Origin of the sequence: Roseomonas genomospecies 6, assembly GCF_008365375.1 — a bacterium.
Taxonomy (GTDB): domain Bacteria; phylum Pseudomonadota; class Alphaproteobacteria; order Azospirillales; family Azospirillaceae; genus Azospirillum.
The window spans coordinates 1-115,343 of record NZ_QOKW01000016.1 but is presented as its reverse complement, the minus strand read 5'-3'; the positions used below and the strand labels follow the sequence as shown (position 1 = coordinate 115,343).

Here is a 115,343-nt window from a genome sequence, read left to right as displayed (position 1 = left end):
TTCCCGCCGACCATGCTTGAGACCGACGTCGGTCCCGCCCGCTTCCCGATCATCTTCGCCGTGGCCCTTCTGGTGCTCTGCGCGATCCTGGTCTTCAACACGCTGCGGGCGCCCGCCGCTCCCCCGGATGATCCGGCACAGGCCGCACCCAAGGCCAGCTACGGCACCGTGGCGATCGGCATCGCCGCCACCGCCGTCTGCCTGTTCGCCATGGAGTATGTCGGTCACGCCATCGCGACGCCGATCTATCTGTTCGGCCTGATGTGGCTGATGGGACGGCGCAACCTGATCGCGAACGCCGCCATCGCCGCCGTGCTGACCGCGCTCATCTACGCCGCCTTCGCCTACGCGCTCAGCGTGCCGCTGCCGGTTGGAAGCCTTTTCGAATGACCCAGACCGGTCCGACCGGCCGCAACGCTCCGTTGACGGAGGGGTGAGATGTACGAACTCGACATGCTTCTTCACGGCGCGCAGGCGCTGCTCAACCAGCCCATGGCGCTGCTGCTCGCCCTGTTGGGCGTGACCCTGGGCATCATCATCGGCGCGCTGCCCGGCCTCACGGCGACGATGGGCGTGGCCATCCTGCTGCCCTTCACCTTCGGCATGGACCCGCTGTCGGGCCTGCTGATGATTTCCGGCGTCTTCTTCGGCGGCATCTACGGCGGGTCGGTCACGGCCATCCTGCTGAAGATCCCCGGAACCCCCGCCGCCGCGGCCACCGCCATCGACGGGTACGAACTGACCAAGAAGGGGCAGGCCGGCATCGCGCTGGGCACCGCCACCTTCTCGTCCTTCCTGGGCGGCACGGCCAGCGTGTTCGTGCTGATCTTCCTGGCCCCGGTGCTGGCCCGCTTCGCGCTGGAGTTCAGCGCGTCGGAGTCCTTCGCGCTGGCCGTCTTCGGTCTGTCGATCATCGCCAGCATTTCCGGCGTGTCGGTCATCAAGGGTCTGATCTCCGGCTTCCTCGGCCTGCTGCTGGCCACCGTCGGGCTGGACCCGATGGGCGGCTTTCCGCGCTACACCGGCGGCTACACCGAGCTGTTCAACGTGCCCTTCATCCCGGTGATGATCGGCCTGTTCGCCGCCGCCGAAGCCTTCAAGGCGCTGGAGGACCCGCAGGTCCGCGCGGGCATGGCCGCGGCGCTGGACCGCATCATCCCGCCTTGGCACATGTTCCGCCAGCAGTTGGTCAACATCGCGCGCTCCTCGGGCCTGGGAATCGTCATCGGCATGATCCCCGGTGCCGGCGCCGACATCGCCGCCTTCGTCGCCTACAACGAGGCCAAGCGCTTCAGCAAGACGCCGGAGAACTACGGCAAGGGCGAACTGGGCGCCGTCGCCGCCTGCGAATCCGGCGCCAACGGCTGCACCGGCGGCGCGATGCTGACCATGTTGACGCTGGGCATCCCCGGCGACGCCGTGACCGCCGTGATGCTGGGCGCCCTGACGCTCCAGGGTCTTCAGCCCGGTCCGCTGCTGTTCAAGGACCACGCCGATCTGGTCTTCACGCTGTTCGCCGGCATGCTGGTCTGCTACGTGTTCATGCTGGTGGTGGGCCTCGGTTCGCTGCGCTTCATGGGGCGCATCCTGCAGATGCCGAAGTCGGTGCTGACGCCGGCCATCCTGGCGCTGTGCATCGTCGGCACCTACGCCATCAACAACAGCATGTTCGACATCTGGATCATGCTGGCCGCCGGCGTCGTCGGCTATTTCATGCAGAAGTGGGATTTCCCGGCGTCGCCCGTCGTGCTCGCCCTCATCATGGGGCCGATGGCCGAGGCGAACTTCCGCCGCGCGCTGTCGCTGTCCAACGGCAGCTACGACTTCCTCTACACCCGCCCGATCACCGCGATCCTGCTGACCATCGCGATCCTGACGCTGATGCTTCCGCTGCTGCGCCGCCTGTGGGCGGAGCGGTCGGCGGGCGGTCCGTCCACGATCAACCCGGCCGCCGGGACCAGCCGCATGGGGACCCCGGAATGACCAGTCCCGGAATTGCCGTGACGAGCATCGGCCTGGACGCCGTCATCGATCCCGACCTGCGCAACGGCACCGGCGAGAATCCGGTCTGGGACGCCGAGCGGGGTCTGTGGACCTGGATCGACATCCCCGCGCGGGCCGTTCACCGGTTCGATCCCTCCAGCGGCGTTCACCGCCGCTGGACCCTGCCGGAGATGATCGGCTGCCTCGTCCTGCGTCCGGACGGCGGCGTGGTCTGCGCCTGCGAGACCGGCCTGTTCGACGTGGAACTGCCGGGAGAAGGCGGGGAGGCCGTGGTCACCGCGCTCGCCACCCACCGCTTCCCGAAGGAGGGGATGCGCTTCAACGACGGGCGCTGCGACCGGCAGGGGCGGCTGTGGCTGTCCAGCATGGTCATGGACATCGCCAAGGGTGACGCCTCCGGCCGGTGGCACCGCTTCACCCGCGCCGACGGCCTGACCGAGACGGGGGCGGGGAGCTACATCATCCCCAACGGCTCCGCCTTCAGCCCGGACGGGCGCACCTTCTACGCTTCCGACAGCCACCGCGACGTCCGGATGGTCTGGGCCTGGGACTATGACCCGGACACCGGCACCGCCCGCGACCGGCGCCCCTTCGTCGACATGCGCGCGATGGCCGGGCGCCCCGACGGCGCCGCGGTGGACGCGGACGGCTGCTACTGGATCTGCTGCCTGGACGAGGGCTGCATCAAGCGCTTCACCCCGAACGGCGTGCTGGACCGCCGGATCGAGGTGCCGATGCGCAAGCCGACCATGTGCGCCTTCGGCGGCCCGGACCTGCGCACGATGCTCGTCACCTCGCTCTGCCGCGGGCCGGCGGATCTGGCCGAGGACCCGCATGGCGGGCGCGTGCTGATGTTCGATCCCGGCGTCCAGGGCCTTCCCGAACCCCGTCTGGCCGATTGAGCCGGGCCAAAACGACACCAAGTCACGAGAGGCAAGGAATGTTTGACGATCTGAAGGGCAAGCGCGTTCTCATCACCGGTTCCACGCAGGGCATCGGCCTCGCGGCGGTGGAGGCGTTCGCGCGGGCCGGCGCCAAGGTCGCCATGAACGGGCGCCGAATCCCGGCGGACCTGGAGGCCACGCTGGCCCGTCTGAACGGTCTGGGCGGCGAGGTCGTCTTCCTGCAGGCCGACGTGTCGGACAGCGCGGAGTGCGGCAAGCTGGTCGACGCCTTCGTGGAGCGCTTCGGCGGCATCGACGTGCTCATCAACAACGCGGGCGGTCTGGTCGGGCGCAAGCCGCTGCCGGAGATCGACGACGAATTCTTCGACGCGGTGACCGACCTGAACTCCCGCTCCGCGCTGATGGTGACCAAGCACGCCCTGCCGCATCTGAAGGCGGCGGCGGAGCGGAACGGCACCACCTCCTCCGTCATCCTGGTCGGTTCGGTCGCCGGCTACACCGGCGGCGGTCCGGGTGCCGGCCTGTACGGCGCCGCCAAGGCGTGGCTGCACAACATCCAGAAGAACTGGGTGGCCTTCCACACCAAGGACGGCATCCGCTTCAACATGGTGTCGCCGGGCACCTTCGACACGGCCTTCCACGCCGACAAGGACGAGGACACCAAGGCCCGCATCGGCTCCGGCTTCCCGATGGGCCGCTTCGGCCGTCCGGAGGAATGCGCCCCGACCTTCTTGTTCTTCGCGTCCCACGCCTGCAGCGGCTACATCACCGGTCAGGTTCTGGACGTGAACGGCGGCCAGTACATGCCGTAACGGGCTCCAACTCCCGCTGCGTCCGCTCCGTCAGAGCGGGCGCAGCGGGATGGCCGCCGGGATGGCCGCCTTCCGGGCGGCGATGGCCGGCAGGCTGGGGAAGGGCGCACCTTCCTCGCACCGCAACTGCCGGGCCACGGCGTGCAGGGTGCCGTGATGGCGGCGGCAGAGGATGCCGTCCGCGTCGCGGTCGTAAAGCCGGACGAACTGGACGGGGGCCATACCGTCCTCCGCGTGGACCTCCACCTCCACCAGCGTGGTGCAGAAGGAACAGGCGGTCAGCGGGTCCGTCGAATCGAAGGCCACGCCGGCCTCCAGGCAGCGCCGGGCGAAGGCTTCCAGCAGCACCGAGGCGCTGCCCACCGTCTCCAGCCCGCGCAGGGCGCGCACGACGTCGCGCATATGGCCGAAACCGGGCAGCACCAGCCCGGCGGCGGAATGGCGGTCGTGGATCACCAGCTTCATCATGACGCGCACGCCGCTTCGAACCGCGGTTCCGGATGGACGGGGGCGTAGCCGGGCCGGTTCGCCCACACTCGCTGGCGGATGCGCATCTGCACCCGGCAGTCCGCCGAGCAATAGAGCGGGGCGGGACCGCGCCCGGAGGCGCGGGTGAAGGGTCGCCCGCAGCAGGCGCAATGAAGCGTCGGGCGGGGCTGGCCTGTGCAGGCGCGTGTCGGCATCGGCATGGTCGGATTCACAAGGGCATTTCCAAAGTTGCGCGCACTATACGGGCGGTCTGTGACAGTTTGACGGGTGGGGGCGGGCTACCACTTTTTCGCACCCCCGCCGCCGTTTGCGGACACCAGAACGCCCCTGGACGGCCATGGGTTCCGCCGGTCCCCCATCGCCTTGGACGGCGTCCGGGCGGAGCTTGTGAAGTGGTTGTTCCGGTTTCGGGATGGAATCTTTCAAAAGGGAACTGTCCGGCGGTACAGCACTGATAAATTGTCTTTTATGGGAAAAGATCGCGCGCTAATGTCTTTTCTGGCGGATGAGGGTGTTTCTGCGCGCCGGCGCTTCTGATCGGGGGAATCGCCGGATCGTCCCTTTCGCCGCAATAAGAAGGGGCGGACATGGGAGCACCGACGAAGGCGACGATTCTCATCGTGGATGACACCGCCGACAACCTGTCGCTGCTGAGCAGCCACCTGAAATCCATCTACACCGTCAAGACCGTCAACAACGGGGACGCCGCGCTCCGCATCGCCTTTTCGGATCACCCGCCGGACCTGATCCTGCTCGACGTCATGATGCCGAGCATGGACGGCTACGAGGTGTGCCGCCGTCTGAAGGAGGACCCCCGCACGCGCGACGTTCCGGTGATCTTCCTGACCGCGCGCACGTCGGTGGAGGATGAGAAGTTCGGGCTGGACCTGGGCGCCGTCGATTACATCAGCAAGCCGATCAGCCCCCCCATCGTGCTGGCGCGCGTGAAGAACCACCTGTCGTTGAAGGCCACCGCCGATTCGCTGCGGGCCACCGTGGAGGAGGTGCGCGCCGCCCACAGCCGGCTGGAGGAAACGCAGCAGCACCTGATCCAGACGGAGAAGATGGCGGCGCTGGGCCTGCTCGTCTCGGGCGTCGCGCATGAGATCAACACGCCCATCGGCGTGGCGCTGACCGCGGTGTCCCACCTGTCGGGGCTGATCGAATCGCTGGCCTCGCAGTTCCAGAACGGGGCCATCCGCAAATCCGACCTCGCCCGGTTCCTGGAGAACGCGCGGGAAGGGACGCTGCTGGTGACCACCAACATCGTGCGCACCGCAAACCTGATCCAAAGCTTCAAGCAGGTGGTGGTGGACCGTGCCGGGTCGGAGCGGCGGGTCTTCGACCTGAAGGACTATCTGTCCGACGCGCTCTTCGGATTGGACCCGCATCTGCGCGAGGCCGGGCACAGCTTCACCGTGTCCTGCCCCGCAGGCCTGACCATCGACAGCCATCCGGGTCCGCTGTCGGAGGTGCTGTCCATTTTGATCCGCAACGCCGTCGCCCACGCCTTCCACCCTGGGCAGAACGGGCGCGTCTTCCTGTCCGTCGTGCCGCAGGAGGGGGATTGGGTGGAATTGCGCCTGTCCGACGATGGCAAGGGGATCGACCCGGAGCATCTGCCAAAGCTGTTCGATCCCTTCTTCACCACCCGCCGGGGCATCGAATTTCCGGGGTTGGGGCTCTATGTCGCCTTCAACCTCGTCCATCAGGTGCTTCAGGGCACCATCGAGGTGGAAAGCCCGCCCGGCGGCGGGGCCACCTTCATCGTCCGAATGCCGCGCCGCGTGTCCAGCCTGGCCGAGGCGCCGGCCTGACGGCGGCTCCGCCTCAGGGCGCGGGAAGGCAGGCGGCGACCCGCTGCAACACCGTCGGCGGATCGACCGGCTTGGCGATGTAATCGACCGCCCCCAGGGCGAAGCCGCGTTCGCGGTCGGACTCGTCGGTCCGGCCCGTCAGGAAGATCACCGGGATGTCGCGGGTTCCCGGCGCGGCCTTCAGGGCGGCGCAGACCTCGTAGCCGTCCATCTCCGGCATCACCACGTCGAGCAGGATCAGATCGGGCGCCGGGGCCGTGGCGGCGATCTCCAACGCCTTCCGCCCGTTGTTGGCGACCTTCACCTTGTAGCTCTCCTTCAGCAGGCCGCTGAGGAGCTTCAGGTTGTCCGGCGTGTCGTCCACGATCAGGATCGTGGGCTTCGATGCGGGGGGCGCGTTGTCCATGGAGACTTTCCGATCTGGAAGAACCGGCGGGGCGGGGCCGGCTCAGGCTGCGGCCGTCACGCCGCGCTCGGCCAGCGCCGCGTCCAGCGCGGCGGCGGCCTCGTCGAAGTCGAAATTGCGGATCTGGCCGGCAAGGGCCTCGAACCGGTCGGGAAAGGCGGCCTGGAGAAGGCCGGCGTTGGCCGCCAACACCTCCTCCGCGTCGGGGTCGCTGTCCAGCAGGAGCCGGCGGAGCTGGCCGCAAACGGCGAGCAGGGCGTCCGCATCCACCGCGGCGGGCGCGGTTCCGGGCGTCGGGCCGGCATCCGCCGGGGCCGCCAGCGCGGCCTCCAGATGGGCGAGCAGGGCGCCCAGCGGCGGCTCCAGCTCGGCCAGCCGCGCGTCGATCTCCGGACGGGGCCGCTCCTCGCGGATAGCCGCTTCCAGGTTCGCGGCGGCGTCCTGGACGGGCAGGGCGCCGATGTTGCCGGCGGTGCCCTTCAGCGTGTGGGCGTGGCGCTCCGCCGTCGCGAGGTCGCCCTCGTCCAGGGCCGCGCGGATGGCGGAGACGGCGCCCTTCTGCCCGGCGATGAATTTGCGCAGCAGGTCGCGGTAAAGGCGCTTCTTGCCCAGCACCCGCGACAGCCCGGCGGCGGTGTCCAGGCCGGGAATGCCGGCGGGCGGGGCATCCGCATCGTCCGCCGCATCGTCCGCCGTGGCCGGCGCGGGGAGGGGGAGGGGGGGCGCGCCGGCGCCAAGCCCGGCGCGGGGCACCACCCAGGCCAGCAGCGTGGCCCACAGCGCATCGGGGTCGATGGGCTTGGCCAGATAGTCGTTCATGCCCGCGTCCAGGCAGCGGTCCCGGTCGGCCTGCATGGCGTTGGCGGTCATCGCGACGATGGGCAGGCCGGCGAAGCCCAGCCGGCGGATCTCCAGGGTCGCGGCGATGCCGTCCATGACCGGCATCTGCATGTCCATCAGCACGAGGTCGTAGGAGGCCGCCTGCACCATCTCCACGGCGATGGCGCCGTTCTCCGCGACCTCCACCACCAGCCCGGCGTCGCCCAGCAGTTCGCAGGCCACCTGCTGGTTCAGGTCGTTGTCCTCGGCCAGGAGAATGCGGGCGCCGCGCAGGTGCGACAGGTCGGCGGAGGGGACGGTCTGCGTGGGAACGGCGTCCGTCGCCTCCTCGTCGGCGCCCAGGACCCGCATGATGCCGTCGAACAGGGCGGAGGGGTTGACGGGCTTGAACAGCACCTCTTCGATGGCCGTGTTCTCGGCGCCCTTCAGAACCTCCTCCCGCCCGTAGGAGGTGACCATGATGTGATGCGGGGCCTGGACCAGCTCCAGCGCGGCGATGCCGGCGGAGGTCTCCAGCCCGTCCATGCCCGGCATCTGCCAGTCCAGCAGCACGACGCGGAAGGGCCGGCCCTCGCGCACCGCGGTCCGCGCCGCCTCGATGGCGGCGGGGCCGGAGGCCACCGCTTCGGCGGTGAAGGACATGGCCGACAGCATGTCGGTCAGCACGACGCGGGCGTTCTCGTTGTCGTCCACCACCAGACAGCGCAGGCCGCGCAGGTCGGGACGAGGCAGGAGCACGCGGCGCGGCTTGTCGCGGCCCAGCCGGGCGGTGAACCAGAAGCAGGAGCCGCGGCCGGGAGCGCTCTCCACCCCGACCGCGCCGCCCATCAGTTCGGCCAGCCTCTTGGAGATCGCCAAGCCCAGACCGGTGCCGCCGTACTTGCGGGTGGTGGAGGTGTCGGCCTGTTGGAAACTCTGGAAAAGCTGGCCTTTCTGGTCTTCGCTGAGCCCGATGCCGGTGTCGCGCACCTCGAAGCGGATCAGCAGTTCCTCGCCGGCCTCCTCCTCCAGCCGGACGATGATGGCGATCTCGCCGCGCTCGGTGAACTTGACCGCGTTGTTGGCGTAGTTGACCAGGATCTGCCCGATGCGCAGCGGGTCGCCGATCAGGTCGCTGGGCACGTTCTGGGCGACGTCGAAGATCAGCTCCAGCCCCTTGGCCGCGGCCTTCTCCGCGATCAGGTCGGCCAGCGTGCCCAGCACCTTGTCCAGATGGAAGCCGGTGCGCTCCACGCTCAGCTTGCCGGCCTCGATCTTCGAGAAGTCCAGGATGTCGTTGATGATGCCCAGCAGATGCTGGCCGGACTGGCTGATCTTGTGGATGTAGTCGCGCTGGCGCGGCGTCAGGTCGGTCTTCAGCGCCAGATGCGACAGGCCGATCACCGCGTTCATGGGGGTGCGGATCTCGTGGCTCATGTTGGCGAGGAAGCTGGCCTTGGCCAGGGACGCCGCCTCCGCCCGGTCGCGGGTCAGGCGCAACTCCTCCGTCTGCGCGCCCAGCCGGACCACCGCGTCCAGGATGCTGTCCAGTTCCTGCGTGCGGGCGCCGGGAAGCCGGATGTCGCGCTCCCCCTCGCCGATGCGGCGCAGGCCGTCGGCGGCGGACAGCAGGGGCCGCACCACATGGCGGCGGATCAGCAGACCGGCGGCGATGAAGATCGCCAGCACCGCGACGAAGGCGAACTGGATCACCTGCGAGACCAGACGGGTGCGCTCCTGGATCTGGCCCAGCCGGCCCGCGGTCAGTTCGGTGACGTCCACCAGCAGCCGGTCTCCGACCGCGTTCAGGTCCACCAGGGTCTGCGCCCATTTCTCGGAGAGGCGCTCCTCCTCCGCCGTCTGGGCGGAGCCACCCTCCGACCGCCGGGCAGCGGCGGCGGCCTTCGCCGAGGAGACCTGCCGGATGACCGAATAGGCGTCCGTCACCTGCCGCTTCAGGGTGGGATCGAACTGGAAGGTCGGGTGGAAGGCCAGCGCCTGGGCGGACAGCAGCGCCTCGCGTCGGCGGCGGGCGTCGTCGGTGACGAGGACGATGGCTCCCGACTGCTTCAGCCGCTCCAGATTCACCACGGCGCGCTGGCGTTCCAGGATCAGCGGCACCATCCGGTCCTGGCTGTCGGCGGCCAGCCGCTCCATCTTGCCCTGCTCCGCGACGATGCCGAGGAACAGCAGGCCGATCAGGGCCAGCAGGATCGCGCCACCGGTGAGGATTGCCGGCTGCAGCCGTACGCGGGGATGCCTGCGGTCGGGGGCGGACGCCATGGCCGGTTCCGGTTCAGTAGATGTCGAAGGGGAAGTAGTTGCGGTTGATCCGCTGGTAGGTGCCGTCGTTCCGCAGGGCCGTCAGGGCCCGGTCCACCGCCGCCTTCAACTCGTGCCGGCCGGGCGGGAAGACGATATGAACGGTGCCGCCCAGCCCGTCTTCGGACATCGGGGTGCCGACGGTCTCGAATCCGTCCCCGGCGTCGGACAGCAGGAAATGAACGACGTTCAGCGTCGGGCCGATGGCCATGTCGCACTTCCCGTCGCGCATGGCACCCCACAATTCTTCCAGCGTGGACACGGTCATCAGGTTGGCCAGCAACGCGGGGTCCGAGCCCGCCAGCCGGGACAGCGCCTCATGCTGCCGGGACCCTCGGATGGCCGCGATGCGCCGGCTGCGGATCGCCTCGTCCAGGGCCATCTCGGGCTGGCCCCGCTGGCCGACCACACTGCTGCTCGACCGCCAGTAGGGGATGGAGAACAGGAGCCGCTGCTCGCGGTCCGGCGTGCGCAGCACGTTGCCGAAGCCGATGTCGTAGCGGCCCGAGGCGACCTCGTCGATGATCTGCTTGAAGGGAGCGGCGTCGAAGCTGCACACCGCCTGCAGCGACCGGCACAACTCCCGTCCGAAATCGATGTTGAAGCCGGTCAGGGTCCCGTCGGCGTCGCGGTCGCTGAAGGGCGGGGAATGGTCGATGACCACGATGCGCAGGAACGGGCGGTCGGCCGGCGGCGGCGCGTCGGCCCGGACCGGCTGGGCCACTACGGCGAGACCGGCCAGAAGCGTCGCCCGGATCAGGACGGCGCGCGCGGCGGGAAGGCGCATGCGGATGCCCATGGCCGCCTCAGTACATCCGGAAGGGCAGGAAGCGGGAGCTGATGGCGTCGTACCGCCCATCGGCCAGGATGGCGCGCAGGGCCGTGTTGACGCGGTCGCGCAGTTCCTCCCGCCCCAGCGGCAGGACGATGGCGGACTCGCCGCCCAGCCCGCTTTCGGTCAGCGGGTCGCCGACCACCTCCAGCGCCTCGCCCTCCGCGCTGGTCAGCAGGTGGACGGTGACGGCGGTGGGCGCCAGCGCCAGATCGACCCGCCCGTCCAGGACGGCGCGCAGCGCTTCCGCCTGATCGTCGTAGATCACCACCGTGCAGCCGACGTTCTTCGCGGTCAGATAATCGTACTGCTTCGATCCGCGGGTGACCGAGACGCGCTTCCCGGCCAGTTCCGGCGCCACGCCCGGCGTCCATTCGCCGGCCCGCCCGATGTAGCTGGAGCTGGACCGCTTGTGACGGTCGGTGAAGAGGTACTTCTTCATCCGCTCCGGCGTCTTCAGGATGCTGGCGACCGCGAAATCGGCGGCGTTGCGGTCCAGCAGATCCAGGACTTCCGGGAATTGCAGGGCGGTGATCTCGCAGCGGACGCCCATCGTGTGGCACAGCGCGCGCGCGATCTCCACCTCGAAGCCGGTCAGGTTGCCCTGGTCGTCCAGCATCGCGTAAGGCGCCATCTTCCAGGTCAGAACCCGGTAAACCTCCTCCGCGCGCGCGGGAAGCGCCGCCGCGACGCAGAGCAGGAGGGCAAGCCCCATGGTCGCGAAGAGGCTGAGCGGCGTCGGACGGTTCATGGGCTGCCTCGGCAGAGCGGGAGTGGGAGCGGTATCCATCCTTGCGTTGCGATGCATTGGGGATAGCATCTCCCGGTTGTTCACGGCGAAGCTCAGGGGAAAAATCCCGGGCACGCCGAAACAATACCACTCCTCACCGTATGGTCAAGCCAGAGTGAGCCCATAAGCTGTTACGAAACAGGCGCGAACCATTTCATCAAGCCAACATGGCGGTGGTTTCCCGTCACACGCGCGGGCTTTCGACTTTCTTCGCGACATGAATTCACCGCCACGATGCCGGCTTTTCCTCCGTCACCAGCCCAGGCGGCGGGAAAGCACCGGGCCGAGGTCGCCCCGCCATTCCTTCAATTCGGCCTCCGCCCGCTCCACCGCGCGCTGGTCGCGGTAGCGCTTGAGCGCGCGGTTCGGATCGCCGCGCATTTCCATGGCTTGCAGCCGCTTCGCCACCTCCGGCTCCGACGCCACGGCCTGACGCCAACGTTCCAGCCGCACCTCCGCCACCGCATCGACAATGGGCTGAAGCGCCGGCATGCGGCCCAGCTTCTTCACGCCGGGGGCCAGACGGGCGGCGGCGGCGGACGCGGCCTCCTTCGGGATGCGGGGGAAGGCGCGCTGCACCGCCTGGATCAACGCGTCCTTCAGGTCGTCGCCGCGCTGCTTCGCCTCGGCTCCCCGGCTCAGGCGGGCGGCGCTGCGCGCCTGCTTCTTGAGGTGCCAGGACAGGATGCCGTCCGCGATCTCCCGCGCGTCGGCGTCCATCCAGACGACGGCCTCCGCCCCGCCCGCGAGCACCGCCTTGGCATCGTCGGGCAGTTCGGGGAGCAGTTCGGGGTCGGCGCCGGACGCGGCGCTGGCCAGATGCAGCGCCTTCAGCGACCGCAGCGAGCGCGTCCGTGCCTCGTCCCCGTCCAGCAAAGCCGGCTCCGCCATCGTTCCGCCGTCCAGCAGGGCCTGCAGAAGCTCCAGATCGCCATGCGTCCAGCGGCGGGAGGCGGTCAGCCGCTCCACCCGCAGGCGCAGCAGATCACGCACCGCCGGGCGGGGGGCCGCCGGAGCGCAGGATTCCACCCGCCACACGCCCCCCTCGAATCGGGCGACCGCCCATTGAGCGCCGTTCTCGACGGGCCGGTCCGTTGGGAAGGCTCCGTCCAGGTTCCAGCGGTCGCTGGCCCGCAGGCATCCCTCCGGCGGGGCCAGCCACGGCGTTCCCGGCTTGGAATAGAAGCTGGCGGCCACCGGATTCCGCAGGACGAAGCGCCAGCCCGCGACCACCATGGCGAGGCTGTCGGGCATGGCGGCGGGGCGCGGCCCGTCACCCAGCTTCAAGAGGGGTTCCGGGGTTTCCCGGCTGGGCTGGGAGGTGTCGGGCGACGGGTTTTCAGACGGCATAATGGCTCCTTCCGGCGGCACTGTAGCACAGCGCGGGGCGAAGCCCGGCAACTTTGCGGCCGTGCCGTCCGGTTGCCCTGTCCGTCGCGCCAATAAGATTTCTGCCAAGGCAGGGTTGCAATAACCTCAATGGAATTCCGGATTATGGAATGACGGGGCGCCCATTCCGCCATCCACATGCTCTTTGACAAAGATCAAGGAAGCGGCGGCGGACCTGCCTTTGACTCATCCAATGCTGTCCGTCCTCAAGGCGAATTCGATGCAATCCCTGCCCATCAAAGCCGTTCTACCGGTAATTGTCGGCGGACTCGCCCTCCTCGGGGTGTTCACCGCCGGAAAAACCGCCGTCGACGCCCTTCATGGGGCTGAGGCGGCCACGGCTTACCGGCGGGTCAACGAGGCGGCCGGCCGGATGGTCGTTGCCGCCGGCGAACTTGCCCTTGAACGGGGCGCCACCAACGGCGCGTTGAACGGCGCGGCCCCGCTCTCCGCCGAACGGCGCGCCCGGCTGCAGCAGCGCCGCGACGATGCCGACGGCGCGCTGCGCGCCGCGCTGGCCGAGCTGCGCGGCGTGCCGGAGATGGACCGGCACGGCCCGCGCGTGGCCGAGGTGGAGGCGTCGATGGACGCCTACCGGGACCAGCGGCGCGGGGTGGACGAGGCGCTGTCCCGGACCGCCGCCGAGCGTCCTCCGGCGCTGGTGTCGGGCTTCTTTGCCGGGACGATCACCGCCCACATCGATCGCATCGGCGCCCTGCGCCTTCTGCTGGAGTCGGTCGCCCCGCCGCCCGAGACGGCGACGCTCCAACTCGTCCGGCTCCGCGGCCACGCGGCGGACATGGCCGAGCACGCCGGGCGGGAGCGCGGTCTTTTCAACGCCCTCATCAGCGGGGGCCGGCCCGTCGCTCCCGAACAGGCGGAGGCGCTCGCGAAGTCCCGCGGGAGGCTGGAGCAGGCGTGGGACGGCATCCGCGCGCTGCGCGCCCGCCCGGACCTGACGCCCGAGCTGGCACGAGCCATCGACGGGGTCGAGGCCGCCTTCTTCCAAGGCTTCGCCGAGACCCGCCGGGCGGTGCTGAAGGCCGGAGCGGATGGCCGCTACCCGCTGACCTCCGACGAATGGATGGCGCGGGCGACCGCGGGCATCGATCCCATCCTCGGACTGGCCGGGGCGGCGGGCGGCGCCATCGACGCGGCGGTCTCGCGGTCCGCCCATACCGCGCAACGCGCGCTGTTCGTCAGCCTTGCCGTCCTCACGCTCGGCCTGCTGCTGGGGGCGGGCGGTTCGCTGCTGGTGCTGCGCCGGATCGTCGGCCCGCTGACGGCGATGACCGCCGCCATGCGGCAACTGGCGGACGGGGATCTGGCGGTCGCGATTCCCGGCGCCGGGCGCGGGGATGAGATCGGCGCCATGGCCCGGGCCGTGCAGGTCTTCCAGGAGCACGCCATCGCCCGCGAACGGCTGGAGGCGGAGCAGGCGCGCGAACGGGACGCCCGCGAACACCGGGCGCAAGCGCTGGACCGTCTGGCCCGGGGCTTCGAAACCAAAGTGGGCGAACTGGTCGGAACCCTGTCCTCCGCGGCGACGGAGATGGAGACGACCGCCGGCACCATGTCGGCGGCGGCGCAGCAGACCAACCACCAGTCCTTCGCCGTGGCCGCGGCGTCGGAACAGGCGTCCACAAACGTGCAGACCGTGGCGGCGGCGACCGAACAGCTCACCGCCTCCATCCAGGAGATCAGCGGCCGCGCCGCCCAATCGCGCGCCGTGGCGACGCGGGCGGTGGAGGACGCCCATCGGACGGATGAGACGGTGCGGCTTCTGGTCGGCAGCGCGCAACGGATCGGCGAGGTGGTCGGGTTGATCCAGGCGATCGCCAGCCAGACCAACCTGCTGGCGCTGAACGCCACCATCGAGGCCGCCCGCGCCGGCGACGCCGGCAAGGGCTTCGCCGTCGTGGCGCAGGAGGTGAAGACGCTGGCGAGTCAGACCGCAAAGGCGACCGACGACATTTCCGTCCAGATCGCCCAGGTCCAGACCGTCACGCAGGACGCCGTCGCGGCGATCCGGGCGATCGGCGCCGTGATCGGCGAAATGGACGAGATCGCGACCGCCATCGCCGCCGCGGTGGAGGAGCAGGGGGCCGCGACCCAGGAGATCACGCGCAACCTTCATCAGGCGGCGGCCGGCACGCAGCAGGTCGCGTCCAACATCGCGGGCGTTCAGCAGGCGGCCACCGAAACGGGGGCGGCGGCGACCCAGGTGCTGGGCGCGGCGCAGGAGTTGTCGCAGCAGGCGGAGCGGCTGACCGGCGAGGTCGACGTTTTCCTCAAGGGCGTCCGCTGCGCCTGACGCGGCTCAATGATGGGCCGCCTCTTCCCCGGCGCCGTCCTGTCCGAAGCTGTGCAGGATGCGGGCGAAGCTGGTGGCCCCGGCGCTGCGCATCGGAACGAAGGGCTTGCCCATGCGGCGGCACAGCCCCTTCACCCGCAGGCAGGCGTCGTGGCTGACGCAATCGACGGGGCAGACCACCACGTCGGCGCGCTCCACCAGACCTTCCAGGCAGCGGGTGGTCTGCTCGAACCCGCCGTCATGATGCAGCAGGCAGCCGTTTCGGGTTTCCACCGCCGCCCGCAGATGGGGAAGGCTCTTCGTCCGTCCGCCCACGTAGAGGATCGCGCGCCCGCCCAGGTCGGTTGGAGCCGAGACCTCTTCGGAGGGGCGGTGGCGGGCCGATGCCGCCGGGGCGTCGAGCAGCCGGCGCAGCCGTTCCACCTCCGCCTCCGCATGGCGGGCGCGCATGCGCTCGCTGGCGATACGGCGGTGCAGGGCGTCCATCGTGCGCAGAAGCCGCGCTTGCCCCGGCGCCCGGACGGGCGTGGGCTTCGGGGCGGCCGTTTCCGGTGCCGCCGGTGCCGTGCGCCGGGCCGCCACTTGTGATTCCAGCTCCCGGATGCGGGCGTCCTTCTCGGCGATCCGGTCGGCGGCCGCGCGCTCCTGCTTCGCCAGCCGTGCCGCCAGCTCGTCGCAGCGCCGGACCAGATCGCGGTTTTCGCGCAACTGGCGCCGGCTCTCGCCGCCCATCAGGTGGGAGAGCATGTGCACGTCGGCGAAGGCGCGCACCCGCACCGCGTCGGGCATGGCGCCATGGCTCAGCACCCCCCAATAGGCGGCGGCCACGTTGCCCGAGGCCACGGCGGCGGTCCACAGCGCCATCCAGCCCTCTTCCGTCGTCTCCCGCGCGAAGCGCTTCACCGCCGGGGCGAAGGTCTCGTCCAGCCGCTTGTGCATCAGCCGGGCTTCCGGCCCGTCCTCCGCGGACTTCTCGACGAAGTAACGGTGGATGTCGTAGGGGCGGGCGTCCGCCGTGGGGACCAGCTTCAGCCGCCGGCACAGCCACGCCACATCCTCCGACGACAGGCAGGTGCCCACGAGCGAGCAGTGATACTCCGTGGGGATGGTCCACAGCTTCCGGCGCTTGGCCTGTCCCACGACACAGGACGGCACGGTCTTCCGACAACGCTCGCACATCGTCTTCCCCCCGACTGGCTTCGACCGCATTAGAATGCGAATCAGTCGCATTTGCAAGTGCGGATCGTGCCCGCCGAACCGGTGGAGCGGCGGGCCGGGTCAGCGCAGGAAGAACTGCACCGGCACCACCAGTTCGATGCGGTCCTGCGCCGCTTCCGGCGGCGGGGCGGGCAGGGGGGAGGCGCGTTCGACCAGGGCCAGCGTCTCTTCGTCCAGCGCCTCGAAGCCGGAGCCCTTGTACAGCCGCACCGCCAGCACCTGGCCCTGCCGGTCGAGCGTGATGTGGACCTGCGGAACGCCCTGCTGGTTCCGCATCTTGGCGATGCGGGGGTAACGCTTGTAGCGTTCCAGATGGCCGACGACGGCGCCGTGCCAAGTGGGCACCGCGTTGCTGTTGCGCGCCACCGGCGCCGCCTGGGTCGGCGCACCCGCGGGCGGAGCGGCGGACGGGGCGGCGCTGGCGGGGGCCTCCGTCACCGGCTTCGCGGGGACCTGCGGTTCCGGGCGCGGCTTCGGCGGTTCGGCCTTGGGCTTCGGCTTGGGCTCTTCCTTCGGCTTCGGCTCTTCCTTCGGCTTCGGCTTCGGCTTCGGCGGCGGTTCCGGCAGGGCGACCTCCGCCGGGACGGGCGGGGGCGGCTCCGGCGTGATCTCGGGCAGCGGTTCGGGTTCCGGCTCCGGCTCGATCACCGGTTCGGGCGGCATCTCCGGCTGGGGGAGCATCGATTCCAGGGTCGGCGGCGGCTCGGCGGGCGGGGTTTCCGGCAGCGGCGCCAGATCGATCATCACCGCGGGCGGCGTGGCCGGGGCCTCCTCCATCGCCACATGCCAGGACAGGGCTCCGACCGCGACGAGGGCGTGCGCGCCCAGCACCACCAGAAGGCTGCCGCCCCAGCGCGCCAGGACGGGCGCGGTGCGTTCCTCTCCGTCCGGAAGCCCGTTGGGATCGAAGGCCGTCACGCTCATTTCGCGGCCGCGCCTTCCAGCCCGACCAGAGCGATCTTCAGATAGCCGGCGGCGCGCAGCGCGTTCATCACCTCGGTCAGCGCGCCGTAATCGACGCTGCGGTCGGCGCGCAGGAAGACGCGCGCGCCCTTGTCGCCGTTCGTCACCCCGTCCAGCGCCGCCGCCAGGGACTCCCGCGCCACCGGCGTGTCGCCGACGGACAGGCTGAGGTCGGCTTGGATGGTCAGGAACAGGGGTTTGTCGGGTCGCGGCTGCGGCTGCGCGGTCGAGGCCGGCAGGTCCACCGGCACGTCCACCGTCGCCAGCGGGGCGGCCACCATGAAGATGATGAGCAGCACGAGCATCACGTCGATGAAGGGCGTGACGTTGATGTCGTGCGATTCGGTGAGATCGTCGCCGTCGTCCAGACGCGCCGCCATGGCCTTACTCCGCCGCCTTGGACACGCTGCGCGGCAGGGCGCGGCGGTCCATGTCGCGGCTCAGCAGCCGCAGCACCGCCGCCGACGCGTCGCCAAGCTGGGCGCGGTAGCCGCCGATGGAGCGGGCGAAACCGTTGTAGATCACCACCGCCGGGATGGCCGCCACCAGACCGATGGCCGTCGCCAGAAGCGCTTCGGCGATGCCCGGCGCGACGACGGCGAGGTTGGTCGTCTGCGACTTCGCGATGCCGATGAAGCTGACCATGATGCCCCACACCGTGCCGAACAGGCCGACGAAGGGGGCCGTGGAGCCGATGCTGGCCAGGATGCCGGTGCCGCGCATCATGCGCCGCCCCTCCGCCGCCTCGATCCGTTCCAGGCGTGAGGCCGCGCGCTCCTTCAGACCCTCCTGCGAGGGGGCGTCGGCGGACTGGTGGGCCTCCGCGATCACCGCGCGCAGGAAGGCGGTGGCCGGGGTCTTCTCGAAGCCGATGCTCTCCGCCGCCTGGGTCAGGGAGCGGGCCTGCTCCAGCGCCGCCAGGGACGCCCGCGCCTTGCGCTTGGCCTTGGACAACTCCAGCGACTTGGCGAGGAAGATGGTCCAGGTCGCCACGGAGGCCAGCGCCAGCCCGATCATAACCGCCTGCACCACCGGGCTTGCCGCCATGAACATGCCCCAGGGGGACAGGTCATGCGGCAGCGTCGCCGTCGCGGCGGCGAGATGGTCCAGCCCCGCCGCGGCGTCCGGCGCCGCCAGCGCATCGGTCGCGGGGGCGGGGGCCGCGGGAGCGCCGCCATTGGTTGCGGGGATGCCCTGCGCCCAGCCAAGTCCGGTCGACAGGACCGTGCCGGCGGCGGCCATCGCGGCGATGGATCGGGTGTGAAGCGCTGTGAGCATGGGCGGTTTGAACATGGGCGGTTCGAACTTCTTTGCGGCTGACTCCCGTTCTGTATAGTGCGAACGACTCTCATTTGCACCCATAAAGTGCCATAGTGCTGCCATGCGACAAATCGGCGGCTTGCCGGTTGTTCACAGCGCGCACTGTGAATCGCAAGGGGAGATTGCAATGTCCACCGTCCGGACCGTATCGGAACACGGCAGCCTCCGGCTCGTGGAGCGCGAGGGCCGCTACGCCGTGGTCGAGGCGCGCGACGGCACCCTGTACGGGCTCCACGGGGAGGAGGGCGAGCGCCCCAGCGCGCCGGACCGTCCGAACGCCGCCGAGGCCATCGAGGCTGTCGTGGCACCCGGCGACTGGGGCACCGAGGACGACGCCCGCCGCCGGTTCGAGGAGCTGGCTGCCCGCGGCGACGAGCTGGCCCGCAAAATCTGGTGACCGGCTTGCTCGGCTCAGAAAGCCTGGATCGCCTTTGAGGAAACCGTGCGCCATCGGGCGTCGGCGTCCTTCAGCATCGTCTGGATATGGCCGATGTGCACCTGACCGTAGAGGATCAGGATGTTGCGGTCCGGCTCTTCGCGGATGGCCTTCACCACCTTTTCCTCGCGCAGGGTGGTCAGCGCGGCGGGCAGGACGTCGCGGGCCATGCTGCCCGACGCGGTGGTCGCCAGCATGATCCGGATGGCGGCCTGGACGCGGCGCTGCACCCAGCCCGGAAGCTTGCCGTACTCGTCCCGCAACTGCGCGAGATCGACGGTTTCCCGGTCCGCGCCGTCCGGGTCGTCGGGCGGCAGGGCGGCCAGCAGTTCCGACAGGGTGACATCGACGTTGCGGGCATCCGGCCCCGGCGGGCCGATCAGGGCGCGGTTGTCCTGGAGCACCAGCCCCTCGCCGAGAAGCCCGGCCATCATCTCGTAGGGATGCTGCCGGCTGTCCGGGTTCCAGTCCGCCCCCAGCCGGCGCAGAACGTCGGCGACCCCGGCGGGGGAGGAAGCGTCGTCGGGACGGACCTCCTCGTAGAAGACCAGCCAGCCTTCCTGCCGCCGCTGGGCGATGTGACGGGCGATGCCGCTGTAGAATTCCGGCTTGGCGACATGAACCATCCCCTGCATTTCCACCTGCCGCCGCCCGTCGCTCATGACGACTCGCGACAGTTCCAGCGGGATGTGGTCGGCGATCACCGGCAGGGCGGCCACCGCCCCCACGGCCAGGGTGACAAGGCCGCCGGTCAGGATGCCGACGGCGATCAGGGCGGTTCGGAGCGCGCGCTTCATGCCCCGACGCTGGCACGAAACGGGGGCGGGGGCAACCGCGCCGGTTTTCTGCCGTGGGCGGATGATGGCTTCCATCATCCGCCCACGGTCAAACCCGACAGATCAATGCGGCAGCATTGATTGAAAGGGTGATGCGGATGAAGTCGCCAGACGCCGTCCGTATCACACTCCCACTTCCACCGCGGCGTTGACGATGTAGATCATCTCGTTGCGGTCGTTCTTGTCGGCCAGGAAGATGCCGCTGGGCGCCAGCATCCCGCCGGACACCACGTTGAACGACACCTGCCCATAGGGGAAGACGGCCCGCACGGCCTCCAGGTCGAGCCGGTCGGCGTCCGCCGGAACGGCGAGATGGACGCGGACCTGCATCCGGCTGGTGTCGCCGTCCACCAGCGCGCGCATGCCCGGCATGGAATTGCGCTCGATGGCGTTGCGTACGGCCCGCACGGCGGCCTTGGTCACGTCCTGCCCGTGCAGATCGGCGCCCATGCCGAGTTCGACGAACATCACCTGCTTCATGGTCGTGGCTCCATCCTTGTTCCTGGATCGGCGGTCGCCCCGAGAATGCGGGAGGATCGCCGCGGCGCCTCGCCCGGCCTGCGGCCTTTTCCGAATCGCGGAAAGCCGTCAGCCGATCCGGAAGGCGAGGTAGCTGTCGGTCCCCACCTGTCCCGGCAGGGCCAGCAGCCCGCCGGGCGTGCGCCCGCTGAAGGTGAGGCTGAGGTCGGTGCCGCCGTTGCCGTCCATGTCGATCCGCGCGGTCGCCCCCTGATAACCGCCGGCCCCGGCCAGATCCTCCCAGGTGAGTTTGGACGTGGTGTCCCGCCAGCCCCAGGCGACGGCCCATTCCTCCGGTTGCAGGTCGGTGACGGTGGACCATGTGACGCCCTCGCCCCGTCCGTCGATGAAGAAGGTGTCCAGGCCGGCCCCGCCGGTCAGGAAGTTGGAGCCCACGCCGCCGTCCAGCACGTCGTTCCCGTTCGCGCCCTGGGCGGCGTCGTTGCCGCCGAGGAGGTTCATGAAATCGCTCCGCGTGCTGCCGATGACGGCCTCTCCGCTCGCCGTTCCCAGAAACTGGTTCTGAAGACCGGCGACCGGGCCGGAATAGGGCGTCATCCGAACCTCGTAGCTCCGGGCGCCGTCATGGACGAGGGCGCGCTGGTCCGGCTCGGCGCGGGGCAGGGCGGCGGCGGCCTCCTGCCGGGTGATGCTGCGGTCGGTGAAGACCAGCCTCTCGACGCCGCGCAGCCGGTCGGTGCCTTCGGCCCCGGTGACGCTCAGCTCCGCCCCGCTCCCCGGCGGAGCGCCGGTCACGAAGGCGTTGGACGAGGGGAAGCCGTAGAGGGCCGTGTCGTTGCCGGTGCCGCCGTCCAGGAGATCGTCGCCCGCCCCGCCGGCCAGCGTGTCGTCGCCCGCTCCCCCCTCCAGCGTGTCGGCGAAGGCGGAGCCGGTCAGCCGGTCGCCCGCCTGCCCCCCGATGACCAGTTCGATGCGGGTCCCGCGGCCGACGAAGACCTGGTCCGGCGCCAGGATCGAGGACGCCTGCGCCGAGAACCACCCCCAGCCGTCCGTCAGGTCGATGGTGACGGGGGTGTTCGCCCCCGCCGCGGACAGGGTGTCGTTCCCCCCACCGTCCCAGATGTAGCGCCCTGCCGCCCCCGGCGTCAGGAGGTAGAGGTCGTCGCCCGCCCGCACGGCGGGGTTGGGGCCGTAGAGGTTCTGGATCGCGGCGACGTCGTAGACGCCCAACCCGCCGGGCCAGACGCCGTAATAGGACATGACGGTGTTGGTCCGGTTGTCCTCGGACGGGGGAAGGAACGGCGGGGTGCCGCTGCCCGTTCCGTTGTAGTCGCCGGGATGCTTCAGGCCCAGCGCGTGGCCGATCTCGTGCACATAGGTCCGGTAGCCGGCGGATTCGGGGTCGAGGTAGATGTAGGACCCCGCCGCGTTGGGATAGTAGGCCATGCCGGAGGCGCCGAAGGCGTCCAACTGGCTCATGTGGAATTGGAGATTGGCGGTCATGGGCGCCGCCGATTCCACGAAGGCGATGTTGGAAACCGCGCTCCATTCCCCCATCGCCTGCAACGCCATGGCCCGCTGGCTGTCGTTGAGGGGCCGGAAGCCGGGCACGTAGCGGATGCCGGCGTCCACCACCCAGCCGTAGGTGAGGGTGTAGGGCGCCGTCGAGCCGCCGTCCGGCGGCGCCCCCCAGCGGCGCCCGCTGTCGAAGGCCCGGATGAACAGGGGATCGCCGGCCCCGCCCGTCGTCCGCCACGCCGTCTCCATCGACGGGTCGAACGATCCTCCGCTCGGGGCCGATTGATGGCCATCGATTCCGTCCGCGTTTACAACAGGACCGGGAATCCGAAACTCGCTCATTCCTGCGCACTCCGTCAGGGTGGACCGGTCATTCGCTAAATTCGTTCCGAATTTCGTTGATGTTTGGCGAAAACGGTGAGCGTTCGTCTTTCAATGGGCGAGTATTTATGACGGTGGGCCGGATGGCCCGCAATGGATCAGACGGTGTTCATAACCCCCGAAGAGGGAATTTTTTCAGCGAATTTTCAGAGCCTTGTGCCTGCTCCGGGAAATTCTCTCCGTGTCCTCGCGGAGCGGCGATGGCTTCCGGTTCTCCACCGTGTGATGCCGGAAGAATTCTCGGGGATGCTCGAAGAACAGTCGCCGCAAGTAAAGACGTCTGTCTGCGTCGCCATGCCATCGATAACGCCAAAGTAAAATCGTTAAGAAATATTAAGGCGCAATCCTGTCACAGGATAGACGTGAATTCGCGGATTGACACGATGGGCGGATTCCGCAACCGTTGCCGCAGAACAACAACGGGGGAGAAATAGAGTGCGGTATGGCTGTGTTGCGCTCGCGATTTGTGCTGTTTCTGTTGGTGCATGCTCGACCAATGCACAGATTGCCTCCGTCCCGCCATTGCCGCAGGACATCGACGTCGAGTACATTGGCGCTGGGGAGATCGCGTCCCCGGCCGCTTTGGAAATCGAACCGGTTTATGTCCATGAAGGGAAGGCGTCTTATTATGCGGACTTCTTCCATGGCCGCACCACGGCGTCGGGGGAGCGCTTCAGCCAGAACCGGCTGACCGCCGCGTCCCGCCGGCTTCCCTTGGGCAGCCGGGTGACGGTGACCAACGCCGACAACGGGCGCAGCGTCGAGGTCGTCATCAACGACCGCGGCCCCTACGTGAAGGGCCGGGTGATCGATCTGTCCCGGAAGGCCGCCCATGAGCTGGGCATGATCCAAGACGGCGTGGTGGATGTCCGCGTCGAAGCCCGGCCGTCCGACCAGCCGAGCCGCTCCCTGCGCCAGCGGCTGGAGCGCATGGTCGCCGCCCTTGACCCGGACGGCACATCCGCGCCGGAGCGGTTCGTGACCGTCGCCGAACGGCCCGACACTGATCCGGAAAATGCGGAGCTGGGCGCCGCCGAATAGCGGAAGCCGTGCCCACAAAGGAGGTTCCGACCCATGCTGAAGCTCGTGATCCGTGACACGCACCACGCCGCCGGCCTGTTCCTGGAGCAGGTGGACAACGTCCGCCAGCTCATTGCCGAGTTGCAGGCGCTGAAGCGCGTTCCGTCCGCGTCGCTCTATCTGGAAGGGCTGGCCGAGCGTTGCCTGCGGCGCGGCTGGACGGTGATCCCCGCCGACCCGCTGATCCGCGGCTGCGCGTCGCGCACCCACATCGTGGAATTGCATCTGGACCCCAACCAGCCCGGCGCGCCCTTCGTCGGCATCTACGAACCGGGGGAGGACGGCAACCCCTGCCGCCGCCTGCACGATTCCCTGGAGGGGCTGGCGGGGCGCCTGCGCCTGCCGCCCACCAACATCGGCGCCCTTCCGCCGGCGACGCAGGCCCCCGCGCTGGCCGCGTAGCGGCACCGCCGCGCTGGGATGCTCCGGCTGCATCCATTGATTGGAATCATACCGCGGCATGGCGGGCGGGGGTAGCCTGCGGGCCGGCAATCCCGCCGTCCGCCACCGCCACGCGCCGCCATGACCGTCGAGCATCTCAGCCTCGTCTTCCTGCTGCTCCAGCAGATGTGCGTGTATCTGGTCATCGCCTACATGCTGAGCCGGACGCCGCTGTTCCTGCCGGTGATGCAGGTCACCGTGCGCTGGCCGCACAAGCTGGCCTGCTACGTCATCTTCTCGATGTTCTGCGTCATGGGGACCTATTTCGGGCTCCAGATCGACGATTCCATCGCCAACACCCGCGCCATCGGGGCGGTTCTGGGCGGCATCCTGGGCGGCCCTTCGGTGGGGCTGGCGGTCGGCTTCACCGGGGGGCTTCACCGTTATTCGCTGGGCGGCATGTCCGCGGTGGCCTGCGCCATTTCCACGGTGGCGGAGGGGCTGATCGGCGGGTTGGTGCACCGGCACTTCGTCCGCCAGGGCCGGATCGAGCCGCTGTTCGACCCGCTGCGCGTCGGCGCCGTGTCCTTCGTGGCCGAACTGGCGCAGATGCTCATCATCCTGCTGGTGGCGAAGCCCTTCCCGGCGGCGGTCCATCTGGTCGAGGTCGTGGCCCTGCCGATGATCGTCGCCAACACGCTGGGGGCCGGGCTGTTCATGCGCATCCTGATGGACCGCCGCGCCCTGATCGACAAGCAGTCCAGCGCCTTCTCGGCCAAGGCGCTGAAGATCGCGGCGCGGGCGGACGGCGTGCTGCGCGGGGGCTTCAACGAAGAGAACAGCATGCGGGTCGCCCGCATCATCTACGAGGAGACGGGCGTCGGCGCGGTCGCCATCACCGACCGGGACAAGCTGCTGGCCTTCATCGGCGTCGGCGACGACCACCATCTGCCGGGCACGCCGATCACCTCGCCCCAGACCTACCAAGCCATCGCCAACAACCAGGTTCTCTACGCCGACGGCGATCTGGTGACCTACCAATGCTCGATCCACCCGAACTGCCGGCTGGGCGCCTCGCTGGTGATCCCGCTGGTGGGGGAGGACGACCGGGTGATCGGCACGGTGAAGCTGTACGAGCCGAAGACCAAGCTGTTCTCCACCATCAACCGCACGCTGGGGGAAGGCATCGCCCGGCTGCTGTCCAGCCAGATCCTCGCCGGGCGTTACGAACGGCAGAAGGCGCTGCTCGCCCAGTCGGAGATCAAGCTGCTGCACGCGCAGGTGAACCCGCATTTCCTGTTCAACGCGCTGAACACCATCTCCGCGGTCATCCGCAGCGACCCGGAGCGGGCGCGCCAGCTCGTGCGGAGCCTGTCGATCTTCTTCCGCAAGAACCTGAAGCGGCCCAGCCAGGAGGCCACCGTGGCCGACGAGGTGGAGCATGTCAGCGCCTATCTCCAGATCGAGCTGGCGCGCTTCACCGGGCGCCTGTCGGTGGAGATCGACGTGCCCGACGGGCTGCGCCACGCCCGCCTCCCGGCCTTCCTGCTCCAGCCGCTGGTGGAGAACGCCATCAAGCACGGCACCTCCCAACTCCTCGGCCCCGGCCATGTCCGCATCGCGGCGCGGCGGGAGGCCGGCGACCTGCTGCTGTCGGTGGAGGACAACGCCGGCCTCTATGAGGAGCGTCCGGGCGGCGACGGGCTGGGCATGTCCATCGTGCACCGCCGCGTCCGCAACCGCTTCGGCGGTGGTTACGGGGTGGACGTCGCCTGCGAGGCCGACGCCTTCACCCGCATCACCCTGCGCCTTCCCCTGGACATCCCAGCCGTCGCGGAGACCGCGCCATGATGACCGTGCTGATCGTGGACGACGAGCCGCTGGCCCGCGGGGAGCTTCGGCGCCTTCTGGAAGAGGCCCCCGACTTGAGGATCGCCGGGGAATGCGCCAACGCCATCGAGGCCATCGGCGCCATCAACCGCCAGCCGCCCGACGTCGTGTTCCTGGACATCCAGATGCCGCGCGTCAGCGGTCTGGAGATGCTGAGCATGCTCGATCCGGAGCGGATGCCCCGCATCGTCTTCCTGACCGCCCACGACGAATACGCCGTCCAAGCCTTCGAGGAGCACGCCTTCGACTACCTTCTGAAACCGGCGGACCCGGTCCGGCTGGCGAAGACTCTGCAACGGCTGCGCCGCGAGCGGGCGCCGCAGGATATGGCCGTGCTGAAGGACGCCGCACCGCTGCGGCTGATCCCCTGCACGGGTCACAACCGCATCTCCCTGCTGAAGCTGGAGGAGGTGGAGTGCGTCGCCTCCAAGGCCAGCGGCGTCTTCGTCGTCGGCGCCGATGGGGAAGAGCGCTTCACCGAACTGACCCTGCTGACCTTGCAGGAGCGCACGCCGCTGGTGCGCTGCCACCGGCAATATCTGGTCAACCCCGACCGCATCCGGGAAATCCGCCTGATCGACAACGGGCTGGCCGAAATCCAGACGCTGGGCGGCCAGAGCATTCCCGTCAGCCGCCGCTTCCTCGGCCCGCTGAAGGAGCGGCTGGGCATCGGGTGATAGAGTTTATCGGGTTCGCGATCTGGACGCTGAGCGATTGGAGCGCCGTTACCGCTGAGAATGCCTAGAAAATGCGGGCGCAGTCCTCTGGAGGTCATCCGGCTTTCCGCAGAGTCTCACGCAGTGCCGCGAGCTTCGAGAATTGCGCGCACCAAGCCTGGGATGTCGTCTCCCGGCACCATCTCATCGATGATGAGCGTCGACAGGCCGTGCACGAACGACCAAGCGCCGATCGCGGCCGCCCGGTTGCCCCGCCCTTCCGAGTTTGTCAGCGAAACGGCGTCGGCGAGTTCTCCAAAACTCCGTGACGCGGCTTCCGTAAGGGCCGGGTATCGACTGCGGTCGCCAATGGCAGGCCCGAACATCAGGCGAAACCGTCCGGGGCGGGCGACGGCAAACTGCACGTAGGCGATCGCCATGGCCGACAACACGTTGTCCGCTCCATCAGCCGCAGCCCTGAGGGCGGCGCCCAGTTCTTCGTATCCTCGGGTGGCCGCCGCTGCCAGCAGATCCTCCTTGCTGGAATAGTGTCGATAGCATGCCGTGGCGGAGACGCCGGCGCGGCGGGCGACTTCGCGCAAGCTGACCGCCCCCGTGCCGCCTTCGTCGAGCAGGGCCTCGGTCGCCAGCAGCAGTGCGGCCCGAAGGTCACCATGGTGATAGTTCCTCGGCTTTGATGTTGACATTGCTCACATCGACGGTCATGTTAACGTCGTCAACATACACGGCTGCCGAGGCGTTGTCCGCACCCTATTCGAATGCCGCCACCATACCGCATTCCCCCGCCCAAAATCCGTGCGGGGATCAAGGCCGCGTCTCGAACGTGAGGGCCGTATGACGGATCTGTGAGAAACAGGGGGCCGCCGCGTCCGGGGGGCTCGTTCACGATACTTCTCGTGGTCGGAAGAGGCGCTGCTGTTGGTTTGAGATTGACCGGCTGAACACAGCATACGACGCAACGGTGAGGCTGGATATTAGAATTCAATGAGGTTCTCATGCATCCGATATCTTGGAACTTGCTGCTTTCTGTGACCCTCTCAACCGTCTGCTTTGCCGCTTTCACCTGGGGTGTCAAACGGCATTTCCTTGTACACCAGCGCGTACCATCCGGCACAGTTGTGATGGGAGCACTGGGGTTACTCGGGATGGGGGTGTTCCTCGTCAGCGTCGTCATGCAGCCCCATGGCGCGGCGATGCCGGTTGCGCTCTATGCCGCATCGCTGACCCTTTTCCTTTGGGCCGTTGTCGCGACGCGCCGCCAACGGCTCACGCTGGCTTTTTCGGAAGACAGCCCGCAGCACTTGGCTGCCGGCGGTCCATACCGGTTCGTCCGACACCCCTTCTACGTGTCGTACATGCTGTTTTGGCTTGCCAATGCTGTGGCGACGGCGGCTTGGGCTCCGTGGATCGTCTTGGCCGCGATGTCGGGCATCTACGTGCTCGCGGCTGTCAGAGAGGAAGGCAAGTTCATGCGCTCGACGGTCGGCGATCTCTATGAGGAATACCGCAGGCAGACGGGCATGTTCTTTCCGAAAATCGGTCCGGGCCTTCTCAAGGGCGCACCGGGCGTCGCTCCGCGGGCATAGAGGGCTTTGGTGCGAAGCTCAGCGTGATAGGGCTTGCCCGCACTTGGATGGCAGCGAAAGGCGTTCGTTGAACGAACGAAAGAGGAGAACCCCACCGCTCGCCCCCGTTTTTTGACCGCTCGCCACGCCATGGCGCCGCTCCGGGGAGAGCACCACACGGGGCGCGGAACCCGGCCTACCGTGACGGCAGTTCCTTCCAAGGAGAGCTGTCATGGATCACGCCCTTACATTTGTGATCGCGACACTCTGCATCCTCGCCCTCTGCTACCGCTTCTACGGCGTGTTCTTTGTGCGCAAGGTGCTCCGTGCCGATGATTCCGAGGTTACGCCGTCGCATGTGCTGGCCGACGGGCGAAACTATGTTCCCACCAAGAAGTGGGTGAACGCCGGCCAGCATTTCGCGGCTATCGCCGCCGCCGGCCCGCTGGTCGGCCCCGTTCTGGCCGCGCAGTTCGGCTATCTGCCGAGCTTCCTGTGGCTGCTGATCGGCTGCGTCATCGGCGGCGCGGTGCACGACACGGTCGTGCTGTTCGCCTCGATGAAGCACAAGGGGCAATCCCTGTCGGAGGTCGCGAAGGCCGAACTCGGCCCGGTCGCCGGCTGGTGCACCGGTCTGGCGATGCTGTTCATCATCACCATCACCATGGCCGGCCTGTCGATGGTCGTCGTCCACGCGCTGGAACGCAACGCCTGGGGCGCCTTCGCGGTCTTCATGACGATCCCGATCGCCGTCGCGCTGGGCCTCTACGAGAAGGTCACCGGCTCGTCCAAGGGCGCCACGCAGGTCGGCATCGCCGCCATCGCCGCCTCCGTCTTCGCCGGCCCCTACATCCAGGGCACGGTTCTGGGAACCTGGCTGACGCTGCACGCCGAGACGGTGGCGCTGATCCTGCCGGTCTACGCCTTCTTCGCAACGGCGCTGCCGGTCTGGCTTCTGCTGACCCCGCGCGGCTACCTGTCCAGCTTCATGAAGGTCGGCGTGTTCGGCGCGCTGGTCGTCGGCGTCGTCTTCATCAACCCGGAAATCCGCTTCCCCGCCCTGACCGAGTTCATCCATGGCGGCGGCCCGGTGCTGAAGGGTCCGGTGTGGCCGTTCATCTCGATCACCATCGCCTGCGGCGCCATCTCCGGCTTCCACGCCTTCATCGGGTCGGGCACCACGCCCAAGCTGATCGACAAGTGGAGCGACATCCGCACGGTGGCCTTCGGCGGCATGCTGGCGGAATGCGTGGTCGGCGTCATGGCGCTGATCGCCGCCACCTCCCTGCACCCCGCCGACTATTTCGCCATCAACTCCGCCCCCGCCGCCTTCCAGGCTTTGAACATGCAGGTCGTCGATCTGCCGCGGCTGAGCCAGGACATCGGCCTCGACCTCTACGGCCGGACGGGCGGCGCCGTGACGCTGGCGGTCGGCATGACGGAAATCTTCACCCGCGTTCCGTGGTTCAGCAACCTCGCCTCCTACTTCTTCCAGTTCGTCGTGATGTTCGAGGCGGTGTTCATCCTGACCGCCGTGGACAGCGGCACCCGCGTTGCCCGCTACCTGATCCAGGACCTGGGCGGCGACCTCTATGCCCCGCTGAAGCGTCTCGACTGGGTGCCCGGTTCGATCGCCGCCAGCGTTCTGGCCTGCGTGGCCTGGGGCTACCTGCTGACGTCGGGCGACATCAACTCGGTGTGGGCGCTGTTCGGGGTGTCGAACCAGCTCATGGCCTCGGTCGGCCTGATCATCGGCGCCACGATCATCCTGCGCCTGGGCCAGAAGCGGTCCTACATGCTGACCTGCCTCGTCCCGCTGGCCTACCTGTTCGTGACGGTGAACTACGCCGGCTACTGGATGATCGCCAACGTCTATCTGAACCCGGCGGTCAAGGGCTACAGCGTCTTCAACGCCGGCATCTCGATCATCATGCTGACGCTCGGCTTCGTGATCCTGATCGCCGCCCTGAAGAAGTGGAAGGAACTCCTGCGCATCCGCAAGACCAACCTGCCCGAGACGCTGATCGCCACCCCGGCTGAATAAACCGGCACCAGGGGGAACCGACCCCCGGCAATCGGCTTCTCAACCGGAAGAGGTATCGCTGCTCCCCCAGCGGTACCTCTTCCGCGTTGCTGTGGAATGGCTGGGGCGCCCCCGAATCCGCGAATTACAAGGGTTGATTCGCGGTACGGCGGGTGCCATCCAATGGGCCGTCGCCGCAGCCTCCGGGCTGCGGCGACGATTTCGCGTGAATGGGAACAGGTGGTCGGACATATGCCGCAGGTTGCACGATCGGTCCTTTCGCTCCTGCTGGGGGTCGCTTTCCTGATGATGGGCAACGGTGCGCTCAGCACGCTCATCGGCCTGCGGCTGGCCGGAACGGAGTCCGGTGCGGTCGGGGTGGGCCTCATCACCGCGGCCTTCTACGCGGGGCTGACCGGCGGTTCGCTGTTCGCCCACCGGGCCATCACGCGGGTCGGCCACATCCGCGCCTTCGCCGCCTTCGCCTCCGTCCTGTCCGCGGCGGCGCTGTCGCACGCCCTGTTCGTCGCCGTGCCGCTGTGGGCCGTGCTGCGTCTGGCCGAGGGCTTCTGCATGGCGGGCCTCTACATCTGCATCGAAAGCTGGCTGAACGGCACCGCCAACAACGAGACGCGCGGGCAGATCCTGTCGCTCTACATGGTCACGCTCTACGCCGCGTCGGCGGTGGGGCAGCAGCTCCTGCAACTGGACGACCAGGCGGGCGTGCGCATCTTCATGCTGATCGCCATCCTGCTGACGCTGGCCCTGGTGCCGGTGGCCCTCACGCGGACCACCCCGCCGACGCTGCCGAAGGTGGAGTCCTACGGCCTGCGGCGGCTGTACGAGGCGTCGCCGCTGGGCGTCGTCGGCGTCTTCATCAGCGGGGCGGTGACCGGCTCCATCTACGGCCTCGCCCCGGTGTTCGGCGCGGTGTCCGGCTTCGGGGTGTCGGGGACGGCGCTGTTCATGACGACCCTCATCCTGGGCGGGGTGGCTCTGCAATGGCCGCTGGGCCGGCTGTCGGACCGGTTCGACCGGCGCGCCGTCATCATCGGCCTGTCGGCGGCGCTGGCGCTCGTCAGCGTGGGCATGGTCCTGGCGGAGGGCAGCGGGCGGCAGGAGACGCTGCTTCTGGTGGCGCCGCTGTTCGGCGGTCTGGCCTTCACGCTTTACCCGGTCTGCGCCGCCCACACCAACGACCACGCCGGGCCGGAGAATGTGGTGTCGGTCAGCGGCGGACTGATCCTCGCCAACTCGGTGGGGGCGATCATCGGGCCGCCGCTGGCGTCGGCTGCCATGGGCGCCGCAGGGCCGGAGGCGCTGTTCGGCTTCATCGCCGCTGGGGCCTCGTCCGCCACGCTCTACGGCCTGTGGCGCACGCGGATGCGCCCGCCACCGCCCGCCGAGGCGCAGGCCAGCTTCCGCCCGCTGCCCCAGACGACGCCGACCGTCACCCCGCTCGATCCCGTGGGTCCGCCCCGTCCGGAACCGGCGCCGGGGGATTGAGGGGGCTTGTGGTGTGAAGCCCTCTCCCCCCTGGGGAGAGGGTTGGGTGAGGGGGATTTACGCCCGGAAGGGCGGAGAGACGTGATGACTTGGCGACGCGGATCGCCTGCGGCGCCCCCTCATCCTAACCTTCTCCCCGGAGGGGAGAAGGAACGGGGTTACTCTTCCGAAACTTTCGCGGGGGCGGTGGGCTGCCAGGGGAAGGCGCCCATCGGTCCCATGCCGACGCGGTCGCGCGGGATGGCGACGTCGCTCTGCATGTAGAGCGCGATCAGTTCGGCCAGCGAGCGCAGCGAATCCGCGTGGATGCGCTCGTAGCCGTGGGAGCTGTCGATGCCGAAGCAGACCAGCGCCGTTCGGATGTCGTTTCCGGCCTCGATGGCGGCGGCGCTGTCGCAACGGTAATAGCGGAAGACGTCGCGCTGGTGCTCGATCCCATGCTGCTGGCACAGCGACAGCAGCTTGTGCGTCAGGTGATAGTCGAAGGGGCCGGTGCTGTCGGCCATGGCGACGGTCACGCCGAACTCGCGGCTGTTCTGGCCCATGGCGGTGGTGCCGTTGTCGATGGTCACCATCTCCGCCACGTCCTTGTGCAGCACCGACGACGCGCCGGACCCGACCTCCTCCGAGATGGTCAGGAGCAGGTGGCAGTCCACCGGCAGCGGCAGCTTGGCGTCCAGGACCGCCTTGGCGGCGGCGAAGATCACCGCCACCCCCGCCTTGTCGTCGAGATGGCGCGAGTTGATGAATCCGCTGGCGTCGAACTCCGCTTGCGGGTCGATCGCCACGAAGTCGCCGACGTTGAAGCCGTGGGCCTGCAACGCCTCCAGGGTCTCGCTGCGGGCGTCCACGCGGATTTCCAGGTTGGTCCAGGCCACCGGCTGGGTGTCGATCTCCTCGTTGAAGGTGTGGCCGGACGCCTTCAGCGGCAGGATGGTCCCGCGGTAGCTGCCCTTGTCGGTGAAGACGGTGCAGCGCGCCCCTTCGGCGAAGCGCGCCGACCATGTCCCGATGGGCACCACCTCCAGCCGGCCGTTCGGCTTCAGCATCTTCACCTGGGCGCCCAGCGTGTCGAGATGGGCGACCACGGCGCGGTCGGGGCTGTACTGCCGCCCCGCCAGATCGGCGCGGATCGCGCCGCGCCGGGTCAGCTCGAAGGGAATGCCCAGACGGTGCAGTTCGTCGCCGCAGAAATGCACGATCTGGTCGGTGTATCCGGTCGGGCTCGGGATCTCCAGCAGGCGGCGGAGAAGGCCCGTCAGATAGTCCATGTCGATGACCGGCCGGACGATTCCGGTCCGCGCCAAGGCTGCCTGCTCCATACCACCTCCTGCACGCATCACGCCCGCGGATCGTTCGCCGAATAGGGCGCGGAATAGGGGAAGAGAAGATCGAGGAAGCGTTCGGCGGTCGGCTGCGGTTCGTGGTTGGCAAGGCCGGGCCGCTCGTTCGCCTCGATGATCGCGTACTCGGTCCCCAACAGGTCGGGGATCAGAAGATCCAGACCGACCACCGGAATGTCGAGCGCGCGCGCCGCCTCCACCGCCGCTTCCACCACGCGGTGGTGCAGGCGGTCGGTGATGTCGTGCAGCGTGCCGCCCGTGTGCAGGTTGGCCGTCTTGCGCACGGCCAGCGTCTGCCCTTCCGGAAGGACCGAGTCCATGGAGAAACCGGCGTCCCGCACGCAGCGTTCCGTTTCCTCGTCCATCGGAATGCGGCTTTCCCCGCCGGTGGCGGCGGCGCGGCGGCGGCTCTGCGCCTCGATCAGTTGGGCGATGGTCCGGTCGCCGGTGCCGACGATCTCCGCCGGGCGGCGCACGGCGGCGGCGACCACGCGGTGGTCGATGACCAGGATGCGCACGTCCTGGCCCTGCACGAACTGCTCCAGCAGGACCGTGTCGCAGATCTTCTTCGCCTTGGCGATGGCCCAGGACAGGGTTTCCGCGTCGCGCACGTCCACGGTGATGCCCTGGCCCTGCTCGCCGCGCGCGGGCTTCACCACGACGCTGCCGTGGCGCTCCAGAAAGGCGGCGTTGTCGTCCATGCCGGCGGCGGTCATCTGGTCCGGCACCGACAGGCCCGCCCGCAGCAGCGTGCGCCGGGTCACCGCCTTGTCGTCGCAGCGGAACAGCGCCACCGCCGAGGTCAGTTCGCTGAGACTCTCGCGGCACAGGATGCTGCGCCCGCCGAGGCTGAGGCGGAACAGGTTGGACTCCGCGTCCACCACCTCCACCCCGATGCCGCGGCGCCGGGCCTCGTTGATGATGATCATGGCGTAGGGGTTGAGGCTGGCCTCCACCGCCGGGCCGGCGAACAGCTTCTCGTTGATCGGGTTCTTGGTCTTCAGCGCGAAGACCGGCACCCGCCGGAAGCCCAGCTTCTCGTACAGCGCGATGGCGTTCGCGTTGTCGTGCAGGACCGACAGGTCCATGAAGCTGCGCCCGCGCTCCTTGAAATGCTCGGCCAGAGCGCGCACCAGCGCCTCGCCGATGCCGGGATAGGCGGCCTGCGGATCGACCGCCAGACACCAGAGGGAGGAGCCGTTCTGCGGGTCCTTGAAGGCGCGGACATGGTCCACCCCGGTGACGGAACCGATGACCGCGCCGCTGACCGGATCGGTGGCGATCAGGTGGGTCAGCACGCGGCTGTCGCGCTCCGCCCAGCAGAATTCCGGGTCCATGGTGACCATGCCGCGCGCGCCGTAGATGCGGTTCACGGCGTCGGCGTCCTCACGGCTGCGCGGCTTTTCGATGGAGAAGCCGCGCGTCTCCATGCCGGGCCGGAATCCGGCCAGCCGCAGGCGGTAGGTGTGGGAGGGGTCCAGGAACAGCTCGGTCGGGGCCTGGGCCAGCGCGACGTGGGGGTCCTCCAGATACAACGCGATGTCGCGCCGCCCCGGCCCTTCCTGCCGCATCGCCGCAATCAGTTCCCCGACATCGGGAAAGGTGTGGGCGAACAGCAGGCGGCCCCAGCCGCAATTCACCACCGCGCGCGGCGTCGGCCCTTTTTCCATTCCCGCGTGGCCCACCCCCGTCCGGCGGCTCGGGCGCGGCGTGTCCTCGCCCATCAGGGCGGACACCAGGGCGCGTTCGATACGGAAGGGCGTCTGGTTGCGATTCTGCATCGTCATCATGCGGTGTTTCAGATCCCGTGGGTTTGCAGCCAGAATTCCAGCAGGGCGGCCTGCCAGAGCTTCGAACCGCGAAGCGGCGTGATGTGGGTTTCCGGATCGCTGAACAGGCGGTCCAGATAGGCCGGCTGGAACAGCGCGCGCTGCTGCGCGGCGGGCTGGTTCAGCACGTCGCGCACCAGCTCCAGATAAGGGCCGCGGAGGTACTTCAGCGCCGGCACCGGGAAATAGCCCTTGGGCCGGTCGATCACCTCGGAGGGGACGACCCGGCGCGCCGCCTCCTTCAGCACGTATTTGCCGCCGTCGCGCAGCTTCAGTTCCGGTGGAACGCGGGCGGCGAGTTCGACCAGATCGTGGTCGAGGAAGGGCACGCGCCCCTCCAGCCCCCAGGCCATGGTCATGTTGTCCACCCGCTTCACCGGGTCGTCCACCAGCATGACCGTGGTGTCGAGGCGCAGCGCCTTGTCCACCGGGCGGTCGGCGCCGGGGCGGGCGAAATGGGCGGCGACGAAGGCGCTCGCCGCGTCCTCGTCGGCGAGGTATTGCGGGTTCAGCGCCTCGGCCATCTCCGCGCGGTTGCGGTCGAAGAAGACGCGGGCGTAGGTGGACAGCGGGTCCGCAGCCTCCATCATCGGCGGGTACCAGTGGTATCCCGCGAAGATCTCGTCGGCACCCTGGCCGCTCTGCACCACCTTCACATGCTTGGAGACCTCCTGCGACAGCAGGAAGAAGCCGATGGCGTCGTGGCTGACCATCGGCTCCGACATCGCCCGTACGCAGTCCTGAAGGGCGGGCAGGGCGCGGCCGCTGTCGATGAACAGCTTGTGGTGGTCGGTCTGGAACCGCTGGGCGATCAGGTCGGAGTATTGGAACTCGTCGCCCTTCTCCTGCCCCACGGTCTCGAAGCCGATGGAGAAGGTCTGAAGGCCGGTCTGCCCGGCCTCCGCCAGCAGGGCCACGATGACGGAACTGTCCAGCCCGCCCGACAGAAGCACGCCGACCGGCACGTCGGCCACCAGACGCCGTTCCACCGCCTTGCGCAGTGTGGAGAGAACGGCGTCCTGCCAGTCGCCCTCGGACATCCGCTCGTCGCCGGGCTGCGGGCCGAAGACCGGCTCCCAATAGGTTTCCTCGGTGCGGCGCCCGTCCGGCTCCAGCGTCAGCAGCGTGGCCGGCGGCAGCTTGCGCACGCCCTTCAGGATGGTCCCCGGCGCCGGAACGACGGCGTGGAAGCTCATGTACTGGTAGAGCCCGACCGGGTCGATCGCGGTGTCGATGTCGCCGCCGGCCAGCAGGGCGGGCAGGGTGGAGGCGAAGCGCAGCCGCCCCGCCGTTTCGGACAGGTAGAGCGGCTTGATGCCCAGCCGGTCACGTCCCAGCGTGACGCGCCCGCTGTCGCGCTCCCAGATGGCGAAGGCGAACATGCCGTAGAGCCGCTCGACGAAGCGGCGGCCCCAGGCGTGATAGGCTTTCAGCAGGACTTCGGTGTCGCCGTGCGAGAAGAAGCGGTAGCCCTTGGCCTCAAGCTCCGCCCGCAGCTCCGGGTAATTGTAGATGCAGCCGTTGAAGACGATGCCGAGGCCGAGTTCCGGATCGGTCATCGGTTGCTGCGCCGCTTCGGACAGGTCGATGATGCTCAGCCGCCGGTGGCCGAAGGCCAGCCGGCCATGGGCGAAGACGCCTTGCCCATCGGGGCCGCGCAACGCCAGCGCCTCGGTCATCGAGCCGACCGCGGACGCGGAGGCCGGGCGAGAATCGAAGCGGATTTCCCCGCTGATGCCGCACATTGTAGGAAAAATCTCCGTATCGGAATTGATTGGGTGCCGACGAAGGGCGCCGTGAAACGGCGAGGAACCGGCGCCACCCCTCAACAGGTGCGCAGCTTGATCGTCGCAAGGATCGGCTTGCCTTGCAGAGGGTATCGGGGGTAGGGCGCGCCGAATGACCGGAGGAGGCGTGGCCGGAAACGGGGGAGGCGGGGTAACCCTTTGGGCGTGAATCCCGTCGCAGCCGAGGGAGGCCGAGGGGTGTGGCGGCGGGCGGTGCAATGGAGGGAGCGGGCTATTCCGGAGCAACCCCTTTGCCCATGCGGGGAAGGATTAGACGTCTAATCGTGCAGCCGACAGCGCGCCGCCCAAGGCTCGGGTGGCGTGGCGCAGGGCGCCCGGCTCGTGTCCGGTGAATCCCAGCATCAGGCCTTGCAGGGGTGGAGCGGCGATGTGCATCGGGCTGACCGGGCGGACGGCGATTCCGTGCCGGGCCGCCACCGCCTCCACGGCGCGATCCGACAGGCCGGGGCGCAGCCGGGCGATCAGCTTCATGCCCTGGTCCGGAACCTCCGCCTCCATCCAGGGGGAGAGGTGGGCACCGATGGCCTCGGCCAGGGCGTCCCGCGCGGCCATGTAGCGGCGGCGCATCCGGCGCAGATGCGGGCCGAAATGGCCCTCTTCCAGGAAGTCGGTCACCACGCCGGTGTACAGGGTCGCCGGGTGCCAGTCGGTCAGGCGGCGCATGGTCAGCACCGGCTCCACAAGCTCGGGCGGCAGCACGGCGTAGCCCAGCCGCAGGCCGGGGAACAGCACCTTGCTGAAGGTGCCGACATAGATCACCCGCCCGCCGCCGTCGATCCCCTGCAACGAGGCCAGCGGGCGGCCCGCGTAGCGGAATTCGCTGTCGTAATCGTCCTCCAGCACCCAGGCCCCGGACCGGCGCGCCCAGGCCAGCAGGTCCATCCGCCGCGCCATGGGCAGCACCACGCCCAGCGGATAATGGGAGGAGGGGGTGACATAAGCCAGCCGCGCGTCGGGCGACGCGGCGACTCCCGCCGCCACATCCAACCCCTGACCATCGACGGGCACCGGCACGATGCGGACCTGCGCCGCCTCCAGCGCCGCGCGCACCGCGGGGTAGCAGGGGTCCTCCAGCCACACCGGATCGCCGGGCCGCAGCAGCACCCGAAGCACGAGGTCGATGGCCTGCTGGGCGCCCGCGGTGACGATCACCTGCTCGGGCTCGCAGCGCACCGCCCGCGCGGTCTGGAGGTAGCGGGCGATGGCCTGCCGAAGCGCCGCCGGTCCGCCGGGTTCGCCGTAGCCCATCATCTCCGGGTCTGGCCGTTGCAACCGCCGCAGGGTCAGGCTTCGCCAGATCCGCAGGCTGCGTTCGTCCAGCGCGCACCGGCCCGTGCTGAAGGGAGCGGTGCCGAAGGGATTGACCGGTGGCGGTGGGGAAAGTGTGCGGCGGACCGGCTCCGACGGCGGAAGGTCCAGCCCGTCGGGCAGGTCGCGGGACACGAAGCTGCCCGCCCCGACGCGCCCTTCGATGAAGCCTTCGGCCAGGAGTTGCTCATAGGCGGCGACCACCGTGTTGCGCGCGACGCCGAGCCGTTCCGCCAGGGCGCGCGTCGGCGGCAGCTTCCCGCCGGGCGGCAGGGCTCCGGACAGGATGGCGCGGCGCAGCTCCCGGTAGACCTGCCGCAGCAGCGGCTCCGCGCCCGTCCGGTCGATGGGAAGGAGCATGAGGTCTGACAGGTCGGCGGCCATCGCGATTGGTCCGGTCGGAAAGGTCGGAATTGGCTCTCACGCCGGACCAATGGCTAGGCTCTAATGGCGCCGTTGTCCACCTCCTCGAAAAGAGTTCCGCGATGTCCGAGGCCGATTTGTCCGACCGCTACCCCGTCACCGACCGCAACCGGGTGAAGCGCCTGCATGAGCGGGGGCGCTACGACCGCGCCTCCGTCCATGCCATCCTCGACGCGGCGATGATCGCGCACATCGCCTACGTCATCGACGGGCAGCCCTATTGCACCCCCACGGCCTTCTGGCGGGAGGGGGACCATCTCTACTGGCACGGGTCCTCGGCCAGCCGGATGCTGCGGGTGCAGCGCGACGGCCTGCCGGTCTGCCTGACGGTCACGCATCTGGACAGCCTCGTGCTGGCGCGCACCGGCTTCAATCATTCGACCGATTACCGGTCCGCCATGTGCTTCGGCACGGCGCGCGTCGTGGAGGAGCCGGAGGCCAAGGCCCGCGCGCTCGACGCCATGATCGACCGTTTCTATCCGGGGCGCAGCGCCGACTTGCGGGCCAGCACGGCGCAGGAGATCAAGGCGACCATGGTCGTCGGCATGGAGATCGAGGAGGCGAGCGGGAAGGTGCGGAGCAAGGGCCTGTCCGACGACGAGGCCGACCGGCCCCTGCCCATCTACGCCGCCCGCTATCCGGTGGTCCAGGTGATCGGCGCGGCGGAGCCCTGCCCGCGGCTTCCCGCCGGCACGCCCGTCCCGCCGGGGCTGGCGGGCTTCACCGCCGGGCGCCGGTTGGACGAACTGATGCTGGAGAACCACCGCATCGCGTTCGGCGGGGAATGACCCCCGCCGTCACCGCGTCCGGCGCCACTCGCCGTCGATGGTGTAGGGCGCGGAACGGCGGCGGCGATGCGTCCGGTTTCCCTGCGGAGGATGGCCGTCCAGATGCTCGGCCAGGATCGCCATGTTCTTGCGGTTGGCCTTCCAGAACACGTCGGCGAAGTTGCCGGCCACCGGGACGGCGCTGATGAGGCTGTCCATCGCCACGTTGCCGACCATGCGCAGCAGCTTGCCGCGCGGAACGCCCAGCCGCCAGGCTTCGCGGATCAGGTAGCCGGACACCGCCGTGGTGGCGAGGTTGCCGAAGCCGGGCACCAGGCCCAGCACCGCGTCGGCGCCGAAGGTGATGTTCGTGCCGGGCACGCGGACGGCGCTGTCCATCACCCGGGCCAGCCATTCCAGCCGCTGGCGCGCGGCGCCATGCGCCGTGTCGCCATAGGCGGATGCGTACCGGAAGGAGGAAAAAGACGTGTCGGTCATACGGACCCTCCAGATGGGGACGGCAGCCGTGCCGTCCGCTCAGGTGAAGGGCTCCGACATCGCGGTCCGTACCGTATGGACCGCCAGAGGGGCCCGGAGCCAGTCCCGCACAGATGGCCCGCTCCTCCCGCATGCGCAAGATCCGCCCGGGATCTTTTCGTATGAGCACGGTGGATTCATCCGAAAAAATCAGGCCAGGAAAAATCAAGAAGCCTCCCCGTCGCCGCCGCTCCATTCCTGGACGAGGCTGTAGGCGACCGCCAGCAGCGTCGGGCCGAGGAACAGGCCGATCAACCCGAAGGCCAGCAGCCCGCCGACGATGCCCAGAAAGATGACGATGAAGGGCAGGTCGCTGCTCTGCCCGATCAGGATGGGGCGCAGCGTGTTGTCCATGGTGCCGACCAGCAGCCCGACCCACACCGCCACGAACAGCGCCATGCCCGTCTCCCCGCGGGCGGCCAGCCAGATGACCGCGGGGACCCAGATCAGCGCCGGCCCCATCGGCACCAGGGTCAGGAAGAAGGTCAGGAAGCCCAGGAAGAAGGCGCCGGGAAGTCCGGCGATCCAGTAGCCGAGCGCCGCCGCGATGGCCTGGACCAGAGCGGTGCCCAGAACCCCGCGGACCACGCCGTTGATCGTCTCGCCCGCGATGTCCAGCGACCGCCGGGCCCGCGGACCGGCGATCCGTCCCATGACGTTGCCCAGCCGCTCCACCCCCGCCCGCCCGTCGCGGTACAGGAAGAAGGCGATGAAGACGCTGACCGCGATCAGCGACGTGCCGGACAGCAGGTTGCCGCCCGCCACCAGCACCCAGTTGCGCAGCAGCCCCAAATAAGGCCGCAGCACCGTGCGCAGGCTGGCCTCCCCGCTGGACAGGGTGTTCCAGGCGTCCTGAAGCGGCGCACCCGCCCCGGGCAGGGCGGCCAGCCATGCGGGAAGCGGCGGCAAACCCTGGTCCATCGTCGATATCACGGCCTCGAACAGGCGCAGCACATGCTCCGACATCTCCGCGACCAGCAGGGTCAGCGGCCCGACCAGGACCGCCATGACCGCCAGCGTCATCAGCGCCGCCGCCAACGTCGTCCGCCCGCCCAGCGCCTTTTCCAGCCGATGGTGGAGCGGCCATGTGCTGAAGGTCAGGATCACCGCCCAGAGGATCGCCGCCAGGAAGGGGCGCAGCACCACGAAGCAGCCCGCCACCAGGCCCAGCATCAGCGCCAGCACCATCGCCTTGCGGACATATCCCATGTCCTGAGGGGCGCCTATACCCTGGGCGGCCTCCTGGGCAGCCGGGTTTCGATGGTCCGGCGCCCCGCCCTGAAATCCGTCCTGATATAGGTGAGTCATCGCGCCGTCCGCCGTTCCGGTATCCCGTGCGCCGGTCGGGACTTTCGGCATTGACGGGCGGTGTGCCGAGGTAAGGAACGGTTTCGTACCCGTTCGGCCCGCCGCCGGGCGGTGGCTCGTTACCGTATCTCCCTGTCGCACGCGCAGGTTCGGGCGCTCAATGGAGTGGGACCGCGGCCCGTCTCGAGGGGCCTCGGAGCCCGGCCAGACCATCCCGGCCGAACCATCCCGACCGAACCACTCCGGGAGCAGAACATGACGAAGCGTCTCGCCGCGCCGCTCGCGGCCCTGCTGGCGGCCGGTCTGGCCGCGGTGGCTTTCGCCCAGACGAGCGGGGACCCGTCCGCCGGCCCCTCGCCGTCCACGTTCCAGGTCCGCACGACCGGCGATCTGATCCGGCTGTGCGAGGCCGCGCCGTCGAACAGCACCGGCATCGCCGCGCTGCATTTCTGCCACGGCTTCGCGGTCGGCGCCTATCAGTACCATCAGATCGTCAGCGCGGCGGAGAACAAGCGCCCGCTGTTCTGCCCGCCCAACCCGCCGCCGTCGCGCGACGACGCCGTGGCCGGCTTCATCGCCTGGGCGCAGCGCAACCCCGGCCAGATGGAGACGCCGCCGGTCGAAGGGATGTTCCGCTATCTGGCCCAGCGCTATCCCTGCCGCGCCTGACGCCGGTCCGCCCGCCGCCTGACTCCCTGTTCTCCTGGATGAGACGAGCCATGATCCGCCATCCGCTTCTGCGCTTTCCGCTTCTCTCGGCTGCCCTGCTGGCCGTTCCGCTGGCCGGCTGCGCCGACATGTCCCCGACCCAGCAGCGCGCGCTGACCGGCACGACCGGCGGTGCCGCGGGCGGCGCCATCATCGGCGCCATCGCCGGCAACGCCGGGATGGGGGCCGCCATCGGCGCGGCGTCCGGCCTCGCCGGAGGGCTGCTGTACGACTACCACAAGCGTACCGAACAGTCGGCCTATCAGCGCGGCGTCCAGTCCGGGCAGCAAAGCCAACCGCGGTAAAGTTCGGCTGGGCGGCGACGGTCGGGAGGGGGCCTGGATGATGCGGCCATTGCTTGCGCTGGCGCTCCTTCCGTTCCTGGCCGCGGGTTGCGCCGCGCCGGTGACGGTCGAGCATATGGACCATGGCTCGGTCCATCGGGAGCTGACCCGGAACGCGCTTACCGCGTCGGCCCTCAGCGACCCGTCGCGCAACGTGCTGCGCCGCTGGTCCCTGGTGGAGCGCTTCACGGCCCAGCCGGACCTCGCCATCGCGGAGCTTCACGCGACGGTGGCCGCGGGGCAGGGCGGGGCGGACGAGCTGTTCGCGCTGGCGGAGATGTCCTTCCTCCACGCGGGCGACCTGGGCGGGCAGCCCCATTACCTCGCCGCCGCGCTGTACGCCTACGCCTTCCTGTTTCCGGGCCAGATTTCGGGCCAGTTTCCAGGAACGGCGGACCAGGCGCCCAGCCCGGCACCCAGTCCGTACGATCCCCGTTTCCGTCTGGCCGCCGATCTCTACAACCGCGGCCTGACCTCCGGCCTGTCCACCGAAGGGGGGCAGAGCGAGATCGCCGTGCGGGAGGCCACGTACCGCCTGCCGTTCGGGCAACTCGACGTGGCCTTCGACCCGCAGGAGCTGGCCTGGGGCGGGCGGACGCTGAGCGGCTTCTTTCCCGTGGCGGAACTGGCGATCCACGGGCTGGACGCCCGTTACCGTCAGCCGGGGATCGGCGCGCCGCTGGCCGCCGGCACCTCGCCGGGGCCTGAGATCACGGGTTTCCAGGTCGCGGCCCGCGTCAAGACGCCGGTCACGGCGCTGCTGCGGATTCCGGACCCGCGCGCGCAGCTTGCCGGAAGCCATGTGCGCGCACGGCTGGAACTGTACCCCTCCTCCGACACCGAAACGGTCCTGATCGACCGGCAGCCGGTCCCGTTGGAGACGGAATCCACCGCTTCGCTGGCCTACATGCTGAGCGGCCTTCCGGTGTGGGAGTTCGAGTTCGGGGGATTCCTGCGCGGGAACATGCTGGACCGCTCCCCCTCCCGGCTGGTGGCGCTGGAGCCCTACCGGCCCGGACGCATTCCCGTCGTCTTCGTCCACGGCACGGCGTCCAGCCCGGTGCGCTGGGCGGAAATGCTGAACGACCTGACCAGCGACCCGCGCATCCGCGACCATTTCCAATTCTGGTTCTTCAGCTACGAGACCGGCAACCCCGTGGTCTATTCCGCGCTGCGGCTGCGCGAGGCGCTGGAGCAGGCGGTGGCCGGGCTGGACCCTGCGGGGCGGGAGCCGGCGCTGCGCGACATGGTGGTGATCGGACACAGCCAGGGGGGCCTGCTGACCAAGCTGACGGCGGTCGATTCCGGAGCGGCCTTCTGGAACGCCGCCTTCAGCAAGCCCCCCGCCGCACTGGACGTCGATCCGCAAAGCCGCAGCCTGTTGACCCGCGCCCTGTTCGTGAAGCCGGTGCCCTCGGTGAAGCGGCTCGTCTTCATCGCGACGCCGCACGGCGGCAGCTACGTCGCCGGCAACCGGATCAGCCAGTTCGTGGCCGGGCTGGTGCGCATGCCCATCGACATCCTGAAGGCGACCACCGAAATCGGAAAGGCCGACGGCGTCACCGCCGGGCTGCGCCGCCAGCAGGGGTTCGGCAGCGTCCACGCCATGACGCCGGGCAGCCCGCTGGTCCGCAACCTGTCGCGCACGCCCATCGCTCCGGGCGTGAAGGCGCATTCCATCATCGCCGTGCGCGGCGACGGTCCGGTGGAGTCCGGCGACGACGGGGTGGTGGAGTACAAAAGCGCCCACATCGCCGGGGTGGAGTCCGAATTCATCGTCCGTTCCGGCCACTCCGCCCAGTCCGATCCCCGCACGATCGGGGAAGTCCGGCGCATCCTGCTGCTGCACTGGGCGGAATCCTGCACCCGCATCGGCGGCTGCGGTTCCGTGGCCTCACAGCAGCATCAGAAAGGCCGGAAGGCCGCCCAACACCGCCCCCTGGGAGCCGCCCCACAGGACGTCGCCCTGCTCCACCGACTGCCGCAGCGCCGGGTTGGTGCCGCGCAACTGGCACAGGGCGAAGACGGCGGCGTTGACCGCGCCGGCCAGGGCGAACCACAAAATCCAGGACGGCATGCCGCCGATCCACACGGCGGGGGCCAGCATCAGGGCGGTGCGCCCGGTCCAGGACAGGCCGCGGAACAGCAGGGCGTCCCATGACCAGGAACCGGCTTGCCCGACCGGCCCGAAGGGCAGGAGATGCTGCCCGACGAGCGTCGCCCCGGCGGTGGCCGCGCCGACGATCAGCGCCCGGTCCGGCGGCATGGCGAGCGACCACAGGGCGGTGCTGAGCAGCGTCGCCGGCACGCCCCACAGCAGAAGGCGCGGCAGCGCCACCGCCTGACGGGTCAAGGCGCTGAGGAACAGGCTGCCGAGCAGCGAACAGGTGACGGTGAGCAGGACGGCGGCAAACAGCAGATAATCGATGACGAACTGTTCGGTCAGCATCACCATGGTCCGCGCTCCCCCTGCCTGTTTTCCTATCACGGTGGCCTGCGGACGGGCCGTCGTCAATGGGATTCGGGCGGGAATTCCGAGCGGTTCCGACTCGCTTCCGATCACCTTTCGGGGCGGTCAGGCGTCCGCCTCGGTCCGCTTCAGCAGGTCGAGGAAGCGTTCCAGCACCAGATTGGGTTGCGCGCCCTTCTTGGTGACGGCCTGGAACTCCTGGGCGTAGCGGAAGCGGTCGGGCAGAAGGGCGCGCATCGCCCCGCGCTCCACCCATTGCCGCGCGTAGTGGGTGGGCAGGAAGCCGACGTAGCAGCCGGTCAGGATCAGGAAGGCCACGCCCTCGCGGTCGGTCGCGGTGGCCGTGGCGGTCAGAGCCTGCTGAACGCCCGCCGCCTCCGGCACCTGCTGCGCCTCGGTCGGGGCCACGGCGTCGGCGGTCTCCACCGCCTGACCGGACGGCGTGTCCCGGTCGAACAGCGGGTGGCCGCGCCCGCAGTAGAGAAGCGATTCCTCCCGGTACAGCGGGTAGCGGTCCAGGCCGGGCAGGGCGCGCCGTGCCGGCACCACGCCCACATGCAGGCGCCCGTCGAGAACGCCGCGCTCGATCTCGTTGGGCGGGATCATGCGGATGTTCACCCGCACCTCCGGCCCCTGCTGCTTCAGGCCGCGCAGCGCGTCGGTCACGCGCATCTTCGGCATGGTGACGAGGTTGTCGGTGATGCCGATGTTCAATTCGCCGCGCAGCCGCCCGTGCGCCGCGTTGATCTCGCTGCGGAAGCTCTCCAGCCCGGCGAACAGGCGCAGCGCCGCCTCGTAGGCCAGCCGCCCCTCGTCGGTCAGCAGGAAGCCCGCCCGCCCGCGCCGGCACAGGCGCAGCCCCAGCCGCCGCTCCAGATCGGCCATGTGGAGGCTGATGGCGGCGCGGCTGATGTTGAGTTCCACCTCCGCCGCGGAGAAGCCGCCGCACTCCACCACCGTCTTGAAGACGCGCAGCAGGCGCAGATCGGCGTCGTTGAGGCCGCTCAAGGGGCGGGCGGGCTTGCTGGACATCAGGTAAGCGGGCGCTTGCGTAAGGTTTGAATGGTTTGGATTTAACCGCAACCAAGGCTCCGCGCACACTGTTTTCCGATGTGAATTCCGATAGCCACCCCATCCCGCAGGAGTGCCGCCCGATGCCGCCGTTGGACGAGAGCCAGAAGACCGGAACCGCCCCGACCGCCGGGCTGACGCGCGAGGAGCTGGACGCCCATTGGATGCCCTTCACGGCGAACCGGGAGTTCAAGGGCAACCCGCGCCTGATCACCCGTGCGGAGGGCGCCTGGTACTGGGACGCCGAGGGGCGGAAGATCTACGACAGCCTGTCCGGCCTGTGGTGCTGCGGCGCCGGTCACGGCCGCCGCGAGATCAGCGAGGCGGTGGCCCGCCAGATCGGCGAGCTGGACTACAGCCCCGCCTTCCAGTTCGGCCACCCCGCGGCCTTCAAGCTGGCGCACAAGCTGGCCTCCATGACGCCCGCCGGGCTGGACCATGTGTTCTTCGTCAATTCGGGGTCGGAGGCGACCGACACGGCGCTGAAGATGGCGCGGGCCTATTGGCGGCTGAAGGGGCAGCCGACGAAGACCAAGCTGATCGGGCGGTCCAAGGGCTATCACGGCGTCAATTTCGGCGGCATCAGCCTGGGCGGCATCGGCGGCAACCGCAAGCTGTTCGGATCGGGCGTCGAGGCCGATCACCTGCCGCACACGCTGCTGCCGCAGAACGTCTTCACCAAGGGCCTTCCGGAGCAGGGCGCCGAGCTGGCCGACGCGCTGGAGGAGCTGGTCGCCCTGCACGACGCCTCCAACATCGCCGCGGTGATCGTGGAGCCGCTGGCCGGGTCCGCCGGCGTTCTGCCGCCGCCCAAGGGCTATCTGCAACGGCTGCGCGCGCTGTGCGACAAGCACAACATCCTGCTGATCTTCGACGAGGTCATCACCGGTTTCGGGCGCATGGGCGCGGCCTTCGGCGCCGACGCCTTCGGCGTGGTCCCCGACATCATGAACGTCGCCAAGGGCCTGACCAACGGCGCCGTGCCGATGGGCGCCGTGGTCGCCAGCCACGAGATCTACCAGACCTTCATGGACAACGGCGGCGCCGACTACATGGTCGAGTTCCCGCACGGCTACACCTACTCCGCCCACCCCGTCGCCTGCGCCGCCGGCCTCGCCGCCCTGGAGCTGTTCGAGCGGGACCGGCTGGCCGAGAAGGCGGCGGCCCTCGCCCCGCATTTCGAGACGGTGCTGCACGGGCTGAAGGGGCTGAAGCACGTCACCGACATCCGCAATTACGGCCTTGCCGGTGCGGTGCAGATCGCGGCCCTGCCGGGCGAGCCGGCGCGCCGCCCCTACGAGATCGCCATGACATGCTGGAAGGCGGGCTTCTACGTCCGCTTCGGCGGCGACACGCTCCAGTTCGGGCCGCACTTCATCAGCGAGCGCGAAGACCTCGACCGCTTGATGAACGTGGTCGCCGACGCAATCCAGGCCACCGCCTGAGGAGACCGGAGGACGCCATGACCCCTGTTCCCCACCTCATCGGCGGCATCGCCGACGCCCCTGCCGACAGCCGCAGCGCCGACATCGTGAACCCGGCCACGGGGGAGACCATCGGCCGTGTCCCGCTCGCCGGACGCGCCACCGTGGAGGCGGCCATCGCCGCTGCCGAGGCTGCCTTCCCGGCGTGGCGGGCGACCCCGCCGACCAAGCGGGCGCGGGTGATGTTCCGCTTCCGGCAACTGCTGGAAGACAACGCCGACCGCATCTGCGAAGCGATCACGCGGGAGCACGGCAAGACGCTGGAGGACGCCCGCGGCGAGCTGACCCGCGGCATCGAGAACGTCGAATACGCCTGCGGAATCGCCGATCTGCTGAAGGGCGAGCATTCCAAGAATGTCGGGCCGGGCATCGACAGTTGGTCCGAGTTCCAGCCGCTGGGCGTCGTGGCGGGGATCACGCCCTTCAACTTCCCGGCCATGGTCCCGCTGTGGATGTTTCCGGTCGCCGTGGCCTGCGGCAACAGCTTCATCCTGAAGCCGTCGGAGCGCGACCCCAGCGCTTCCCTGCTGGTTGCGCAACTGGCGCAGGACGCGGGGCTGCCGCCGGGCGTGCTGAACGTCGTCCATGGCGACAAGGAGGCGGTGGACACGCTGCTGACCGACCCGCGCGTGCAGGCGGTCAGCTTCGTCGGCTCGACGCCCGTCGCCGAGTATGTCTACGCCACCGGCACCGCCCACGGGAAACGGGTGCAGGCGCTGGGCGGAGCCAAGAACCACGCCATCGTCATGCCCGACGCCGACCTCGACAACGCGGTCAGCGCGATCATGGGGGCGGCCTACGGCTCCTGCGGGGAGCGCTGCATGGCGATCTCCGTGGTGGTCGCGGTGGGCGACGAGACCGCCGACCGCGTGGTGGCGAAGCTGGCGGAACAGGTGCGCGCCCTGACGGTGGGGGCGGGGACCGGCGCCGGTTGCGACATGGGGCCTCTGGTCACCCGCGCCCATTTCGAGAAGGTGAAGGGGTACGTGGACCGGGGCGTCGCCGAAGGGGCGGAACTGGTGGTCGATGGCCGTGGGCTGGTGGTGCCGGGGCACGAGGGCGGCTTCTTCCTGGGCGGTTGCCTGTTCGACCGGGTGACGCCGGACATGACCATTTATCGGGAGGAGATTTTCGGCCCGGTCCTCTGCGTCGTGCGCGTGGCGTCGATGCAGGAGGGCATGGACCTGATCGACGCCCACGAGTACGGCAACGGCACCTGCCTGTTCACCCGCGATGGCGAGGCCGCGCGCTACTTCACCGACGCGATCAAGGTCGGCATGGTCGGCGTCAACGTCCCGCTGCCGGTGCCGGTGTCCTATCACAGCTTCGGCGGCTGGAAGCGGTCGCTGTTCGGCGATCTGGCGGCCTATGGGCCGGACGGCGTGCGCTTCTACACCCGGCGCAAGACCATCACCCAGCGCTGGCCGGCGGGCGGCGTGCGCGAGGGGGCGCAGTTCTCCTTTCCGTCGATGAAGTGAGCCGTCGGGTGGTTGCGTCGGGCCCCCTCCCTAACCCTCCCCCACCTTCGGTGAGGGAGGGAACTTTTCAATCCCCTCCCCCGCGAAGTGGGGAGGGTCAGGGTGGGGGCCCAGCGCGAGCGCTTATTTCTCGTAAGGCCACCCGTCCAACCACGCCTACATCAGCGGAATGCCGTCCTTGAAGGCAGCCTTGACCTCGGCGCCCCGCGTTTCAGGGTTGCGTGCGTCCGCCAGCCGCAGCCAGTCGAGGAAATCGCCGTGCCGCTCCACATGGGCGGCCAGACCCAGCGTGTGTTCGCGCGCCAGACGCTCCGCCAGTTCACCGTCGCGCCGCTCCAGCGCCCGGATGATGTCGCGGTGCTCCTGCATCGACTGTTCGGCCCGGTTGTCCTGCCGGATCGACAGCTTGCGGATGGCCCGCATGTGGATGAACAGGTTGTCGGTCAGGGTCTCCAGGATGCGCGCCCGGCTAAGGCGGATGATCGCCTTGTGGAATTCGATGTTGGCGTCGGAATATTCCTGAATATTGTCGGACGGCGCCTGCTCCTCGAAACTGCGGAAGATGTCCCACAGGGTGCTGATGTCCTCTGCGGTGGCGCGTTCGGCGGCGAGGCGGGTCGCCATGCTCTCCAGCGCCGCCCAGGCGATGATCATCTCGATGATCTCGGTCTTGGTCTTGCGGACGATGAAGATCCCCCGCCGCGGCTCCAGCCGCACCAGCCCTTCCTGCTCCAGCAGGGTCAGGGCCTCGCGGATCGGGGTCCGGCTGACGCCCAGCAGGCCGCTGAGCTGGCGTTCGTCCAGACGGACGTCGCCGGGGTGGTCGTAGATGTCCATCTGGATGATGGCTTGCTTCAGGCGTCGGTAGACCTGGTTGCGGAAGGTGGCTCCGGCGTCCAGGGGCTGGACGGACAGTTCGGGTGGCGGCATCGGGCTGCTCCTTCGTTGGGGCGGATGGCCGGGGATCACCCGACGAAGCGGTTCCGGTTCAGATGCTCCTCCACGCGCGTGACGCCGCGCACGCCGGACGCCGCGGCGCACAGGGCGCGGCGCTGCTCCTCGCTGTCCACCATGCCCCAGAGCTGCACGACCCCGTCGTTGACGACGATGTTGAGCTGGTTGAGATCCACCCAGGGCTGGTTGCCCAGCTCCTCCAGCAGGGCGGCGCGGATCGCCGTGTCGCCGGGCGTCCCGTAGTTCGTGGCGGCCCGCCGGTTGCCGAGCAGTCCGTGCAGCAGGTTGGCGCGGCTGATGATGCCCACGGGGCGCCCGTCCACCAGGACGGGGGTGCGCTTGATGCGCTTGTCCTCCATCAGGTCGGCGATGGCCGCGATCTCCGTATCGGGGGAGACGGCGTGGACCGGGCGCGACATGACGTCGCGGGCGCAGCGCCCATGCGTCTTCAGGAAGTCCGCCGCCTGCACGTTGCGGCCCAACAGCATCTCCAGCCAGCGGGTGCGCGGCCGGTCGGTTCCCGTCTCCACCCGGCGCAGAAGGTCCCCCTCGCTGATGATGCCGACCGCGCGGCCGTCCTGGTCCACGACCGGCAAACCGCTGATCCGATGAGTTAAAAGCAATTCCGCGATGTCGGACACGGGGGTGTCCAGCGCCACCGTGAAGACCGGCGATGTCATGACATCCTTGGCTTGCATCTCGACGTTCCTCCCTGAACTGGCGGTGCGGAGCCTGTGTCCGGCTCCTGCTGCGTATCTGGCATACGAAATGTTATGTTTCTTGTCCCTTGCTCTCCAGCGGGCTTTGCGGCATTTGTGCTGCGCCGCAGCATAAGTGTGTTCAAAGCCTGGAGTTCCACATGTTGGAGAGTCTTGCCCTCGTGTTCGCCCTTGCCGGGTTGGCCGCCGTGGTGACGGAGATTGTGCGGAACGATCCGGGACTCATCTCCGAGATCACCACCGACGTGCGCGCCATGGCCCTGCCGGGCCGGTTCCGGGCGGTCCGGGGCGACCGCTGCCGCGAGCCCCGGCGTCCCTCCTCCTTCTGAAGGCCCGTCAGGCCGGATCGGTTTCCACCGCGGCGCGGCGGCGGTTGATGTTGCGGGCCATCAGGAAGCCCACCGTCATCACCCCCAGCGCCGCGACGAAGGGCGCCGTCCCGGTGAGGACCGGCAGGCTTTCGATCACATGGGAATGGATGCTCGGGTCGGTGAGGATCACCTCCGCCGCGATGTAGCCGAGCAGCCCGGCGCCCGCATAGACCAGGGCCGGCAGCCGTTCGATCGCCTTGAGGATCAGGGTGCTGCCGAACACGATCAGCGGAATGCTGATGGCGAGCCCCAGGATCAGAAGCACCGTGTTGCCGTGCGAGGCGGCGGCGATGGCGATGACGTTGTCCAGGCTCATCACCGCGTCGGCGATCACGATGGTGCGGATCACCCCCCAGAGACCGGCGGGCGTGCCGGCGTGCTCCGCCTGCTCCTCCTCCTCGGTGGGGAGCATCAGCTTGACGGCGATCCAGAACAGCAGCGCCCCGCCGACGATCTTCAGGTACGGGATGGCCAGCAGATAGGCGATGATGATGGCGAACAGCACGCGCAGCCCGATGGCCGCGCCCGTGCCGAAGAAGATGCCGATCTTCTGCTGCTTCGGCGGCAGCGATCGGCAGGCCAGCGCGATGACCAGCGCGTTGTCGCCGCTCAGCAGGATGTCGATCCAGATGATCTGGAGCAGAGCGATCATGAAATCGGACGTGTCCATCGTCCCGAACCCCCCGGTGTGAGGAGAAGAAGGCCCCTCCGCCGCCATGCCCCGTCCCGGACCGCGGCGGAGGGAGTGGGTGGAGCTACTTCACGGAAACGGCGGGTGCGCCGCCGTCCGGCCGGGATTGGCGCTTGCGCAGCAGGGCGGAGATCACCGGCCAGAACAGCATGACCAGAGCCAGCGTGACGATGCTGCCGACCAACGGGTTGGACCAGAAGATCGCCAGATCGCCCTGCGACACCAGCATGGCCTGCCGGAAGGAGCTTTCCGCCATGTCGCCCAGCACCAAGGCCAGCACCAGCGGGGCCAGCGGGTAGGACAGTTTCTTGAAGACGTAGCCGACGACGCCGAACACCAGCATCATGACGATGTCGAGGAAGGCGTTGTGCACCGTGTAGGCGCCGACGGCGCAGATCACGACGATGACCGGCGCGATGATGCTGAAGGGGATGCGCAGGATCGAGGCGAAGACCGGGACCGTGGTCAGCACCACGATCAGGCCGGCGATGTTGCCCAGATACATGCTGGCGATCAGGCCCCAGACGAACTCCTTCTGCTCCACGAACAGCAGCGGGCCGGGCTGGAGCCCCCAGATCAGCAGGCCGCCCAGAAGCACCGCCGCGGTGGGCGAGCCGGGGATGCCGAGCGTCAGCATGGGCAGCAGCGCGCTGGTGCCGGCGGCGTGGGCCGCGGTTTCCGGAGCGACCACGCCCTCCACCTCGCCGTTGCCGAAATTCTGGCGGTTCTTGGAGAAGCGCTTGGCGAGGCCGTAGCTCATGAAGGAGGCCGGGGTGGCGCCGCCGGGGGTGATGCCCATCCAGCAGCCGACGATGGAACCGCGGATGGCGGTCACCCAGTAGCGGGGCAGGCTCTTCCAGGTCTCCCACACGACCTTGGCGTTGATCTTCGCGCTCTTGCCCTTGAAGGCCAGACCTTCCTCCATGGTCAGCAGGATCTCGCCGATGCCGAACAGGCCGATGACCGCGATCAGGAAGTCGAAGCCGCGCAGCAACTCCACCGAACCGAAGGTCATGCGCAGCTCGCCGGTCACGCTGTCCAGACCGACCGCCGCCAGCGCGAAGCCCAGCATCATGGCGCACAGCACCTTGAAGGGGGATTCGCTGCCCATGCCGACGAAACTGCAGAATGTCAGAAGCTGGACCGCGAAGAACTCCGCCGGACCGAAGCGCAGGGCGAAGCCGGCGATCACCGGGGCCAGGAAGGTGATGAGCAGAACCGCGACGAAGGCCCCGAAGAAGGACGAGGTGAAGGCCGCCGTCAGCGCCTCGCCCGCGTGGCCCTTCTGCGCCATGGGGTGGCCGTCGAAGGTGGTCGCCACCGACCATGGTTCGCCCGGTATGTTGAACAGGACCGAGGTGATGGCCCCGCCGAACAACGCCCCCCAGTAGATGCAGGAGAGCATGATGATGGCGGAGGTCGGCGACATGCTGAAGGTCAGAGGCAGCAGGATCGCCACCCCGTTCGCCCCGCCCAGCCCCGGCAGCACGCCGATCAGGACGCCCAGCGTGATGCCGATGAACATGTAGGCGATGTTCATGGGATCGGCGAGCACGCCGAATCCCTGTATGAGTGACCCGAGCGCTTCCAAGTTTCCCTCCCTTTCCGGCACCCGCGTGACCGCGTCTTGAGCGCGTGCGCCAGGGCTCGCCCCCGCCGCCTATGCTGGTTCGCCGCGAATGCCTGCCGCTGCTTCGGTGTTTGCGGCCGTTCCCGTGGCCGCCCCGGCTTCAGACTTTGAAAATCCTCAGAACCCGAACATCGTTTCCACCGGTCCCTTGGGAAGCGGAACCAGAAACCAGATTTCGAACATCACGAAGAGGGCCGCGGGCACCAGAATGGCAATGGGCAGGATCGTCCTGACCGGATATTTGCCGACCCAATGCATGAAGAAGGCGATGAACAGCACCGCCGACAGATAGATGCCCAGAAAGCCGGTCAGGATCACGAACACCACGCTGGGCACCAGCACCTGGAGAACCAGAGCGAGCTGCTGCTTCTCGACGAAGGCGGTGCGTTCGCCGCCGTGGCGCCAGATGTTGACGGCGAGCGTGGCCAGACTGCTGACCAGCATGATGAGGCCGACGTAGAAGGGAAAGTAACCGGCCTTCGGCCCATCGGCGCCCCAGCCGTTGCCGACGCGGATGCTGTCGCCCATCACCACCAGGGCAACCAGCGCGAACAGGGCGGCGACGACGATTTCCATGGTCCGGTTCGACACGACCGGATCGTTGTTCTGCGTTCCATGCTCCATGGCTCACTCCCACAGAAAGCCCGCCCCACGAAAGCCCGGAGGGTGGGGGAGGGCGCCCGGGGCGCGATGCCCCGGGGGCCGCGCTTCAGACGAGAAGGCTATTGCTTGGTGAAGCCCGCCTTGTCCATCAGGGTCTTGTGCTGGGTCTCCGCCGCGGTGAGCCAGGTCTTGAACTCGTCACCGGTCTTGAAGCTGACGTTGAAGGCCCCCTTCGCCATGAAGTCCTTCCACTCGTCCGTCTCGCGGACCTTCTTGAAGAGGTCCACGTAGTAGGCGATCTGGTCCGGCGTGACGCCCGGCCCCATGAAGATGCCGCGCAGCATCGTGTATTCGACGTCCAGCCCGGATTCCTTGCAGGTCGGGATGCTGTTCCACGACTTGCCTTCGGCCACCGGCTCCTTCAGCGGGATGCGCTCCTTGTCGAAGACGCACAGTGGCCGCAGCGCACCGGCCCGCCATTGCGACACCGCCTCGATGGGGTTGTTGACGCTGGCGTTGATGTGGTTGCCGACGAGCTGGGCCGCCACGTCGCCGCCGCCCTTGTAGGGGACGTAGGTAAAGGTGACGCCCGCCGACTGCTCGATGGCGGCGGTGATGATCTGGTCTTCCTGCTTGGAGCCCGTGCCGCCCATCTTGAAGCGGTTGGCACCGCCTTCCTTGGCGGCTTCGATGAACTCCTTGGGGGACTTCTGCGGGGCGTCGTTGTTCACCCACAAAACGAAGTTGTCCAGCGCCAGCATGGCCACGGGGGTCATGTCCTTCCAGGAGAAGGGAACGCCGGTCGCCAGGGGCGTGGTGAACAGGTTGGACAGGGTGATGATGATCTTGTGCGGGTTGCGGTTCGACGATTTGACGTCGAGGAATCCTTCCGCCCCGGCGCCGCCCGACTTGTTGATGACGACGATGGGCTGGGGCATCAGGCTGTTCTTCTGAATGATGCCCTGGATCATCCGCGCCATCTGGTCGGCGCCGCCGCCGGTTCCCGCCGGAACGACGAATTCGACCGATTTGGTGGGCTCCCAGGCGTTCGCCGCGGTCGGGAGCAGCATCAGGCCGAGAACACCGGCCAGCGCCGTCCCCGCCCTTCCGGCGGTCTTTTTAAAAGTGAAGGAGTCGAAAGGGGTCTTCCGCGCGCAGCGCGGGGGCTGTACGTCCTTCATGCCTCATTCCTTCCCTTTTGGGTGGCCGGGCTTCCGTCGGCACGGCTCATCATTTTTGGATTTTATGGCGAGACGGATTGTTTGTTCAACAAACTGTCCGTGTGGCGTATGGTATGTGGCATCCCAGCTTTCTTCAACAGGAATGTCACAAGTCGACCGGGCCTGTTCACTGGTTGCGGTGCGCCATTCCTTCGTAATCCGGCGGCTAAATTCTTGTAGTGCGCAGAAATTTCAAGAAGTTGCCGACTGTATTACCCCTTTCGCGTTAGAACGTAAATTTCACGGACTACCTCGTTCGTTAGAGGCGATTCTGTGACGTGTTTGGCGCACTTCAAAAACTAATTATCCTAAAATCGAACCATTTAAGGCCACACCGGGGCGGCTAGGCTCCGGTCCTGTCAAAAACGATTGAGCGCACAGCAAGCGGGACGGCGCGATCCGCGCACATTCCCGCCCACCGCCACAAGAGTGGCGCTGTAAAAAGGAAAGAGTGAAAGACCATGGAACATATGGCCATTGAGCTTCACCACCAGGATATCGCCGACACCACCGGCTTTGTCAGCGATTCTGGTGCCGAGGCGTTGTCGAATGCCGTCGAACACTCCACCCCGGTGACCGCCGACAGCTTCGCGACGCCCGCCTCAATTCTCCAGCTCCAGGCTCTCCAGACCCCCGCACAGCCTCTGGCACTGGCCGATGCCACCGCTGCCGCCGCCGCTGCGGCGAAGATCGTCGTGAACGCCTCCGGCACCGCCGCGGGCGGTGTGTCGCCCCATTTCAAACTGCTGGTGGACGGCGCCGTGGTCGGCGAAGGCACCGCGGGCGGCGACGCCAAGGACTTTTCCTTCGACGCCAACGTGACCGCCGATCAGGCGCACAAGATTCAGATCCAGTACGACAACGACGGCGCCGTCGATGGGCAGGACCGCAACCTGACCGTCAACGCCGTGACCATCAACGGCCACAAGGTCGCTCCGACCGACCCGTCCGTCACCTACGACAAGGGCGCGCTCGACGGCAAGGACGTCGTTCCGGGGCAGGCGAACCTGTGGTGGAACGGCACGCTGGCCGTCGCCGCGCCGAAGGAATTCTTCGCCACAACCGCCGCCGCGGCCCCGCCGGCACCGACGAACTCGGGCGGCACGTCCGACTACCCGTCCGTCCCGGCCTCGCAGATCTATTACGTGGACGCGACGAACGGCAGCGACAGCAACTCCGGCCATGATGCGAACCAGGCCTGGAAGTCGCTGGACAAGGTCAATTCCACCAGCTTCGCCCCCGGTTCCCTCGTCCTGTTCGAGCGCGGCGAGACCTGGCACGACAGCCTGCTGGCCTCGACCTCCGGCACGTCGGACAAGCCGATCATCTATGGCGCCTACGGCACCGGCGCGAACCCGGTGATCCAGGCCTCCAGCGGCTCGAGCTACGCCGTCAGCCTGAACAACAAGGACAACATCACCTTCGACAGCCTGACCATGAAGGGGTCCGGCGACGCCGGCCTGCTGCTGAACGGCGGGGCCGAGAACGTGAAGGTCACCAACTCCCAGATCCTGGACAACCGCGGTTCCGGCGTCGTCATCAGCGGGACCTCCAACAACCTGCGCATCGATCACTCCACGATCGACGGCAACGGCGCCTACGGCATCGTCCATTACGCGTCCAATAACGCCGACCAGTACATCACCAACAACACCATCAGCGACAACGGCTGGCGGACCGACGGTGTGTATTCCGGCTGGAACGGGCGCATCCTGAGCGGCGAGATCGCCGGGAACACGATCTTCAACAACGGTGCCGGCGGCGGCGACGGCCGGTCGCACGGGCTGTACCACGACCACAGCCAGGCCAACAGCACGCTGAAGATCCACGACAACACGATCTACGACAACCCGCGCGGCGCCGGCATCCTGGCGAAGTCGAGCACCGAGATCTACGACAACACGATCTACGGCAACGCCAACGTCGGCATCTCCGTCGGCCAGAACCAGGGCACCAGCGTCACCTACAAGATCTACGGCAACGAGATCTTCAACAACAACGGCGGCATCATGGAGCACCTGAAGGGCAGCGGGTCGATCACGCTGAACGTGCACGACAACGTCTTCAACAACAACAACGGCCGCTCCGCGATCTCCATCGCCGACAGCGTCAGCCAGAACGTCGCCAACAACTCCATCTCCTCGGCGACCAAGGCCAACCCGACCGCGTAAGAGCTGGTTCTCATCACCTTTTCGGAACGACCGCGCCCGGCCATTCATGGCCGGGCGTCGGCGTTTTCAGGCCCCGTGGGCCGCTCCCTCCGTGGGGGCGGGGCCGCGTGGGGGACGGGTTTCGTCCGTGCGCCGCTGCAACGCCTCCCCGGCCTGCGAGGCCGGCTCCCGGATGCGGAACCAGGCGACGTAGAGCGCCGGAAGGAACAGCAGGGTCAACAGCGTCGCCACCACCAGCCCGCCGATGATCGCATAGGCCATGGGGCCCCAGAACACCTCGGGCGCGATGGGAATCATGCCCAGACTGGCGGCGGCGGCGGTCAGCAGGATCGGGCGCACCCGGTGCATGGTGGCGTTGACCACCGCGTCCCAGGGATGCTCGCCCGCCGCCAGATGCTCGTCGATCTGGGCGATCAGGATGACGGAGTTGCGGACGACCATCCCGATGAGGGCGACCACGCCCAGGATGGCGACGAAGCCCAGCGGCGTGCCGGTCGGCAGCAGCGCCGCCACAACGCCGATCAGGCCGAGCGGTGCGACGGATATGACCAGGAAGAGCTTCTGGAAGCTCTGAAGCTGGATCATCAGGATGGTCAGCATGACGAAGACCATGACCGGGAAGACCGCGGTGATCGACGCCATGCCCTTGGCGCTGTTCTCCACCGTGCCGCCGACCTCGATGATGTAGCCGGGCGGCAGCGTGCGCCGGAGCTGGTCCACCGCCGGGGCGAGCTGCTCCACCACCGTCGCGGCCTGGAGCGGCGGCACCAGATCGGCCTGCACCGTGATCGTCGGCAGGCGGGAGCGCCGCCAGACCAGGGGCTGTTCCAGATCGTAGCGCAGGGTTGCCAACTCCCGCAGAGGCACGGTGCGGCCGTCGGGAATGGCGACCTGGAGGTTGCGCAGCGTCTCGATGGAGCTGCGCTCGGCGTTCGTCGCCTGGGCCACCACGTCGATCAGATAGATTCCGTCGCGCACCTGCGTGATGGCCGCGCCCGACACGGTGGCGTTCAGCGCCTCGTCCAGCAACTTGGAGCTGATGCCGAGCAGACGGGCCTTGTCCTGGTCCACATCCACCCGGACCACCTTCGACGGCTCGTTCCAGTCGTAGTTGGTCAACAGCGTGTAGGGATTGGTGCCGATGGTCTCGGCCATGCGGGCGGCGATGGCGCGCACCTCGCCCACGTCGGGGCCGGACACCCGGTACTGGATCGGCCAGCCGACCGGCGGTCCCATCTCCAACGGGCTGACGCGGGTGTTCAGATCCGAGAAGCTCTCGTTCAGCACCTTCTCCAGCCGGGCGCGCACGGCCTCGCGGACGTCGTAGCCCTTGGTCACGACCACGGCCTGCGCGAAGTAGTCGTTGGCGAGCTGCACGTCCAGGGGCAGGTAGAAGCGGATCGCTCCCTGGCCGACGTAGAAGCTCCAGTGCTCCACCTCCGGGTCGGCGGCCAGGACCTTTTCCAGCCGGTCCACCACCTCTTCCGTCGCGCGGATCGAGGCGGTCTGCGGCAGGGTCAGGTTGACCAGCAGCTCCGGCCGGTCCGACGCCGGGAAGAACTGCTGCTGCACGAATTTCATGCCGAAGACGGACAGGGCGAACAGCGCGACCGTCGCCATGATCACCAGCCAGCGCGCCCGCATGGACCAGCGCAGCACCGCGCGGAACATCCGCATCAGCCGCCCCGGCTCGTGCCCGCCTCCGTGCCCGTGCGCCTGCTGCTGCGCCTTCTTGTTCTGGCGCAGCACGTTGACGCCGATCAGCGGGGCGAACAGCACCGCCACGATCCAGGAGAACAGAAGCGCCATCGCCACCACGGCGAACAGCGAGAAGCAGTATTCCGCCGCCCCGCCCTGGGCGAAGCCGATGGGGATGAAGCCGGCCACCGTCACCAGCGTGCCGGTCAGCATGGGAAAGGCGGTGGAGGTGTAGGCGAAGGTCGCCGCCTTATCCAGGCTGAATCCCTCCTCCAGCTTGGTGATCATCATCTCCACGGTGATCATCGCGTCGTCCACCAGCAGGCCCAACGCGATGATGAGGGCGCCCAGCGAGATGCGCTGAAGCTCGATGCCGAAGAACTCCATGCCCATGAAGGTCATCGCCAGAACCAGCGGGATGGAGGTCGCCACCACCATGCCGGCGCGCAGCCCCAGGCTGACGAAGCTGACGGCCAGGACGATGACGACCGCCTCCTTCAGCGCCTTGGTGAAGCCGGCGATGGAATCCTCGACCACCACGGACTGGTTGGCGACCAGATGGGTGTTGATTCCGATGGGAAGGTTGGCCTCGACCTGCCGCATCTTCTCGCGGATGCCTTCGCCGAACTCCAGGATGTTGCCGCCGGCGGCCATGGAGATGGTGATGCCGATCGCCGGCTGGCCGTTGTAGCGGAACATCGGCGTGGGCGGGTCGGCGTAGCCGCGCCGGACCTGCGCCACGTCGGCCAGCCGGTAGAAGCGGTCGTTGGCGCGCAGGTTGATGGCGCGCAGGCTCTCCTCCGACGTGAAGGCGCCGCTGACGCGCACCGATACCTTCTCGTCCCCCGCCTGGACCACCCCCGCCGGGGCCACCGCGTTCTGCGTCTGGAGGTCGGCGATCACCTGATCGCGGTCGATCCCCATGGCGGCGAGCTGGCGCGTGGAGAAGTCCAGATAGATCTTCTCGTTCTGGACGCCGACGAACTGCACCTTGCCGACGTTGGGAACGCGCATCAGTTCCGCCCTTGCGGTCTCCGCATAATCCTTCAGTTCGCGGTAGCTGAAGCCGTCCGCCGTGAAGGCGTAGATGGTGCCGAAGGTGTCGCCGAACTCGTCGTTGAAGAAGGGACCCTGCGTGCCGGCCGGCAGGGTCTGTTTCATGTCGGCGATCTTCTTGCGGGTCTGATACCACAGGTCCGGGACGTCCCCGGCGGGCGTGTAGTCCTTCAGGTTGACGTAGACGACCGAGATTCCGGGCTTCGTATAGCTCTTCACGTAATCGAGATAGGGAAGCTCCTCCAGCTTCTTCTCGATGGGGTCGGTCACCAGATTCATGGTGTCCTGGATGGTGGCGCCGGGCCAGTTGGTCTGGACCACCATGGTCTTGATCGTGAAGGCGGGGTCCTCCTCCCGTCCCAGGCGGAAATAGGACAGGGCGCCGGCCAGCGTCAGGGAGATCATCAGGTACCAGACGAAGGACCGGTGCCGCAGCGCCCATTCGGAAAGATTGAAGCCGGTCATTGTGCCGCCGCCGTTTCTATGGTCTGGGGAAGCCGGACGCGCTGGCCGTCCGACAGGCTGTGCACGCCAGCCGTCACCACGATGTCGCCTTGCGACAGCCCGTCCGTTACGATGACGGGGCCGGCCCCGTCCGGATCGCGCACCGTCACGGGACGGCGCCGGACGGTGCGGTCCTTCGGATCGACGGTCCAGACGGCCAGTTGCTTTGCCCCGTCCGGCGCCGTGCCGGTCAGCAAAGCCGTTTCCGGCACCTCGACCACCGGGGCGGGGGGCTGCTTCAGGCGCCCGGTGACGGTGGCGCCGAGGCGCAGCGCGTCGGGCGGGTCGTTCAGCGCGATGCGGACGGTGTGGGTGCGGGTGACCGGATCGGCCTGGGGCGACACCTCCCGCACATGGCCGGTCGCCACGACGCCGGGCGCGCCGGCCAGGGCCACTTCGATCACCGGGTCGCGCGGTGCCGCACGGATGCCGGCCTCGGGAATGTTGAAGACGGCCTCGCGCTCCTGCGGCTGGGCGACGCGCACGACCATGGCGCCGGCCTCCACCACCTGCCCCGGCTCCGCGCCGGTGGCGGTGACCACCCCGTCGCGGTCGGCGAGCAGCTCGGTGTAGCCGACGCGGTCGCGCGCCGACTGGAGCGCGGCCTCCGCGGCCACGCGCTTGGCGTCGGCGGTGCGCAGCGCCAGCAGCGCCGCGTCGTACAGCGCCTGGGAGGTGTTGCCGTTGGCGAGAAGCTCCTTCTTGCGGGTCTCCTCGTTGCGGGCCTGGACCAGTTCGGCCCGGGCGGAGGCCAGCGTGGCTTCGGCGGTGCGCAACGCGTTGCGCTGGTCCTGGTCGTCCAGCCGGGCCAGCCGGTCGCCGGCCTTCACGCGGTCGCCGACATCGACCTTGCGTTCGATCAGCTTGCCGGCGATGCGGAAGCCCAGATCGGCGTCGGCCCGCGCCTCGATGGTGCCGGTGACGCTGTTGCCCAGGCGGAAGGCCATCGGCTCCACGGTCATCGCCCGCACCGGGCGGACCGGCGGGGCGGCCCCGGCGTCGTGGGCGGACTGGTGCCCCGCCTTCTCGCAGCCCGCCAGGGCCAGGAGAAGCAGGAGGGTGCCGCCGGACAATCGTCGCGCCGTGCGGGTCATGCGCCGCTCCCCTTCACGGCCACGGTCTGGCCGGGCCGCAGTTTCTGGATGCCGCCGATCACCACCATCTCCCCGTCCTTCAGGCCGCCTTCCAGGGTGACGGTGCCGGTGTCGTATTGCAGGACGGAGACGGGGCGCAGGCTGACGGTGTCCGCCGGGCGGGCGACCACCCAGACCGCCGGCTGCCCCTTGTCCGTTTGGAACAGGGCGGAGGAGGGCAGGTCGATCACCGGGCGTGCCGGCAGCTTGGCCCGCCCGCTGACCGCGGCGCCCAGCATGAACGCCTGCGGCGCGTCGGGCAGGGAGACCTTGACGGTGTAGGTCCGGGTGACCGGATCGACGTCGGGGGAGACCTCCCGGATGGTGCCTTCGGTCTGGATGGACGGGTCGCTGACCAGCCGCACCTCCACCTTGGGCAGCGTTGCCGACCGGCTTTCCAACTCGATGCTGGCGCCGGGAACCTGGAAGACGGCCTCCCGCTCCCCCGGATCGGCCAGCCGCAACACCATCTGCCCGGCGGCGACCACTTGGCCGGGCTCCGCCGCCTTGGCGGTGATGACTCCGTCGCGGTCGGCCCGCAGCTCCGTGTAGGACAGCGCGTCCTTGGCGGTGGCGAGGTTGGCCTGGGCGGAGTTCAGCTCCGCCTGGGCCTGGGCGTAGCGCTTCTGGGCGTTGTCGTACTGCACGCGGGTGGTGAAGCCCTGGGCGAGAAGGGTGCGCTGGCGCTCCTCCTGCGTGCGGCTCTGTTCGACGAAGGCCTGCGCCGCCGCCACGTCGGACTCCGCCGAACGGACGGAATTCTGCTGATCCTGGCTGTCCAACCGGGCCAGCAGGTCCCCGGCGGCGACGGCCTGCCCGACCTCCACCAGCCGCTCGGTCACCTTGCCGCCGACGCGGAAGCCCAGGTTGCTTTCGTGCCTCGCCTGGACGGCGCCGGTCAGGGCCGCGGTGTGGTCCAGAGCGGTGACCTGCACCGCCACGGCGCGGACCAGGGTGGCCGCGGCGGACGGCGGTACCGGCTGCTCGCAGCCCGCCAGAGCCAGGGCCAGAAGCGGGGCGGCGAGAAGGCTTCCGGACGGCGTCGTCCTCCGCGTGGGCATGACGGTCACCCCTTCACCGGTTCGGCGATGCGCGTGCGGTGGGCGTACAGCGCCGCCACCGCGCTTGAGGCCATGCGGGTCATCACGCTGTCGGCCCGGCTGGTCAGCACGATGGGCACCCGCGCGCCCAGCACGACGCCCGCCGCGTCGGCGTTGGCCAGGAAGGTCAGATTCTTGGCGAGCATGTTCCCCGCCTCCAGGTCCGGCACGACGAGGATGTCCGCCTGTCCGGCCACCGGGGACTGGATGCCCTTGATCCGCACGGCCTCCGGGCTGATCGCGTTGTCGAGCGCCAGCGGGCCGTCCAGCAGGCCGCCGGTGATCTGCCCGCGGTCGGCCATCTTGCAGAGCGCGCCGGCCTCGACCGTGGACGGGATCTTCGGGTTGATCGTCTCCACCGCCGACAGAATCGCCACCTTGGGCAGCGCGATTCCCAGCGCGCGGGCGAGGTCGATGGCGTTCTGGATGATGTCGCGCTTGTCTTCCAGCGTCGGCGCGATGTTCACCGCGGCGTCGGTGATGAAGAGGGGCTTGGGATAGGTCGGCACGTCCATGATGAAGACGTGGCTGATGCGCCGCTCCGTCCGCAGGCCGCCCTCGCGCCGCGCTACCGCGTGCAGAAGCTCGTCGGTGTGCAGGCTGCCCTTCATCAGCAGCCCGGCGCGCCCCTCCCGCACCAGCCCGACCGCCACGGCGGCGGCGGCGTGGCTGTGCGGGGCGTCCACGATCTCGTAGGGGGCGATGTCGATCCCCTCGGCCTCGGCCACCGCGCGGATGCGCGCGGCGGGGCCGACCAGGATCGGGGTGATGAAGCCCTCCTTCGCGGCGTCCACCGCCCCGCCGAGCGAGGTCGCGTCGCACGGGTGGACGACCGCCGTCGGGACGGGCGCGATCGAGCGGCAGGCCGCGACGAGCCGTTCGTACTTCTCGTGCCGGCGGGCGGGCGGGCCGCCGCCATCTCCAAGGCCGTCTCCAAGGCCGTCTCCAAGGCCGCCGCCGGGGGTCGGTGCATCGCTCATCGTTCCGTCACCAGCGCAGGAAGAGGCCGATGTCGCCCGGCATGCCGCCGGGATAGTCCAGGATCTGGGCGCGCAGCTTGTAGCCGCGGGATTTCAGTTGATTTTCGTAATTGTCGTAGACCTCGCGCGCGAAGCCGGTGAGGCTGTCCGGCCAGTTCGGCTCGAAGTTGTTGATCGCCCGCCCGCCGTCGCTGCAATAGCTGCTGGGGAAGCGCACGATCTGGATTTCATTCACCCCGCGCTCCGCCGCCGCGCGCACCGCGCGGGTGAAGCGCTCCTTGGCGTCGGGGCGGACATGCTGGTGCATGAAGGCCTCGCGGATCGAGTCCTGCTCCTCCTGGTGCTTCTTGTCGCGCTCCTGGGCCTCTCTCAGGAGGGCCATTTCGCGTTCCTCGGCGATCCGGCGGAGATCCTCCGGCGTGATGAGGTCGTCGCCGAGCGACGGGTTGGTCGTGCTGGTCGGGTTGATGATGGACATGTGCGTGTCTCCCGTTTGGAGGGTGCCGGTCACTTCGCCTGTTGGATTCTCGGCCTTTCCCGCCGCGGGGTCGTCACCCGTCCGATCTCCGCCGCGGCCTGCGCGATGGACGAGCCGTTGCCCAGCGGGGCGGCGCTCAGCGCCGGTTCACCGCCGGGTTCGGCCTTGCCGGCCAGGATGGATTCGACGTGGCGCAGCCGCCGCCGCTCGGTGGCGTCGAGCGGGCCGGAGGCCGTGAGGACCCGCTCCGCCGCGGCGATGATCTCCTTGCGGTCCTGCGCGTCGGGGACGAGCGTGGGCAGCGCCGCCAGCGCCGCGACCTCGTCCAGAAGCATCAGGAAGACCTGCTCGCGGAAGACCGCGCGCACCTGCTGGAGGGGCAGGCGTTCCAGGGCGGCATGCTCGTCGCGGACCCGGCGCAGCGTGTGGAAGGCGCGCTCGTCGAAGGCGCCCTCGCCGCGCCCGACATAGATCAGGACGCGGAACAGCGCCTCGCGCAGGCCGCCCTGGTCCACGCGGGCCAGGATGTCGTCCGTCTTCTTGGCGACCAGCGCCTCGAACGCCTCGTCGCGGACGCGCGGGGGCCGGGCCTCGGCGCCGGGGGCGGCCAGCCCGACCATGGCCTGGAGCAGCGGCGCGTTGTAGAACGACATGAACAGCCGCTCCACCGTCCCGTCGCGCGCGTCCCGCCAATGGTCGAGCGCCTGCACCATGGCGTCGGACAGCATCGCCTGCGCCTTCAGGTAGGGATTGCCGGGATGGGCCGGGCGGCGGTTCTCCCGCACCTGTTCGGCCAGCGCCTCGACCGGCGCCATGAAGGGGTTGAGGTGCGAGAAGAGGTAATATTGCGCCCGCGCCGGGTTCATCATCCGCAGCCATTCCGCGGTCCCCTCGGTCACGGCGGCGCGGACGGCGGGCCGCGCGAAGGTGATGTAGAGGCCGGTGTTGATGTCGGAGATGCGGGCGACGGTGGCGAAACGGCGGTCATCCTCCGGCGTGTTGCCGCCGAAGGCGCGGATGTCGTCCAGGGTCCGCGGCTCGAAGCGGGTCACGTAGTCGCCGTCCACCAGATCGGCGCCGGGCGCGTCCGGGTCCTTCGGCTCGATCACCATCTCGTAGAGGCCGGGGGGAAGCAGGTCGATCAGGTCGATGTTCTCGACGAACTCCGCCGTCTCCCGCCGCGCGACGCGTCCCGACACGAAGATGCCGAGATGGCCGATGTTCTGATGGAGGTTGTAGACGATGGTTTGCTCGCGGGCGCGGATGTCGTCCACGCTGCCGTAAAGATCGAGAATCCAGCCCAGCGCCTGTTGCGGCGGCGTGATGTTGTCGCCCCAGGAGGCGAAGACCAGGATGGGCGAGCGGATGTTCCGCAGGTCGAGCCGCCGACCGTCCTTGCCGATCAGGTTGCCGCTGGTCAGCTTGTTGCCGACGAACAGATCCTCGGTGATCCGCTCGATCTCCTCGCCGTTCAGCAGGAAGAAGCCGCTCCACCACTTTTCGAAGTCGAGATAGCGCGGCGCTTCCGTGTCGATGGAGGCGTACAGATTGTACGCCTTCTTCCAATAGGTGTTCGCGGGGTCGAGCTTTTCGAAGTTGCCGACCAGATTGGCGCCGTCGAAACGCCCGTTGCCGAGGTCGGCGGCGAGAGCGGACAGCCACGCCCCGCCGTACAGCCCGCCCAGATAGCGCATCGGGTTGCGCCCCTTCACCCCAGCCCAATAGGACAGCGGCGAACCGGCGATGATGAGCGGCCCCATCAGGTCCGGGCGGACGGCGCTCAACGCCATGATCGCCCAGCCGGCCTGGCAGTTGCCGATGACGCAGGGTTTGCCGTCCGCCTGGGCGTGCAGCTTTCCCACATGCTCGATGAAGGCGGCTTCCGCCATTCCCACGTCGTTGAGGGTCTGGCCGGGCACCGGATCGGGTGTGAAGCCGATGAAGTAGCAGGGGTGGCCCGCCCGCAGCGCAGCGCCGATCTGGCTGTCCGGCTTGAAGCCGCCGATGCCCGGCCCATGGCCGGCGCGCGGATCGACGATGACGAAGGGGCGCTTCGCCGGGTCGGTCCCGACCTTCGGGTCCGGAAGGATGCGCAGCAGCAGGTAGTTGCAGGGGCGCGGCAGCCGCCGCCCGTCCATCACCACCTCGTGCGGGAAATCCAGGACGGGGGGCTTGCCGTGCTCGGCGTGCTCGATGAACTGGTCTCCCCGCCGCCGCATCACGTCCAGATAGAGGACCCACCGCTGCATCGCGTCGATGCCGTAGTCGATGGCGTCCATCACCGGATTCGGGAGCGTTCCCTTGTCCGGTCCGCCGGCGGGCGGAATTGGAAACAGGGCCGAGGGAAAGGGAAACAGGGTGGCCAGATTTTCCGTCCAGGCGGACGGATTCCAGGCGGCCAGCCACGCCGCCGCCGGGTTGGTCAGCGGCTGGGGCGCCTGGGACTGGTGCCGCGGGGTCGTCATCGCCGGTCCTCTCGTGTGTCTTCTTGCGCCTTCGGGGGCGCTTGCTCACGAGTGTCGGCGAACGGCGGGCGGCGCAGAGGTACGGAACGGTTTCGTACCCACGGAATGTTCAGGGGCGCGGCGCCCTGTTACCGTAGCGCACGGGCTTGGCGGCAGGGTGGCCGTACGGTGGCGCTACCCGAAGATCGCCAGCCCGATGACCGTCGCGGCGAAGGCGCCGACCGCGGAGGCCAGGGCGGCGATGATGGTCGGGGCGTGCGATCTGGTGGACTTCACCTTCAGCGCGTCGTCGAAGCCGCGCAGCGTCGTGTCCATGCGGACCAGGAAGACCTCCAGCCCGGCCACCCGCTCCTGAAGACCATGCAGCGTCTCCGCCAGGGCGGTCTGCTGGGCCGTGGCCGTAGCGGCCCCGGCCTGCCCGGCGGCAGCGCGGTCCTGCATCTCGCGCAGGATGCGGGCGATGCTCTGCTGGGCGGCGGCGAGTTGCTGGTGGTCGCGGCGGGCGGTTTCCAGCCCGGCGCCGATCCGCACCAGATGCGGGGCGAGCGTGCGCTCCAGCAGCTTTTCCTCGGCGCTCGGCTGGGCGAAGGTGGCGATGGTGCCGGTGCTCGGGGCCGCAACCACGGCGACGACGCGCGCGGGGTCGAGTCCTTCCGGAAGCTCCAGGTCGGCTTCGAAGGCGTGGTGCCCGTCGCCGAAATTGCCGCCGAGCAGATCCTCACGCGGGCGGTCGGCCAGCGTACGTCCCAGAACCACGCTGCGTCCGTCCGGCATGTCGGCGCGGAATTCGACCGGAAGACGGTCGGTCGGGTAGGAGCGGTCCCAGGCCCAGCCGTAGATGCGCCCGGCCTGGACGGCATCCACGCGGCCTTCGATGACGGAAGCCGCGGCTTCCGCCGCGACCGGAGTGGCGGCAACGGTGTCGGGCATGGCGGGCACTCACGAAAGACGGAAGGGGAACGGAGGGCGGGCGCCGGCACCGGAGCGTTGCCCGGTGCCGGCGCCCTTCGCGCGGTGTTCGCCGTCAGGCCGCCTTGCGCTGCGGGGTCTTGCGCGCGGTCGGGCTGGGCATGCGGTGCGGGATGTAGTTCTCGTCCAGGAACTCCCGCATGTCGCGGTAGCGCTGGTAGAAGGTGCGGTTGAATTTCTCGAACAGGCTCTGGTCCCAGTATTCCTCCAGGACGAAGGGCTTGTCCGAATAGACGTCGTAGCAGGGGATCGCGAAGGTTTCCGCGAACTCCGCCGTGCGGCTGTCATAGCTGAAGTAGACGGACGGCGTGCCGTTCGACAGCGCCATCAGGTTGCCGTGCAGGCGGTAGCCCAGCACGAGATCCTTCGAGCGCACGATGCTCTCATAGTCGGCCACCACGTCCGAGTACCACAGGCGCGAGCGGTACAGCGCGTCCAGCTCCTCGTCGAAGTACCAGTTCTTCAGCCAGTTGTTGTTGTGCAGTTCGTCCCAAGCCTCGGCCTTCTGCTCGTCGGTGCCCCAAAGCAGCTTCTTCTCCTCGACCTCGCCCTGCATCATCAGGACGGTGTCGAAGCGGCGGCTCATGTCCTTCACGAAGTCGCGGTGGCGGGCGAGGTAGGTCTTCACGTCCGGCGAATAGTGGCTGGACACCTCGCGGCGCATGGTGATGCCGACGTTGCGCACGCTGTCCAGGGCGGGCAGGTCGATGCGCAGCTCCGGATCGCGGTTGCGGAAGGCGGTCGGGCAGCCGACGATGCGGACGTTCTTGATGCCGAGATCCCACAGCACTTCGGCGGTGTAGGTGCCGCGCACGCCCAGCGTCGTGGACTTGTCGGCGAACATCTGCCAGATGCGCTTGCTCTCATCCGACAGCGTCAGCTTGCCGGTGGCCGGGGCCTGGGCGCCGACGCCGAAGGCGATGACCGGGATGCGCAGCTTGGACAGCACCTGCTCGGTGCCCGCCGGCCAGGTCATGTGGTCGTGGATGTAGTTCGACCCGCGCAGGAACACGTAATCGTATTCGGCGTTGGCCCGGTCCACCACCTCCTGCTTGAACTCGCGGATCTCCACGACATCCAGGCGGTCGTAGGTCAGCAGCTTCAGCGAGGAATCGTAGACGAAGGCGTCGCCGATGTTGTGGTAATGATTGATGCTACGCTGAATGTCCTGGTAGCTGTACCACCGCACGCAGTCATGATCATAGACTTCGCCGGAGGGAATCATGACTAGGATGTTAGCCAATTTAATTCTCCTGGGGTCGGGGTGGTGGGAGATTGCGGGGGCCGGGTTTTGTATTGGTTAATTTTAGCCGCCTCATGACGGCTCAACCCGGATCATTATTCGGACCAGATCGCGTTCCCGGGTCGGCTTGCAGTTCTTCTGGGCAAGCCGGGTCAGGTAGAGCCAGGCGTTTCCATCCGTGTCCTCGAAATTCCGGCTTCTGGCGTCCGGATCGAGAATGGCCGGGTAGTAGAAGGTCTCGTCCACGCCGCAATCCTTGTCGGTCAGCAGTGGCGCCGCCCAGGCGAGACGGGGAACGGACCAGCCGATCAGGTCGGCGGAGGTGGACACCCACACGCCGGACACCGGCTCGGCCCCTTTGCGCTCGGCGCGCCGTCCGGCCATCACCGCGACGTACAGGCCGCTCGGCGTGTGGCGGACGAGGCTGGTGACGGTGAAGGGCAGGCGGCCCGGCGGCAGCGGCGCGCAGACCGACGCCTCCGGGTTCGCTTCGCCCTCCATGTAGGGGTCGCGAAAGCGGACGGTGAAGTCCCGCCCGTCCCACGCCCGCCAGGAGGCCGGATCGGCGAGGTCGCGGGTGCGCATCAGGCAGACGCCGCGCTTCTGCGCGCCGATGCCTTCGGCGAAGGCCATGGCGTAGTACCAGCCGTCGCGCCCGACGATGTTGCTCGGCGCGAACAGCCCGGCGCGCTTCCCCAAATCGCCGCGGAAGCGGTAGGGCACCCCGGCGACGTAGCGCGCCGGCCCGAAGCTCCGCCCGCCGTCGTGCGAGACGGTCAGAGTCAGCGCGTTCCACCAGCAGGCCATGTAGTCGCCCGTGGGGCAGAGGTCGCGGCGCTTGTGGCCGTGGTATTCGTTGTGGACCAGCCCGTAGATGGTGGTGCCGTCCAGCGTGTAGGGCGCGGTCAGCCAGCCCATGTCGTCGAACCGCGCCGGGTCGTCGCGCCTGGCCGATTGGAAGACGACGCGGCAGCCGTGGCGCAGGTCGTTCAGCGACGGGCCGCTCAGGATGCGCGCGCGGTTGTGCGCGGCGAGCAGCCGGACGCTGCCGTCGGCGGCTTTCCAAGCGCGCGCCGGGGCATCGGGGACGTCCCAGTCCTCGCAGGCTTGCGTGCGGTGGTCGTAGACGGTCTCCAGCGCGGCGCCCGGGGGGACGGTGACGCGGAGGTCGGCGGCGTGGGCGGGGGTGGCGAGGAGGAGGGTGCAGGCAATGATGGCGTATTGCCCCCACCCACCCCACTTCGTGGGTCCCCTCCCTCCCCCGCTGGGCGGGGGAGGGCCTTCAATTCCCTCCCCCGCCCAGCGGGGGAGGGTCAGGGTGGGGGCCCGTCTCCCGAACATTGCCATCACGGCTTCTGCGCCACCGCCCGCTCGGGCATCGACACGGCACCACCGCCCGCGTTCGCGATCAGCGCGTCGAACACATCGGCGTGGCGGCGGGCGCACTCCGCGCGGTCGATGGGGCGGCGGATGCGCATGCGCAGGCGGTCCCACAGGTCCGGCGTGGTCAGCGCCTCGGTCAGGCGGTCCACCAGATCCTCGACGCTGGCGTTGCGGAAATGCAGGCCGTCCACGCCGTGGGTGACCTTCTCGCCCATGCCGCCGATGTTGCTGGAGATGATCGGGCGCCCGTGCAGGAACGCCTCCTGGATCACCACCGGCGAGTTCTCCCACCAGATGGAGGGCATCACCACCCAATCCACGTCCTTCATCAGGCCGGGCAACTCGGCGGAGCGGTAGCTGCCGTAGAAGCGCACGCGGTCCCCCGCACGCTCCACCGCCGCGTTGAATGTCTTCTGGTAGGCTTCCGGCTGGCGTTCCAGGTTGCCGCCGAAGATCATCAGCGCGCCGTCCTCGCCCCACGCCTTCTCGGAGACGCGGCCGATGGCCTCGACCAGCACATGGGCGCCCTTGAACTCGGTCAACTGGCCGAAGAAGGCGAAGCGGTTGCGCTTGCCGCCGCGGGCCAGCGGGCGGGGCGGGGCGATGCCCTCGACGGTCAGGCCGTTCTCGATCATGCGGAACTTCTCGCGGGGCAGACCCCAGTCCACATAGCGGTCGATCAGGAAGTTCGACGGGCTGACGTAGAAGTCCGCCTGTTCCAGGAAAGTCTTCAGGAACAGCTCGCGCTTGAAGAACTGTGCCTCGCCGATGTGCGGGAAGCAGCCGGCGCAGTCCGCCGGGCTGGAGCGGTAGCACAGCGTGTTGCGGCTGGTCTTCACCATCTGGCCGTGGTGGTGGCAGATGGACAGATACTCGTGGAAGGTCACCACGATCGGCACGCGCGGCAGCGCCTGCCGGACCGCCTGGATCGTCTCGATGCCCAGACCCAGGAAATGGTGGAAGTTCACCACGTCCGGCTGAAGGTCGCGGACGTAGCGGACGAAATCCTTCTCCAGCCCCGGCAGGTTGCGGTTCGACAGCCGGAAATGGTCGTAGTCGTTGGCGTGGTAGAGGACCTCCCGCTCCTTCTGGCGCAGCGCCATCAGGGCGGAGCTGCCGTGCGGGGTGACCGGCGGGGAGGTGCGGGCCATGTAATGGCTTTCCCAGCCCGGCAGGTCGTGCAGCCCCTGGTGCAGGTTGTAGGAGGCCACCTCCGCGCCGCCCAGCGAGAAGGCGGGATGGCCGTGGCTGATGATCAGGACGCGCTTGTTGCTCATGGTCGGGCCGATCTCGAATAGGGCTTGCGGGACGTGCGGGCTCAGGCGGCGGCGCGGGCGGACCAGATGTCCTCGAAGCTCCAGCGGTCCACCATGGCGCCGGCGCGGTGCCAGCGGTCGGCGTGCGCGTCGCGCGGCTGCTCGTCCAGCGCCACCAGCGTGACGCGGGGCAGCCAGACGCAGGCCCCGCCCAGCGCGCGCAGGCGCAGGCAGAGATCCAGCCCCTTGTGGTCGGCGCCCATGTAGGAGCCCATGGCGGCGAGCGCGCGGACCAGCGCGTCCTTCGGCAGAAGCGCGCATTCCGGGGCGGCGGCGTCGACCGTCGCGGCGTCCTGCTCCTTCAGCCAGTCGCGGGGATAGCCGGCGAAACGGCGCTCGAAGGTCTTGGCGCCGTCCGGACCCTCCACCGCCATGATGCCGGCGAAGCGGATCGAATGGTCCTCGTAGAGCAGCGTAGGGCTCACCATCACCGGCCCGCCGGACTTGCGCGACACCCGCTCCAGCGCCGACAGCCAGCCCTTCTCGGTCGGCAGGACGGATGGGGACAGCGTCAGCACCCGTTCGCCACGGGCGTGCGGCAGGGCGGCGGCCAGCGCCTCGAACATGTCGGTGGCGTCGGGGGCGGCCACGAAGGTGACGGCCATGCGGTAGAAGGCGGCGGCCTGACGGACCGCTCCACCCAGCCGCTCGTGCGTGCCCGCGGCGGCGACCACCAGCAGTTCGGTCTCGGCGAAGTCCGGGTCGATGGCGAGGCGGGCAATGTTGAGGTCCACATCCTCCCGCCCGTCGGTCACCGGCAGGATCACCGAGACGCGCGGCGTCTTCACCGGACGGCCCATCGGGTGCACGCCCGCCGATGGCGCGGCGCCGGAGCGGGCGCGGGCGGTGCGCAGCATCGGGCCGACATGGCGGGCGATCAGCGTGTCGATGGAGGGGCTGTCCAGATTGACCAGCGACAGCATCCGGCGCAGCGCTTCCGGCGCGGGGGGCAGGCAGCTCAGCGGCAGGAAGGCGAAGCGGTCGTCGGCCAGTTCCAGTTCGAGGTGGAACTCGGCACCTTGGGGAAGGCCGGACGGCTCCACTGCGAAGGCGGTGAATCCGTGCTGGTCCTGGCCGGGGACCAGACGCCCGGCGAACAGGCCGTTGCCCTGGAAGGCCTCCGTCACGTCGCGGCGGGCCAGTCGGGACCAGCCCTGGTCGAGCCGGACGGAGACGCCCGGCCCCTTCAGCGTGACGGCGCGGACCTGCCGCGTCGGGTCGAGCAGCCAGCCGGCGGCGAACAGCCCGGCGCCGGGAACGCGCAGCGCCATGTCCAGCCCGATCCGCACGGGGATGTCGAGCTGCGACACGGTTTCCGCCCCGTCGTAGCGCGACGCGGCGATGCGGGCCATGGTCTGGCGCGCCTCGGCGTCCTGGATGTTGCCCAGCATGTCGCGCACATGGGCGGAGGCCACGCCGTCCGGCAGGATGGTGCGGTGCTCGAAGATCTCCAGATGACGCCAGCCCTCGGCGGCGCGGTAGTGGATGCGGCGGATGGCGGTGGGAAGCGGGGTCCGGTCGGTCAGCACGGCCAGCACGCCCGCCGCGTCCGGCGGCAGGTCCGGGCGCGCGAAGGACCCGGCGGCGGCACGGTAGGCGGCGGTCTCCTCCGCCTCGATCAGGATCTTCTGGGCGCCGCTGCGGAAGCTGCGCGCCCAGCCCTGAAGCATCAGGCTGCCGTCGCGGAAGCGGCCGAACACCTCGGCGAATCCGTCCGGCTGCGACACCTCCTGGGCGAGGCCCGACAGCAGGCGCCCGATGCGGTCGGACTCGCCCTCCGCCTCATCCTTCGACGAGGCGGCGAGCTGGATCGCGAAATCCAGCGCCAGGGCCAGCGCGCCGGGCTGGAAGCCCTTCAGCGCGGAGACGAGGTGCGACGGGTTGGTGCGGACGTTGGACAGGCGCGGCAGGACGAGGCGTTCCCCCTTCTCGTCCGCCAACTCCACGCGCGACGGGCGCATCTGCGCCAGCCCCGGCACGCGGATGCCGCCCAGGAACCAGCGCTCGCCCTCCGCGTCCGCCCAGGAGCGACCGGCGTAGCGGCCCTCCACCGACCCGTCGAGATGCACGGCGCCCTGCGCCGGCAGCGTCCGGTCGATGCCGCCGAACAGGACGAGCGTGTCGTCGTCAAGAAGAATGGCCGCCGTAATGTCGGCCTTGGTGATCGGTTCCTTCATCCCGCGATGCTCCCCGCAATCGAGCCCTGCCCATGTGTTTGCCCATGTGCTCCTCCCGGACCGTTCATTATGTCGTCATAGAGAATGACGTGTTTCTCGGCGGCCTCATCGGTCGTCGGGACCGCCGGTATGTTGGAAACGAGCCGGTCCCAAAGCCCCGGCTCGGTCATCGCGCGCGTCATCACGCGGGCCAGATCCGCGGCGTCCCCCGCCCGGAAATGCAGCCCGTCAACCCCGTCCGTCACCGATTCCGCCATGCCGCCGATGCCGCTGCAGATGACCGGGCGGCGGTGCTGGAAGGCTTCGCGGATGACCAGCGGGGCGTTCTCCCACCAGATCGACGGCGTCACCACCCAGTCGGCGGCGGCCATCAGCTCGGGCATCTCCTCGCGCCGGTAGGGGCCGTGCCGGACGGCGGTTGCGCGGGCGGCCTTGAAGCCCTGTTCCACCTTGTCCTTGAAGGCGTCGGTCTGGAAGGGCGCCCCGCCATGGACGGCCAGCGTCAGGTCGCGCCCCTGCTTTTCCAGCCGGGCGGCGGCGTCCAGCGCGACCGTGATCCCCTTGAAGGGATTCAGGTTGCCGAAATAGGCGAAGGCGTTGCGCGGCGCGCCCGCGGCCAGCGCACGGTGCGGCGCCGGGCGGACCGCCGGGCGCCCGTTCTCCATGACGGAGATGAGGTCCGGATCGATGCCCCAGGCGATGTAGCGGTCGCGCAGGAAGGCGCTGGGCGCCAGGAAATGGTCCACCAGCCCGAACATCGCCTTGATGTGCTTCTCCCGCAGCACGAACTGGTCGGCGGGCCGGTCGGGGAAGCAGCGGTGGCAGGCGTCGGGCGAGGCCATGCGGCACAGCGCGTGCCCGGTCGTCGTGACCATTTGCCCGTCGTTGGAGCAGATCGGGTAATAGTCGTGCAGCGTGTAGACGATCTTAGCCCGCGGGCAGACGCGGCGGATCAGGAACAGCATTTCCACGCCCAGCAGCAGGGTGTGGTGGATGTGCACGATGTCCGGCTGGAAGGCACGCAGCAGGTTCGACAGGTCCGGCACGATGCCGTGCAGGTCGATCTGGCTCTGGAAGAAATGATCGAAATGCCCGGCCCACAGCACCACCTCATCGGCGCTGCGGCCCAGCGTCTGAAGGTTGGTGCCGGGCTTGCGGTCGCGGTGGACGCCGTTGGTGCAGGCGAGGAACAGGGCCTCGGCCCCCTTGGCCTTCAGGCTGCCGAACAGCTCGTGCGCGAAGATCTCCGTGCCGCCGGGGTGCAGGCTCGGGTGGTTGTGCGCGACGACCAGGACGCGGGGCAGGCTCATCGCGCGCTCTCCTTTTCCAGAACCAGGAGATCCTGGAAATTCTCGGCGTTGCGCTGCCCGCTCCAGTGGCCGCGCAGCACCGGGCGCGCCGGGCGCAGCCCCTGTTCCGCGAAGGCGTTCAGCAGGAAGGATTCGGTGTAGGCGACGGCGGCGTTCGGGTTGGCCTCGTCCGCGATGAACTCCGGCCCGGCGGCCTCGATGAAGGCAGGGCGCGCGGTCTTCTTCGCGATGCCGTCCCGCGCGCGGGCGTCCACCAGGAACAGGCTGAGGAAGCAGCGCCCGCCCGGCTTCAGGACGCGGGCGATCTCCGCCGCGTAGCGCACCGTCTCCGCCGTCCGCAGATGGGTGATGACCGAGGTCAGGATGACGAAATCGTGCCCGCCGTCGGGGAAGGGCAGGCGGGTCTGCGCCGCGTCCTCCGCCCCGCCGGGGTTGTAGAGCGCGTTCGCCACGTCGAGCGTCCGGAAGCGGAACTCCGGATAGGCCGGGGTGATCGTCTCCGCGCACCAGCGGATGCCGTCCTCGACGATGTCCACGCCGTCGTAGCTGGAGTCGAGATACTGGGTCAGCGGAACGGCCATGCGCCCGATGCCGCAGCCGATCTCCAGCACGCGATGCTTCGGCTTCAGCCCGCCGACGCGGACGAAGTGGCGCAGGAACTCCGCCCCGATGGCCCGGAAATCGCCGTCGCCGATGAACAGGCGGTCCGGCGGCGGCACGGGCAGGAAGCGGTTGCGCGCCACCTGGGCGCACAGCCATTCCAGCCGCGGGTCGGTGTTGCGGCGCAGGACGGCGAGGCGGCGCCCGGTCAGGATCTCGTTCATGGGGTCAGCTCCGGTTCCGGGCCGCGCGCCCAAACAGGCGGGATTTGGCCGGGACGGCAACAGGGGTGGCGGCTTCCGTGGGCGCACCCGCCGACAGGGGGCGCATCAGGCTCTCCTCCAGGGCCGGCGGCGGGGGCAACTGGTTCCAGTCGCGGGCGGACAGCTCCTCCATCATCGCGTCCCAGCGGCGGGCGTGGAGCCAGCCGTTGTATTCGGAGGCGACACCGCGGGTGTAGCCCTGGTGCCGGCTGATCGAGCGACGCTCCAGATGGTACAGCTCCACCGCGGGGACGTAGCGGATGTCCAGCCCCGCCTTGCGGATGCGCAGGCAGAGGTCGGAGTCCTCGTAATCGCCGATGACGTAGTCCTCGCAGAAGCCGCCGACGGCATCGAAGGTCTCGCGGGTCATCATCAGGCAGGCGCCGGTCACGCCGGGCACGCTGCGCTCCCGCCGGGCGGGGAAGAAGTCGCGCGGCAGGCCTTTGAAGAAATGGTGGTTGTACCAGCGCCCGCGGACGTCGCGGTCGAAGTAGAGGCCGGCGTGCTGAAGGCTGTCGTCGTCGAACAGCAGCTTCGGCCCCACAGCGCCGGTGCCGGGCGTGCGCTCCAGCGCTCCCAACAGAGCGGGCAGCCAGCCGGGCTGGTCGGGGATCACGTCGGAATTCAGGAACAGCAGGGTCCGCCCGGTGGAGGCCGCGACGCCCGCGTTGTTGGCCGCCGAATAGCCGTAGTTGGCGGGCTGCACCAGCAGCCGCATCGGCAGGCCGTAGAGCGCGTGGAAGCCGTGCAGCATATGCACCAGCTCGTCGCGCTGCTCCGGGCTGTCGAGCACGAAGACCAGCTCGGCCCCGGCCATGCCGGGATCGGTCGCGAAGCTGGAGAGCTGGAAGCGCAGGAACTCCAGCGCCTTGTAGAGCGGAATGACGACCGAGACGAAGGGCTGGTCCGGAACGCGCCCGAAGGTGACGATCTCCGGGTCCTTGCGCGTCGCCATATGGGCGGCGTGCAGCGGCGCGACCGCCGGGGCGATCACCGTTTCCAGAACCAGCGGAGTCGCGTGCTGCGGCGGCAGGCTGCCCAGCACCGCGGCGCGGGCGTCGGCGGGCGACAGCGGGCGCAGCGGCGGCACCAGCCGGATCGACCCGCCGGAACCGAGCCGAAGCTCCGCATGGACCTGAAGTGCGGCGGCGGGCTCGGGCGCGCCGGGCAGATAGGCGACGAAGCCGCTGCGGTCGGTGGACGGGGCGGTGCCGAACAGCTTCGCCACGTCCTCGCGCGGGAAGCGGTGCTCCAGCACCTCCAGCCGCCGTTCGCCGCCGAAGGGCGTGTGGACGGTCAGGCCGCCGGACAGGCCGTGCGGGTCGTGCACCCAGCCGGCCAGGAACAGCCCGCCGTCGCCCGTGGGAACCGCGAGGTCGAGCGCCGCGCCGATGGAGCGCTTGGCGTCGGCCACCTGCCGCTTGGCCAGCGGAGCGAGCACCTGGAGTTCGCGGACCGCCGCCGCCGCCGTGGCGTCCGACCGCCCGCGTTGGGCGAGCGCGTTCAGAATGTACTGGCGCAGCTCCAGCGGGGTGTCGCGGCGGGCGGACAGATGCTCGGTCAGGCTCGGCAGGTTGGGGGCGACGGCGGAGAAGGCGCGGCAGGCCAGCCCGTTGCGGCCCAGCACCACCAGCAGGTTGCCCGGCGCGCACAGCGCCTTGTCCACCAGAAGCGACATGGCCGCGCGCCCGCGCCGGTCCAGCGCGGAGCCGATGCAGACCTCGAAGGGAGAGGGGCCGACGGCGCCCATGGTGATGATGACGGCCCCCGTCACCTCGCCGAAGCCGGACGACAGCGAACCGGCGCAGAGCAGAAGCTCGCCGGTCGCGAGCGCGCGGGCGGTGAGGGGGGAAGGGGTCGGCGACAGCTCCAGCACCATGCGGCGGCAGACCGTGGCGAAGCCGGCGTCGCTGCGCAGCGCCGGGGTGGAGCGCGCGAAATCGAAGAGGAAGCGGACCACGCGCAGCCGCGAGGCGGCGTCGAGGCTTCCCAGAAGGAAGGCGGGATCGGGATCGGGGACCTGCGGTTCGGAAAGGACGTCCGCGACGACGCGGCCCTGGGCGACGAAACGGACGGGCGCGCCGGAGGTCCGGGGCGCCCGCAGGATCGACAGCACCCGCTGCCCACCCCAGCTCGTCCGGACGGACAAGGTGGTGTAGGGGGGCCGGACCTCCTCGCCGTCGAGGGTGGGAACGACCCGGCCGGAGGGCTCCGGTCCGTCGCTCTCCCACGAGGCGAGCACGAAATCGTCGCCGAGCGCATGGAGCTGGGCGGACGCGATGGAGGCCGAGGCCGGCAGGACGGCGAGTACGGTCATTCGTTCCTTAGCCGGACCCATCGGCGGCGTGCTGGGGGCACGCCGCCGGTCCGGTCCCTGGATGGGTTACGGCTTTAGTGAATGACGAAGAAGTCGTTCGGGTTGTTGTGAACTTCCTCGGCCGAAACGCCCTTCAGCATGATGCTGTCGCCGTTGCCGAGATCGATCATGGCGTTGCCGCCCATGTCGGTGACGCGGGCCGCCAGATCGGAGGCGTCGTTGATCTCCAGACCGTTGATGTTGCGCTCGATCTGGAGGACGTCCTCGCCCGCGCGGAAGTCGAGAACCACGTCCTGGCCGCCGCCGCCGGAGAAGACGAAGATGTCGTTGCCGGCGCCGCCCACCAGGATGTCGTTGCCCGCACCGCCGTCCAGGATGTCGTTACCGGCGCCGCCGTCCAGGAAGTCGTCGCCTTCGCCACCCTTCAGGAAGTCGTCGCCGGTGCCGCCCATCAGGACGTCGTCACCCTTGCCGCCGTCGAGATAGTCGTTGTGGCCGCCGCCCATCAGGACGTCGTCGCCTTCGCCGCCCTTCAGGATGTCGTCCCCGTCACCGCCCATCAGGACGTCGTCGCCCTTGCCGCCATCGAGGACGTCCTTGCCGCGGCCACCGATCAGCATGTCGTCGCCGTTGCCGCCGGACAGGTAATCGTCACCGTCGCCACCGTCCAGGACGTCGTTGCCGTTGCCGCCGTCCAGAACGTCGGCCCCGTTGCCGCCCATCAGAAGATCGTCGCCGTTGCCGCCGAACAGAGCGTCGCGCCCGTCGCCGCCCAGGACCGTATCGGCGCCGTTGCCACCCGTCAGGATGTCGTCACCGTTGCCGCCGTCGATGAAGTCGCTGCCGTTGGTGCCGGTGATGATGTCGTCGTAGTTGCCGCCAGGAAGGGTGGCCATGGATCATACTCCTTAACGATTGGATTCGGTGGGGCAGGGGGGGTGTGCCTACCCCGAAATGGCGAGGTACCACCAAGCCTTTACCCAAATACCGCGGGGCATGGCTGTGACAAACATAAGGTCAAACCCAGACAAATCTTGAGTTCGTAGAGTCCAAACACAATAATCATCAACGTTCATTACGTCATTACCAACACCTTGGCTTCAAAGCCCTTCGAAAATCTAAACATCTTGTCTTGGGTGCGGCGCCAAATCGGGGTTGTGAGTACCAATTCAAGGCGCGACAACTGTTGTTGTGGGAAAGAAGCAGAATTGTTTGTGCGTAATACTTTTAAAGACGACGCGAAGAGCTCCCGTCGAATTTCCGCGAAATGCCTTGAAAAGATACGGAAGTCCTATGCCGTCCGCACAGGGTTGAACGTTTGGGCATTGCCATTTCGGGATAACCCATGGCGCTGCGGCGAGTTTGACGGTGCGGATTTTTGAAAATCCGGCGGGACGGCATCCGAGTTTTTAAAAACTCGCTTTTGAAAGCCTGGGCCGAGCGGTGCATGCCGCCGGGGCTTTCCGCATCCGCAGAGCGCCATGGCGAACCGGCGGGCTTGGCGATGCTCCCAAGCCGCGCCAGTCCGGCGGCCTTCCGAGGCTCGTCCGGAGCTGCCGAACGCCCCGGACCGGTGGCGCCCAAGCGGTCAAAATTTTTTGCTTGGAGCCGTACCCGGTCAGACCTTTCCGGCCTCCGCGGCGTCCAGCGCGGCCCGGGCCAGTTCCATCAGCTTGTCCTCGACCGCCGCCCGGTCATAGCCGGGGTTGTCGGCCAACGAATCGCGCAGGCGCATGGCGATGAACTCGCCGGTGTGATGCTTGTCGTAAAGATGCACGTCGCCGATGGCGTCGGCGACGCGCTTCAAGGTGTTCCGGTCCCACTGAACGGCCATGTTCGCGCACTCCCTTTCCTGCCTTGCGCTTCTTCGCCCGGATGGCAACAGCGATTGCGGGATTTGATCGTGCGCGCGAGTTCGGCGGCGACCCGTTCGATAACCTCGTGCCAGTCGTCCCGCACCGTCTGGTGGAACAGGCGCATCGACCGGTACCAGGGGGTCGATTCCATCGGCTCCATCCAGCGGCAGCAGCCGTCCAGGCGCGACAGCAGCCAGACGGGCTTGTCCAGGGCTCCAGCCAGATGCGCCGTGGACGTATCGACGGAGATGACCAGATCCAGGCGCCGGATCAGTCCTGCCGTGTCCGCGAAATCCCTCACCTGCGCCATCGGATCGGTCAACCGCCCGGCGGCCACCGCAACGGCGGCCTCCGCGGCGGCCCCGCCCATTTGCAGAGAGTGGAACCGGGCGCCGGGTGTGTCCAGAAGCGGTTCCATGACGTCGAACCCCATGCTGCGCCTCTGGTTCATGCTGGCGTAGCCGGTTCCCGCGGTGTAGCGCTCCCCCGACCAGACGAGCCCGACGCGAAGGGCGTCGCCCTCCGCAAAATGTGGGTCGAACCGTTCGTCTCCCGGAAAGCGGTCGCCCACATAAGGGAAGTCCTGTGGGATCTGATCCATGGTCAGGCGCAGAATGGCCGGGACGCTGTAGGTGGGACTCCAGAAATCCCACGCGCCGGATTCCACGCCGTCCTCCGTCATTGCCTGCGACACGCCGGGAACGCTGTCGAACAGCCGGACGAGGCTGGGAGAGCAGGACACGCCCACCCGAGCGCCCATGGCGGCGAGGCGGCGGGCGATCCGGACGATCTGGATGCCGTCCCCCTGTCCCGCCTCCGACCAGAGCAACAGGCGGCGCCCCTCCAGCGGTTCACCCGACCAGCGGGGAATGCCGTAGTCGGGCAGGGGGACTCCGTAGGCGAAGCGCCATTCGTTCTCGATCCAGCAGTCCGGCCAAACGCCTGCCTTCAGAAGCTGCGCCCCGAGGTTGAAGCGCGTGGCGGCATGATCCGGCCGCAGGGCGGCGGCACGGCGGTATGGGGCGATGGAATCCCGAGCCCGACCGAGATCGGCCAGCGTCACGCCCAAATTGAATTGTGCGGTGTGCAAGCCGGGGTCGAGCGCGGCGGCCCTGCGATACTCCGCCTCCGCGGTCCCCATCCGCCCGGCGATCTTCAGGGCGTTGGCGCGCTCGGTACGGATCGCGGCGTCCTGCGGGCGGAGCCGCAAAGCATCGGCCAAGGCATTCGCCGCCCCGTCCAGGTCGCCGGCGGCCTTGCGCGCCGCCCCGGCGATCAGGTGCCCTTCGATCAGGCCGGGGTCCAGCCGGCGCAGCCGGTCGGCCAGCGCGCAGGCCGTTCCGGCCTGCCCCAAGCGGTTGGTGGCGGACGCGAGGTCGTGAAGGGCGGTGATGTCGGCGGGGGACAGGCTGAGGGCATGGCGCAGTGCCTGCGTGGCATGGCCCAGGTCCCCTTCGTCGAAAAAGGCGCCGCCTGCCTCGCAGAAGATCCGGACGGCGTCGGGCCGTTCCGCCGCACCGCGCAAAATCCGTGCGAGGTTCGTGCGGTAGCTCGCTGCATTCGGGTTGATGGCGACCGCCCGGCTGACCAGGACGGCTCCCTCACGCGGATGGCCGAGCTGCGCGCGGGCGACTCCGAGGAGATGAAGGGCGTCGGCGTTGCGTCCATCGACGGCGAGCGCTTGCCGGTAGAGGTCCTCCGCTGCGCCGGGAGCGCCGGCCTGATGGCGCTCCGCCCCGCGGCGGACCAGATCGCGGGCAGTCCCGTCCAGCGTGTTCCGGTTGTCCTGCTGGGCCATGCGGATCACACTCCTCCTGCCGGTCCCCCGCGGAGAACCCCTTGCTGCGCGACGGTATGGTCCGCCGCGCCGCCGGGCAAGAGTTTCCATGCAGCGACAGTCGTCCGAGTGGTGGCGGCGGCGTCAGTTCTCGCGGAAGGCGCGGTTCATGCCGTCGGTCAGCGGCGTGAGGAAATACTCGATGGCCTTCCGGGCGTGACCATGGATCATCACCTCGGTCGGCATGCCGGGATGCAGATCCACGTCCGGCAGGGCCTTCAGCGTCGCGGCGTCCAGGCTGATGCGGGCGATGAAATAGGCTTGGCCGGTGCGCTCGTCCTCCAGTTGGTCGGCGGAAAGGGTGAGCACCTTCCCCTGGACCGGCGGCACCAGCCGCTGGCGGTAGCCGATCAGCCGCACCATGGCGCTGCCGCCCACGTCGATGTTCTGAACGTCGGCGGGGGACACGCGGGCCTCCACGATCAGCCCGTCGTCCTGTGGAACGATGTCCAGGATGCCCTGGCCCGGCGGGATGACGCCGCCCGGCGTGTAGAAGCGCAGGTTGGTGACGCGGCCCGCCTGGGGGGCGACGAGTTCCTGGCGCTTCAGCACGTCCCCGGCGCTGCGCAGCCGTTCCGACAGGTCGGAGATGGTGGCCTGCACGGTCTGAAGCTCGTTCCCGACCTCCGACCGGCGGGTGTTGCCGAGGTTGATGATCTCCAGCTCCGCCGCGGCGATCCCCTGTTCGGCCTTCGACTTGTCGGCCTGGATCTCGCCCAGCCGGCCCTTGGTGTCGGCGACGTTGCGCTGAAGCTCCAGCATGCGCGGCTTGCGCTCGTAGCCCTTGGCGAGAAGGGTTTCGACGATCCGCAGCTCGTCCTGGGTGTAGCGCAGCCGGTCGTTGGCGGCGACGCGCTGCGACTCCAGCGCCACCAGCTCGTCGCGAAGCTGCCCGATGCGCTTGCGCTGGATGGAGATCTGCCCCTCGTAGGCGTCGCGCCGCGACTCGAACAGGCGCTGTTCGGCGGCCAGGGCCTCCGCGGCGACGGAGCTGGTCTTGGCGGCGGTCACCAGCTCCTCGGCGTAGACGGGGGCCTTCGCGTCGGTCTGCTCGGCGCGCAGCCGGGCCAGCCGGGCCAGCGAGGTCCAGTACTGTCCGTGAAGCTGGGCGACCACCGCGCCGCTCTGCGTGGTGTCGAGCCGCAGCATGACCTGTCCGGCCTTCACCAGATCGCCGTCCTTCACCAGCAGTTCGCTGAGGATGCCGCCCTCCAGGTGGGAAACGGTCTTGCGGTGGCTTTCCACGGCAATGGTGCCGGGGGCGATGGCCGCGCTGTCCAGGCTGGCGGTGAAGGCCCAGCCGAAGAATCCGCCGAAGCCGATGGCGACGGCCAGCGCGCCCGCCATCGCCGTGCCGCGCAGCGTGGGTTCGTGCGGCGTGACGTCGATGACCGGCGCCCAGCCGGCGGTGAGGGAAGAGGATGGCGGAGTCTGGGTGATCGTCGTATCGGTCATGCGGACTCTCCCGTCCGGACCAGCCGGGCCACCTTCACGGCGCCGCCGGGCTGGACCATCTTCAGCACGTCGGTGCGTTCGCCGAAATGTTCGACCATGCCGTCCTTGAGGACGAGCAGCTTGTCGGCGACCGACACGATGGAGGGGCGGTGGGCGACCATCACGATGGTGGCGCCGTCGCGGCGCGCGTGGTTGATCGCGTGCAGCAGCGCCTGTTCGCCCTCGTGGTCGAGGTTGGAGTTCGGCTCGTCGAGCACGATCAGGCTGGGCTTGCCGAACAGCGCGCGGGCCAGCGCGATGCGCTGCCGCTGGCCGCCGGACAGGGCGAAGGCGTTCTCGCCGACCGGCGTGTCGTAGCCGAAGGGCAGGCGCCCGATCATGTCGTGGACCCCGGCCAGCCGGGCGGCGCGCACGATCTCCGCCGGGTCGGCCTGGGCCATGCGGGCGATGTTCTCGCCGATGGTGCCGTCCAGCAGGGCGACCGACTGCGGGACGTAGCCGACATAGTGGCCGAAGCTCTCGCGCTCCCACAGGAAGGTGCTGGTGCCGTCCAGATAGATGCCGCCGGCTGTGGGTTCCCAGATGCCGACCAGCAGGCGGGCGAGGGTCGATTTGCCGGCCCCCGACGGCCCGATGATCCCCAGCACCTCCCCCGGCTCCAGCGCGAAGCTGACGCCGCGCAGCACCGGGCGTTGCAGGCCCTTCGGCACATGGCTGACGCGGTCAACGCTCAGGCGTCCGGTCGGCCGCGGCAGCGGCATGGTGCTGCGCCGCGTGCCGTCCCCGTTCAGAAGCTCGCGGATGCGCTTGTGGGCGGTCTGGGCGACGACCCACTGCCGCCAGTTCTCCACCAGATGCTCGAAGGGCTGGAGGAGGCGGGCCATGATGATGCCGGTGGCGATCATGCTGCCTGGCGACGCCTCGTTCCGGATGACCAGAGCCGCCCCCGCGGAAATGGTGGCGATCTGCAGGATCAGCCGAAGCGAGCGCGACGCCGACGCCATGCCGCGCGACATCACCACGCCCCGGTCGATGAGCGAGGCGGAGCCGATCTGCGCCAACTGCCAGCGGCGGGCGAGCGGCGGCAGCATGCCCATGGCCTCGATGGCCTCGGCGTGGCGGACGGTGCTGGCCACGTCGGCGAACACCTTCGCCGACGCCTCGTTCGCCTCGGCGATGGGGCGGCGGGTCAGCGCGTCGGTCAGCGCGTTCATGGTCAGGAGCAGCAGCGCCGACCCCACCGCGATCCAGCCATAGATCGGGTGCAGAAGGAACAGGATGACGAGAAAGATCGGTGTCCACAGCAGGTCCAGCGGCACCACGACGGCGTTGCTGGTCATGAAGTTGCGCAGGTCGTTCAGGTCGCGCATCGTCTGGCCGGCGTTGCGCGTTCCGCCGCCCAGCGCGTCCACGATGGCCGCCTGGAGCGCCGGTACGTTGAAGCGGTGCGCGATCACCGCCCCGCAGACCAGGAAGGCGCGCGCCCGGATGAAGTCCAGCACGCCGTACAGCACCAGCCCGCCCACGGAGATCACCGCGAGCATGGTCAGCGTCTCCAGGCTGCGGCTGCTCATCACGCGGTCGTAGACCTGCATCGTGTAGAGCGGCACCACCAGCATCAGGATGTTGACGAAGAAGGTGAGGGCGCCGGCCAGCAGCAGGCCGCGCCCGATCTTCCGGTAGGCTTGGGTCAGCAGGGTCCGATCCATACCGCTCATGCCGATTCCTTTTCTTGCGTCCCGCGCGCTCACGCTTTGGGGCGGTCCATGAAGCCGGCCATGCAAAGGGCTTCATGGTTAACGAAGTGTTGTGGTGAGGCCGGTGCGCTTGAATCCCTTTTGAGACGAAGTCCGGATAAAGTCCGCCCGTTGCGGGAATCCACGGCCCATGCCGTTTCCGCTTACGTCCGCCGACCCGGTCGGGCGTGTGACAAGTTTGAGCCGCTACCCCGTCCGGGAAATGTCGAAAGGGGTATTTGCAGCGCTGTAAAGCGTTGTTGCGAAACATTTTTCCAATGACCGCAAGGGTCTTTCCGGCGTCGGATGTCTCTTTTTCGTCAACTGGCCTTCCGTCTGAATTGACGGCATTCTGCGCCGCGGAACTCTTGCGCTTGCCACCGGGGGATGTAGCATCCTTTGATGCCGGCGGGCGCCTGGACTGACGAATATTTCTCAAATCCAAGGAATATTTACGATGAACTCGCCCCAGACCGTTCTCGTGACCGGCGGTGCCGGCTATGTCGGCAGTCACTGCGTGGCCGAACTGCTCGACCGCGGTTTCCGGGTCGTCGTGCTCGACAACCTGCGCCAGGGCCACCGCGCCGCCGTGCCGTCCGACGCCGCCTTCGTGGAGGCCGATCTCGCCGACATGGACGCGCTGACCCGCGTCTTTGCGGAGTGGAGGTTCGACGCGGTGTTCCACTTCGCCGCGCTGTCGCTGGTCGGCGAATCCATGCGCGACCCGCATCTCTATCTGCACGGCAACACGGTCAACTCGCTCAACCTGATCCGCGCGGCCACCGTGGGCGGCGTGCGCAAGATGGTCTTCTCCTCGACCGCCAACCTGTTCGGCACGCCGGAACGCCAGCCGATCGACGAGGACACGGCGATCGACCCCGGCAGCCCATACGGCGAATCCAAGTTCTTCATCGAACGCGCCCTGCATTGGGCGGACCGCTGCCACGGCCTGCGCTCGGCCTGCCTGCGCTACTTCAACGCCGCGGGCGCGCATCCGAACGGGCATCTGGGCGAGGACCATCACCCGGAAACGCACCTGATCCCGCTGGTGCTGGACGCGGCGAGCGGGCGGCGCTCGCACATCGAGATCTTCGGCGACGACTACCCGACGCCGGACGGCACCTGCGTGCGCGACTACATCCATGTCTGCGACCTCGCCGACGCGCATCTGCGGGTGCTGCCGGCGCTGGAAACGCGCAGCGTCCGCTTCAACCTGGGCAACGGCAAGGGCTACAGCGTCCGCGAGGTGATCGAGGCGACGGAGCGCGTCACCGGCCTGACGGTCCCTGTGACGGTCGGGCCGCGCCGCGCCGGCGACCCGGCGGTGCTGATCGCCTCGTCGGAGCGCATCCGGAGCGAGTTGGGCTGGACCCCGCGCTTCCCCGATCTGGACAGCATCATCGGCAGCGCGTGGGAATGGCGCCGCCGCAACCCGGGCGGCTACCGCGGCCCGGCCCTGGCGCAGGCCGCCGAGTGACGGGCCAAGTGACGGGCCAAGTGACGGAGAGACACGTATGAGCACGCAGCGCCGGGCGGGCGCCGAATCCAGGCCGGCCGAATCCAAGCCGGATGCCGTGGATGCGGCGGAACTGGCCGAGTATCACGGGCTCGCCCGGCTGATCGAGCGGATGCACCGCCGGTTCCTGGACGTCGTGCGGGCCGGCCTGCTGCGGCAGGGGATCGACGATATCGGGCCGGTGCAGGCGCTGATGATCATGCTGATCGGCGACGACGAGCCGTCGGTCCGCGACCTGATGGAGCGTGGCTATTACCTGGGGTCCAACGCCTCCTACAGCCTGAAGATCCTGGTGGAGGCCGGCTACATCGACCGCGGCGCCAGCCAGCGCGACCGCCGCACGGCCCGTTTGCGCCTGACCGACAAGGGCCGGACTCTGCGTGACGAGCTGTTCAAGCTGGAACAGCTTCAGGCCACGGCGCTGGTCCGCAACGAGGGTGAGGCGGCGGACCTGAAGGCCGCTTACCGCACGCTGCGCCGGCTCGACCGCATCTGGGGCGACATGGTCCGCTACGCCGGCCAGGGCCTCGATTGAACCGTCCTATGCATCTTTCATCCGCAGGCGTCCGCACATGAGCGATTCATCCCTATCCATCCGCGACGTCGAGCGCCTGCTCGAATCCTCGTCGGCGGAGGCCCGCATCGACACGATGCAGAAGCTGGCCGGCGATCTGGAGAAAGGCGGGCTGACCGACGCCGAACGGTCGCTGGCGCTGGAGGTCATGCACTGCTTCGCCGCCGACGCCCAGGTGGCGGTGCGCGAGGCCGTGGCCTGGCAGATCCGCAACAACGCCATGCTGACGGAGGAACTGGCCGAGCGGCTGGTGAAGGATGTGGCCCGCGTGGCCTTCCCGATCCTGCGCGACGCGGGGAGCCTCAGCGACGATTTGCTGCTGGGCGTTCTGGCGGACCCGGACGCCGGCAAGCATATGGCCGTCGCCAACCGTCACACCGTGTCGGCCCGGGTGGCCGGAGCCATCGTCGAGACCGGCAACGTCGCGGTGGTGACCGCCCTGCTGCGCAACCCCGGCGCGGACGTGGCGGAGCCGGCGCTGCACCGGGCGTTGGACCGTTTCGGGCGGGTGCGCATGGTGAGCGAGGCCGCGGCGACCCGCCCCGGCCTGCCGCTGGCCGTGGTGGAGCGGCTGGTCGCCTTCGTGTCCGACGCGGTGCGCGCCACGCTGGCCCACACCCACGGGCTGTCCAAGGATCTGGTGGACCGGCTGGCCAACCGGGGCCGCGAGTCGGCGACGTTGCGGCTGCTGCGCCCGGCGCTGCGCAACGGGGAGGATGCCGAGGCGGTGGCCCGCTGGCTTCACGCCAACGGGCGCTTCAGCACGGCGTTGCTGTTCCGCGTGCTGTGCGCGGGGGACATGGCGCTGTTCGCGGAGGGGCTGGGGGCCAAGGCGGGCATTCCGGCGGAGAACGCCCGCAAGCTGGCCTGGGACGACGGGGCGCTGGGTCTGCGGGCGGTTCTGAAGAAGGCGTCGGTCGCGCCGGTCCTGGTGCCGCCCTTCCAGGTGGCGATCGGCACGGCCAAGCGCATGGGTTACGAGGGCAGCGACAACCGCCGCGACGATTTCCAGGCGGAGGTCATGGCCGACCTATTCGCCGCCCTGACCCCGACCAACGACTGGACGGTGGACGAGTTGCTTCTGCAATTGTTCGACGGCGCGTCGGACGAGGTGATCGACCGGGCGCTGGATCAGGCGGGGTTGCCCTTCGCGCCGGTGCGCGGGACGGGAACGTAACTTGCGGGCGTAGCGACGCTTGCCCCCTCCCTGACCCTCCCTTGCGAAGCGGGGGAGGGAAGGGGCCCGCGGCGAAGCCGTGGGAAGGGTGGGGGCAACGCGCTTACACCTCCCCCGGCACCAGCACCTTCCCGCAGATGTCCCGCGCCTTCTCGAATCGGTCCGGCGCGGCGGAGCGGGCGAGCAGCCCTTCCCCGAAGATGAACGAATAGAACAGGTACGCCCGGGCGAAGGCCTCGTCGGGGTCCAGCCCCATGCCGGCGAACAGGTCCGACACGCAGCGCAGGCGCTCGCGGTCCACCTCCGCCACGATTTCGGCGGCGCGGGGATCGCGGCGCGCCCAGTCGCGCATCGCCAGCTCGATGGAGATGCCGCGCGGGTTGTTGCTCCCGCCGTAGAGCGACAGGACGTAGCGCAGCCCTTCGGCGGGCGTGCGGCCGTCAAGCCGGGTCTGCGCCTTGATCGCTTCGATGCGGCCCGTCTTCCAGCCCTCCAGCATCGCTTCCACCAGCTCCATCCGGTCGCGGAAGTGCCAGTAGAAGCTGCCCTTGGTCACCTTCAGCCGCTTGGCGAGCATCTCCACCCGCACCTGTTCGACGCCGCCTTCGGCCAGGGCGGAGAAGGCGGCGGACAGCCAGGATTCGCGGTTCAGCGTCTTCGCTTCCATCAGAGCCTCTCCGAAGACCATACGGAAGCGTATCGACTCACCGGTGCCCTGTCCATAACCAGCAGGTCGGAATGAAGCGCTCTCCTGTTCTCAGGGTGCCTTCGCCGGTGCGAAGAGGTCCTTGTGGGTGTCGCGCAGCAGGTTCTTCTGCACCTTGCCCATGGCGTTGCGCGGCAGTTCCTCCATGAAGAAGACGCGCTTGGGCACCTTGAAGTTGGCGAGCTGCTCCTTGCAGACGGCGATCACCGCGGCCTCGTCCGGGGCGGAGGCGCCGGGCTTGCGCAGGACGACGGCGGTCACCGCCTCGCCGAAGTCGGGATGCGGCACGCCGACCACCGCCGATTCCACCACGCCGGGAATGCCGTCGATGACGGTCTCGACCTCCTTCGGGTAGACGTTGAAGCCGCCGGAGATGATGAGGTCCTTGGCCCGCCCGACGATGTGGACATAGCCGCGCCCGTCCACCTTGCCGACGTCGCCGGTGATGAAGAAGCCGTCCGGCTTGATCTCCTGCTTCGTCTTTTCGGGCATCCGCCAGTAGCCGGAGAAGACGTTCGGTCCGGCCACCTCGATGATGCCGATATCGTCGGTGCCGAGGCTCGCCCCGGTTTCCGGGTCCACGACGCGCAGGGACACCTCGGGCAGCGGGAAGCCGACCGTGCCGGGGATGCGGTCGCCGTCCAGCGGGTTGGAGGTCAGCATGCCGGTTTCCGTCATGCCGTAGCGCTCCAGGATGGCGTGGCCGGTGCGCGCGGAGAAGTCGCGGTGCGTGTCGGCCAGCAGCGGCGCCGAGCCGGAGACGAACAGCCGCATGTGCGCCGTCGCCTCCCGCGTCAGGCCGGGATGGGCGAGCAGGCGGGTGTAGAAGGTCGGAACGCCCATCATCACCGTGGCCTGCGGCAGCAGCCCCATCACCTGCTCGGCGTCGAACTTCGGCAGGAACAGCATGGAGGAGCCGTTCAGCAGCACGCAGTTGGTCGCCACGAACAGCCCGTGCGTGTGGAAGATCGGCAGCGCGTGCAGCAGCACGTCGTCCGGCTGGAAGCCCCAGTACGTGTGCAGGGTCAGCGCGTTGGAGCCGAGGTTGCGGTGGCTCATCATCGCGCCCTTCGACCGTCCGGTGGTGCCGGAGGTGTAGAGGATCGCGGCGAGATCGTCGGCCTGCGCCGGGACGGTCGCGAAGTCCGTGCCCTTGCCCGCGGCCATCTCCGGCAGCGTGCCCTCGCCATGGGTGCCGAGCGTCAGCAGATGCGCGACCTTCGCCTTGTCGGCGACCTCGCGCAGCGCGTCGGCGGAGTCGGGGCGGGCGACGAAGACGTGCGGCTCCGCGTCGGTCAGGAAATACTCGACCTCGGCCTTGGTGTAGGCCGGGTTCAGCGGCAGGAAGACGCCGCCCGCGCGGACGGTGGCGAGGTAGAGGATGATGTTCTCGACCGACTTCTCCACCTGCACGGCGACGCGGTCGCCCTTCTTCAGCCCGAGATCGGCGAGCAGGTTCGCGTAGCGGCCCGTCAGCGCTTCGAGGTCGCCGTAGGTGACGGTGCGGGCGCCAGCGGTGCCGGGATCGGTTTCGGCGAAGGGGCGGCTGCGGTCCGCCGGAAAGCGGGAGCGGAACAGCTCGAACAGATTGTCACCCGCGTCGGACATGTGCATTCCCTTCCTAAGCCCCTTGATCCGGTGTCCAGGGGTTTAGCACAGGCGCATGGGGCGGGCCACCATTTTGTATACGGAAGACGCGCCTATTGTATTTCGTTCCCGCCCATGATGGACACGAACTCGGTGAAGATGTCGATCTGGATGGTCACATGACGCCGCATGGCGGTGTAGGCGGCCTCCGGCTCACCGGCCAGGATCGCTTCCACCACGTCGTCGTGCTCCTTGAAGCTGTCCCTGATCCGGGAGGGGTGGTTGAGCTGGTAGCGGCGGTAGGGGGCCAGCCGGGCGAACAGGCCGCGCGCGATCTCCTGGAGCGGCTCGTTGTGGCTGCCGGCCTGCACGGCCTCGTGGAAGGAGCGGTTCACCGCGTAGTAGGCGTCCAGCTCCCGCGCCTCCATGTAGGCCTTCGAGGTGTCGTGCAGGCGCTTCAGGGCCTGCTTCTCCTCCTCCGACATGCGGCGGGCGGCGTAGCGGGCGCAGATCCCCTCGATCTCCGACATCACCTCGAACATCTGCACCATGCGGTGCAGCTTCAGCGGGGCCACCACCGCGCCCTGGCGCGGCTGCTTTTCCACCAGCCCGGCGTGGACGAGTTGGAGAATCGCCTCGCGGATCGGGGTGCGGGAGATGTTGAAGCGTTGGGCGAGGCTTTCCTCGTCCAGTCGCGTGCCGGGGCGCAGCCGGCCCAGGAAGATGTCCTCCTCGATGGCGAGCCGCACCTCGTCGGCGCGTGTGGCGGCTTTGTCGGCAATCCGGTCGCTCATCCCGAGCGTGTCCCCTTCCTCGTCCGCGGCCTTCTGCCGCCCCCGTCTCTGTATACAAGAGATGGACAGCGCGTATCCAGCATGATAGTCCTTCCCACCAACAATGAGAACCGGAGATCCGCAACGGACTCCGGTCCGATGCGGTTCTGGGGAGGATGCGCATGGACTTTGCGCTTTCGGAGGAGCAGCAGGCGTTCCGCGACACGGCGCGCGACTTCGCGCAGCGGGAGATGGCGCCGAAGGCCGCCCTCTGGGATGAGGAGAGCGTCTTTCCCGTCGACACGCTGCGCCAAGCTGCGGCGTTGGGCTTCGCCGGGATCTATGTCGGCGACGATGTCGGCGGCTCCGGCCTCGGGCGGCTGGACGCGGCGCTGATCTTCGAGGAGCTGGCGGCGGCCTGCCCGTCCACGGCGGCCTACATCTCCATCCACAACATGGCGTCCTGGATGATCGACCGTTTCGGCAATCCGGAGCAGCGCGAGCGCTTCCTGCCGAAGCTGACGACCATGGAGCATTTCGCCAGCTATTGCCTGACCGAGCCGGGGGCGGGGTCCGACGCGGCGTCGCTGCGCACACGGGCGGAGCGGGACGGCGACCACTACGTGCTGAACGGGTCGAAGGCGTTCATCTCGGGCGGCGGCACGTCGGACGTCTATGTCTGCATGGTCCGCACCGGGGAACCCGGTCCGAAGGGCATTTCCTGCCTCGTGGTGGAGAAGGGCACGCCCGGCCTGTCCTTCGGCAAGCAGGAGCACAAGCTGGGCTGGAAGAGCCAGCCGACCGCCGCGGTGATCTTCGAGAACTGCCGCGTCCCCGTCGCCAACCGCATCGGCGAGGAGGGGGAGGGCTTCCGCATCGCCATGAAGGGGCTGGACGGCGGGCGCCTGAACATCGCCGCCTGCTCGGTCGGCGGGGCGCGCTTCTGCCTGGAGCAGGCCATCGCCTACACGGCGGAGCGCAAGCAGTTCGGCAAGCCGCTGAGCGCCTTTCAGGCCTTGCAGTTCAAGCTGGCCGACATGGCGACGGAACTGGACGCCGCCCGGCTGATGCTGCACCGCGCCGCCGCCAGCCTCGACGCCGGATCGCCGGAGGCGACCGCCCATTGCGCCATGGCCAAGCGTTTCGCCACCGACGCCGGCTTCCAGGTGGTGAACGAGGCGCTACAGCTCCACGGCGGCTACGGCTACATCAAGGAGTACCCGATCGAGCGGATTTTCCGCGACCTGCGGGTGCACCAGATTCTCGAAGGCACCAACGAAATCATGCGCGTCATCATCGCCCGCCACCTGACCGGCGGCTAAGGGCATCACAACAAACGGCGCCGCAATAAAACGAGGGGAAACGCTATGGCGACGATCGCCTTTATCGGGCTGGGCAACATGGGTGCGCCGATGATGCGCAACCTTCTGAAGGCCGGGCACACCGTCCTGGCCTTCGACCTGTCGGAAGCCGCCTGCGCCGCCGCGCGCGAGGCCGGAGCCACCATCGCCACGGGCCCCGGCGCCGCGGCGGGCGAGGCGGAGGTGGTCGTCACCATGCTGCCCGCCGGCAAGCATGTGCGCGAGGTCTACACGGCACCCGACGGCATCATCGCCAAGGCCAAGCCGGGCAGCCTGTTCATCGACAGCTCCACCGTGGACGTGGACAGCGCCCGCGCCGTCGCCGCGGCGGCGGAAGCGGCGGGCCACGCCATGGTGGATGCCCCGGTGTCCGGCGGCGTCGGCGGGGCGGAGGCGGCGACGCTGACCTTCATGGTCGGCGGCAGCGACACCGCCTTCCGCCGCGCGGAACCGATCCTGTCGGCCATGGGCAAGGCCATCGTGCACACCGGCGGGCCGGGCAACGGTCAGGCGGCTAAGATCTGCAACAACATGATCCTCGGCATCTCGATGATCGGCGTGTCGGAAGCCTTCGCGCTCGCCGAGAAGCTGGGTCTGGAATCGCAGAAGCTGTTCGACGTGGCGTCGAAGTCGTCGGGCCAGTGCTGGTCGCTGACCAGCTATTGCCCGGTGCCGGGCCCGGTCCCGACCTCGCCCGCCAACCGCGACTACCAGCCGGGCTTCGCCGCGGCGCTGATGCTGAAGGATCTGAAGCTGGCCGTGGAGGCCGGGCAGAGCACCGGCAGCCCGCTGCCGCTGGGCGGCGAGGCGGCGCAGATGTACGCGCTGTTCTGCAACGCCGGGTTTGGGGGCAAGGACTTCTCCGGCATCGTCAATCTGCTGCGCGGGAAGGTGTAGGGGCGTGTGACTTTGCCCCCTCCCTAACCCTCCCCCGCCTCCGGCGAGGGAGGGGATTATCCCCCTCTCCCGCGAAAGCGGGGGAGGGCCGGGGAGGGGGCAAACGCCGCTTCAATCCCCCTGCTGCATGACGATGGCGTCCGACGCGCGGCCCCGGAAGTGGATGTTGCCGTCGCCGTCCAGGAACGCCCAGTCGCCGGTCAGATAGTACCGGCGGCCATGGCGGAAACGGGCGGCGGTGCGCGCCGGATCGTTGGCGTAGGCGTCGAACCAGAAGAGCGGCGAGGAGTCCACGTCGATGGCGATCTCGCCCGCTCCGCCGACCGGCGCCTCGCGGCCCTGCGGGTCGAGGATGACCACGCGGAAGCCCGGCATGGGCCGCCCCAGCGAGGAGTCGGCGGACCGGTCGGCGTGGCCGGGATCGTAGCGGTTCATCATGAAGATGCCGGTCTCGCGCTGCCCGTACTGGTCGAGCAGGGGGACGCTGACCACCCGGTTGGCCCAGCCGATCAGTTCCGGCGGCAGGGGTTCGCCGACCACGGACAGGATGCGCAGCGCCAGCTTGTGCGGGCCGCCTTCCGGGTCGGCGCTGTGCCAGGCGCGGATCTGCGAGGGCGCGCAGGTCAGGTTGGTGACGCCGAACTTCGTCAGCATGCGGTAGCCCTGCCGCACGTCGTAGGGGCCGTCGCAGAAGATCGTGGTGCGCCCCAGCAGCAGCGGCCCGACCAGTCCGTAATAGGCGCCGTAGGCCCAGCCGGGATCGGCCATGTTCCAGTAGATGTCGTCGTCGCGCAGGTCGAGGCCGATGCGCATGTACTGCTCGATTCCCGACAGGGCCATGACGGGCAGCGAGACGCCCAGCGGCTTCGGCTCCGCTTCGGACGTGTAGATCAGCGCGAAGGCGTCGCGGTCGGCGTAACGGGCGATATCGCCCAGAGGGGCGGACTCATGAAGGGCGGACCAGAAGGGCACCGCGTCGGCTCCGGGACCGAAGGCCTCGTCGCCCTCCACCATCACCACGGGGCGGCTGTTGTCGCGCGGGATCTTGCGGCGCAGGAATCCGGTGGTGACGATCGCCCGCGCCTCGCTGTCGGCCAGACGGTAGGCGACCGCGGCGGCGGAGTAGGTGGTGAACAGCGGCATGTAGACACCGCCCAGCCGCCAGATCGCCAGCGCGGCGATCAGCAGTTCCGCCCCCTTGGGAAGCAGCACCGCCACCCGGTCGCCGCGCCCGACGCCGAGACCGTGCAGGACGGCGGCGAATCGCGCGGAGTCGCGGGCCAGCCGGGCAAAGCTCAACTCCGTGGTCTGTCCGGCCACGCTCTCGTGCAGCAGGGCGGCGCGCGCGCCGTCGGTGCGGGCGTGGCGGTCGCACAGCAGGTCGGCCAGCGGGATCGCCTCACCCTGGTATTCCGGACGCAGGAAGGCGGTCGGCTGCACGATGGCGGGTCCGGGCGCCGTTCCTTCGCCTTCGGCGGTCCGGTAACGGGCGGCGGCGATGCGGCCCAGCGAATCCAGCTCCGGCCCCAGATGGTAGCGGCGGCTGCGCGGGTCCTGGTCGATGAAGCGTTCCCGCGCCAGCGCGGTCAGAAGACGGTGCGCGGTCGCCTTGGACAGGGCGGTGTCGCCCATCAGATCGGCCAGACGCGCCCCATCCGCCCCGTGGGAGGCGACGGCGCGCAGCAGGGCCAGCGCACGCTCCAGACTTTGCGTGCCGCCGGAGGCTCCAGCCGGGGCGGATTCTGTGTCGGAATCGGATCGGGTCATGGCGGGGTCCATATTATGGACCTTGCGACCGGATGTCGCCCGAAAAAACATGCATGCACGGAATGTCCGTGTTGAAAACCGTGCGCATCGCGGGTTATAGTCGGGACGTTGCACAAAGGACGGTCCACAATATGGACCAGTTCGCCGGACAAACGATCCGGCGATCGATAAAAAAGGCAGTTCCACAGCAACGGAGGAGGAAATGTCAGGCGCGCCCGTCGCATCGCCACGCGGTTACGCCCACCCGGCCGACGCCACCCGCGCGGCCTCCCCATCGGACACCATCTTCGAAGCCCGGGGCGTGTCCTTGCGCTTTGGCGGCGTGCAGGCGCTGACCGACGTCAGTTTCAGCATCCGCAAGGGGGAGCTGTTCTCCATCATCGGCCCGAACGGTGCGGGTAAGACCTCGATGGTCAACTGCATCTCCGGCCGCTACCGGCCCACCGACGGAAAGGTTTATTTCAAGGGCCAGGACATCACAGGCATGACGCCCAACCACCGGGCCTCGCTCGGCATCGGGCGCACCTTCCAGAATCTGGCGCTGTTCGGGCACATGACGGTGCTCGACAACATCATGGTCGGGCGGCATCACCTGCTGAAGAACAACTTCTTCACCGGCTCGCTCTACTGGCTGACCGGCGCCCGCAAGGAAGAGCTGGCCCACCGCCGCGAGGTCGAGGAGATCATCGACTTCCTGGAAATCCAGCATGTCCGCAAGGCCACCGCCGGCACGCTTTCCTACGGACTGCGCAAGCGGGTGGAACTGGCCCGCGCCATGGCGCTGAAGCCCGACCTGATCCTCCTGGACGAGCCCATGGCGGGCATGAACCTGGAAGAGAAGGAGGACATGGCGCGCTACATCGTCGATCTGAACGAAGAGTTCGGCATGACGGTGGTGATGATCGAGCACGACATGGGCGTCGTGATGGACATCTCCCACCGCGTGATCGTGCTGGAGTTCGGCAAGAAGATCGCCGAGGGCACGCCCGAGGAGGTTCTGGCCGATCCGCGCGTCAAGCGCGCCTATCTCGGCGAGGACGACGAGGAGGACGAGGCCGTGGCCCCGCCGCCCAAGCAGGAGGTCGCGTGATGTCTCTTCCTGATATCAAGACTCACGACACGCTGCCGAAGCTGCTGTCACTGCACGCCCGCGAGCATGGCGGCGACGTCGCCATGCGCGAGAAGGATTTCGGCATCTGGCGCGAATTCACCTGGGCGGACATGCACGCCCGTGTGCGCGCCTTCACGCTCGGCCTCATCAAGCTCGGCGTGGAGCGCGGCCATGTGGTGGCCCTGCTCGGCGACAACCGGCCCGACTGGGTGATGGGCGAGATCGCCGCCCACGCCATGGGCGCCATGAGCCTGGGCATCTACCGCGACGCCATGGACGAGGAGGTCGCCTACCTCATCACCTACGCCGACGTGCACGTCATCTTCGCGGAGGACGAGGAGCAGGTCGACAAGCTGCTGAACCTGGGCGAGCGCCTGCCGACGCTGAAGCACATCATCTATTCCGACCCCCGCGGCATGCGCAAATACAGCGACCCGCGCCTGATGGAGGCGTCGGAACTGGTCAAGCTGGGCAACGCGCTGCATGCCGAGAAGCCGAACCTCTATGAGGAGATGGTTGCGGCGACGAAGGGCGACGACGTGGCGGTGCTCTGCACCACGTCGGGCACCACCTCCAACCCGAAGCTGGCGATGCTGCCGGCGGGGCGGCTGATCCGCCACGTCGCCAGCTACCTGTCGGTGGACCCGAAGGGACCGGCGGACGAGTATGTCTCGGTGCTGCCGCTGTCCTGGATCATGGAGCAGATCTACGCCGTCGGCATGGGCATGGTGTCGCGGATGCGCGTGAACTTCGTCGAGGAAGCCGAGACGATGATGAACGACTTCCGCGAGATCGGGCCGAGCTTCGTGCTGTTCGCCCCCCGCCTGTGGGAGCAGATCGCCGCCGACGTGCGGGCGCGCATGATGGACGCCTCGCCCTTCAAGCAGAAGATGTACGATTACGGCATGAAGCTGGGTCTGGAGGCGCTCGCCAACGGAACCCGCTCCGCCGTCGCCGACCGCATTCTCTTCGCAGCGCTGCGAGACCGGCTGGGCTTCACCAACCTGAAGTCGGCGGCGACCGGCGGCGCGGCGCTCGGCCCCGACACCTTCAAGTTCTTCCAGGCGCTGGGCGTGCCGCTGCGCCAGATCTACGGCCAGACGGAGACGATGGGCGCCTACACGGTGCACCGTTCGGACGATGTGGATTTCGACACGGTGGGCGTGCCCTTCGACGACGGCGTCAAGGTCAAGGTGATCGAGCCCGACCAGAACGGCGTCGGCGAGATCGTGGTCACCCATCCCAACATGTTCGCCGGCTATTACCGCAACGAGGCCTCGACCACGGCGGACCTGCGCGACGGCTGGATGCACACGGGCGATGCCGGCTTCTTCGACAAGAAGGGCCATCTGGTCATCATCGACCGCATCAAGGACATCGCCACCACCAGCAACAACGACCGCTTCAGCCCGCAATACATCGAGAACAAGCTGAAGTTCAGCCCCTATGTGGCGGAAGCGGTGATCCTGGGGAACAAGCGCCCCTACCTGTCGGCGATCATCTGCATCCGCTTCCCCATCGTGTCGAAGTGGGCGGAGAAGAACCGCATCGCCTTCACCACCTATTCCGACCTGTCGTCGAAGCCGGAAGTCTACGAGCTTCTGCGCCAGGAGGTGGAGCGGGTGAACGCGACGCTGCCGGAGTATCAGCGCATCACCAAGTTCCTGCTCCTCTACAAGGAACTGGACGCCGACGACGGCGAGCTGACCCGCACCCGCAAGGTGCGCCGCGGCGTGATCGCCGAGAAATACGGCGAGATCATCGACTCCATCTACGCGGGCCAGCCGGCCATCGACGTGGACACCACCATCACCTTCCAGGACGGCACCAAGCAGCGCATCCGCACCGTGCTGAAGGTGGTCGACCTGCTGCCCACGCCGGCCAAGAAGCCGGCGCAGGCCGCGGCGTGAGGGGGGCGATGATGAGATTCGCGAACAGGTCCCTCTCCCGCCCCGGGAGAGGGAAGGGACCCGCGCAGAGCGCGGGAAGGGTGAGGGTACCGGCGACGGAGCAGTACTCGATCCTTGGATGCACCCTCACCCGGCCCTGCGGGCCACCCTCTCCCGGGACGGGAGAGGGGATCGAGAACGAGGCCACGCCATGACCTTGCTCTTCCAGCTTCTCGTCAACGGACTGATCGTCGGCGCGCTGTACGGCGTCGTGGCGATGTCCTTCGTGCTGATCTACAAGGCCAGCCGCATCGTGAACTTCGCCCAGGGCGAGTTCCTGCTGATCGGCGCCTGGACCTGCTGGTGGCTGCTGACCTCCTGGCAGTTGCCCTTCTGGATCGGTTTCCCGATCACGCTGGCCTTCATGCTGGTCTTCGGCATCGTGCTTCAGGTCGTCGTGCTGCGGCCGATGATCGGGGAGCCGATCATCTCCGTCATCATGGTCACCATCGGCCTGTCGATCTTCTTCCAGGCGATGATGAAGTGGATGTTCGGCGTCTTCGCGAAGCCGTTCCCGACCATCTTCGCCAGCCCGACCGTGAACATCCTCGGGCTCGACGTGCAGACCGTCTATGTGATGAGTTTGGTCATCTCGATCCTCATCATGGCGGGCTTCGGCTGGTTCTTCAAATACTCGCGCATGGGTCTGGCGATGCGGGCGACCGCCTTCGACCAGCAGGTGGCGCAGTCGCTGGGCATCTCCGTCCGCCACATGTTCGCGATGAGCTGGGCCATCTCCGCCATGGTGTCGGCGGTGGCCGGCGTCACGGTCGGCGTGGTCAACGGCGTGTCCTCGGCGCTCTCCTTCTTCGGCATCAAGGTCTTCCCGGCGGTCATCCTGGGCGGGCTGGACAGCGTGGCCGGGGCGGTGCTGGGCGGACTGATCGTCGGCGTGCTGGAGAATCTCGCGCACTACCTGGACAGCCAATGGCTGAACTGGGGCAACATGTACGAGATCGCCCCCTTCTACGTCCTGATCGTCATCCTGATGATTAAGCCCTACGGCCTCTTCGGCACCAAGGACATCGAGCGCGTGTAAGGAGCGGCCGCAACTATGGCGAACATCAGTCTCATCCCCTGCGGCGACTTCAAGACCCGGTACGCCGCCGACACGACCATCTTCCCGACCACGACCAGCCGCAACTTCGCGATCCTGGGCGTGCTCCTTCTGCTGCTCTGCCCGGCCTTCATGGACCGCTACTGGCTGAACCTGTGCATCCAGATCGGTTATCTGGGCATCGCGGCGCTGGGGCTGAACATCCTGGTCGGCTTCACCGGCCAGATCTCCATCGGGCACGCCGCCTTCTTCGGCTTCGGCGCCTTCTCGTCGGCGTGGCTGTCGAACAGCTTCGGCATCCCGGTGGCGCTCGCCATCCCGCTGGCTGGCGTGATGACCACCGCGGTCGGCATGCTGTTCGGCATCCCGGCGGCGCGGCTGAAGGGCCTGTACCTCGCCATCGCCACCCTGGCGGCGCAGTACATCCTCCAGGACTTCTTCTCGCGCGCCGACTGGTTCACGGGAGGAACCGCCGGCACCATCGCGGAGCCCTTCACCCTGTTCGGCTTCGCCTTCGACACCGACGAGAGCTACTTCTATGTCGTGCTGGTCTACATGGTCGTCATGTTCATCCTGGCGACCAACCTGATGCGGTCCCGCGACGGGCGGGCGCTGGTGGCGGTTCGCGACCATTATCTCTCCGCGGAGATCATGGGCATCAACCTGACCAAGTACCGCACGATGTCCTTCGGCATCTCGTCCTTCTACGCCGGCATCGGCGGCGCGCTCTACGCCCACTACCTCCAGTTCGTGTCGGTCGAGGGCTTCACGATCCTCTTCTCGATCCAGTTCCTCGGCATGATCATCATCGGGGGTCTGGGCTCGATCATGGGGTCGCTGATGGGCACCGCCTTCATGGTGCTGCTGCCGGAGGTGATGCAGGCCATCACCACGGCGCTCTCCGGCACCGCCATCGACGCCGCGCTGAACCTGAGGGAGGCCATCGCCTTCCTTCGTGAAATGGCCATCGGCCTGGTCATCATCCTGTTCCTGGTCTTCGAACCGGACGGGCTGGCCCACCGCTGGAAGCAGATCAAGGCCTACTGGAAGCTCTACCCGTTCTCGCACTGAGGCCCATCTCGCACCAAGGCTTCTGAAAAACATAACGACTGGGAGAAAACGCACCATGACCATGAAGACCGTCCTGCTGGCGTCCGCCGCCGTCGTCCTGCTCGGCACCGGGGCCGCCAACGCCCAGAAGATCCCGGTCGGCCATCTCGCCGACCAGTCCGGCGCCACGTCGGACGTGGGCGTGCCCTTCGGCCAGGGCGTCGCCGACGCGCTCGCCTACATCAACAAGAACGGCGGCGTCGGCGGCACGACGATGGACGTCGAGACGGTGGACTACGGCTATCAGGCCCCGCGCGCCATCAGCCAGTACAAGAAGTGGTCGTCGGGCAGCGGCAAGGTCGCGGCCATCCAGGGCTGGGGCACCGCCGATACCGAGGCTCTGACCGGCTTCGTCGGCAAGGACGAGATCCCCTACTACTCCGGCTCCTACTCGGGCCACCTGACCGACCCGACCGGCAAGGGCCCGCACGGCTCCAAGCCGGCTCCCTACAACTTCTTCTACGGCCCGTCCTACTCCGACGGCCTGCGCGCCATGCTGATGTGGGCGGCCGAGGACTGGAAGACGAAGGGCGGCTCGGGCAAGCCCAAGTACGTCCACATGGGCGCCAACCACCCCTACCCGAACGCCCCGAAGGAAGCGGGTGAGGCGCTCGCCAAGGAGCTGGGCTTCGACGTGCTTCCGGCGGTCCAGTTCGCCCTGACGCCGGGCGACTACACCGCCCAGTGCCTGACGCTGAAGGAGGCGGGCGCCAACTACGCCTATCTCGGCAACACGGCGGGTTCCAACATCTCCGTGCTGAAGGCCTGCCAGACGGTCGGTGCGCAGGTGCAGTTCATGGGCAACGTCTGGGGCATGGACGAGAACGCCGCCAAGGCCGCCGGCTCCGCCGCCAACGGCGTGATCTTCCCGGTCCGCACCGCGGCGATCTGGGGCGGCGACGCGCCGGGCATGAAGATCGTGAAGGAAATCTCCAAGATCTCCGACGCCGCCGGCACCGCCTATCGCCCCGTGCACTACGTGTCCGGCATCTGCTCCGCCTTCTACATGAAGGAAGCGATGGACTGGGCGAAGCAGAACGGCGGCGTGACCGGCCCGAACATCCGCAAGGGCATGTACCAGAAGAAGGATTGGGTTCCGGCGGGCCTGGAGGGCGTCTGCGTGCCGTCCACCTGGACCGAAACCGACCACCGCGGCATGGACAAGGTCAACCTGTACCGCGCCAACGTGACCGGCGACACCGGCGCTTCGGTGGACGAACTGGTGAAGGCCGGCACGATCAAGCTGGAGAAGATCGCCACCGTCGACGTCCCGCGCAAGCCGGAGTGGCTGGGCTGGTAAGCCGGACCGCCCCCGCCGCTGCGAAAGGGTGGCGGCGGGGGCTTCCGTCCCGTCTCACTGCATCAGGTACCGCATGATGAACGCCGCCACCGCCACCGCCGCCGCGACCGCGGTCGCCCCGGCTCCGGTTCCCGGCACGGCCAAGGCGCCGCTGCTGTCCGTCAACAACATCGAGGTCGTCTACAACGACGTGATCCTGGTGCTCCGCGGCCTCAGCCTGGAGGTGCCGGAGGGCGAGATCGTGGCCCTGCTGGGCGCCAACGGCGCCGGCAAATCGACGACGCTCAAGGCCATCTCCGGGCTTCTCAAGACCGAGGACGGCGAGGTCACGCGCGGCGACATCTCCTTCGGGGGTGAGCGCATCAACGGCATCGACCCCGACCAGATCGTCCGGCGCGGCATCTTCCAGGTGATGGAAGGCCGCCGCATCATCGGCGACATGACCTGCCAGGAGAATCTGCGCCTCGGCGCCTTCACCCGCCGCGACGGCGGCGTGAAGGACGACATCGAGATGGTCTATCACTATTTCCCCCGCCTGAAGGAGCGCACCGGTCTGGCCGGCTACCTCTCGGGCGGCGAGCAGCAGATGCTGGCCATCGGGCGCGCGATGATGGCGCGGCCGAAGCTGATCCTGATGGACGAGCCGTCGATGGGCCTGTCGCCGCTGATGGTGAAGGAGGTCTTCAGCATCATCCGGCAGATCAACAAGGATCTGGGCGTCACCATCCTGCTGGTGGAGCAGAACGCCCGCATGGCGCTCCAGGCCGCGACGCGCGGTTACATCATGGAGAACGGCAAGGTCGTTCTGGACGGCACCGCCGAAGAGCTGCGCAACAACGAGGACGTGAAGGAATTCTACCTCGGCGGCGGCAACGAAGAGCGCAAGAGCTTCAAGAATCTCAAGAGCTTCAAGCGCCGGAAGCGCTGGATTTGATGTGACAGGAGTGGTTGCGGAGGGCCCCCACCCAACCCTCCCCCACTTCGCGGGGGAGGGCTTTTCTCCTCCCCCCGCCGAAGGTGGGGGGAGGTCGGGAGGGGGGCCCCACGCGACACCCCAAGAATAATCAGCCGGGAGGCATCGGTGTCCGACTTCTACGATCAACTCGAAACCCGCTCCCCCGACCGGCGCGAGGCGGAGCTGTTCGCGGCGCTGCCGGCGCAGATCGCCCACGCCAAGGCGAACGCGCCCTATTTCACCCGCCTGCTCGCCGACGTGGACCCCGCCTCCGTCCGTGACCGCGCGTCGCTCGCCGCCCTGCCGGTCACCCGCAAGTCGGACCTGATCGCGCTCCAGAAGGAAGCGCCGCCCTTCGGCGGAATGACCACGGTCGCCATCGGGCAGTTGGCCCGCGTCTTCGCCTCGCCCGGCCCGATCCACGATCCGGAGGCGCACGGCAAGGACCCCTGGCGCACCGCGCGGGCGCTCTTCGCGTCGGGCATCCGCGGCGGCGGGCTCGTCCAGAACTGCTTCAGCTACCACCTGACCCCCGCCGGTTCGATGTTCGAGACGGGGGCGCACGCGCTGGGCTGCGCCGTCATTCCGGCAGGCGTCGGCAACACGGAGATGCAGGCCCAGGTGGCCGCGCATCTGAAGCCCGGCGCCTACATCGGCACGCCGGATTTCCTCAAGATCATCCTGGAGAAGGGCGACGAACTGGGGCTCGACCTCTCCTCCATCACGGTGGGCCACGTCACCGGCGGTCCCTTCCTGCCGGACGCCCGCGCCTATTACGAGGGGCGCGGCATCGCCGTGTACCAGAGTTACGGCACCGCCGACCTCGGCATCGTCGCGTACGAGACGCCGGCCCGCGCCGGGCTGGTGGTGGACGAGAACGCCATCATCGAGATCGTGCGTCCCGGAACCGGCGACCCCGTGCCGGAGGGCGAGGTGGGGGAGGTGGTCGTGACCGTCTTCAACCAGGCCTACCCGCTGGTCCGCTTCGCCACCGGCGACCTGTCCGCCGTCCTGCCGGGCCAGAGTCCCTGCGGGCGCACCAACATGCGGCTGAAAGGCTGGATGGGCCGCGCCGACCAGACCACCAAGGTCAAGGGCATGTTCGTTCACCCGCAGCAGATCGCCGAGGTGGTGCGCCGCCACCCGCAGATCGGCAAGGCCCGCCTCGTCGTCGGGCGCGAGGACGCCAACGACACCATGACCCTGCGCTGCGAGTCGCCCGAGTCCGGCGAGGCTTTGGCGGCGGCGGTGCGTGAAACTCTGGCCGCCGTCACCAAATTGAAGGGCGTCGTGGAATTCGCGGCCCCCGGCAGCCTGCCCAACGACGGCAAGGTGATCGAAGACGCCCGCGCCTGATAAAAGACTGACACAATAACGATAACCGACCCGATACACACAAGGACCACCGTGACATGAGCGTCAGCACCGACCTCCAGCTCGACCCCTTCGCGCTCGCCAGGGAGTTGTCGGGCAAGCATTTCTTCGGCGGCGACTTCCGCCCGGCCTCCTCCGGCAAGAGCTTCCCCGTCGTGAATCCGGCGACCGGCGAGACGGTGGCCGAGGCGGCGTTCGGTGAGGCCGCGGACGTGGACGCCGCGGTTGCCGCCGCCACCGCCGCGCAGAAGGAATGGGCCAAGCGCCCGGTGCGGGAGCGCGGCAAGCTGGTGGCCGAATGCGGGCGCGTGCTCGACGCCCACAAGGAGGAAATCGCCAAGCTGATCGCTCTGGAGACCGGCAAGGCCCTGCGCACCGAATCGCGCATCGAGGCCGGCGTCCTGTCCGACGCCTTCGTCTTCTTCGGCGGTCTGGCGCCGGAGCTGAAGGGCGAGACGGTGCCCTTCAACCCAAGCATGCTGACCATGACGGTGCGCGAGCCGGTGGGCGTGGTCGGCGCGATCATCCCGTGGAACGTGCCGCTGCTGCTGATGGCGCTGAAGATCGCCCCGGCGATGGTGGCGGGCAACGCCGTGGTGGTGAAGTCGGCCGAGGAGGCGCCGCTCGCGGTCCTGCGCGTCGTGCAGCTCATCAACACGGTGATCCCGGCGGGGGTGGTGAACATCCTCTCGGGCTACGGCCCGGAATGCGGCGCCCCGCTGGTGGCGCACAAGGACGTGAAGAAGGTGACCTTCACCGGCTCGGTCGAGACCGGCAAGATCGTCTACAAGACCGCCGCCGAGAAGCTGATCCCGGTGACGCTGGAGCTGGGCGGCAAGAGCCCGATGATCGTCTGCGGCGACGCCGACCTGGAGCAGGCCATCGCGGGCGCCATCGCCGGCATGCGCTTCACCCGCCAGGGCCAGAGCTGCACCGCCTCCTCGCGTATCTTCGTCCATGACAGCATCCACGACGCCTTCGTGGAAAAGCTGAAGGAGAAGGTGAACGCGATGAAGATGGGCGACCCGCTGGATGAGTCGACCGACATCGGCACCATCGTGTCGCCGCAGCAGTTGGACCGGGTGCAGAGCTACATCGCCATCGGCAAGGAGGGCGGGGCGACTCCGCATGTCTGCTCCGCCATGCCGTCCGATCCGAAGCTGACCAAGGGCCTGTACGTGCAGCCGCACATCTTCACCGGCGTGAAGAACAGCGACCGCATCGCGCAGGAGGAAATCTTCGGCCCGGTCTGCTGCGTCATCCGCTGGACCGACTATGAAGAGGTCATCGCCCAGGCCAACGACACCGAATACGGCCTTGCCGCGACGATCTGGACCCGTGATCTGAGGGTGGCGATGGACGCCGTGCACCGGCTGGAAGCCGGGTTCGTGCAGGTGAACCAGAATCTGGTGGTGCAGCCGAACCTGTCCTACGGCGGCGTGAAGTCGTCGGGGCTGGGCAAGGAAGCCTCGCTGGAAGCGATGCTGGAGCATTTCACGCACAAGAAGACGATCATCATCAACATGAAGTGAGTGTGGGGTGGAGGAGTGGTTGCGCTGGGCCCCCACCCAACCCTCCCCCACCTTCGGCGGGGGAGGGCTTTTCTTAATTCCCTCCCCCGCGAAGTGGGGGAGGGTCAGGGTGGGGGGCCCATGCGACCACTCCCCCACAACCCCTTGCCACGCCCGTCTCCATACGCTACCGTACGGCCCCATACGCCGCCGTATGGCGGAAACGAAGAACAGACCTCCGGGGGGAGCGCCAACACCATGCTGTCGAACCAGTATCCGACCCTGAACTTCGACCTCGGCGAATCCGCGGACATGCTGCGCGATTCGGTGCGCGGCTTCGCCGCCGACGAAATCGCGCCCCGCGCCGCGGAGATCGACCGGACCAACGAGTTCCCGAACGAGTTGTGGCGCAAGCTGGGCGACCTCGGCGTGCTGGGCATCACGGCGGAGGAAGAATACGGCGGCGCCGGCATGGGCTATCTGGAGCATGTCGTGGCGATGGAGGAGATCTCCCGCGCATCGGCTTCGGTCGGCCTCAGCTACGGCGCGCACTCCAACCTCTGCGTCAACCAGATCCGCAAGAACGGCACGGCGGAACAGAAGACCCGCTATCTGCCCAAGCTGATTTCCGGCGAGCACATCGGCGCGCTCGCCATGTCGGAGCCGAACGCCGGGTCCGACGTCGTGTCGATGAAGCTGCGCGCCGAAAAGAAGGGCGACCGCTACGTGCTGAACGGCACGAAGATGTGGATCACCAACGGGCCGGACGCCGACACGCTGGTGGTCTACGCCAAGACCGACGTCAACGCCGGCCCGCGCGGCATCACCGCCTTCCTCATCGAGAAGTCGTTCAAGGGCTTCTCCGTCGCGCAGAAGCTCGACAAGCTGGGCATGCGCGGCTCCAACACCGGCGAACTGGTGTTCGAGGATTGCGAGGTTCCGGAGGAGAACATCCTGGGCGGCGTCGGGCGCGGCGTGAACGTGCTGATGTCGGGCCTCGACTATGAGCGCGCGGTGCTGGCCGGCGGGCCGCTCGGCATCATGCAGGCCTGCATGGACGTGGTCATCCCCTACGTCCACGACCGCAAGCAGTTCGGTCAGTCCATCGGCGAGTTCCAGCTCATGCAGGGCAAGCTGGCCGACATGTACACGATCATGAACGCCGCCAAGGCCTATGTGTACGCCGTCGCCAAGGCCTGCGACCGCGGCGAGACGGCCCGCAAGGACGCCGCCGGGGCGATCCTCTTCGCCGCCGAAAAGGCCACCTGGATGGCGCTGGAGGCCATTCAGACCCTGGGCGGCAATGGCTACATCAACGAATACCCGACGGGCCGCCTGCTGCGCGACGCCAAGCTCTACGAGATCGGCGCCGGCACCAGCGAGATCCGCCGCATGCTGATCGGGCGCGAGCTGTTCAAGGAAACAGCCTGAGGGAAACGGCCTAAGGCCGGAAGGGAAGGAAAGAGCGTCATGACCGATACCGTTGTCATCGCGGGCGCCGCCCGCACGCCGATGGGCGGCTTCCAGGGTGATTTGCAGGGCCTGACCGCGCCGCAGCTCGGCTCCGCCGCCATCAAGGCCGCGCTGGAGCGGGCCGGGGTGAAGCCGGAGGCGGTGGACGAGGTCTTCATGGGCAACGTCCTGCCCGCCGGTCTGGGGCAGGCGCCGGCCCGTCAGGCGTCGCTCGGCGCTGGAATTCCTGAGGCGGCGGGCTGCACCACCATCTCCAAGGTCTGCGGGTCGGGCATGAAGGCGGTGATGCTCGCCACCGACCTCATCAAGGCCGGCTCGGCCACGGTCATGGTGGCCGGCGGCATGGAAAGCATGTCCAACGCCCCCTATCTGCTGGACCGCGCGCGCGGCGGCTACCGCATGGGCCATGGCCGCGTGCTCGACCATATGTTCCTCGACGGGCTGGAGGACGCCTACGACCGCGGGCGCCTGATGGGCACCTTCGCGGAGGAATGCGCCACCCACTACCAGTTCACGCGCGAGGCGCAGGACAACTACGCCATCGAGAGCCTGAACCGCGCCCGCCGCGCGACCGAGGACGGCAGCTTCGTCAAGGAGATCACCCCGGTCACGGTCAAGGGCCGCAAGGGCGACACGGTGGTGGAGAGGGACGAGCAGCCGCTGAAGGCCGATCCGGGCAAGATCCCGACGCTGAAGCCGGCCTTCGCCAAGGACGGCACGGTGACGGCGGCCAACGCCTCCTCCATCTCCGACGGTGCGGCGGCGCTTGTGCTGACCACCCGCTCCAACGCGGAGAAGCTGGGACTGCCGATCCTGGCGGAGATCAAGGCCCACGCCAACCATGCCCAGGCCCCGGCCTGGTTCACCACCGCTCCGGTCGGTGCGATCAACAAGGTGCTGGAGCGCGCCGGCTGGTCGGCCAAGGACGTGGACCTCTACGAGCTGAACGAGGCCTTCGCCGTGGTCGCCATGGCGGCGATGCGCGAACTCGACATCCCGCACGACCGGATCAACGTGCATGGCGGCGCCTGCGCGCTCGGCCATCCCATCGGGGCTTCGGGCGCGCGCATCCTCGTCACGCTGCTGGCGGCGCTGGAGAAAAATGGGCTGAAGCGCGGCGTGGCGAGCCTCTGCATCGGCGGCGGCGAGGCCACGGCGGTGGCGGTGGAGTTGGTGTAAAGCAGGGGAATCATAATCCCCTCTCTCCTCTGGGGAGAGGGTTAGGGTGAGGGGGTTGCGCATGTCGGAGCGTCCGGCAAAAGCGCAACCCCCTCACCCCGGCCCTCTCCCCAGGGGGGAGAGGGAGAACGGGAGGGAAAGCAATGCGGCTGACGGAAGAGCAGCGGATGGTGCGCGACATGGCGCGGGACTTCGCGGCGGAGCGGCTGGCGCCGACCGCAGCCGAGCGCGACCGCACCGGAGCCTTCCCGAAGGAGGAGCTGGCCGAGATGGGCAAGCTCGGCCTGATGGGCATGCTGGTGCCGGAGGAATTCGACGGGGCCGGAACCGATCACATCGCTTACGCGCTCGCCATCGAGGAGATCGCGGCGGGCGACGGCGCCATTTCCACCATCATGAGCGTGCACAATTCCGTCGGCTGCATGCCGATCCTTAAGTTCGGCAGCGCCGAGCAGAAGGAGCGCTTCCTGAAGCCCATGGCCCGCGGCGAGCAGCTCGGCTGCTTCTGCCTGACGGAGCCGCAGGCGGGGTCCGACGCCGCCGCCATCAAGACCCGCGCGCGGCGCGACGGCAACCACTGGGTCCTGAACGGCACCAAGCAGTTCATCACGTCGGGCAAGAACGCCGACGTCGCCATCGTCTTCGCGGTCAGCGACCCCGACGCCGGCAAGAAGGGCATCACCGCCTTCGTCGTGCCGACCGACACCCCCGGCTTCCAGGTCGCGCGGGTGGAGGAGAAGCTCGGCCAGAGTTGTTCCGACACCTGCCAGATCGTCCTTGAGGACTGCCGCATCCCCACCGACCTGATGCTGGGGGCGGAGGGCGGCGGCTACCGGGTGGCGCTTGCCAATCTGGAAGGCGGACGCATCGGCATCGCCTCGCAGTCGGTGGGCATGGCGCGCGCCGCGCTCGACCATGCCACCCGCTACGCCCAGGAGCGGCAGAGCATGGGCGTGCCCATTGTCCAGCATCAGGCGGTGGCCTTCCGGCTGGCCGACATGGCGACGAAGGTGGAGGCCGCGCGCCAGCTTGTCCTGCACGCGGCGAGCCTTCGCGACGCGGGCGAGCCCTGCCTGAAGGAAGCGGCCATGGCGAAGCTGTTCGCGTCCGAAATCGCCGAGCGCGTCTGCTCCGACGCCATCCAGATCCACGGCGGCTACGGTTACCTGAACGACTTCCCGGTGGAGCGCATCTACCGCGACGTGCGCGTCTGCCAGATCTACGAGGGTACTAGCGACATCCAGCGGCTGGTCATCAGCCGCGCCCTGATGCAGTAGAACAAGAAGAGACGGGAGGACGACGGCCATGACCGTCCTGAAGAGCGCCCTGAACCCGCGCTCCGCCGAGTTCCAGACGAACGCCGACGCCATGTCCGCCCTGGTCGCCGACCTGCGCGAGAAGGTGGGCGCGATCAAGCAGGGCGGCGGCGCCAAGGCCCGCGACAAGCACCTGTCCCGCGGCAAGCTGCTGCCGCGCGAGCGCATCCGCCAGCTTCTGGACGTGGGATCGCCCTTCCTGGAGCTGTCGCAGATGGCCGCCTACGGCGTCTATGACGACGACATCCCGGCGGCGGGCATCATCACCGGCATCGGCAGCGTGGCCGGGCAGGAATGCATGGTGGTCGTCAACGACGCCACTGTGAAGGGCGGCACCTACTTCCCCCTGACGGTGAAGAAGCACCTGCGCGCCCAGGAAGTGGCCCAGCAGAACAACCTGCCCTGCATCTATCTGGTGGACAGCGGCGGCGCCAACCTGCCGAACCAGGACGAGGTGTTCCCCGACCGCGACCATTTCGGCCGCATCTTCTTCAACCAGGCCAACATGTCGGCCCAGGGCATCCCGCAGATCGCGGTCGTCATGGGAAGCTGCACGGCGGGCGGCGCCTACGTCCCGGCGATGTCGGACGAGGCGATCATCGTGCGCAACCAGGGCACCATCTTCCTCGGCGGTCCACCGCTGGTGAAGGCGGCGACCGGCGAGGTGGTGTCGGCGGAAGACCTCGGCGGGGCCGACGTGCATTCCCGCACCTCCGGCGTGACCGACCATTACGCGATGAACGACGCCCACGCGCTCGCCATGGCGCGCAAGGTCGTGTCGAACCTGAACCGCAGCAAGCGCATCGACATGGACCTGCGCGAACCGCAGGAGCCGGCCTACGACCCGCGCGAACTCTACGGCGTGATCCCCAGCGACCCGCGCAAGCCCTTCGACGTGCGCGAGGTCATCGCCCGCGTGGTCGACGGCTCGGTGCTGGACGAGTTCAAGCCGCTCTACGGCACGACTCTGGTCTGCGGCTTCGCCCACATCTTCGGCTATCCCGTGGGCATCATCGCCAACAACGGCATCCTGTTCAGCGAATCCGCCCTGAAGGGCGCGCATTTCGTGGAGCTGTGCTGCCAGCGCGGCATTCCGCTGGTCTTCCTCCAGAACATCACCGGCTTCATGGTCGGGCGGAAGTACGAGGCGGGCGGCATCGCCAAGGACGGCGCGAAGCTGGTCACCGCCGTCGCCTGCGCCAAGGTGCCGAAATTCACCGTCATCATCGGCGGCAGCTATGGTGCGGGCAATTACGGCATGTGCGGACGCGCTTACAGCCCGCGCTTCCTCTGGATGTGGCCGAACTCGCGCATCTCCGTGATGGGCGGTGAGCAGGCGGCCGGCGTGCTCGCCCAGGTCCGGCGCGACGCCATGGAATCCCAGGGCAAGTCTTGGGCGCCGGAGGAGGAGGAGGCCTTCAAGGCCCCCATCCGCCAGCAATACGAGCATCAGGGCCATCCCTACTACGCCTCCGCCCGGCTGTGGGACGACGGCATCATCGACCCGGCGGACACGCGCATGGTGCTCGGCCTCGGCCTGTCGGCGTCGCTGAACGCTCCGGTCGAGAAGACAACCTTCGGCGTGTTCCGGATGTGAGCGGGGAGGGCACAGCATGAGCGACATTCTGATCGACATCGCCGCCAGTGGCGTCGCCGCCGTCACGATGAACCGAGCGGACGTCCACAACGCCTTCAACGAGCAGGTCATCGCCGATCTGACCGCCGCCTTCCGCAGCCTGGGCGAGAACCCGGACGTGCGGGTCATCCTGCTGCGCGGGGCGGGGAAGAGCTTTTCCGCCGGGGCCGATCTCGGCTGGATGAAGAAGATGGCGGGCTATGGCCACGACGAGAACGTCCAGGACGCCATGGGGCTCGCCACCATGCTGCGCACGCTGGACGAATGCCCGAAGCCGACCGTCGCCGTCGTGCAGGGTCCGGCCTTCGGCGGCGGGGTGGGGCTGGTCGCCGCCTGCGACATCGCCATCGCCGCCGAAACCGCCAGCTTCGCCCTGACCGAGGTGCGGCTTGGTCTGATCCCCGCGGTCATCAGCCCCTATGTCGTGGCCGCCATGGGCGAGCGCGCCTGCCGCCGCTATTTCCTGACGGCGGAGCGCTTCTCCGCCGCCGAGGCGCTGCGGCTCGGCCTGCTGCACCAGACCGTCAAGCCGGAGGAGCTGGACGCCTGCGTGGAGGTGATGGCGCGCAACCTTCTGCAATGCGGTCCGGCCTCCCAGACCGCGGCGAAGGAGCTGATCCGCGCCGTGGCGCGCCGTCCGCTGGACGACGCCTTGGTCCGCGGCACGGCGGAGCGCATTGCCCGCCAGCGCGCGAGCGAAGAGGGGAGGGAGGGCGTCGGCGCCTTCCTGGAGAAACGCGAACCCGCGTGGCGGAGCTGATGCCCATGTTCGAGACAGGCATGTTCGACAAGATTCTGATCGCGAACCGTGGCGAGATCGCTTGCCGCGTCATCCGCACCGCCCGCCGCATGGGCATCCGCACCGTCGCCGTCCATTCGGAGGCCGACGCCCGCGCCATGCATGTGGAAATGGCCGACGAGGCCGTCTGCATCGGCCCGGCGCCGGTCGGCGAAAGCTACCTGCGCGGCGACGTCATTCTTGAGGTCGCCCGGCGCACCGGCGCCCAGGCCATCCATCCCGGCTATGGATTCCTGTCGGAGAACGCCGGCTTCGCGGCGGCCTGCGCGGAGGCCGGCGTGGTCTTCATCGGCCCGCCGATCGAGGCCATCCGCGTCATGGGCTCCAAGGCGGAATCCAAGCGCGTGATGTCCCAGGCCGACGTGCCGCTGGTCCCCGGCTACCACGGCGAGGCCCAGGACCTGGAGACGCTGAGCGCCGAAGCGGAGCGCATCGGCTATCCGGTGCTGGTCAAGGCGTCGGCGGGCGGCGGCGGCAAGGGCATGCGCGTGGTGCGCTCGGCCTCCGAATTCGTCGACGCGGTGGCCGGCGCCAAGCGCGAGGCGAAGGCCGCCTTCGGCGACGACAGCGTGCTGTTGGAAAAGTATCTGGGCCGCCCGCGCCATGTGGAGATCCAGGTCTTCTGCGACACCCACGGCAACGGCGTCTATCTGTTCGAGCGCGATTGCTCCATCCAGCGCCGCCACCAGAAGGTGATCGAGGAAGCCCCGGCCCCGGCGCTGCCCGACGACCTGCGCCGCCGCATGGGCGAGGCCGCGGTGGCCGCCGCCAAGGCGGTGAACTATGTCGGCGCCGGTACGGTGGAGTTCCTCTACGAGGACGGCGGATTCTACTTCATCGAGATGAACACCCGCCTTCAGGTGGAGCATCCGGTGACCGAGAAGATCACCGGCCAGGACCTCGTGGAGTGGCAGTTGCGCGTCGCCGCCGGGGGCACCCTGCCGCTGATGCAGGACCAGCTCACCCGCCGCGGCCACGCCTTCGAGGCGCGCCTCTACGCGGAGGACCCGCAGCGCGAGTTCCTGCCGGCCATCGGGAAGCTGGTCCGCCTGCGCCCGCCCACCGAGAACGAGCATGTCCGCGTCGACACCGGCGTCCGCGAGGGTGACGAGGTCACCATGTTCTACGACCCGATGATCGCCAAGCTGATCGTCTGGGATGAGGACCGCGACGCGGCGCTGCGCCGCCTGCGCGTGGCGCTCGCCGCCTACGAGGTGGTCGGCGTCACGACCAACGTGGCCTTCCTCGGCGCCATCGCCGCCCACCCGGCCTTCCGGGCGGAGGAGATCGACACCGGCTTCATCGAGCGGCACCGCGCCGACCTGCTGCCCCCGCCGGCCCCGGTGCCGGACCGCGGGCTGGCCATCGCGGCGCTCAGCGTCCTGCTCCGCCGCAACGCGGACGCCCGCAAGGCCCGCCGCGCCGCGTCGGACCCCTGGTCGCCCTGGCTGTCGGCCAGCGGCTGGCGCCTCAACGACGACAACCACCATGACCTGCGCCTTCTGGACGGCGACACGCCGCGCAGCCTGACCCTGCATTTCCGCCCCGACGGCTACGAGATCGAGGTGGAAGGCCGCCCGGCCATCCGGGCGGAGCGGGTGACGCTGGACGGCGACACGCTGACCGCCACCATCGACGCGGTGCGCACCCGCGCCACGGTGGTCTGCCAGGGGTTGGACCTAACCATTCTGTCGGACGGAAAGGTGTGGCGCCTGCATCTCGACGACCCGACCGCCCGCGCGGCGGAGCAGGAGGGCGGTTCCGGCCGCCTGACCGCGCCGATGCCGGGCACCGTCGTCCGCGTGCTGGTCGAGCCGGGCCAGACGGTGGAGGCGGGCGCTCCGCTGATGCTGCTGGAGGCAATGAAGATGGAGCACACCATCAAGGCCCCCGCCGCCGGCACGGTCAGCGCCGTCAACTTCGCGGCGGGCGATCAGGTGTCGGAAGGCGTGGATCTGCTGGTCCTCGACGTGGCGGAGGGGTGAGAATGCGCCTGCCCAGGAACGTCCGCATGGTGGAGGTCGGCCCGCGCGACGGCCTCCAGAACGAGAAGCAGATCGTCCCGACGGCGGTGAAGATCGGTCTGGTGGACCGGCTGACCGAGGCCGGGCTGACCGCCATCGAGGCCGGCAGCTTCGTGTCGCCCAAATGGGTGCCGCAGATGGCCGACACGCCGGACGTCTTCGCCGGCATCCGCCGCAAGGAGGGCGTGCGCTACGTCGCTCTGACCCCGAACGCCAAGGGGTTGGAGGGCGCGCTCGCCGCCCGGGCCGACGAGGTGGCGGTCTTCGCCGCCGCGTCGGAGAGCTTCAGCCAGAAGAACATCAACTGCTCCATCGCCGAAAGCCTCGACCGCTTCGTCCCGGTTCTGGAACAGGCGAAGGGGCAAGGGGTGCCTGTGCGCGGCTATGTCTCCTGCGTGCTCGGCTGCCCCTACGAGGGGGAGATCGCGCCGGAGGCGGTGGCCGAGGTGGCGGGCAAGCTGCTGGCGATGGGTTGCTACGAGGTCTCGCTCGGCGACACCATCGGCACCGGCACGCCGGGGAAGGCCCAGGCGATGATCGCCGCGGTGTCGGAGCGCGTGCCGATGGACCGTGTCGCCGTGCATTTCCACGACACCTATGGGCAGGCGCTCGCCAACATCCTGGCGGCGCTGGAGATGGGCGTGGCGGTCGTGGACAGCTCCGTCGCGGGGCTTGGAGGCTGTCCCTACGCCAAGGGGGCTTCGGGCAACGTGGCGAGCGAGGATGTGCTCTATATGTTGAACGGTCTGGGCGTTGCGACGGGGGTCGATCTGGACCGGCTGGTGGCGGCGGGTGTCTACATCAGCGAGGCCATCGCCCGGCCGACCGCTTCGAAGGTCGCCCGCGCGCGGGGCTGTGCGTAACATCGGAAGAGGGAAGGGAAGGGCGCCATGAGCTTCACGAACCTGCTGGTGCATGTGGACGACAGCGACCGCTGCGAGGAACGGCTGACCGTCGCCCTGACGCTGGCCCAGAAGCATGGCGCCGCGCTGACCGGCCTGTTCGCGCAGAGCGATAGCTCCGGCGCCGGAATCGTCGCGCGCAAGGCCGGTCCGGCGCTGACCCAGGCGGCCCAGCGCGCGCGGGACCTGTTCGAGGAGAAGGCCCGCGAGGCCGGAGTCACCACGCGCTGGTGGCAGCTCAGCCATGGCGAGTACGGCCATGTGATCGCCGAGACGGTGATCTGCTCGCGCTATGTGGACCTCGCCGTCTTCGGGCAGCACGATCCGGAGGACAGCCGCGTCCCGGCGGACCTGATCGAGGAGGTCGTGCTGAACGCCGGGCGCCCGATCCTGATCGTGCCCCACGCCGGAACCTATCCGCAGCTCGGCGACCGTCCGGTGATCGCCTGGAACGGCAGCCGCGAGGCCGCGCGCGCCGTCAACGACGCGCTGCCGCTTCTGAAACAGGCGAGTTCCGTGCTTCTGCTCGCCTTCCATACCCAGCCGCGGGCGGAGGGGAGCGGCAACGTCCCGCAGGTCGACATCCTGGAGCATCTGGCAAGCCATGGCGTGAAGGCCACGCAGGAACGCATGACCATCGCCAGCATGACCCCCATGGACGCCGTGCTGTCGCGCGCGTCGGATCACGGCGCCGATCTGCTGGTGATGGGCGGCTTCGGCGGTTACGGTGGCTCGCTGTTCCCGCTGTTCGGGCGGGGCAGCAACACCCGCCAGATCCTGCGCCAGATGACCCTTCCCGTTCTGTTGTCGCACTGACGTTGCAAGCACAAAAAGTTGTTCGCACGAAAAAGGAAAGAAGAAGAAATGGCTGACGAGATGGATCGCGACCCGCGCGAGGTGATGGAGTACGACGTCCTCGTCGTCGGCGCCGGCCCGTCGGGCCTGAGCGCGGCCATCCGCCTGAAGCAGCGTGCGAACGAGGCGGGGCAGGAGCTGTCGGTCT

At 68.6% G+C, this 115,343-nt stretch carries 93 protein-coding genes and 1 pseudogene (1 of these 94 running past the window's edge); 44 read left to right on the top strand and 50 right to left on the bottom strand.

From position 1 onward, the window contains the following. The 4 genes in view from DS843_RS19655 to DS843_RS19640 are tightly spaced (at most 48 nt apart) and all read left to right on the top strand, a layout consistent with a single transcriptional unit that may run on beyond the window. Positions 1-390 carry the 3' portion of a tripartite tricarboxylate transporter TctB family protein gene (locus DS843_RS19655; RefSeq protein WP_149470529.1) on the top strand. 123 nt of this gene lie to the left of the window's left edge, so 390 of the gene's 513 nt are visible here — the last part of the coding sequence; its start codon lies off the left edge, out of view; the stop codon is at positions 388-390. A gap of 48 nt (positions 391-438) precedes the next feature. Beyond that, the gene (locus DS843_RS19650) at positions 439-1,983 is read left to right on the top strand and encodes a tripartite tricarboxylate transporter permease (protein ID WP_149470528.1); all 1,545 of its coding nucleotides are present in this window, start codon (positions 439-441) and stop codon (positions 1,981-1,983) included. Further along, positions 1,980-2,906 (top strand): SMP-30/gluconolactonase/LRE family protein, encoded by a 927-nt coding sequence (locus tag DS843_RS19645; RefSeq protein WP_149470527.1) that lies wholly within the window; start codon positions 1,980-1,982, stop codon positions 2,904-2,906. The genes DS843_RS19650 and DS843_RS19645 overlap by 4 nt, the downstream gene beginning before the upstream one ends. A gap of 38 nt (positions 2,907-2,944) precedes the next feature. Continuing rightward, positions 2,945-3,721 carry an SDR family NAD(P)-dependent oxidoreductase gene (locus DS843_RS19640; RefSeq protein ID WP_149470526.1) on the top strand — a complete coding sequence of 259 codons (777 nt, stop codon included), beginning with the start codon at positions 2,945-2,947 and terminating at the stop codon, positions 3,719-3,721. Between the two features lie 30 nt (positions 3,722-3,751). Here DS843_RS19640 and DS843_RS19635 read toward each other — a convergent pair whose 3' ends face one another. Next, entirely contained in the window at positions 3,752-4,189 is a 438-nt protein-coding gene (locus DS843_RS19635) for a hypothetical protein (protein ID WP_149470525.1), read from the bottom strand. 608 nt (positions 4,190-4,797) lie between these two features. Here DS843_RS19635 and DS843_RS19625 point away from each other — a divergent pair. Further along, the gene (locus DS843_RS19625) at positions 4,798-6,027 is read left to right on the top strand and encodes a sensor histidine kinase (protein WP_149470524.1); all 1,230 of its coding nucleotides are present in this window, start codon (positions 4,798-4,800) and stop codon (positions 6,025-6,027) included. Positions 6,028-6,040: 13 nt separating this feature from the next. Here the strand turns inward: DS843_RS19625 and DS843_RS19620 are convergent, their stop codons facing one another. The 5 genes from DS843_RS19620 to DS843_RS19600 form a co-directional block, all read right to left on the bottom strand. Further along, positions 6,041-6,433: a response regulator gene (locus tag DS843_RS19620; protein WP_149470523.1), complete on the bottom strand. Its 393-nt coding sequence runs from the start codon at positions 6,431-6,433 to the stop codon at positions 6,041-6,043. A gap of 42 nt (positions 6,434-6,475) precedes the next feature. Then, on the bottom strand, positions 6,476-9,535 hold the full coding sequence (locus tag DS843_RS19615) for a response regulator (RefSeq protein WP_149470522.1): 3,060 nt from the start codon (positions 9,533-9,535) through the stop codon (positions 6,476-6,478). Between the two features lie 13 nt (positions 9,536-9,548). Further along, positions 9,549-10,373 carry a substrate-binding periplasmic protein gene (locus tag DS843_RS19610; RefSeq protein WP_286192197.1) on the bottom strand — a complete coding sequence of 275 codons (825 nt, stop codon included), beginning with the start codon at positions 10,371-10,373 and terminating at the stop codon, positions 9,549-9,551. A 7-nt stretch (positions 10,374-10,380) separates the two neighbouring features. Next, a complete protein-coding gene (locus DS843_RS19605) occupies positions 10,381-11,157 on the bottom strand; it encodes a substrate-binding periplasmic protein (RefSeq protein WP_149470521.1) in 777 nt (258 codons plus the stop codon). A gap of 291 nt (positions 11,158-11,448) precedes the next feature. Next, entirely contained in the window at positions 11,449-12,546 is a 1,098-nt protein-coding gene (locus DS843_RS19600) for a hypothetical protein (RefSeq protein WP_286192196.1), read from the bottom strand. Positions 12,547-12,805: 259 nt separating this feature from the next. Here DS843_RS19600 and DS843_RS19595 point away from each other — a divergent pair, with 259 nt between their 5' ends. Next, positions 12,806-14,899: a methyl-accepting chemotaxis protein gene (locus DS843_RS19595; RefSeq protein ID WP_167525372.1), complete on the top strand. Its 2,094-nt coding sequence runs from the start codon at positions 12,806-12,808 to the stop codon at positions 14,897-14,899. A 6-nt stretch (positions 14,900-14,905) separates the two neighbouring features. Here DS843_RS19595 and DS843_RS31810 read toward each other — a convergent pair whose 3' ends face one another. The 4 genes from DS843_RS31810 to exbB form a co-directional block, all read right to left on the bottom strand. Beyond that, on the bottom strand, positions 14,906-16,054 hold the full coding sequence (locus tag DS843_RS31810) for a DUF2325 domain-containing protein (protein WP_286192195.1): 1,149 nt from the start codon (positions 16,052-16,054) through the stop codon (positions 14,906-14,908). Between the two features lie 123 nt (positions 16,055-16,177). Beyond that, on the bottom strand, positions 16,178-17,041 hold the full coding sequence (locus DS843_RS19585) for an energy transducer TonB (RefSeq protein ID WP_149470519.1): 864 nt from the start codon (positions 17,039-17,041) through the stop codon (positions 16,178-16,180). Continuing rightward, the gene (gene exbD / locus DS843_RS19580) at positions 17,038-17,460 is read right to left on the bottom strand and encodes a TonB system transport protein ExbD (RefSeq protein WP_149470518.1); all 423 of its coding nucleotides are present in this window, start codon (positions 17,458-17,460) and stop codon (positions 17,038-17,040) included. Before exbD ends, DS843_RS19585 begins: the two co-directional genes overlap by 4 nt. 4 nt (positions 17,461-17,464) lie before the next feature. After that, positions 17,465-18,373, bottom strand: coding sequence for a tonB-system energizer ExbB (gene exbB, locus DS843_RS19575; RefSeq protein WP_149470517.1), 909 nt, complete (start codon positions 18,371-18,373; stop codon positions 17,465-17,467). A 154-nt stretch (positions 18,374-18,527) separates the two neighbouring features. Here exbB and DS843_RS19570 point away from each other — a divergent pair, with 154 nt between their 5' ends. Then, positions 18,528-18,797: a hypothetical protein gene (locus DS843_RS19570; protein WP_149470516.1), complete on the top strand. Its 270-nt coding sequence runs from the start codon at positions 18,528-18,530 to the stop codon at positions 18,795-18,797. Between the two features lie 14 nt (positions 18,798-18,811). Here the strand turns inward: DS843_RS19570 and DS843_RS19565 are convergent, their stop codons facing one another. From DS843_RS19565 to DS843_RS19555, 3 genes are all read right to left on the bottom strand, one after another. After that, positions 18,812-19,633, bottom strand: a complete 822-nt coding sequence (locus tag DS843_RS19565; RefSeq protein ID WP_149470515.1) for a hypothetical protein — start codon at positions 19,631-19,633, stop codon at positions 18,812-18,814. 162 nt (positions 19,634-19,795) lie between these two features. Beyond that, positions 19,796-20,152, bottom strand: coding sequence for a Lin0512 family protein (locus DS843_RS19560; RefSeq protein WP_014241764.1), 357 nt, complete (start codon positions 20,150-20,152; stop codon positions 19,796-19,798). Between the two features lie 108 nt (positions 20,153-20,260). Continuing rightward, on the bottom strand, positions 20,261-22,012 hold the full coding sequence (locus DS843_RS19555) for a reprolysin-like metallopeptidase (protein ID WP_149470514.1): 1,752 nt from the start codon (positions 22,010-22,012) through the stop codon (positions 20,261-20,263). Between the two features lie 561 nt (positions 22,013-22,573). Here DS843_RS19555 and DS843_RS19550 point away from each other — a divergent pair. The 4 genes from DS843_RS19550 (at position 22,574) to btsR (ending at position 26,079) form a co-directional block, all read left to right on the top strand. Next, positions 22,574-23,092 (top strand): septal ring lytic transglycosylase RlpA family protein, encoded by a 519-nt coding sequence (locus tag DS843_RS19550; protein ID WP_286192194.1) that lies wholly within the window; start codon positions 22,574-22,576, stop codon positions 23,090-23,092. Between the two features lie 33 nt (positions 23,093-23,125). Next, entirely contained in the window at positions 23,126-23,533 is a 408-nt protein-coding gene (locus tag DS843_RS19545) for a hypothetical protein (RefSeq protein ID WP_149470513.1), read from the top strand. A gap of 120 nt (positions 23,534-23,653) precedes the next feature. Continuing rightward, the gene (locus DS843_RS19540; RefSeq protein ID WP_149470512.1) at positions 23,654-25,363 is read left to right on the top strand and encodes a sensor histidine kinase; all 1,710 of its coding nucleotides are present in this window, start codon (positions 23,654-23,656) and stop codon (positions 25,361-25,363) included. Continuing rightward, positions 25,360-26,079, top strand: coding sequence for a two-component system response regulator BtsR (gene btsR, locus DS843_RS19535; RefSeq protein WP_149470511.1), 720 nt, complete (start codon positions 25,360-25,362; stop codon positions 26,077-26,079). Before DS843_RS19540 ends, btsR begins: the two co-directional genes overlap by 4 nt. 116 nt (positions 26,080-26,195) lie before the next feature. Here the strand turns inward: btsR and DS843_RS19530 are convergent, their stop codons facing one another. Next, positions 26,196-26,765, bottom strand: coding sequence for a TetR/AcrR family transcriptional regulator (locus DS843_RS19530; protein WP_149470510.1), 570 nt, complete (start codon positions 26,763-26,765; stop codon positions 26,196-26,198). 309 nt (positions 26,766-27,074) lie between these two features. Between DS843_RS19530 and DS843_RS19525 the strand changes: the two genes are divergently transcribed. The 3 genes from DS843_RS19525 (at position 27,075) to DS843_RS19515 (ending at position 31,173) form a co-directional block, all read left to right on the top strand. Next, on the top strand, positions 27,075-27,665 hold the full coding sequence (locus tag DS843_RS19525; RefSeq protein WP_149470509.1) for a methyltransferase family protein: 591 nt from the start codon (positions 27,075-27,077) through the stop codon (positions 27,663-27,665). A 211-nt stretch (positions 27,666-27,876) separates the two neighbouring features. Next, complete coding sequence (locus DS843_RS19520; RefSeq protein ID WP_149470508.1) at positions 27,877-29,688, top strand: carbon starvation CstA family protein; 1,812 nt, start codon at positions 27,877-27,879, stop codon at positions 29,686-29,688. Positions 29,689-29,919: 231 nt separating this feature from the next. Further along, positions 29,920-31,173 (top strand): MFS transporter, encoded by a 1,254-nt coding sequence (locus tag DS843_RS19515; protein WP_149470507.1) that lies wholly within the window; start codon positions 29,920-29,922, stop codon positions 31,171-31,173. 158 nt (positions 31,174-31,331) lie between these two features. Here the strand turns inward: DS843_RS19515 and DS843_RS19510 are convergent, their stop codons facing one another. The 4 genes from DS843_RS19510 to pdxR form a co-directional block, all read right to left on the bottom strand. After that, entirely contained in the window at positions 31,332-32,495 is a 1,164-nt protein-coding gene (locus DS843_RS19510; RefSeq protein ID WP_208852277.1) for an osmoprotectant NAGGN system M42 family peptidase, read from the bottom strand. A 17-nt stretch (positions 32,496-32,512) separates the two neighbouring features. Then, positions 32,513-34,306 carry an N-acetylglutaminylglutamine synthetase gene (gene ngg / locus DS843_RS19505; protein ID WP_149470506.1) on the bottom strand — a complete coding sequence of 598 codons (1,794 nt, stop codon included), beginning with the start codon at positions 34,304-34,306 and terminating at the stop codon, positions 32,513-32,515. Between the two features lie 8 nt (positions 34,307-34,314). Then, positions 34,315-36,090 (bottom strand): N-acetylglutaminylglutamine amidotransferase, encoded by a 1,776-nt coding sequence (locus tag DS843_RS19500; RefSeq protein WP_149470505.1) that lies wholly within the window; start codon positions 36,088-36,090, stop codon positions 34,315-34,317. 312 nt (positions 36,091-36,402) lie between these two features. Beyond that, entirely contained in the window at positions 36,403-37,845 is a 1,443-nt protein-coding gene (pdxR, locus tag DS843_RS19495) for a MocR-like pyridoxine biosynthesis transcription factor PdxR (RefSeq protein WP_149470504.1), read from the bottom strand. 101 nt (positions 37,846-37,946) lie between these two features. On the opposite strand from pdxR, the gene DS843_RS19490 reads away from it, so the two are divergent. Beyond that, complete coding sequence (locus tag DS843_RS19490) at positions 37,947-38,672, top strand: pyridoxamine 5'-phosphate oxidase family protein (RefSeq protein ID WP_149470503.1); 726 nt, start codon at positions 37,947-37,949, stop codon at positions 38,670-38,672. 9 nt (positions 38,673-38,681) lie between these two features. On the opposite strand, the gene DS843_RS19485 is transcribed toward DS843_RS19490, so the two are convergent. Continuing rightward, positions 38,682-39,149, bottom strand: a complete 468-nt coding sequence (locus tag DS843_RS19485; protein ID WP_149470502.1) for a DUF4112 domain-containing protein — start codon at positions 39,147-39,149, stop codon at positions 38,682-38,684. Between the two features lie 204 nt (positions 39,150-39,353). Further along, a complete protein-coding gene (locus tag DS843_RS31295; protein WP_167525371.1) occupies positions 39,354-40,397 on the bottom strand; it encodes an AI-2E family transporter in 1,044 nt (347 codons plus the stop codon). 354 nt (positions 40,398-40,751) lie between these two features. Between DS843_RS31295 and DS843_RS31290 the strand changes: the two genes are divergently transcribed. The 3 genes from DS843_RS31290 to DS843_RS32160 are packed head-to-tail and all read left to right on the top strand — an operon-like array spanning position 40,752 to position 43,709. Then, complete coding sequence (locus DS843_RS31290) at positions 40,752-41,165, top strand: Rap1a/Tai family immunity protein (RefSeq protein ID WP_167525370.1); 414 nt, start codon at positions 40,752-40,754, stop codon at positions 41,163-41,165. Between the two features lie 50 nt (positions 41,166-41,215). Next, complete coding sequence (locus tag DS843_RS19475) at positions 41,216-41,509, top strand: glycine zipper family protein (RefSeq protein WP_149470500.1); 294 nt, start codon at positions 41,216-41,218, stop codon at positions 41,507-41,509. A 37-nt stretch (positions 41,510-41,546) separates the two neighbouring features. Beyond that, entirely contained in the window at positions 41,547-43,709 is a 2,163-nt protein-coding gene (locus DS843_RS32160; RefSeq protein WP_475849246.1) for an esterase/lipase family protein, read from the top strand. A 414-nt stretch (positions 43,710-44,123) separates the two neighbouring features. On the opposite strand, the gene DS843_RS19465 is transcribed toward DS843_RS32160, so the two are convergent. After that, complete coding sequence (locus tag DS843_RS19465) at positions 44,124-45,050, bottom strand: LysR family transcriptional regulator (protein ID WP_149470498.1); 927 nt, start codon at positions 45,048-45,050, stop codon at positions 44,124-44,126. Between the two features lie 122 nt (positions 45,051-45,172). Here DS843_RS19465 and aptA point away from each other — a divergent pair, with 122 nt between their 5' ends. Together aptA and DS843_RS19455 are read left to right on the top strand one after the other, a co-directional pair. Beyond that, positions 45,173-46,534, top strand: coding sequence for an omega-aminotransferase AptA (aptA, locus tag DS843_RS19460; protein WP_149470497.1), 1,362 nt, complete (start codon positions 45,173-45,175; stop codon positions 46,532-46,534). A gap of 17 nt (positions 46,535-46,551) precedes the next feature. Further along, a complete protein-coding gene (locus DS843_RS19455) occupies positions 46,552-48,051 on the top strand; it encodes a CoA-acylating methylmalonate-semialdehyde dehydrogenase (RefSeq protein WP_149470496.1) in 1,500 nt (499 codons plus the stop codon). Positions 48,052-48,207: 156 nt separating this feature from the next. Here the strand turns inward: DS843_RS19455 and DS843_RS19450 are convergent, their stop codons facing one another. Next, positions 48,208-48,981: a GntR family transcriptional regulator gene (locus DS843_RS19450; protein WP_149470495.1), complete on the bottom strand. Its 774-nt coding sequence runs from the start codon at positions 48,979-48,981 to the stop codon at positions 48,208-48,210. A 35-nt stretch (positions 48,982-49,016) separates the two neighbouring features. Then, complete coding sequence (locus DS843_RS19445) at positions 49,017-49,703, bottom strand: CBS domain-containing protein (RefSeq protein ID WP_149470494.1); 687 nt, start codon at positions 49,701-49,703, stop codon at positions 49,017-49,019. Between the two features lie 161 nt (positions 49,704-49,864). Here DS843_RS19445 and DS843_RS19440 point away from each other — a divergent pair, with 161 nt between their 5' ends. Then, positions 49,865-50,053, top strand: coding sequence for a hypothetical protein (locus tag DS843_RS19440; RefSeq protein WP_149470493.1), 189 nt, complete (start codon positions 49,865-49,867; stop codon positions 50,051-50,053). 7 nt (positions 50,054-50,060) lie between these two features. On the opposite strand, the gene DS843_RS19435 is transcribed toward DS843_RS19440, so the two are convergent. The 4 genes from DS843_RS19435 to DS843_RS19420 all read right to left on the bottom strand — a co-directional run bounded on the left by DS843_RS19435 (position 50,061) and on the right by DS843_RS19420 (position 54,200). After that, on the bottom strand, positions 50,061-50,765 hold the full coding sequence (locus tag DS843_RS19435; RefSeq protein ID WP_149470492.1) for a TerC family protein: 705 nt from the start codon (positions 50,763-50,765) through the stop codon (positions 50,061-50,063). A gap of 85 nt (positions 50,766-50,850) precedes the next feature. After that, complete coding sequence (locus DS843_RS19430) at positions 50,851-52,341, bottom strand: tripartite tricarboxylate transporter permease (protein WP_286192193.1); 1,491 nt, start codon at positions 52,339-52,341, stop codon at positions 50,851-50,853. Positions 52,342-52,533: 192 nt separating this feature from the next. Continuing rightward, the gene (locus DS843_RS19425) at positions 52,534-53,040 is read right to left on the bottom strand and encodes a tripartite tricarboxylate transporter TctB family protein (RefSeq protein WP_149470490.1); all 507 of its coding nucleotides are present in this window, start codon (positions 53,038-53,040) and stop codon (positions 52,534-52,536) included. A 98-nt stretch (positions 53,041-53,138) separates the two neighbouring features. After that, on the bottom strand, positions 53,139-54,200 hold the full coding sequence (locus DS843_RS19420) for a Bug family tripartite tricarboxylate transporter substrate binding protein (RefSeq protein ID WP_286192192.1): 1,062 nt from the start codon (positions 54,198-54,200) through the stop codon (positions 53,139-53,141). A gap of 500 nt (positions 54,201-54,700) precedes the next feature. On the opposite strand from DS843_RS19420, the gene DS843_RS19410 reads away from it, so the two are divergent. Continuing rightward, entirely contained in the window at positions 54,701-56,410 is a 1,710-nt protein-coding gene (locus DS843_RS19410; RefSeq protein WP_149470488.1) for a right-handed parallel beta-helix repeat-containing protein, read from the top strand. Between the two features lie 66 nt (positions 56,411-56,476). Here DS843_RS19410 and DS843_RS19405 read toward each other — a convergent pair whose 3' ends face one another. The 19 genes from DS843_RS19405 to DS843_RS19315 form a co-directional block, all read right to left on the bottom strand. Then, entirely contained in the window at positions 56,477-59,629 is a 3,153-nt protein-coding gene (locus DS843_RS19405) for an efflux RND transporter permease subunit (protein ID WP_149470487.1), read from the bottom strand. Further along, entirely contained in the window at positions 59,626-60,762 is a 1,137-nt protein-coding gene (locus tag DS843_RS19400; RefSeq protein ID WP_149470486.1) for an efflux RND transporter periplasmic adaptor subunit, read from the bottom strand. Before DS843_RS19400 ends, DS843_RS19405 begins: the two co-directional genes overlap by 4 nt. Beyond that, positions 60,759-61,862, bottom strand: coding sequence for an efflux RND transporter periplasmic adaptor subunit (locus DS843_RS19395; protein WP_149470485.1), 1,104 nt, complete (start codon positions 61,860-61,862; stop codon positions 60,759-60,761). The genes DS843_RS19400 and DS843_RS19395 overlap by 4 nt, the downstream gene beginning before the upstream one ends. Positions 61,863-61,867: 5 nt before the next feature. Continuing rightward, the gene (locus tag DS843_RS19390) at positions 61,868-62,881 is read right to left on the bottom strand and encodes a bifunctional enoyl-CoA hydratase/phosphate acetyltransferase (protein WP_149470484.1); all 1,014 of its coding nucleotides are present in this window, start codon (positions 62,879-62,881) and stop codon (positions 61,868-61,870) included. Between the two features lie 7 nt (positions 62,882-62,888). Next, entirely contained in the window at positions 62,889-63,359 is a 471-nt protein-coding gene (locus DS843_RS19385) for a hypothetical protein (RefSeq protein WP_149470483.1), read from the bottom strand. A 29-nt stretch (positions 63,360-63,388) separates the two neighbouring features. Continuing rightward, positions 63,389-65,824, bottom strand: a complete 2,436-nt coding sequence (locus tag DS843_RS19380) for a DUF3141 domain-containing protein (protein ID WP_286192191.1) — start codon at positions 65,822-65,824, stop codon at positions 63,389-63,391. 174 nt (positions 65,825-65,998) lie between these two features. Next, the gene (locus tag DS843_RS19375) at positions 65,999-66,754 is read right to left on the bottom strand and encodes a hypothetical protein (protein WP_286192190.1); all 756 of its coding nucleotides are present in this window, start codon (positions 66,752-66,754) and stop codon (positions 65,999-66,001) included. 94 nt (positions 66,755-66,848) lie between these two features. Next, positions 66,849-68,036 carry a polysaccharide pyruvyl transferase family protein gene (locus tag DS843_RS19370; RefSeq protein WP_149470481.1) on the bottom strand — a complete coding sequence of 396 codons (1,188 nt, stop codon included), beginning with the start codon at positions 68,034-68,036 and terminating at the stop codon, positions 66,849-66,851. Positions 68,037-68,108: 72 nt separating this feature from the next. After that, positions 68,109-69,377 carry a hypothetical protein gene (locus DS843_RS19365; RefSeq protein WP_208852276.1) on the bottom strand — a complete coding sequence of 423 codons (1,269 nt, stop codon included), beginning with the start codon at positions 69,375-69,377 and terminating at the stop codon, positions 68,109-68,111. A gap of 5 nt (positions 69,378-69,382) precedes the next feature. Next, positions 69,383-70,696, bottom strand: a complete 1,314-nt coding sequence (locus DS843_RS19360; protein ID WP_149470480.1) for a glycosyltransferase family 4 protein — start codon at positions 70,694-70,696, stop codon at positions 69,383-69,385. A 41-nt stretch (positions 70,697-70,737) separates the two neighbouring features. Beyond that, complete coding sequence (locus DS843_RS19355) at positions 70,738-72,912, bottom strand: glycosyltransferase family 2 protein (protein ID WP_149470479.1); 2,175 nt, start codon at positions 72,910-72,912, stop codon at positions 70,738-70,740. Then, positions 72,909-74,222, bottom strand: a complete 1,314-nt coding sequence (locus DS843_RS19350; protein WP_149470478.1) for a glycosyltransferase family 4 protein — start codon at positions 74,220-74,222, stop codon at positions 72,909-72,911. The genes DS843_RS19355 and DS843_RS19350 overlap by 4 nt, the downstream gene beginning before the upstream one ends. After that, on the bottom strand, positions 74,219-75,046 hold the full coding sequence (locus DS843_RS19345) for a class I SAM-dependent methyltransferase (protein ID WP_149470477.1): 828 nt from the start codon (positions 75,044-75,046) through the stop codon (positions 74,219-74,221). The genes DS843_RS19350 and DS843_RS19345 overlap by 4 nt, the downstream gene beginning before the upstream one ends. Before the next feature lie 4 nt (positions 75,047-75,050). Continuing rightward, positions 75,051-77,402, bottom strand: a complete 2,352-nt coding sequence (locus DS843_RS19340) for a glycosyltransferase family 2 protein (protein ID WP_149470476.1) — start codon at positions 77,400-77,402, stop codon at positions 75,051-75,053. A gap of 74 nt (positions 77,403-77,476) precedes the next feature. After that, on the bottom strand, positions 77,477-78,298 hold the full coding sequence (locus DS843_RS19335; RefSeq protein WP_149470475.1) for a calcium-binding protein: 822 nt from the start codon (positions 78,296-78,298) through the stop codon (positions 77,477-77,479). A 722-nt stretch (positions 78,299-79,020) separates the two neighbouring features. Next, a complete protein-coding gene (locus DS843_RS19330) occupies positions 79,021-79,236 on the bottom strand; it encodes a hypothetical protein (RefSeq protein ID WP_149470474.1) in 216 nt (71 codons plus the stop codon). Continuing rightward, the gene (locus tag DS843_RS19325) at positions 79,206-81,056 is read right to left on the bottom strand and encodes a tetratricopeptide repeat protein (RefSeq protein ID WP_149470473.1); all 1,851 of its coding nucleotides are present in this window, start codon (positions 81,054-81,056) and stop codon (positions 79,206-79,208) included. Before DS843_RS19325 ends, DS843_RS19330 begins: the two co-directional genes overlap by 31 nt. A gap of 123 nt (positions 81,057-81,179) precedes the next feature. Further along, positions 81,180-82,550, bottom strand: a complete 1,371-nt coding sequence (locus DS843_RS19320) for an HlyD family type I secretion periplasmic adaptor subunit (RefSeq protein ID WP_149470472.1) — start codon at positions 82,548-82,550, stop codon at positions 81,180-81,182. Beyond that, positions 82,547-84,268: a type I secretion system permease/ATPase gene (locus DS843_RS19315; protein ID WP_149470471.1), complete on the bottom strand. Its 1,722-nt coding sequence runs from the start codon at positions 84,266-84,268 to the stop codon at positions 82,547-82,549. The genes DS843_RS19320 and DS843_RS19315 overlap by 4 nt, the downstream gene beginning before the upstream one ends. Positions 84,269-84,743: 475 nt before the next feature. On the opposite strand from DS843_RS19315, the gene galE reads away from it, so the two are divergent. From galE to DS843_RS19295, 3 genes are read left to right on the top strand one after another with little or no spacing between them, the layout of a single operon-like run. Continuing rightward, positions 84,744-85,763, top strand: a complete 1,020-nt coding sequence (gene galE / locus DS843_RS19305; protein ID WP_149470469.1) for a UDP-glucose 4-epimerase GalE — start codon at positions 84,744-84,746, stop codon at positions 85,761-85,763. A 37-nt stretch (positions 85,764-85,800) separates the two neighbouring features. After that, positions 85,801-86,337, top strand: a complete 537-nt coding sequence (locus tag DS843_RS19300; RefSeq protein ID WP_149470468.1) for a MarR family winged helix-turn-helix transcriptional regulator — start codon at positions 85,801-85,803, stop codon at positions 86,335-86,337. A 37-nt stretch (positions 86,338-86,374) separates the two neighbouring features. Then, entirely contained in the window at positions 86,375-87,553 is a 1,179-nt protein-coding gene (locus DS843_RS19295) for a DUF2336 domain-containing protein (RefSeq protein ID WP_149470467.1), read from the top strand. A gap of 103 nt (positions 87,554-87,656) precedes the next feature. On the opposite strand, the gene DS843_RS19290 is transcribed toward DS843_RS19295, so the two are convergent. From DS843_RS19290 to DS843_RS19280, 3 genes are all read right to left on the bottom strand, one after another. Further along, positions 87,657-88,220 carry a TetR/AcrR family transcriptional regulator gene (locus tag DS843_RS19290; RefSeq protein WP_149470466.1) on the bottom strand — a complete coding sequence of 188 codons (564 nt, stop codon included), beginning with the start codon at positions 88,218-88,220 and terminating at the stop codon, positions 87,657-87,659. Between the two features lie 90 nt (positions 88,221-88,310). Further along, the gene (locus DS843_RS19285) at positions 88,311-89,867 is read right to left on the bottom strand and encodes a malonate--CoA ligase (RefSeq protein ID WP_149470465.1); all 1,557 of its coding nucleotides are present in this window, start codon (positions 89,865-89,867) and stop codon (positions 88,311-88,313) included. Positions 89,868-89,959: 92 nt separating this feature from the next. Then, positions 89,960-90,640 carry a GntR family transcriptional regulator gene (locus DS843_RS19280; RefSeq protein WP_149470464.1) on the bottom strand — a complete coding sequence of 227 codons (681 nt, stop codon included), beginning with the start codon at positions 90,638-90,640 and terminating at the stop codon, positions 89,960-89,962. Positions 90,641-90,801: 161 nt separating this feature from the next. Between DS843_RS19280 and DS843_RS19275 the strand changes: the two genes are divergently transcribed. Further along, the gene (locus DS843_RS19275; protein WP_149470463.1) at positions 90,802-91,941 is read left to right on the top strand and encodes an isobutyryl-CoA dehydrogenase; all 1,140 of its coding nucleotides are present in this window, start codon (positions 90,802-90,804) and stop codon (positions 91,939-91,941) included. A 27-nt stretch (positions 91,942-91,968) separates the two neighbouring features. Continuing rightward, positions 91,969-92,877: pseudogene (gene mmsB, locus DS843_RS19270) on the top strand (3-hydroxyisobutyrate dehydrogenase); the annotation flags it as partial. Positions 92,878-92,988: 111 nt separating this feature from the next. Here the strand turns inward: mmsB and DS843_RS19265 are convergent. Further along, entirely contained in the window at positions 92,989-94,644 is a 1,656-nt protein-coding gene (locus DS843_RS19265; RefSeq protein ID WP_149470461.1) for an AMP-binding protein, read from the bottom strand. A gap of 202 nt (positions 94,645-94,846) precedes the next feature. Between DS843_RS19265 and DS843_RS19260 the strand changes: the two genes are divergently transcribed. The 17 genes from DS843_RS19260 to DS843_RS19180 form a co-directional block, all read left to right on the top strand. Beyond that, positions 94,847-95,734, top strand: coding sequence for an ABC transporter ATP-binding protein (locus DS843_RS19260; RefSeq protein ID WP_286192189.1), 888 nt, complete (start codon positions 94,847-94,849; stop codon positions 95,732-95,734). Next, positions 95,734-97,665 carry a long-chain fatty acid--CoA ligase gene (locus DS843_RS19255; protein ID WP_149470460.1) on the top strand — a complete coding sequence of 644 codons (1,932 nt, stop codon included), beginning with the start codon at positions 95,734-95,736 and terminating at the stop codon, positions 97,663-97,665. Before DS843_RS19260 ends, DS843_RS19255 begins: the two co-directional genes overlap by 1 nt. 190 nt (positions 97,666-97,855) lie before the next feature. After that, positions 97,856-98,743 (top strand): branched-chain amino acid ABC transporter permease, encoded by an 888-nt coding sequence (locus tag DS843_RS19250; RefSeq protein WP_014241711.1) that lies wholly within the window; start codon positions 97,856-97,858, stop codon positions 98,741-98,743. A gap of 15 nt (positions 98,744-98,758) precedes the next feature. Continuing rightward, positions 98,759-99,832, top strand: a complete 1,074-nt coding sequence (locus DS843_RS19245; protein WP_149470459.1) for a branched-chain amino acid ABC transporter permease — start codon at positions 98,759-98,761, stop codon at positions 99,830-99,832. A 55-nt stretch (positions 99,833-99,887) separates the two neighbouring features. Then, positions 99,888-101,171 (top strand): ABC transporter substrate-binding protein, encoded by a 1,284-nt coding sequence (locus tag DS843_RS19240; RefSeq protein ID WP_149470458.1) that lies wholly within the window; start codon positions 99,888-99,890, stop codon positions 101,169-101,171. 73 nt (positions 101,172-101,244) lie between these two features. After that, positions 101,245-102,105, top strand: a complete 861-nt coding sequence (locus DS843_RS19235) for an ATP-binding cassette domain-containing protein (protein WP_475849245.1) — start codon at positions 101,245-101,247, stop codon at positions 102,103-102,105. A 147-nt stretch (positions 102,106-102,252) separates the two neighbouring features. Beyond that, positions 102,253-103,482, top strand: a complete 1,230-nt coding sequence (locus DS843_RS19230) for a phenylacetate--CoA ligase family protein (protein ID WP_149470457.1) — start codon at positions 102,253-102,255, stop codon at positions 103,480-103,482. 56 nt (positions 103,483-103,538) lie between these two features. Beyond that, positions 103,539-105,032 carry an aldehyde dehydrogenase family protein gene (locus DS843_RS19225; protein ID WP_149470456.1) on the top strand — a complete coding sequence of 498 codons (1,494 nt, stop codon included), beginning with the start codon at positions 103,539-103,541 and terminating at the stop codon, positions 105,030-105,032. A gap of 237 nt (positions 105,033-105,269) precedes the next feature. Beyond that, positions 105,270-106,442 carry an isovaleryl-CoA dehydrogenase gene (locus DS843_RS19220; RefSeq protein WP_149470455.1) on the top strand — a complete coding sequence of 391 codons (1,173 nt, stop codon included), beginning with the start codon at positions 105,270-105,272 and terminating at the stop codon, positions 106,440-106,442. Positions 106,443-106,481: 39 nt separating this feature from the next. Beyond that, entirely contained in the window at positions 106,482-107,663 is a 1,182-nt protein-coding gene (locus tag DS843_RS19215) for an acetyl-CoA C-acyltransferase (protein ID WP_149470454.1), read from the top strand. Positions 107,664-107,806: 143 nt separating this feature from the next. Next, a complete protein-coding gene (locus DS843_RS19210; protein WP_149470453.1) occupies positions 107,807-108,940 on the top strand; it encodes an acyl-CoA dehydrogenase in 1,134 nt (377 codons plus the stop codon). Between the two features lie 28 nt (positions 108,941-108,968). After that, entirely contained in the window at positions 108,969-110,576 is a 1,608-nt protein-coding gene (locus DS843_RS19205; RefSeq protein WP_149470452.1) for a carboxyl transferase domain-containing protein, read from the top strand. Positions 110,577-110,592: 16 nt separating this feature from the next. Beyond that, a complete protein-coding gene (locus tag DS843_RS19200; RefSeq protein WP_149470451.1) occupies positions 110,593-111,375 on the top strand; it encodes an enoyl-CoA hydratase/isomerase family protein in 783 nt (260 codons plus the stop codon). Between the two features lie 5 nt (positions 111,376-111,380). Then, positions 111,381-113,399 (top strand): acetyl-CoA carboxylase biotin carboxylase subunit, encoded by a 2,019-nt coding sequence (locus DS843_RS19195; protein WP_475849244.1) that lies wholly within the window; start codon positions 111,381-111,383, stop codon positions 113,397-113,399. Positions 113,400-113,401: 2 nt separating this feature from the next. After that, complete coding sequence (locus DS843_RS19190) at positions 113,402-114,301, top strand: hydroxymethylglutaryl-CoA lyase (protein ID WP_149470450.1); 900 nt, start codon at positions 113,402-113,404, stop codon at positions 114,299-114,301. Positions 114,302-114,328: 27 nt separating this feature from the next. Next, entirely contained in the window at positions 114,329-115,156 is an 828-nt protein-coding gene (locus tag DS843_RS19185; protein ID WP_149470449.1) for a universal stress protein, read from the top strand. A gap of 60 nt (positions 115,157-115,216) precedes the next feature. Then, positions 115,217-115,343, top strand: a 127-nt coding sequence (locus DS843_RS19180; RefSeq protein WP_149470551.1) for an FAD-binding protein, incomplete at its 3' end; no start/stop codon positions are given.

What these genes read in the sequence shown, in the direction of transcription:
- DS843_RS19650 (WP_149470528.1), top strand. Translation starts at nt 439, where the DNA reads ATGTACGAACTCGACATGCTTCTTCACGGCGCGCAGGCGCTGCTCAAC.
- DS843_RS19645 (WP_149470527.1), top strand. Translation starts at nt 1,980, where the DNA reads ATGACCAGTCCCGGAATTGCCGTGACGAGCATCGGCCTGGACGCCGTC.
- DS843_RS19640 (WP_149470526.1), top strand. Translation starts at nt 2,945, where the DNA reads ATGTTTGACGATCTGAAGGGCAAGCGCGTTCTCATCACCGGTTCCACG.
- DS843_RS19635 (WP_149470525.1), bottom strand. Translation starts at nt 4,189, where the DNA reads ATGATGAAGCTGGTGATCCACGACCGCCATTCCGCCGCCGGGCTGGTG.
- DS843_RS19625 (WP_149470524.1), top strand. Translation starts at nt 4,798, where the DNA reads ATGGGAGCACCGACGAAGGCGACGATTCTCATCGTGGATGACACCGCC.
- DS843_RS19620 (WP_149470523.1), bottom strand. Translation starts at nt 6,433, where the DNA reads ATGGACAACGCGCCCCCCGCATCGAAGCCCACGATCCTGATCGTGGAC.
- DS843_RS19615 (WP_149470522.1), bottom strand. Translation starts at nt 9,535, where the DNA reads ATGGCGTCCGCCCCCGACCGCAGGCATCCCCGCGTACGGCTGCAGCCG.
- DS843_RS19610 (WP_286192197.1), bottom strand. Translation starts at nt 10,373, where the DNA reads ATGGGCATCCGCATGCGCCTTCCCGCCGCGCGCGCCGTCCTGATCCGG.
- DS843_RS19605 (WP_149470521.1), bottom strand. Translation starts at nt 11,157, where the DNA reads ATGAACCGTCCGACGCCGCTCAGCCTCTTCGCGACCATGGGGCTTGCC.
- DS843_RS19600 (WP_286192196.1), bottom strand. Translation starts at nt 12,546, where the DNA reads ATGCCGTCTGAAAACCCGTCGCCCGACACCTCCCAGCCCAGCCGGGAA.
- DS843_RS19595 (WP_167525372.1), top strand. Translation starts at nt 12,806, where the DNA reads ATGCAATCCCTGCCCATCAAAGCCGTTCTACCGGTAATTGTCGGCGGA.
- DS843_RS19585 (WP_149470519.1), bottom strand. Translation starts at nt 17,041, where the DNA reads ATGAGCGTGACGGCCTTCGATCCCAACGGGCTTCCGGACGGAGAGGAA.
- exbD (WP_149470518.1), bottom strand. Translation starts at nt 17,460, where the DNA reads ATGGCGGCGCGTCTGGACGACGGCGACGATCTCACCGAATCGCACGAC.
- exbB (WP_149470517.1), bottom strand. Translation starts at nt 18,373, where the DNA reads ATGTTCAAACCGCCCATGCTCACAGCGCTTCACACCCGATCCATCGCC.
- DS843_RS19570 (WP_149470516.1), top strand. Translation starts at nt 18,528, where the DNA reads ATGTCCACCGTCCGGACCGTATCGGAACACGGCAGCCTCCGGCTCGTG.
- DS843_RS19565 (WP_149470515.1), bottom strand. Translation starts at nt 19,633, where the DNA reads ATGAAGCGCGCGCTCCGAACCGCCCTGATCGCCGTCGGCATCCTGACC.
- DS843_RS19560 (WP_014241764.1), bottom strand. Translation starts at nt 20,152, where the DNA reads ATGAAGCAGGTGATGTTCGTCGAACTCGGCATGGGCGCCGATCTGCAC.
- DS843_RS19555 (WP_149470514.1), bottom strand. Translation starts at nt 22,012, where the DNA reads ATGAGCGAGTTTCGGATTCCCGGTCCTGTTGTAAACGCGGACGGAATC.
- DS843_RS19545 (WP_149470513.1), top strand. Translation starts at nt 23,126, where the DNA reads ATGCTGAAGCTCGTGATCCGTGACACGCACCACGCCGCCGGCCTGTTC.
- DS843_RS19540 (WP_149470512.1), top strand. Translation starts at nt 23,654, where the DNA reads ATGACCGTCGAGCATCTCAGCCTCGTCTTCCTGCTGCTCCAGCAGATG.
- btsR (WP_149470511.1), top strand. Translation starts at nt 25,360, where the DNA reads ATGATGACCGTGCTGATCGTGGACGACGAGCCGCTGGCCCGCGGGGAG.
- DS843_RS19530 (WP_149470510.1), bottom strand. Translation starts at nt 26,765, where the DNA reads ATGTCAACATCAAAGCCGAGGAACTATCACCATGGTGACCTTCGGGCC.
- DS843_RS19525 (WP_149470509.1), top strand. Translation starts at nt 27,075, where the DNA reads ATGCATCCGATATCTTGGAACTTGCTGCTTTCTGTGACCCTCTCAACC.
- DS843_RS19520 (WP_149470508.1), top strand. Translation starts at nt 27,877, where the DNA reads ATGGATCACGCCCTTACATTTGTGATCGCGACACTCTGCATCCTCGCC.
- DS843_RS19515 (WP_149470507.1), top strand. Translation starts at nt 29,920, where the DNA reads ATGCCGCAGGTTGCACGATCGGTCCTTTCGCTCCTGCTGGGGGTCGCT.
- DS843_RS19510 (WP_208852277.1), bottom strand. Translation starts at nt 32,495, where the DNA reads ATGGAGCAGGCAGCCTTGGCGCGGACCGGAATCGTCCGGCCGGTCATC.
- ngg (WP_149470506.1), bottom strand. Translation starts at nt 34,306, where the DNA reads ATGATGACGATGCAGAATCGCAACCAGACGCCCTTCCGTATCGAACGC.
- DS843_RS19500 (WP_149470505.1), bottom strand. Translation starts at nt 36,090, where the DNA reads ATGTGCGGCATCAGCGGGGAAATCCGCTTCGATTCTCGCCCGGCCTCC.
- pdxR (WP_149470504.1), bottom strand. Translation starts at nt 37,845, where the DNA reads ATGGCCGCCGACCTGTCAGACCTCATGCTCCTTCCCATCGACCGGACG.
- DS843_RS19490 (WP_149470503.1), top strand. Translation starts at nt 37,947, where the DNA reads ATGTCCGAGGCCGATTTGTCCGACCGCTACCCCGTCACCGACCGCAAC.
- DS843_RS19485 (WP_149470502.1), bottom strand. Translation starts at nt 39,149, where the DNA reads ATGACCGACACGTCTTTTTCCTCCTTCCGGTACGCATCCGCCTATGGC.
- DS843_RS31295 (WP_167525371.1), bottom strand. Translation starts at nt 40,397, where the DNA reads ATGGGATATGTCCGCAAGGCGATGGTGCTGGCGCTGATGCTGGGCCTG.
- DS843_RS31290 (WP_167525370.1), top strand. Translation starts at nt 40,752, where the DNA reads ATGACGAAGCGTCTCGCCGCGCCGCTCGCGGCCCTGCTGGCGGCCGGT.
- DS843_RS19475 (WP_149470500.1), top strand. Translation starts at nt 41,216, where the DNA reads ATGATCCGCCATCCGCTTCTGCGCTTTCCGCTTCTCTCGGCTGCCCTG.
- DS843_RS32160 (WP_475849246.1), top strand. Translation starts at nt 41,547, where the DNA reads ATGATGCGGCCATTGCTTGCGCTGGCGCTCCTTCCGTTCCTGGCCGCG.
- DS843_RS19465 (WP_149470498.1), bottom strand. Translation starts at nt 45,050, where the DNA reads ATGTCCAGCAAGCCCGCCCGCCCCTTGAGCGGCCTCAACGACGCCGAT.
- aptA (WP_149470497.1), top strand. Translation starts at nt 45,173, where the DNA reads ATGCCGCCGTTGGACGAGAGCCAGAAGACCGGAACCGCCCCGACCGCC.
- DS843_RS19455 (WP_149470496.1), top strand. Translation starts at nt 46,552, where the DNA reads ATGACCCCTGTTCCCCACCTCATCGGCGGCATCGCCGACGCCCCTGCC.
- DS843_RS19450 (WP_149470495.1), bottom strand. Translation starts at nt 48,981, where the DNA reads ATGCCGCCACCCGAACTGTCCGTCCAGCCCCTGGACGCCGGAGCCACC.
- DS843_RS19445 (WP_149470494.1), bottom strand. Translation starts at nt 49,703, where the DNA reads ATGCAAGCCAAGGATGTCATGACATCGCCGGTCTTCACGGTGGCGCTG.
- DS843_RS19440 (WP_149470493.1), top strand. Translation starts at nt 49,865, where the DNA reads ATGTTGGAGAGTCTTGCCCTCGTGTTCGCCCTTGCCGGGTTGGCCGCC.
- DS843_RS19435 (WP_149470492.1), bottom strand. Translation starts at nt 50,765, where the DNA reads ATGGACACGTCCGATTTCATGATCGCTCTGCTCCAGATCATCTGGATC.
- DS843_RS19425 (WP_149470490.1), bottom strand. Translation starts at nt 53,040, where the DNA reads ATGGAGCATGGAACGCAGAACAACGATCCGGTCGTGTCGAACCGGACC.
- DS843_RS19420 (WP_286192192.1), bottom strand. Translation starts at nt 54,200, where the DNA reads ATGAAGGACGTACAGCCCCCGCGCTGCGCGCGGAAGACCCCTTTCGAC.
- DS843_RS19410 (WP_149470488.1), top strand. Translation starts at nt 54,701, where the DNA reads ATGGAACATATGGCCATTGAGCTTCACCACCAGGATATCGCCGACACC.
- DS843_RS19405 (WP_149470487.1), bottom strand. Translation starts at nt 59,629, where the DNA reads ATGACCGGCTTCAATCTTTCCGAATGGGCGCTGCGGCACCGGTCCTTC.
- DS843_RS19400 (WP_149470486.1), bottom strand. Translation starts at nt 60,762, where the DNA reads ATGACCCGCACGGCGCGACGATTGTCCGGCGGCACCCTCCTGCTTCTC.
- DS843_RS19395 (WP_149470485.1), bottom strand. Translation starts at nt 61,862, where the DNA reads ATGCCCACGCGGAGGACGACGCCGTCCGGAAGCCTTCTCGCCGCCCCG.
- DS843_RS19390 (WP_149470484.1), bottom strand. Translation starts at nt 62,881, where the DNA reads ATGAGCGATGCACCGACCCCCGGCGGCGGCCTTGGAGACGGCCTTGGA.
- DS843_RS19385 (WP_149470483.1), bottom strand. Translation starts at nt 63,359, where the DNA reads ATGTCCATCATCAACCCGACCAGCACGACCAACCCGTCGCTCGGCGAC.
- DS843_RS19380 (WP_286192191.1), bottom strand. Translation starts at nt 65,824, where the DNA reads ATGACGACCCCGCGGCACCAGTCCCAGGCGCCCCAGCCGCTGACCAAC.
- DS843_RS19375 (WP_286192190.1), bottom strand. Translation starts at nt 66,754, where the DNA reads ATGCCCGACACCGTTGCCGCCACTCCGGTCGCGGCGGAAGCCGCGGCT.
- DS843_RS19365 (WP_208852276.1), bottom strand. Translation starts at nt 69,377, where the DNA reads ATGTTCGGGAGACGGGCCCCCACCCTGACCCTCCCCCGCTGGGCGGGG.
- DS843_RS19360 (WP_149470480.1), bottom strand. Translation starts at nt 70,696, where the DNA reads ATGAGCAACAAGCGCGTCCTGATCATCAGCCACGGCCATCCCGCCTTC.
- DS843_RS19355 (WP_149470479.1), bottom strand. Translation starts at nt 72,912, where the DNA reads ATGAAGGAACCGATCACCAAGGCCGACATTACGGCGGCCATTCTTCTT.
- DS843_RS19350 (WP_149470478.1), bottom strand. Translation starts at nt 74,222, where the DNA reads ATGAGCCTGCCCCGCGTCCTGGTCGTCGCGCACAACCACCCGAGCCTG.
- DS843_RS19345 (WP_149470477.1), bottom strand. Translation starts at nt 75,046, where the DNA reads ATGAACGAGATCCTGACCGGGCGCCGCCTCGCCGTCCTGCGCCGCAAC.
- DS843_RS19340 (WP_149470476.1), bottom strand. Translation starts at nt 77,402, where the DNA reads ATGACCGTACTCGCCGTCCTGCCGGCCTCGGCCTCCATCGCGTCCGCC.
- DS843_RS19335 (WP_149470475.1), bottom strand. Translation starts at nt 78,298, where the DNA reads ATGGCCACCCTTCCTGGCGGCAACTACGACGACATCATCACCGGCACC.
- DS843_RS19330 (WP_149470474.1), bottom strand. Translation starts at nt 79,236, where the DNA reads ATGGCCGTTCAGTGGGACCGGAACACCTTGAAGCGCGTCGCCGACGCC.
- DS843_RS19325 (WP_149470473.1), bottom strand. Translation starts at nt 81,056, where the DNA reads ATGGCCCAGCAGGACAACCGGAACACGCTGGACGGGACTGCCCGCGAT.
- DS843_RS19320 (WP_149470472.1), bottom strand. Translation starts at nt 82,550, where the DNA reads ATGACCGATACGACGATCACCCAGACTCCGCCATCCTCTTCCCTCACC.
- DS843_RS19315 (WP_149470471.1), bottom strand. Translation starts at nt 84,268, where the DNA reads ATGAGCGGTATGGATCGGACCCTGCTGACCCAAGCCTACCGGAAGATC.
- galE (WP_149470469.1), top strand. Translation starts at nt 84,744, where the DNA reads ATGAACTCGCCCCAGACCGTTCTCGTGACCGGCGGTGCCGGCTATGTC.
- DS843_RS19300 (WP_149470468.1), top strand. Translation starts at nt 85,801, where the DNA reads ATGAGCACGCAGCGCCGGGCGGGCGCCGAATCCAGGCCGGCCGAATCC.
- DS843_RS19295 (WP_149470467.1), top strand. Translation starts at nt 86,375, where the DNA reads ATGAGCGATTCATCCCTATCCATCCGCGACGTCGAGCGCCTGCTCGAA.
- DS843_RS19290 (WP_149470466.1), bottom strand. Translation starts at nt 88,220, where the DNA reads ATGGAAGCGAAGACGCTGAACCGCGAATCCTGGCTGTCCGCCGCCTTC.
- DS843_RS19285 (WP_149470465.1), bottom strand. Translation starts at nt 89,867, where the DNA reads ATGTCCGACGCGGGTGACAATCTGTTCGAGCTGTTCCGCTCCCGCTTT.
- DS843_RS19280 (WP_149470464.1), bottom strand. Translation starts at nt 90,640, where the DNA reads ATGAGCGACCGGATTGCCGACAAAGCCGCCACACGCGCCGACGAGGTG.
- DS843_RS19275 (WP_149470463.1), top strand. Translation starts at nt 90,802, where the DNA reads ATGGACTTTGCGCTTTCGGAGGAGCAGCAGGCGTTCCGCGACACGGCG.
- DS843_RS19265 (WP_149470461.1), bottom strand. Translation starts at nt 94,644, where the DNA reads ATGACCCGATCCGATTCCGACACAGAATCCGCCCCGGCTGGAGCCTCC.
- DS843_RS19260 (WP_286192189.1), top strand. Translation starts at nt 94,847, where the DNA reads ATGTCAGGCGCGCCCGTCGCATCGCCACGCGGTTACGCCCACCCGGCC.
- DS843_RS19255 (WP_149470460.1), top strand. Translation starts at nt 95,734, where the DNA reads ATGTCTCTTCCTGATATCAAGACTCACGACACGCTGCCGAAGCTGCTG.
- DS843_RS19250 (WP_014241711.1), top strand. Translation starts at nt 97,856, where the DNA reads ATGACCTTGCTCTTCCAGCTTCTCGTCAACGGACTGATCGTCGGCGCG.
- DS843_RS19245 (WP_149470459.1), top strand. Translation starts at nt 98,759, where the DNA reads ATGGCGAACATCAGTCTCATCCCCTGCGGCGACTTCAAGACCCGGTAC.
- DS843_RS19240 (WP_149470458.1), top strand. Translation starts at nt 99,888, where the DNA reads ATGACCATGAAGACCGTCCTGCTGGCGTCCGCCGCCGTCGTCCTGCTC.
- DS843_RS19235 (WP_475849245.1), top strand. Translation starts at nt 101,245, where the DNA reads ATGATGAACGCCGCCACCGCCACCGCCGCCGCGACCGCGGTCGCCCCG.
- DS843_RS19225 (WP_149470456.1), top strand. Translation starts at nt 103,539, where the DNA reads ATGAGCGTCAGCACCGACCTCCAGCTCGACCCCTTCGCGCTCGCCAGG.
- DS843_RS19220 (WP_149470455.1), top strand. Translation starts at nt 105,270, where the DNA reads ATGCTGTCGAACCAGTATCCGACCCTGAACTTCGACCTCGGCGAATCC.
- DS843_RS19215 (WP_149470454.1), top strand. Translation starts at nt 106,482, where the DNA reads ATGACCGATACCGTTGTCATCGCGGGCGCCGCCCGCACGCCGATGGGC.
- DS843_RS19210 (WP_149470453.1), top strand. Translation starts at nt 107,807, where the DNA reads ATGCGGCTGACGGAAGAGCAGCGGATGGTGCGCGACATGGCGCGGGAC.
- DS843_RS19205 (WP_149470452.1), top strand. Translation starts at nt 108,969, where the DNA reads ATGACCGTCCTGAAGAGCGCCCTGAACCCGCGCTCCGCCGAGTTCCAG.
- DS843_RS19200 (WP_149470451.1), top strand. Translation starts at nt 110,593, where the DNA reads ATGAGCGACATTCTGATCGACATCGCCGCCAGTGGCGTCGCCGCCGTC.
- DS843_RS19195 (WP_475849244.1), top strand. Translation starts at nt 111,381, where the DNA reads ATGTTCGAGACAGGCATGTTCGACAAGATTCTGATCGCGAACCGTGGC.
- DS843_RS19190 (WP_149470450.1), top strand. Translation starts at nt 113,402, where the DNA reads ATGCGCCTGCCCAGGAACGTCCGCATGGTGGAGGTCGGCCCGCGCGAC.
- DS843_RS19185 (WP_149470449.1), top strand. Translation starts at nt 114,329, where the DNA reads ATGAGCTTCACGAACCTGCTGGTGCATGTGGACGACAGCGACCGCTGC.